We start from the raw sequence: 114144 nt of genomic DNA, 5'->3' as shown, positions 1-114144 counted from the left end.
CCAACCTGCAGCGCCAGATCATCCACGGGCAGTCCGACGTCGGCCGGTCCAAGGCGCAGAGCGCGCGGGACTCCATCAAGGAGATCAACCCGCTGATCGACGTCCGCCTGCACGAGACGCGGCTGGACAACGACAACGTGCTGGAGATCTTCAGCCAGTACGACCTGATCGTCGACGGCACCGACAACTTCGCGACGCGGTACCTGGTCAACGACGCGTGCGTGCTGCTCCGGCAAGCCCTACGTCTGGGGCTCGATCTACCGGTTCGACGGCCAGGTCTCGGTCTTCTGGAACGAGCACGGGCCGAACTACCGCGACCTCTACCCCGTCCCGCCGCCGCCCGGCATGGTGCCCAGCTGCGCCGAGGGCGGCGTGCTCGGCGTGCTGTGCGCCACGGTCGGCGCCATCCAGGCCACCGAGGCGGTCAAGCTGATCACCGGCATCGGCGACACGCTGCTGGGCCGGCTGATGGTCTACGACGCCCTGGAGATGACCTTCCGCACGATCAAGGTGCGCAAGGACCCCGAGGGCGAGCCGATCACCGAGCTCATCGACTACGACAACTTCTGCGGCGTCGTGTCGGTCGAGGCGCAGGAGGCGGCGGCCGGCTCGACGATCACCGTCGACGAGCTCAAGGACATGATGGACGCCGGCAAGGACTTCGACCTGATCGACGTCCGCGAGCCCAACGAGTACGAGATCGTCTCCATCCCGGGCGCGCGGCTGATCCCGAAGGACGAGATCCTCTCCGGCCGAGCGCTGGCCGAGCTGCCCAACGACAAGCCGATCGTGCTGCACTGCAAGACCGGTGTGCGCTCGGCGGAGGTGCTCGCCGCGGTCAAGGCGGCCGGCTTCAAGGACGCCGTGCACGTCCAGGGCGGCGTGACCTCCTGGGCCACGCGCATCGACAAGACGCTGCCCACGTACTGATCCCGCAGGGCGCTCCGGAGGCCCGGCACCGCACTCCCCCCGGGGAGGCGGGCCGGGCCGACGTCTTGTTGACTGGCGTCATGGCCGACTTCTCGCCCGTCGAGCTGCTCGAGCTGTTCCAGCGCGCGCAGGCGCAGTTCACCGACCGGGTGGACGCGGTCGAACCGGGGCAGTGGGAGGACGAGGCACTGCCCGGCTGGACGGTCGCCGACCTCGTCGCCCACCTGATCAGCGAGCAGCTGTGGGCCGTGCCGCTGCTGTCCGGGGAGCCGTTCGCGGAGGGCCGGTTCCCCGACGACACCGGCGACCTGCTGGGCGACGACCCGCTCACCGGCTGGGAGACCGCCGCCGACGGCGCGCTCACCGCCTTCGCCGCCGACGATGCGCTGCGGCGCACCGTGCACCTCCAGCGCGGGCCGACCCCCGCGGGCCAGTACATCCTCGAGATGACCGCCGACCTGACCGTGCACGCGTGGGACCTGGCGCGGGCCACCGGAGGCGACACCCGGCTCGACGCCGAGCTGGTCACCGCGGCGCTGCTGCTGGCCGAGCAGCTGCCGGCCGACGGCGTCCCCGGCTTCTTCGACCCCCCGCTCGACGTGCCGGCGTCGGCCGCCCCGCAGACCCGCCTGCTCGCCCGGTTCGGCCGCAAGGACCGCTAGGCCGCCCGACCGGGCACGATGCGTCCGTGGACGACGGCGTGCTCGACGTGGACGAGGCCGTGTTCGACGCCGTGGAGCGGATCCCGCCCGGGCGGGTGAGCACCTACGGCGCCATCGGCCGGCTCGTGGGCGTCGGCCCGCGCCGGGTGGCCCGGGCGCTCAGCTCGGGCGGGGGAGCGGTGCCCTGGTTCCGCGTGGTGCGGGCCGACGGCAGCGCCGCGGAACCGGTTCGCGCCCGGCAATTGGAACTGCTCGCGACCGAGGGCGTGCCGGTGCGCAACGGCCGGGTCGACCTCGCCGCCGTCGCCTGGCCCGACCGCGACACGGACGTCCTCCCCAGGGATGACGCCGCATCGACCACGATCATCGACCGGGACGACGCGGGAGGACGCGGTCGCACGATCGGATGAGGGGGTGGAGACGACGACCAGGCAGCGCAGCACCCCCGTTCCGCGGACCGCCCGGTGGGGACGGCGCGCCCGCCGGCTCGTCGTGGGCCTCGCCGTCCTCGCTGCCCTCCTGCTGGGCACCGCCTGGACCGCCACCCCCGGGGTCGGCGACGCGCGGTCGCGGGTGGACGCCCGCCTGGCCGCCCATGCCGGGACGCCGGTCGAGGCCGAGGTGCCCCCGCGGATCGCCGCAGCCCTGCTGGCCACCGAGGACAGCCACTTCGCCGACCACATCGGCATCGACTGGCGCGGCGCCCTGCGCGCGCCGCTCGGGCTGGTCAGCGGGCGGGACCACGGCGGCTCCACCCTGCACCAGCAGCTGGCCCGGCTGCTGTACGAGGACGGCGCCACCGATCCGATGGCCAAGGCGCGCGCCGTCGTCCTGGCGGTCAAGATCGACCGCGGGTGGAGCAACCTGGACATCCTGCGCATGTACCTCGACGCCGCGTACTTCGGGCACGGCTTCTACGGGGTCGGGGCCGCCGCGGAGGGATACTTCGGGCGCACCCCGGCGGAGCTGGACTGGGCGCAGGCGACGGTGCTGGTCGGCCTCGTGCAGGCGCCCAGCGCCTACGACCCGCTGCTGCACCCGGAGCTGGCGCGGTCGCGGCAGGGGCACGTGCTGAACCGGCTGGTGGCGGTCGGCACGCTCGACCGGGCCGATGCCGACGCGATCGGCCGGGAGCCCTGGCGGCTCGTCGAGGGCTGACGGCCCCGCCGTTCCGGGCCGGGTCGCGCCCGTCCCGGAACTGTCGGTCGGTCGTGCTTCCATCGAGAGGTGGCTCAGGGGGGAACGCCGGTCTACCGGCTCGTGCAGCGCGAGGCGCCCGCGTCCGCCCGGCCGCGGCTGGACCCGACGCAGCAGTCCGTCGTCGCCCACCCCGCCGGGCCGCTGCTGGTGCTGGCCGGACCGGGCACCGGCAAGACGACGACGATCGTGGAGGCGGTCGCCACCCGCATCGAGGCCGGGGTGGACCCCGAGCAGATCCTGGTCCTCACCTTCAGCCGCAAGGCCGCCGCCGAGCTGCGCACCCGCATCACCACCCGCGTCGGGCAGACGATCCGCGAACCGCTCGCCCGCACCTTCCACTCCTACGCCTACGGCGTGCTGCGCCGGGCGGCGCTGCTGCGCGGCGACGCCCCGCCCCGGCTGCTCACCTCCGCCGAGCAGGACGCGGTCATCGCCGAGCTGCTGCGCGGGGACGTCGACGAGGACGGCGCGGTCCGCTGGCCGCCGGACCTCGCGCCCGCGCTGGGCACCGAGGGCTTCCGCACCGAGCTGCGCGAGCTGCTGCTCCGTGCGGTCGAGCGCGGTGTCGTCCCCGAGCAGCTCGCGGCGTGGGGCCGGGAGACCGGCCGCGACCACTGGGTGCACGCCGCCGCCTTCCAGGAGCAGTACGAGGCGGTCACCGCCTTCTCCACCTTCGGTCGCGGGGACGCCTCCGGTTACGACCCGGCCGAGCTGGTCCGCCAGGCCATCGCCGAGCTGGACGGCGATCCCGAGCTGCTCCGCCAGGAGCGCGAGCGGGCCCGCTGGCTGTTCGTCGACGAGTACCAGGACACCGACCCGGCGCAGGTCGAGCTGCTGGCGCTGCTCGCCGGCCGCGGCGGCAACCTGGTCGCGGTGGGCGACGCCGACCAGTCGATCTACGCCTTCCGCGGCGCCGAGCCGCGCGGGATCACCGAGTTCCCCGACCGGTTCCGGCACACCGACGGGCGCCCGGCGGCCCGGCTGTCGCTCGGTGTCTCGCGGCGCTCGGGTGCCGAGCTGCTCCGGATCGGCCGGCAGGTCGCCGAGGGGCTGCCCGGGCCGTGGGAGCACCGGCGCCTGACGGCCGGGCAGACCGACGACCCCGGCGCCGCCGAGGTGCACGTGTTCGGGTCCGCGTCGATCGAGGCGGTGTACCTCGCCGACCGGCTGCGCCGCGCCCACCTGCTCGACGGCGTGCCCTGGTCGCAGATGGCGGTCGTCGTACGCACCGCCGCCGCGCTGGGCCCGCTGCGCCGGTCGCTGGCGTCGGCGGGCGTGCCCATCGGCGTCTCCTCCGACGACCTGCCGCTGGCCGGCCAGCCCGCGGTCGCGCCGTTCCTCGGGGCGCTGCGGGCCCTGCTGCCCCGGCCGGGCACCGACGCCGCAGACGGCGTCGTCACCGGGCTGGACGAGACCGCCGCCGAGTCGCTGCTCGCCTCGCCCCTGGGCGGGGCCACCGTCCTCGACCTGCGCCGGCTGCGCCGCGCGGTCCGGATCGAGCTGGCCCGCCGCGGGGTCGACGCCGCCGAGCGCGGCGCCCCGCTGGCCGCGGTCCTGGAGGACGACGGCCTGCTGGCGGCCCTGCCCGACCACGTCGCCCGGCCCGCGCGGCGGGTCGCGGGCGTGCTGGGCGCCGGCCGGTTCGCGCTGGCCCAGGACGGCACCGCCGAGGACGTGCTGTGGGCGATGTGGCAGGCCAGCGGGTTGGCCGGCGCGTGGGCCCGGGCCAGCGCCGCGGGCGGCCCGCCGGGTGCGGTCGCCGACCGCGACCTGGACGCCGTCGTCGCGCTGTTCGACGCCGCCGCCGGCTTCGTCGACCGGCTGCCGCGCGCCGACGTCCGCGCCTTCCTGGCGCACCTGTCGGCGCAGGAGCTGCCCAGCGACACCGGCGCCGCGCGGGCGGCCGCGGGGGAGACGGTCCGGCTGCTCACCGCGCACGCCGCCAAGGGCCTGGAGTGGGACCTCGTCTGCATCGCCGGGGTGCAGGAGGGGGTGTGGCCCAACCTGAGCGAGCGCTCCTCCCTGCTGGGCGCCGAGGTGCTCGTCGAGCGGGCCGCGGGGATCGACGGCGCGTCGGTCGACCGGCGAGCGCTGGCCCTGGCGGAGGAGCGGCGGCTGTTCTACGTCGCGGTCACCCGAGCCCGCCGCCGGCTGCTGGTCACGGCCGTGCAGGGCGCCCTCGACGGCGCGGACGCCGGGGCCACCGCCTCGCGCTTCCTCGACCTGGTCGAGCCGCCGCCGGAGGAGGGGCGCCCGCTGACCGAGCTGCCCCGCTCCCTGACGCTGCCGGCGCTGGTCGCCGAGCTGCGCCGCGCGGTCACCGATCCGGCCACCCCGGCCCCGCGCCGCTCGGCCGCGGCGTCGGTGCTGCGCCGGCTCGCCGACGAGGGCGTGCCGGGCGCCTCGCCGCGGCACTGGTGGGGCCTGGCCGCGCTGTCCGACGACGCCCCGCTGGTCGCCGAGGACGCCGACGTGCGCGTCCGCCCCTCGCACATCGAGACCTTCCAGCGCTGCCCCCTGCGCTGGGTGCTGGGCGCCGTGGGGGCCGAGGCCTCGCCGGACTCCACCCGCACGGTCGGCACCGCGGTGCACGCCGTCGCCCAGCAGGTGGCCGAGGGGTTGCCGCCCGCCGAGGCGCCGGCCGCGCTCGACGGCGAGCTGGACCAGCTCGACCTCGGCCCGGGCTGGGCCGACCAGCGGCAGCGCTCGGCGGCGCAGGACATGCTGGCCCGTTTCCTCCGCTGGCACGCCGCCAACGACCGGGAGCTGGTCGGCGTGGAGGAGAACTTCGACGTGGTGGTCGGCCGGGCCCGGCTGCGCGGTCAGGTCGACCGGCTCGAGCGCGACGGCGAGGGCCGGCTCGTGGTGGTCGACCTCAAGACCGGCAGGACGGCCGCGAAGAACACCGAGGAGCACGGCCAGCTGGCCGCCTACCAGGTGGCGGTCGCGGCCGGCGGCTTCGGCGAGCACGGTGCGGTGCCCGGCGGCGCGGCGCTGCTGCAGGTCGGCAGCGGGGCGAAGGCCAAGGAGCAGCACCAGCCGCCGCTGCCCGCCGACGTGCCGGTGGCGACGACGTGGGCCGGCGAGCTGATCGCCGAGGTGGGCGAGGGGATGGGCGCGGCGACCTTCGAGGTGCGCACCGGCAGCCACTGCGCCCGCTGCCCCGCGCGGCGCAGCTGCCCGATGCAGGAGCCCGGCCGGCAGGTGACGGGATGACCCAGCTCTCCTTCGACGACCTGGCCGGCGACGGGGCGCCCGAGCCGGCGGAGCCCCGGCGGCTGCTCACCCCGGCCGAGGTCGCGGCGCGCTGCGGGCTGTCGTACGCCCCGTCGGCGGAGCAGGCCCGCGTCGTCGAGGCGCCGGCCGACCGGCCGCTGGTCGTCGTGGCCGGCGCGGGCTCCGGCAAGACCGAGACCATGGCCGCGCGCGTCTCGTGGCTGGTGGCCAACCGGGTGGTGGAGCCGGAGGAGATCCTCGGTCTGACGTTCACCCGCAAGGCGGCCAGCGAGCTCAACGAGCGGGTGCACCTGCGGCTGGGCGCGCTGGCCCGCCACCCCGACACCGAGCCCGGGCTCCGCGACCGGCTGGCCGTCGCCCAGCCGACCGTAGCCACCTACCACGGCTACGCGGCCGCGCTCGTCGCGGAGCACGGCCTGCGCATCGGCGTGGAGCCCGGGGCGGGGGTGCTGGGCCCCGCCATGTGCTGGGGGCAGGCGGCGACCGTCGTCTCGTCGTGGACCGGCGACATGAGCGACGTCCCGCTCACCCCGCTCACCACCGTCGAGGACGTGCTCGCGCTGGCCGCCGAGATGGGCGAGCACGACGTCAGCCCGGAGGCGCTGCGCACCTGGACGGCGCGGCTCGAGGCGCGGATCGCCGGCTACGCGGACGCGCCCAAGAAGCGCGGGCCGTACGCGGCGGTGACCGAGATGCTGGCCCGGCAGAAGGCGCGGGTCGCGCTGCTGCCGCTGGTGGAGGCGTTCGAGGCGCGCAAGCGGGCCATGGGGTCGATCGACTACGCCGACCAGGTCGCCCACGCCGCGCGCATCGCGGTCGCCGCCCCCGAGGTCGGCCGCCGCGAGCGCGCCCGCTGGAAGGTCGTGCTGCTCGACGAGTACCAGGACACCAGCGTCGGGCAGCTGCGCATGCTCGAGGCGCTGTTCGGCGGGAGCACCGGGCACCCGGTGCTGGCCGTCGGCGACCCCCGGCAGTCGATCTACGGGTGGCGCGGGGCGTCGGCCGGCACCATCGAGCGCTTCGACCGCACGTTCCCGGGGCGCGGGCGGCTGCGCGCCCAGCGGCTGACCCTGGCGACCAGCTGGCGCAACGACGAGACGGTGCTCGCGGTGGCCAACGCGGTCTCCGCGATGCTGCCGCCGCCGGCGCACCCGCTGCCGGACCTTGCGCCGGCGCCCACCGCCGGCCGGGGCGCGGTCACCGTCGGGCTCTACGACACGATCGCCGACGAGACCGCCGCGCTCGCCGACCGGCTGGCGGCCATCTGGCACGCGAAGGACCTGACGGCCGGTCGGCCCGAGTGGGCCCCGGAGGGGTCCGCGCAGGGACGACGCAGCGGCTCCACGGCGGAGGGGGACGGCTCCTGGCCGCGGGGTCGTCCGGAGGACGACGAGGTGCGCCGCCGCCCCACCGTGGCGGTGCTGGCGCGCACGCGCAAGCAGCTGCCCGGCATCGCCGCCGCGCTGCGCGAGCGCGGCCTGCCCGTCGAGGTCGTGGGCCTGGGCGGGCTGCTCGAGGTGCCCGAGGTGTCCGACGTCGTCGCCACGCTGACCGTGCTGGTCGACCCGACCGCGGGCGACGCCCTCGGCCGGCTGCTCACCGGCGCCCGCTGGCGGATCGGGCCGCGCGACCTCGCCGCCCTGGAGGCGCGCGCCCGCGCGCTGGTGCACGCCCGCCGCCCGGCACCCCCGGCCGGGGAGGCGGGCGACGCGACGGGAGCGGTCGTGGAGGCGCCGGTCGAGCGCGGCTCGATCGTGGAGGCGCTGGACGACCTCGGCGACGCGGCGGACTACTCGCCCGACGGGCACCGGCGGCTGCGCCGGCTGGGCGCGGAGCTGGCGCACCAGCGCAACCGGCTCGGGGAGTCGCTGCCCGACCTCGTCGACGAGGTGGCCCGCACCCTCGGCCTCGAGACCGAGCTGGCCAGCGCGCCCGAGGCCAGCCCCGCCGGCGCGCGCGCCCACCTCGACGCGCTGCACGGCGTCGCGGCCGAGTTCACCGAGCTCGCCGACCTGCCCTCGCTGCCGGCGTTCCTGGGCTACCTGCGCGACGCCGAGGAACGCGAGCGCGGCCTGGAGCCCGGCGAGGTGGCGGTCAACCCCGAAGCAGTGCAGCTGCTGACCGGCCACTCCGCCAAGGGCCTGGAGTGGGACGTCGTCGCCGTGCCCGGGATGACCGTCGACCAGTTCCCCTCGAAGAGCAACGCCAGCGACTCCTGGATCAAGGACCCCGGCGCGGTGCCCGCGGAGCTGCGGCTCACCGACCGCGCCGAGCTGCCCGCGCTGACGCTGCCGGTGCCCGGCTCGGGTGACCAGGCCGCGGTCCGTGACGCGCTCGAGCAGTACGTCTCGGACTGGAAGGACTTCGGCCGTGACGAGGAGATCCGGCTGGGCTACGTCGCGGTCACCCGCGCCCGGCACCTGCTGCTGTGCTCGGGCAGCTGGTGGCGCGACGGGGTGAACCCGTGCGGCCCGTCGGTGCTGCTGCACACCGCCCGGGAGGTGTGCGAGGCCGGTGCCGGGGAGGTCGTGCACTGGGCGCCGGCACCCGAGGACGGCGTCACGAACCCGGCGCTCGAGGAGTGGCCGATCGGGAGCTGGCCGGCCGATCCGCTCTCGGCCCGGCGGCGCCGCGCGCTCAGCGCCGCCGCCGAGCTGGTGGAGGCCGCCGCGCCGCACCCGCTGGACGCCGCGCTGGCGCTCGGGGACGACGACCCGCTGGTGGCCTCCTGGGTGCGCGACGCCGACCTGCTGCTCCGCGAGCGGGCCCGCCACGCGGGCTCCACCGTCGAGGTGCCGCTGCCCTCCCACCTGTCGGTCTCCGCGCTGGTCACGCTGCGCCGCGACCCGGCCGAGCTGGCCCGCCGGTTGCGCCGGCCGATGCCCGCCGCGCCCGCGCCGCAGGCCCGGCGCGGCACCGCGTTCCACACCTGGCTGGAGGAGCGGTTCGGCGCCGCCCGGCTGGTCGACCTCGACGAGCTGCCCGGCTCCGGGGACGAGTTCGCGGCCCCCGACGCCGCGCTCGCCCAGCTCCAGGAGGCGTTCCTGGCCAGCGAGTGGGCCGACCGCCAGCCGCTCGAGGTCGAGGTGCCCTTCGAGACGCCGCTGGGCCCGCTGACGTTGCGCGGGCGGATCGACGCGGTGTTCCGGCGCGAGGACGGCGGCTACGAGGTGCTCGACTGGAAGACCGGCCCGCCGCCCACCGGCGCCGAGCTGGCCGCGGCCGGCGTCCAGCTCGCCGCCTACCGGCTGGGCTGGTCGCGGCTCACCGGCGTGCCGGTCGAGCAGGTGAGCGCCGGGTTCCACCACGTCGCCGCCGGGCTCACCGTCCGCCCCGTCGACCTGCTGGGGGAGCAGGCGCTGCTGGACCTCGTCACCGGCGCCGGCACCTGACGCCGCCGCAATCCGGTTGACCGGCTCGGGACAGTGGGCGCGTGACCCCGACGATCCGCCCGCTCGCCGGCTGCGACGTCGACGCCGTCGTGGACCTCTCGCTGCGCGCGTGGGCGCCGGTGTTCGAGTCCATGCGCGCCGTCATGGGCGAGGCCGTCTTCGCGCACCTCTACCCCGACTGGTCCGCGATGCAGGCCGCCGCCGTCGCAGGCGTCGTCCGGGACGCCGGCACGCGCAGCTGGGTCGCCGAGGAGGGGGACGCGGTGACCGGCTTCGTCGCCGTCGTCCACCACGACGAGACGCACGGGGAGCCGAACAGCAGCGAGGTCGAGATGATTGCCGTCGACCCCGCCGCCCAGCGCCGCGGCACGGCCGACGCCCTGCTCGCCCGGGCCGTCGAGGAGATGCGCGCGCACGGCTCGGTGCTCGCCGTCATCGCCACCGGCGGCGACCCGGGGCACGCCCCCGCCCGGGCGGCCTACGAGAAGGCCGGCTTCCGGCCGTTCCCGCAGCTCCGCTACTACCGGATGCTCTGAGTCTCAGCTCGAGGCGACGCGGTCCAGGATCGCGGCCGCCAGCTGCTCGGGCGCCTGCTCGGGGATCCAGTGCGTGATCCCCGGGAGCGTCACCATCCGGTAGTCGCCGCTGACGAAGCCGGCGCAGGCATCCGCGGCGGTCGAGCCGATGGCGACGTCGGCGTCGCTCCACACGTAGGTGGTCGGCACCTCGACCGGGTCCAGGCGGGTGCTCGAGCTCATCGCCCGGTACCAGTTCAGTGCCGCCGTCAGCGCGCCCGGCGCGGACAGCACGCTCACGTACTCGTCGACCGTCTCGGGCGGGATGCCGCTGTTCTCGACGTCGTACATGCCGCGCAACCGGCGCGCGCCGTCGGCCAGCAGCACCTCCTCGGCCTTGCCCTCCTGCCAGAACAGCCGGATGTAGGCCGAGCGCTCCTTCTGCTCGGGGTCGACGCGGAAGGCCGCGGTGTAGGCGGCCGGGTGGGGCACCGACACCGCGGTCAGCGACCGGACCCGGTCGGCGTGCCAGGCCGCCAGCGTCCAGGCCACGTTCGCGCCCCAGTCGTGCCCGACGACGTCGGCGACCGGGATGGCGAGCGCGGTCATCAGGTCTGCGGTGACCTGCGCCAGGTTCTGCATCGTGTAGGCGTCCACGTCGCCCGGGCGGGCGCCGGGGGAGTAGCCCAGCTGGTCGGGGGCGTAGGTGCGCAGCCCCGCCCGGGTCAGCAGCGGGGTCACCGCCGCCCAGCAGGCCGAGGTCTCCGGGAAGCCGTGCAGCAGCAGCACCGGCCGCCCGTCCTCGGGACCGTCGACGCGGACGTCGAAGGTCAGGTCGCCGACATCGGTGCGCAGCAGTTCTCCGGCCATGCCCCCGGACGCTAGCCGGGAGCCGGTGATGCCGCCCACGCCGCTACCGTCGCCCAGCGTGACCAGCAGCCCGGAACGCGCCTTCGTCTCCGCCCACCTCGACGACCTGCACGCCGACCTCGACGCCTGGCTGCGCATCCCGTCGATCTCGGCCGACCCGGCGCACGCCCCGGACGTCGCCGCCAGCGCGGAGTGGCTGGCCGAGGCGCTGCGCCGCACCGGGTTCCCGACGGTGGAGATCTGGCCGACCGCCGGCGCGCCCGCGGTCTTCGCCGAGTGGCCCAGCGCCGACGCCGGCGCCCCGGTCGCGCTGGTCTACGGGCACCACGACGTGCAGCCGGTCGACCCGCCGGAGCTGTGGGTGCACCCGCCGTTCGAGCCCACCGTGGTCGAGGGCGAGCACGGGCCCGAACTGCACGCCCGGGGCGCCATCGACGACAAGGGCAACGTCGCCTTCCACCTGCTCGGCATCCGGGCGCACCTGGCCGCGACCGGCCGGGACACCCCCGCGGTGACGGTGAAGCTGCTGATCGAGGGCGAGGAGGAGTCCGGCTCGCCGCACTTCGCCGCCCTCCTGCAGGAGCGCCGCGAGCGGCTGGCCTGCGACGTCGTCGTCGTCTCCGACACCGGGATGGCCGCCCCCGACGTCCCCAGCGCCGTCACCGCCATGCGCGGCCTGGCCGACGCCGAGATCACCCTGCGCGGTCCGGCGGTCGACCTGCACTCCGGCTCGTTCGGCGGCGCCGTGCCCAACCCGCTGCACGCGATGGCCGAGCTGCTGGCGGAGCTGCACGACGAGCACGGCCGGGTCACCCTCCCCGGGTTCTACGACAAGGTGCGCCCGCTGTCCGAGCGCGAGCGGGCGCTCATGGCCCGCGTCCCGTTCGACGAAGCCGCCTGGCTGGCCGGCCCGGCCGCCTCGCGGGCCACCTACGGCGAGGCCGGATACAGCACCCTGGAGCGGACCGGCGCCCGACCGACCGCCGAGGTCAACGGCATGTGGGGCGGCTACACCGGGCCCGGCCACAAGACGATCATCCCGGCCGAGGCGCACGCCAAGGTGACCTTCCGGCTGGTCTCCGACCAGCGCCCGGAGGACATCGGCCCGCTGCTGCGCGCGTGGCTCGAGCAGCACGTGCCCGACGGCATCGTCGCCGAGGTGCACACCCCGCCGGGCGGAGTCGCGCCCTGCGCAAGCGACCTCGACTCCCCGGCCATGGACGCGCTGCTGCGCGCCATCGGCCAGGCCTTCGACACCGACCCCGCCGACGTGCTCTTCACCCGCGAGGGCGGCAGCGGCCCGGAGGCCGACCTGGTCGAGGTGCTCGGCGCGCCGCTGCTGTTCCTCGGCGCCGGCCTGCCCACCGACCGGATCCACTCGCCCAACGAGCGGGTGCTGCTCTCGATGCTGCACCGCTGCGGCCGAGGCCACCGCACACCTGTGGCGGGAGCTGGCCGCCCAGGCGCGCTAGGCCAGCGGGTCCACCCGGCGCAGGAACGAGCGGCTGGCCAGGTGGTGCGACAGCGGCTCCCGGTGCTCGCCGCACGCCAGCCAGACCTTCTCCCGGTCCGGGGTGTGCAGCTTCGGGTTGTTCCAGACCAGGGCGAAGGCGGCCGGGGCCGAGCAGCCCTTCGCCGAGCAGATCGGCGCGTCGTCGCTCACCCGGCCAGTCTCGCCCCCGCGGCCCCGACGACGACGGTCGCCCCCCGCTGGTCGTCGGTGACCACCCGCGGGCGCAGCCCGGCGGCGGACAGCGCGGCGACCGCGGCCGGCACCTGCGCCTCCCCGGCCTCGAACAGCAGCGCGCCACCGGGCGCCAGCCACGCCCCGGCGCCGGCGACGACGCGGCGGGCCACGGCCAGCCCGTCGTCGCCGCCGTCGAGGGCGGTGCGCGGTTCGTGGTCGCGCGCCTCCGGCGGCATCAGCGCCAGCGCGGGGGTCGGCACGTAGGGCACGTTGGCCGCGAGCACGTCCACCCGGCCGCGCAGCTCCTCGGGCAGGGCGGAGAACAGGTCGCCCTCGTGCACCGGGACGCCCGGCAGGTTGACCCGGGCGCAGCGCACCGCCACCGGGTCGACGTCGGCGGCGTGCAGCACGGTGCCCGGGTGCCGGGCGAGCAGGGCGGCACCCACCGCGCCGGAGCCGCAGCACAGGTCGACGACGACGGCGCCCGGCCGCACCAGCGCCGCTGCCTCGCGGACCAGCAGCTCGGTGCGCCGCCGCGGCACGAACACCCCCGGCCCGACGGCGATCCGCAGGCCGTCGAAGGCGACCCAGCCGATCAGGTGCTCCAGCGGCTCGCCGGCCACCCGGCGGGTCACCAGCTCCTCGAGCCGCGCGGGGGAGCCGGCCTCCGCGACGAGCAGCGCCGCCTCGTCCTCGGCGAACACGCAGCCGGCCGCCCGGAGCCGGTCGACCACGGCGGACGGCGCCGGTGCGACGTCCACGGCGACCTCCTCGAGTTGCTGACGGCACGCTACGCGCGCGGCCTAGGGTTGCCCCGTGACCTCCGACGGCCCGCAGCTCCCGCCGCCGGGGTGGTACGCCGACCCCGACGGCTCGCCGGGGATGGTCCGCTGGTGGAGCGGGTCCGCGTGGTCCGACGTCGCGACCCCGGCCGGCCCGGGCGTCGCCGTCCAGAGCTCACCGGTCCTCACCCCGCAGCGCCCGGCCGCCCCCGAGCCGCCCGCGTGGACCCCGCAGCCCGCGACCGGCTCGGCCCGGCCGCGCCGGGCCGCGTGGGTGGTCGCCGGCGTCCTCGGCGTCGTGGTGGCGGTGATCCTCGCGCTCGTCGTCGGCACGGGGGGCGACGAGGACCCCGTCGCCGCCCGCGACCCGCAGCCCCCGACCGCCCAGCAGCCCCCGGGGCCGACCTTCGCGCCCGGGACGGTGCGGATCATCGACCAGGAGGCCGGCATCGCCTACCCGTACCTGGGTGACGGCTGGCTCGAGTACGGCATGGCCGACATGGCCGAGACCAGCAGTGTCGCCGGCCAGTACTTCACCACCCAGGAGGTCACGCCGGCCGGCACGTTCATCGCCCAGGTGACGTCCGGGCCCCTGGTCGAGGAGTTCGGCTACGCGGGCCCCGGCAGCCTGGCGCCGACGGTCGCCGCCGTGGCCGACAGCGTGCGCGTCAACTACTACCCGCAGCCCAACGAGCGCCGGATCCTGCGCGACGAGGCGCGCACCGTCGACGGGCGCGAGGCGCACCTCCTGGAGTTCCAGCTCGCCTGGGACGTCGAGGGCTACGACGCCTCGGGGGAGCGGGCGGCGCTGCTGCTGATCGACGTCGGACGCCCCGCACCGGCGCTGCTCTACATCTCCATCCCCAACACCCACGCCGAGCTCTACGGCGTCATCGACCGGCTGATCGACGCCGTCGACGTGCTGTGAGGCCCCTCGCGACGATCAGGTGACCTGATCGTCGAGCGTCCTCCCTCACCGTGCACCGGAAGGGTGGACGCCCTACCGCGAGGGAGGACGGCGGAGAGGCCCACCGCACGGCGGTCCACGGCTGCGCCGCATTACTGTCGGCGGCGTGACAGCAGCCGGAACCGAACTGACCCTCAGGCACCCGGTCGAACGGTTCACCCTGGACAACGGGCTGCGCGTCGTGCTGGCCCCGGACACCAGCGTGCCCGTGGTCGCGGTGAGCGTCTTCTACGACGTCGGCATGCGCAACGAGCCGGAGGGGCGCACCGGCTTCGCGCACCTCTTCGAGCACATGATGTTCCAGGGCTCGGCGCACGTCCCGAAGATGGAGCACGCCCGCCTCGTGCAGGCCGCCGGCGGCACGTTCAACGGCTCCACCCACCAGGACTACACGAACTACTTCGAGGCGCTCCCGGCCGAGGCGCTCGAGCGCGCGCTGTTCCTCGAGGCCGACCGCATGGCGGCGCCGGCCATCACCGAGGAGAACCTCCGCAACCAGATCGACGTGGTGAAGGAGGAGATCCGGGTCAACGTGCTGAACCGGCCCTACGGCGCCTTCCCCTGGCTGCAGCTGCCGCAGGTCGCGTTCGAGAGCTTCGCCAACACCCACGACGGCTACGGCTCGTTCGTCGACCTGGAGTCCTCCACCGTCGACGACGCCACCGACTTCTTCTCCACCTACTACGCCCCCGGCAACGCCGTGCTGTGCATCGGCGGCGACCTCGACGTGGCCGAGACCGAGCGGCTCGTGCAGCGCTGGTTCGGCCCCGTCGCCGCCCGCGAGGTGCCGCCGACGCCGCGCACCGGCGAGCCCGCGCCCACCGGGGTGCGCTCGGCCGTCGTCGAGGACCGGCTGGCGACGGCGCCGGCCGTGGCACTGGGCTGGCGGGTGCCCGACCCGGTCGCCCGCTTCGACGAGTACCTGGGCAGCGTGCTGCTGGCCGAGCTGCTCAGCGAGGGCGACGCCTCGCGGCTGGAGCGCCGGCTGGTGCACGACGACCGCACCGCCATCGCGCAGAGCAGCTACGTCGGCCTGTTCGGCGACCCCTTCGACGTCCGGGACGCCACCCTGCTCACCACCCAGGTGCACCACCCGGCCGCGGTGCCGGTCGAGCGGGTCACCGCCGCGGTGCACGAGGAGATCGCCCGGATCGCCTCCGACGGCGTCCCGGCCGACGAGCTGCGCCGGGTGCAGGCCCGCACCGAGGCGCAGCTGCTGCGCCAGGCCGACTCCGTGCTCGGTCGCACGCTGGCCTTCGCCGCCGCCGAACTGGTGCACGGCCGCGCGGAGCTCGCCGGCGAGCTCGCCGCCCGGCTCGCCGCGGTCACCCCCGACCAGGTGCAGGGCGCGGCCCGAGCGCTCGATCCCGGCACCGTCGCGGTGCTGGAGCTGCGCCCGGCAGGAGGACGGCAGTGACCGCCACGCTGGACCTCTCGCTGATCCCGCCGCTGGGCGCGCCCCGGCCGCAGCCGGTCCCGGCCGCGACCGAGACCACGCTGGCCAACGGCCTGCGCGTCGTCGTCGTCCCGCGCCCGGGCGTGCCGCTGATCGAGCTGCGCCTGCGGGTGCCGTTCGCCGCTCCGGACCTCGACACCGCCGAGCAGCACTCCGCCGAGGCCTCGGTCCTCTCCGGCGCGGTCCTGCTCGGGACGGCGTCGCACGACCAGACCGGCATCGCCCAGCTGCTGCAGGGGCACGGCGCGGAGATGTCGGTGTCGGCCGACAGCGACCGCCTGCTGTTCGGCACCACGCTCCTGCCCGACGGGCTGCGGCCCGTCCTCGGGGTGCTCGCCGAGCTGCTCACCGCCGCGACCTACCCCGCCGAGGGGGTGGAGGGCGAGCGCGACCGGCTGGTCGAGCGGATCACCATCGCCCGGTCCCAGCCCTCGGTCCTCGCCCGCGCCGCGCTCAGCGCGCGGCGCTACCCCGGGCACCCGTACGCCATCTCGCTGCCCGACCCGGCGGCGGTGGGGGCGGTCACCGGCACCGGCCTGCTCGAGCTGCACGCGGCCCGCGTGCTCCCGGCCGGCAGCACCCTCGTCCTCGTGGGCGACCTCGACCCCGCGGGCGCGGCCGACGCGGTCGCCGAGGCGCTGGCCGGGTGGACCGCCGGCGGGACCGCCCTCGAGTCGGCCCCGGCCGCGGCCCGGCACGACCCGGTGCTCGAGCTGGTCGACCGGCCGGGCGCGGTGCAGTCCAACATCCGGCTCGGCGGCCCCGCACCCGGCCGTACCGACCCCGACCTCGCCGCCGTCCGGCTGGCGGCCATGGTCTACGGCGGTTACTTCTCCTCCCGGCTGGTGGAGAACATCCGCGAGCGGCGCGGCTACAGCTACAGCCCGCGCAGCGCGGTGGAGCACCTGGCCGCCGCCTCCTCGGTGCTCGTCGAGGCCGACGTCGCCACCGAGGTGACCGGCCCGGCGCTCATGGAGACCGTCTACGAGCTCGGCCGCATGGCGCTGACCCCGGTCACCGAGGCCGAGCTGGACGCCGCCCGCCGGTACGTCCTGGGCAGCATGGCGCTGTCGACGGCGACGCACGCCGGCCTGGCCAGCACCCTCGCGGCACTGGTCGGGGCCGGGCTGCCGGTGGGCTGGCTCGCCGAGCACCAGCAGGCGCTCGAGGCGGTGACCGTCGACCAGGTGCAGGACGTCTCCCGCCGCTACCTCGCGCCGGGTGCGCTCACCGCCGTCGTCGTCGGCGACGCGGAGGTGGCCGAGGCCCAGCTGGCCGTGCTCGGCCCGCTCACCGTCCGACGGGAGGCGCAGGCGTGAGCGCCCCCGCCGGCGGCCTGCCCGCGAACGACCCCGACCGCATGCGCGGCGCCTCGGCGGCCTGGCCCGTCGGCGCACCGCCGTCGTCCGGCTCGGTGCCGGTGCTCTCCCGGGTCGCGCACGACCGGGCGCACCTCGCCCGCGCGCTGCCCGACCCGACCGGCGGCCGCCCCGTCCGGGTGCTCACCGTCGACCGGCACCGCGCCGTCCCGGTGCGCGAGACGCCCGGTGGCCCGGAGCTGCTGTGGGACGAGCGGCCGGAGCTGCCGACCGGTGCGATCTTCCTCGGCGAGGCCGACGGCGTCCCGTACGCCGCGGTCCGCGGCGAGCGGGCGCTGACCGTGAGCGGTCGGCCGGTCGACTCCTGGGCCGGGCTGCGCGACCTGGGCACGGTGCTCGGCGACCTCGACGCCGGGCTGCTGGTCCAGGCCATCGGCATGGTCGAGTGGCACGAGCGCAACCGGTTCAGCCCGCTGACCGGCGCGCCGACCACCGTCGAGCGGGCCGGGTGGGTGCAGCACGACCCCACCACCGGCACCGACATCTTCCCGCGCACCGACCCCGCCGTGATCATGCTCGTCCACGACGGCGCCGGGAACGTCGTCCTGGGCCGGCAGGCGATCTGGCCGCCGGGGCGCTACTCCGTGCTGGCCGGCTTCGTCGAGCCGGGGGAGTCGCTCGAGGCCGCGGTGGCCCGCGAGGTCGCCGAGGAGGTCGGCCTGCAGGTCACCGACGTCCGGTACGTGGGCAGCCAGCCGTGGCCGTTCCCGCAGTCGCTCATGCTGGGCTTCGTCGCCCGCGCCGAGTCCGCCGGGGAGCTCGTGCTGGACCCCACCGAGATCGAGGAGGCGCACTGGTTCTCCCGCGAGCAGCTGCTCGCCGGGGACGGGCTGTCCGCCCTGCCGCCCGCCGTGTCGATCGCGCGGAACATCATCGACCGCTGGCTGACCGGCGAGTTCGACGACTAGTCAGGCCCAGCGGCCGCCGAGCACCAGGGCCGGCCGGTCGGCGTGGTCGGCCAGCACCACGGCGTCGGCCAGGGCGACCGGGTCCACCTCGTCGTCGTAGCGGTCGAAGGCCGGCAGCACCCACGCCTGGTCGGCCGGGACCCGGCGCCGGCGGGCGGCCGGGGCGACCCGCAGGTGGACGACGACGTCGAAGGCCAGCCCCACGCCCTGCAGAAGGGTGCCGGGCACCAGCAGCACCCCGCCGGGAGGTGCCGGCGCGGGGCGGGCGCGGACGGCGCGGTCGCGCACCAGGTCCCACAGCTGCGGCAGGTAGCGGCCCGAGCCGCCGGGCCCCACCGGGGCGAGCACCTCGCGGGTCAGCGCGCCTGCGTCCAGCCAGTCGGTGTACCGGGCGTCGGGATCGGTGCGGCCGTGCTCCAGCCGCAGCGAGGCCGGGCGGTAGAACCCCTCCGCGGGGACGACGACGGCGGCCCGGCCCAGCGCCGGCAGCCGCTCGGCGACCGCCGCGGCCAGGTGCCCGGGGGAGGCGAGCTCGGGCCCGTCGACGGCCACGCGCAGCGCGGTGGCGCCCGGTTCCGGGAGCTCCGCGGCGAGCAGCTCGGCGAGCCGGTCGGCCAGCGCGGCGGGGGTGAGCGGTTCGGGGCGGCTCAGGACCGGCCGTCCGCCGCGGCCAGCGGCGCCGCGGCCGCCCGCGGGGGAGCGGCGACGTCGGGCGCCAGCGAGTCGAGCACCTCGCGCGCCAGCTCGGCGACGGGCCGGCCCTGCGAGCGGGCGTCGCGGCGCAGCCCCTCGAACGCCGCGCGGGCGCTGGCGCCCTGGCGCTCGGCGAGCACGCCGATGGCCCGCTCGGTGGCGACCCGCGCGGCGAGCGCGTGCTCCAGCTGGGCGACCGTGCGCTCGAGGGCGGCGATGCGCAGCGCGGCCTCGTCGACGACGGGCTCCACCGCGCCGATGGGGACCACGGCACCCCGGGCGGAGCGGCGGGCCGAGCGGTCCGGCTCGGGCACGGCGCCGAACTCCTCGGCGATCAGGTCGGCCAGCGACATGCCCTCGACGACGTCCCCCACCGGGTCGCTGCCCGCGGCCGAGCGCACCACCCAGCCGGTGGGCGTCCGGGTCAGCGCCACGGGCGCCGACGGGTCGGGGGAGCAGCCGGCCGGGTCACCCGGCCCTGCGATCGGGCGCGCGGGCCCGTCGGAGGGCCGGGGACCGGGGATCACGTCGTCGTCACGCCCCCGCGACCGCGGCCAGCTGCGCCTTGACCTGGTCGATGCTGGGGTTGGTGAGGGCGGTGCCGTCGGAGAAGAGCAGGGTGGGCACGGTGCGGTTGCCACCGTTGGCGTTCTCGACCAGGTCGGCCGCCTGGGCGTCCTGCTCGATGTCGACCTCGGCGAAGGAGATGCCCTCGAGCTGCATCAGCTTCTTCAGCCGGACGCAGTACCCGCACCACGTGGTGGTGTACATCGTCACGGCGGTGCTGTCGGTCGTGGTCATCGGGTCGAGTCTCCCTGCTAGGAACGGGCCGGTCCACCCCCGGGAAAGGTGCACCTCGTGTGCTGGTCAACGCGGCCTTCCTGGGGATGCTTCCCCATGAGGTCGGCGCGGGCTGGGAGGATCGCCCTGTGACACGAGCCCGGAGCACCCGATGAGCGCGGCGACCCGATCGGGCTCCCGCGCGGAGGACGTGCTCGCCGGGCTCGACGAGGAGCAGCGGACCGCCGCGCAGGCGGTGACCGGGCCCCGTGTGCATCCTCGCCGGCGCGGGCACGGGCAAGACCCGCACGATCACCCACCGCATCGCCTACGGCGTGCACACCGGCGTCTACGTCCCCGAGCAGGTGCTCGCGGTGACGTTCACCGCGCGCGCGGCCGGCGAGCTCCGCACCAGGCTGCAGGCGCTCGACGTCGGCGGGGTGCAGGCCCGCACGTTCCACGCCGCGGCCATGCGGCAGCTGCGCTACTTCGCCCCGCGCGTGCTCGGCGGCCCGATGCCGGCGCTGATCGAGAACAAGCTGCGGGTGGTCGCCTCCGCGGCGGCGCGCAACCGGCTCACCACCGACCGGACCAGCCTGCGCGACCTCGCCAGCGAGATCGAGTGGGCCAAGACGACCTTGGCGACGCCGGAGGACTACCCGGCCCGGGCCAAGGCCGCCGGCCGGGAGACGCCGTTCGAGCCGGCCGCGGTCGCCGCGGTCTACGCCAGCTACGAGTCGGCGAAGGAGCGCGACGGCGCGCTGGACTTCGAGGACCTGCTGCTGGTCACCGCGTACGCGCTCGAGGGCCACCCGGACGTCGCCCGCGCCGTGCGCGACCAGTACCGGCACTTCGTCGTCGACGAGTACCAGGACGTCAACCCGCTCCAGCAGCGGCTGCTCGACGCCTGGCTCGGCGGCCGGGCCGAGGTCTGCGTCGTGGGCGACCCCAACCAGACCATCTACTCCTTCACCGGTGCCGACCCCGACTACCTGCTGGGCTTCGCCGACCGCTATCCCGACGCGGAGGTGGTCAAGCTCGAGCGCGACTACCGGTCGACGCCGCAGGTCGTCGGGCTGGCCAACCGGCTCATCGGCATGGCGCCCCGGCGCAAGGGGCTGCCCGGCCTGCGGCTGCTCGGCCAGCGCGCCGACGCCGCCGAGCCGCGGTTCGAGGAGCACCCCGACGAGCCCGCCGAGGCCAAGGCGGTCGCCGAGCGCTGCCGGGCGCTGATCGACGAGGGCCTGCCGGCCAGCGAGATCGCGATCCTCTTCCGGATCAACGCGCAGTCGCAGGTGTACGAGTCGGCGCTGGCCGACGTCGGCGTTCCGTACGTGCTGCGCGGTGGCGAACGGTTCTTCGAGCGGCCTGAGGTGCGCGAGGCGGTGCTGCTGCTCCGCGGCGCCGCCGCCGGCGGCAACGAGCCCGGGATGCTCGTGCCCGCGGTGCGCGACGTCCTGGCGTCCACCGGCTGGGCCGAGCACCGCCCGCCCGCCGGGGGTGCGGCGCGCGACCGCTGGCAGTCCCTGTCGGCCCTGGTCGACCTCGCCGTCGACCTGGTCGAGGAGAACCCCTCGCTGGACCTCGCCGGCTTCGTGGGGCACCTGGCGCAGCGGGCCGACGCCCAGCACGCGCCCACGGTGCAGGGCGTGACGCTGGCGTCGATGCACGCCGCCAAGGGCCTGGAGTGGGACGCCGTCTTCGTCGTCGGGATCGTCGACGGCGTGCTGCCCATCGCGCAGTCGCTGTCCCGGCCCGACGCGGTGGAGGAGGAGCGCCGGCTGCTCTACGTCGCCATCACCCGGGCGCGCGAGCAGCTGACCCTCTCCTGGTCGCTGGCGCGCAACCCCGGCGCCAAGCGGGCCCGGCCGCGCAGCCGGTTCCTCACCGGGCTGGCACCGGACTCCGGTCCGACGGCGCCGCCGGCCCGCAGCCGGACCAAGCGGCCCAAGGTGGTGCTCGAGGGCGAGGCGGGGGAGCTGTTCGAGCGGCTCCGGGCGTGGCGCAGCTCGGCGGCGCAGGCGCAGTCGGTGCCGGCCTACGTCGTCTTCACCGACGCCACGCTGCAGGCGATCGCCGAGACGCGGCCGGCGAACCTGCGCGAGCTCTCCGCGCTGCCCGGCATCGGCTCGCGCAAGCTCGAGCTCTACGGCGAGGACGTGCTCGCCGCCGTCACCGGCTGACGCCCACGCCCTGCCGGCGCTCTGCACGGGGCGACCGGCCGGTCGCCCAGCGCGAGGGCGGGCCGCCGCCGCTGCACCGCGGGACCCCGTCGGGCGACGCGTCGGTTAATTCGATTGACCGCCCCCGCGGGCCCCTCCTAGTGTCCTGACCCACACGAGCTGCACCCAGCCCGAGCGCTGCCACCCGGCCCCGCTCGCGACCCGGAAGGAGGGGTGGACGTGATCAGCACGACGTGGACCGACGCCCCCGCCGGGTTCTCCGGCCGGGGCGCAACCGCCCTGCCCGCCCTCGCCCGTCCGGCCGTCGCCGGCGGCCCCGCGGTCCTGATGGCGCCCACCGCTGCCCCGATCCAGGGGTGCGGTCTGCCCGCCGTCCGGCTGCGCCGCAGCGATGAGCGCGACGTCGCCACCCGGTCCTACCTCGCACAGGCAGTGATCGGCGGCACCGCCCCGAACGGCACCACCACGCACGACTTCGGCATCACCCTCGGGATCCACTCCCCGGGGAGACCCCTGAGCTAGCCGCTCACGGTCCTCCTCGAGGCCGCGGAACCCGAACCCCGGGATCCGCGGCCTCTCTCGTTTGCAGCGCCGCGGCACCCGGCCCCGACTCCGGTCGGCGGGCCCCCGCCGGTCGACAGACGACGAACACGAGGAGGAGCGGCAGTGCTGCAGACGATCGACCGCCCGACGTCCCTGCACCGGACCCCGCCCGGATCCGGCGGAGCGACGCCGAGACGGCCGCAGCCGCCTCTGTCACCCGCCCCGGTGCGGCATCCCGTGCCGTGCCGCGACGAGGACCCGGAGCTCTGGTTCGCCGAGAGCCCGAGCGATCTGGAACTGGCCAAGACGCTCTGCGCCCCGTGCCCGGTCCGCGACGCCTGCCTGGCCGGCGCCCTGGACCGCGGCGAGCCGTGGGGTGTCTGGGGCGGCGAGATCTTCGACCGCGGTGTCGTCATCGCCCGCAAGCGGCCCCGCGGCCGCCCGCGGAAGGTGACCGCCGCGTGAGCACCCCAGAGCAGTCCGCCCCCGCCGCAGCGGTGGGGGTGCCATCAGCAACGACGACCACCGAGGAACCCGACATGCTCATGTACGACCACGCCCTGGCCCAGAGCCGGATGGCCGAGATGCGGGAGGAGGCGCTCACCGCCGCCCGCGCGCACCGGCTGTACGTCGCCCGCCGGGCCGCCCGCCGCGCCGAGCGGGCGGTGCGCCGCGCCGCCCGCCTCAGCGCGTCCGTCTATTGAGATGGGGCCGGGTCCGTGCAGGACCCGGCCCCGTCAGGCCCGGAAGCCGGGCAGCCACTCCTCCAGCACGCCGCGGAAGCCGCCCTCGGCGTCCAGCTGGCACAGCACACCGATGGAGCCGATCGTCACCCGGTGGATGAGCAGGTAGGCCGGCGGCAGGTTCAGCTGGCGGCCCAGCCGGCTGGCCTCCAGGCGCGGGTCGGCGATCCGGGCGGCCTGCTCCTGCATCCACGCCCGGGTGAAGTGGAACCGCGGCTCGGCGATCGGGTCGAGCATCGGCCGCAGGAAGTCGTGCACCCCCTGCGCGTCGATCTGGGCGTTGGGCAGCACGAAGCCCTCCGACCGCAGGTCGGCCAGCACCTCCTCGGCGCGCCCCTCCAGCGCCCAGCGCAGCAGCCGCCCGATCGGCTCGGGGTGGCCGTCGGGCAGCCGCGCCGTCGCCCCGAAGTCGATGACGCCGAGCCGGCCGTCGGGCAGCAACCGGAAGTTGCCCGGGTGCGGGTCGGCGTGCAGCAGCCCGGCCCGCTGGGGCGCGCTGAAGTGCAGCAGCGCCATGAGCACACCCGCGTGGTCCCGCTGCTCGCGCGTGCCGCCGGCGATGATCCGGGACAGCGGGGTGCCCTCGAGCCACTCCGAGACGATGACCTTCGGAGCGCTGGCGACCACCCGCGGCACCACGATCTGCGGGTCGTCGGCGAAGGCCGCCGCGAAGCCGCGCTGCGCGTCGGCCTCCAGGCTGTAGTCCAGCTCCTCGACCACCCGCGCCTTGAGCTCGGCGATGAGCGGCTTGACGTCCATGCCGGGGAAGAGCACCGCGAACATGCGGGCGAAGCGGCTGAGCTGGTTCAGGTCCGACATCAGCGCCGTCGCCGCACCCGGGTACTGGATCTTCACGGCGACGTCGCGGCCGTCCCGCCACGTCGCCCGGTGCACCTGCCCGATGCTCGCGGCGGCGGCCGGCTGGTCGTCGAACTCGCGGAACCGCGTCCGCCACGTGCCGCCGAGCTGCTGGGCGAGCACCGCGTGCACGGTGCGCACCGGCATCGGTGGCGCCTCCTCCTGCAGCTTGACCAGCGCGTCCCGGTAGGGGGCGGCCATCTCCTCGGGCACGGCGGCCTCGAAGACCGACAGCGTCTGCCCGAGCTTCATCGCCCCGCCCTTGAGCTGCCCGAGCACCGCGAACAGCTGCTCGGCGGTGCGCTGCTGCAGCTCGGCGGAGACCGCGTCGGCCGACTGGCCGGACAGCCGCTTGCCCAGTCCCAGGGTGGCCCGGCCGGCCGCGCCCAGGGGGAGCGACGCCAGGCGCGCGGTCCGGGAGACCGAGCCCCGCGGCATCACCGGTCGATCCTCGGCCACGCATCCTCCTCGTCGGCGCCGTGCCCGCCCCCGCGGCGGCACGGAGGCGTCACGGGCGAACCCGCGAGCGCGTTCACGGGCCATTGTCCCCTGCCGGTCGGTCCGTCCGCTGGGTGCAGCCGCACTCCGGGTGCGGAACCCAGCGCCGCACCCGTGGGACCAGCTCGGGCGGCACCAGCTCCAGCGTCGCATCCACGGCGGCCGGCGCCGCGCTGCCGTCCAGGTAGGCGAGCACCTGCGCGGCGGCGGTCGCGGCGGTGAGCAGGCAGGTCACGGTGGAGCCGCTGGGCGGCGGGTCGGCGGCGGTCAGCTGCGCGGCGAGCTGCGGCCAGCGCGGATCGGCGTCGCGGCGGTGCAGGTCCGCGCAGCGCAGGCAGCTGGTCACGCCGGGCACGACCAGGGGGCCGACGACGCCGGTCGCGCCGCGGACGGTGGCGACCAGGTGCGGCACCCCGGCCCGCGACCAGCGGGCGGTCGTGGGGTCGGAGGCGGCCCACGGCCGGGCGAGCACCACGAGGTCGGGGGAGGCGCCGGCACCCGGTGGGCGCAGGTCGGTGAGCGGGCTGGCCCGCCGGACGGCGTCCGCGGCGGCCAGCGACCGGGGGCGGCCCTCGTCGGCGGCGGTGGCCCCGCCGACGACGGCGTCCCCGGCTGCGGTGAGCCCGCCGTCGCGGACGCTGACCCGGCCGACACCGCTGGCGGCCAGCACCGCGGCCAGCGGGGTGCCGACCCGCGTGGCCCCCTCGACGACCACGACGGCGGCGCGCCGGTTCCGCCACCCGCCTCCGGGCGGCAGCTCGACGACGCGACGGGCGGCCGCGGCCGGCCCTGCGTCGCTGGCGAGGAGGTCGGCGGCGTCGACGTCGACCAGCAGGCCGGCGGCGCGCAGCTCGTCGAGGACGGCGCCCACCGCGCCGGCGTCCAGCCCCGCGCGTGCCGCGTCGGCCACGACCGCGCGCTGCACCCGGCGGCCGTCCAGGCCGCGCAGGAGGCCGGCCAGCCCCTCGGGTTGCGGGCTGACCAGCAGCCCCTCGGCGGTGTCGACGCCCCCGACCTGGAGGTCGGCGGCGTCGCTGCGCAGCAACGGGGTCGCGGCGGGGAGCAGGGGGTGGGCGTCGCTCACCGGGGGAGCGTGCCAGCGCGCGGCCGGGCCGCGCGGGCGTCGTCCACAGGTGCTGCGGAACGACGACGGCGACGCCCCCGAGGGGGACGCCGCCGTCGTCGACCGCTGGGGGCCGGTGCTCAGGCCTTGCCGAGGATCCGGTTCATCTTGGTGCCGCACACGGGGCAGGTGCCCTGGGCCATGCGACGGCCGGACTCGCTGACCTTGACCTCGCCGTCGAAGTCGCGCTTCTCCTTGCACTTCACGCAGTAGCCGTTGTAGCTCTCAGCCACGGGATCTCCTCGGTCTCGGGGGGCGACCCGGCGGGGACGCCGGGCGCCGTCGTGCCGGAACGCTACCCGTGTCGGCGTGTCCCGATACCGCGGGCGGGGAGCCAGTGGGGAGCGCTGCCCACAGCCTGTGGACAACCCTGTGGAGCACGTGGGGAACCGTCGGCGTGTCCCTGTGCGTGGACGGGGGGCGGAGCCGGGGACAACCCCGGCCGGTGACCACCCGCACCTCGTCCGACCTGCGCGGACGCCCCCGCGCGGGTTGTGGAACGCCCCGGTCGGAGGGCGCGCTCACCGATCCGTGACCCGCCGTGTCCACCGTCCGTGCGACGTGCACCCGAGAGGGTGGCCGCGGGCGGGCACGGGAGCGGTCCGGTGGCTTACGGTTCCCCCGTGCACGGACCGCTCCCCGACGCCTCCGCACGCTCCGCATCCGCCGGCACCCCGCCGGCCGCTGCCGCGCGAGCGGCCCGCGCCGTCCCCATGGCCCGGAGCAGGTCGGCCGACGACGCAGCACCCGTGCCCGGGGGCGACCCCGAGTCCGTCGTCGAGGTCCGGCGCAGCGCGCGCCGGCGGCGCACGGTGACCGCCTACCGGGAGAGCGGGCGCACCGTCGTCCTCATCCCCGCGGCCTTCAGCCCGGCGGAGGAGCGCCGCTGGGTGGCCCAGATGGTGGCCAAGCTCCAGACCCGCGAGGAGCGCCGTCGCCGCTCCCTCGGTGGCGACGACGAGCTCATGGCGCGGGCCCGCGCGCTCTCGGTCGCCCACCTCGACGGGCTGGCCGAGCCCGCGTCGGTGCGCTGGGTCGACAACCAGCAGCGCCGCTGGGGGTCGTGCACCCCGGCCGACCGCAGCATCCGGCTGTCCAGCCGGCTGCAGACGATGCCGGAGTACGTCGTCGACTACGTGCTGGTCCACGAGCTGGTGCACCTGCTCGAGCCCGGCCACGACGAGCGCTTCTGGGCGCTGGTCGCCCGCTACCCGCGCGCCGAGCGGGCGCGCGGGTTCCTCGAGGGCGTCGAGCTGGCGAACACCGCCGGCGCGGCCGGTGAGGACGCCGCGCCCGACCTCGTCGACTGAGCAGCCGCGTCAGTCCCGCTCGGGCGGCTGCTCGTCGGTGAGCGCCTGCAGCTCGTCGTCGAGGCCGTGGCCCTGGCGTGCGACGAAGTCCATCGGCTCGTCCAGGTCGTCCGACGTCGGCAGCAGGTCGGGGTGGTGCCACAGCCGGTCGCGGTCCTCGGCGCCGTGCTGCTGGGTCATCGCGCCCCAGACGGTGGCGGCGTCGCGCAGCCGGCGGGGGCGCAGCTGCAGCCCGACGAGGGTGGCGAAGGTCTGCTCGGCCGGCCCGCCGGTGGCGCGGCGGCGGCGCATCGTCTCGGCCAGCGCGGAGTGGCCCGGCAGCCGGTCCTTCGCGGCGGCCGCGACGACGGTGTCGATCCAGCCCTCCACCAGCGCGAGCAGGGTCTCCAGGCGGCGCAGCGCCATCGCCTGCTCGGGGGTCTCCTCGGGCTCGAGCACGCCGCTGCCCAGCAGCCGCTGGATGCTCTCCGGGTCGCTGGGGTCCAGGCCCTCGAGCCCGCCGCCGGACATGGCCTCGGTGAGGCCGCGCTCGATGGCCTCGCGATCGATGCTGATGCCGCGGGCGTAGGCGTGGACGGCGTCCTGCAGCTGCTGGCGCAGCCACGGCACGTGCGCGAACAGCCGCTGGGCGGCGGCCTCGCGCAGCGCGAGGAACAGCCGCACCTCGTCCGCGGGGCGGTCGAGCCCGGCGGCGAACGCGGCGACGTTCTGCGGCACCAGCACGCCGGTGCCGCCCGGGGCGAGCGGGAGCCCCACATCGGTGCTGGTCAGCACCTCGTCGGCGAGCTTGCCGAGCGCCGAGCCGACCTGGGCGCCGAACATCAGCCCGCCCATCCGGCCCATGATCCCGGCGATCGGCCCGAAGGACATCGCCGCCTCCTGCGGCAGCGCGCTGGTCATCGCGCCGACCACCCGCTCGGCGAGCGGGTCGATCAGCGCGCCCCACTCCGGCAGGGTCTTCTCCACCCACTCGACCCGCGACCACGCGGCGGTGCGCTCGATGCCCGAGGGCAGCTCGGTGACCTGGTCCAGCCACAGGTCGGCCAACCGCAGCGCCTCGGCGACCGCGGTGCGCTCGCCGTCGGAGGAGGGCTGGTGGCCGGCGGCCAGCTGGCTGATGGCGCTCTGCGTGGCGAGGTCCCAGTTGACCGGGCCGCCCGACCAGCTCATGAGCTTCTGCAGCTCCGCGAACAACGGCATCTTGCCCAGCACGTCCTCGGGGTTGCCGCCGCCGGCGATGCCCCCGAACAGCGCGCCCAGGCCGAACGGGTCACCGCCGGGGGTGCTCCCGCCGCCCTCGTCACGGCGCTCGGGATCGCGGTCGGGGGGACCGAAGCCGAAGGGGAGGTCGCTCATGCGTCCACGGTAGACGCGGGATCTTCGCGAAGGGGCCGGGTGCGTTCCGCCCACAGCGCACGGCGGGACCCCGCGCCACGGCGGGGCCCTAAGCTGGCCCGTCGTGACCCGTCGCATCGCCGTCCTGAGCGCCGGTGGCCTGCTGCTGGTGCTCTTCGGCGTCCTCGGCACGACGCTGCCGGTGCCCTACGTCGCCCAGGTGCCCGGCCCCACCTACGACACGCTCGGCGACATCGACGGCGAGCCGATCATCTCCGTCGAGGGCCGCGAGCGGAACGAGGTCGAGGGCAACCTCAACCTGACGACGGTCGGCGTGGGCCGCGGCGGGCTGAGCCTCGTGCAGGCGGTCCGCGGCTGGTTCGACGACGAGATCGCCGTCGTCCCGGAGGAGTCGGTCTACCCGCCCGACCGCACCGAGGAGGAGACGCGGCAGCTCAACCGCCGCGCGTTCCTCACCTCGGAGCAGGCCGCCGAGAGCGTGGCGCTGGGGCACCTGGGCTACCCGGTCAAGGTCGCCGTCCGGGCCGTCCCGGAGGGCTCGCCGTCGGAGGGCCTGCTCGAGGAGGGCGACGCGATCGAGTCGGTCGACGGCCGGCCGACCCCCGACTTCGCCGCGCTCGACGAGGTGCTCTCCTCGGTCCCGCCCCGGACCCCGGTGGCCGTCGGCTACACGCGGCTCGGCGAGCCCGGCACGACCACGGTCACCACCCGCGCGGCCGAGGAGGGCGACGGCTCCGCGCTGGGGGTCACCGTGCTCGAGCAGCCGGTCGCCCCGTTCGACGTCGACATCCAGGTCGAGGGCGTCGGCGGCCCGTCGGCCGGGCTCATGCTGACCCTCGGCATCCTCGACCTGGTCGGCGACGAGGACCTCACCGGGGGCGCGCTCGTGGCGGGCACCGGGACGATCGACGCCGAGGGCGCGGTCGGCCCGATCGGCGGCATCCCGCTGAAGATGGTCGCCGCCCGCGAGATCGGCGCGGACCTCTTCCTGGTCCCGGCCGGCAACTGCGACGAGGCGCTCGCCGCCGCCGACCCCGGCTTCCCCCTGGCGAAGGTCGCCAGCCTGGACGACGCCCTCGCCGCGCTGGCCGATCTCCGGGCCGGGCGCACGCCCGCCGGCTGCTGATCCGGGGCGCCCGGGAACCACGGCGCCCGTGGCGCGTTGTGCTGGGATGAGCGGGAGAGCGCGCCGAGGGTCGGGCGCGCGCCCCGCCGGCGACGGGCTCCTGCCGCGTCGCCGGAGCGCCCGCACCTGACGCTCTGCTACCGAAGAACGTGCAACTGAAGGAGACCGCTCGTGGCCATGCGGCCCCCCGTGCCGGTGCCGACGCTGTCGCGGCGCGCGAAGCTGGCCCTCGGCGCCATCGCCGTGCTGCTCGTGCTGTTCACGGCAGTCGGCACGCTGACCAACGTCTACGTCGACTACCTGTGGTTCGACGAGACCAAGTACACCGAGGTCTTCTGGACCGAGCTGCAGAGCCGGGCGCTGCTCTTCGCCGTGGCGGGGGTGGCGACCGGCGGGCTGACCGCGCTGTCGATCTACCTCGCCTACCGGTTCCGGCCCACGTTCCGGCCGATGTCGCTCGAGCAGCAGAACCTCGAGCGCTACCGGCAGTCGCTGGAGCCGCGCGCCGGGCTGGTGCTCGCCGGCGTCGACCGTCGTCCTCGGCCTGTTCGCGGGCTTCACCGCCCAGGGCAGCTGGGAGACCTGGCTGACCTTCCGCAACAGCACCGACTTCGGCCAGACCGACCCGCAGTTCGGGCTGGACCTGTCCTTCTTCGTCTTCGAGTACCCCTTCTACCGGCTGCTGCTGGGCTTCGGGTTCGCCATCGCGATCCTGGCGCTGATCGGCTCGCTGGTGACCAACTACGTCTTCGGCGGCCTGCGCCTGCAGACGCCGGGGCAGAAGCTCACCTCCGCGGCCCGCGTGCAGATCTCGGTGCTGCTCGGGGTCTTCGTGGCGCTCAAGGCGGTCGCGTACTGGCTGGACCGCTACGGCCTGGTCTACTCCAGCCGCGGCGACGTGTTCACCGGCGCCAGCTACACCGACGTCAACGCGCTGCTCGTGCCCAAGACGATCCTGGTGTTCGTCGCCGCGGTCTGCGCGGTCGCGTTCTTCGCCAACATCGTCGTCCGCAACTTCCTGCTGCCGGCCGCGGCGCTGGTGCTGCTGCTGGCCTCGAGCCTGGTCATCGGCGTGGCCTACCCGGCGATCGTGCAGCAGTTCGTGGTCAAGCCCAGCGCCAACGAGAAGGAGGCGCCCTACATCGAGCGCGCCATCGAGATGACGCGGCAGGCCTACGGCCTGGACGAGATCGAGTACGTGAACTACGCGCAGGAGACCACCGGCGACGAGGCCGACCCCGAGGTCGCCCTGGCCGAGCTGCGGGGGGACACCGAGACGATCCCGAACGCCCGCCTGCTGGACCCCAACGTGCTGGCCGACACCTTCACCGCCCGCCAGCAGATCCGCAACTGGTACGGCTTCCCGGAGAAGCTCGACGTCGACCGCTACACCGTCGACGGCGAGCTGCGCGACTACGTCGTGGCGGTCCGCGAGCTCGACAGCTCCGCGCTGTCGGAGAACCAGAGCACCTGGATCAACCGGCACACCGTCTACACCCACGGGCACGGCTTCGTGGCGGCGCCCGCGAACCAGGTGGTCGCCGGCTCCGACGGCGGTGAGCCGAACTTCACGACCCTCGACCTGCCCGTCCAGGGCGACATCGAGGTCGACCAGAGCCGGATCTACTACGGCGAGCTGATCGAGGACTACTCGGTCGTCGGCGCGCCCGACGGCACCGCGCCGCGCGAGTCCGACCTCCCCGAGGGCGGTTCGGACGACCGGCAGATCAACAACACCTACGACGGCGAGGGCGGGGTGTCGGTCGGCAGCTTCTTCCGGCAGCTGACGTTCGCCACCTACTTCCGGGAGCGCAACTTCCTGCTCTCCAGCGCGGTCAACGAGGAGTCCAAGGTCCTCTACGTCCGCGACCCCCGGGACCGGGTGGAGAAGGCCGCACCCTTCCTCGAGGTGGACGGCGACCCGTACCCGGCGGTCCTCGACGGCAAGGTCACCTGGATCCTCGACGGCTACACGACGTCGGACTCCTACCCCTACTCCGAGCAGATGGAGCTGGGCGAGGCCGCGGCCGACGCGCTCACCGGCACCGGCACGACCGCGCTGCCGAACGACACCTTCAACTACATCCGCAACTCGGTGAAGGCCACCGTCGACGCCTACGACGGCACTGTCACGCTCTACGAGTGGGACACCGAGGACCCGGTCCTCAAGACCTACATGAAGGCCTTCCCGGGTGTCGTGCAGCCCTACGAGGACATCCCCGACGAGCTGCGCGAGCACGTCCGGTACCCCGAGGACCTGTTCAAGGTGCAGCGGGACATCCTGACCCGCTACCACGTCGACGAGCCCATCTCGTTCTACGAGGGCAGTGACCGCTGGCAGGTCCCGGACGACCCGACGCAGAACGTCGAGGAGAACCAGCCGCCGTACTACATCCTGGCCCAGCGGCCCGGGGACGCGGAGGCCACGTTCCAGCTGACCAGCGCGCTCAACGCGTTCCAGCGGCCGAACCTGTCGGCCTTCGTCTCGGCGTCCAGCGATCCGGACCCGGAGCGCTACGGCAAGATCCAGGTGCTGCAGCTGCCGGGCAGCACCCCCTTCCGCGGCCCGCAGCAGGTGCAGCAGTCGTTCAACACCTTCGACCAGGTCGCCCGGGACCTCACCCTGTTCAACAGCCAGAACAGCCAGGCGGTCTTCGGCAACCTGCTCACCCTGCCCATCGGCGAGGACGGCTTGCTCTACGTCCAGCCGCTGTACGTGGAGGGCACGTCGAGCAACTCCTTCCCGCTGCTGCGGAAGGTGCTGGTCAACTTCGGCGGTCAGGTCGGGTACGCCGACACCCTCGCCGAGGCGCTGGACCAGGTGTTCGGCGCCGGGGCCGGCGAGGTGGCCACCGACAGCGGTGACGCACCGACGACACCGGACGACGGCGAGGAGACGCCACCCGCGTCGCCGTCCCCGTCGCCCACCCCGGCACCCACGCCGGACGACGGCGGGAACGGCGCACCCACGCCGGACCTCGACCGGGCGGTCAGCGACCTGGACGACGCGCTGAGCGCGCTGGCCGACGCCCAGCGAAGCGGCAGCTTCGCGCAGCAGGGTCAGGCGCTCGAGCAGCTGCAGGCCGCCGTCGAGGCCTACCGCGCCGCCCAGGAGGCCGCGGGCGGCTCGGCCACACCCGGCGGCTGACCGGGGGAGGGGCCGGCGCATCCCCGCGCCGGCCCCTCCGCCCCGCCTGGTACGGTGGTCGTACCGACGCGGGGTGGAGCAGCTCGGTAGCTCGCTGGGCTCATAACCCAGAGGTCGCAGGTTCGAATCCTGCCCCCGCTACAACGCCAGGAGGCCCGGTCACCACGGTGACCGGGTCTTCTGCTGTTCCCGGTGCCTGCCGGCCCCGGTGTCCGACGACCGGGGCTGGACCTCACCACCGGCCCGTGGTCTGCTGCCGCGCATGGTGCTGACACCGAACGCCACCGTCGCCGAGGCGACCGCCGCGATCGACCGCGACGGCTACGTCCTGATCGAGCGCCTTATGGACGCCGAGTGGGTGGCCGCGGCGAAGGCGGACCTTGCAGCGCGTGCTCGCGGAGACCGCGACCGGGCGCAACTCCTTCGAGGGCTTCTCCACGCAACGCGTCTACGCCCTGTTCGCCAAGACCCGGTACTTCGACGGGCCGGCCACCCACCCGCTGGTGCTCGGGGTGCTGGACCACGTGCTCGGCCACTACCAGTTCAGCGCGCCGGTGGGCATCCAGATCGGGCCGGGGGAGGTCGCGCAGGTGCTGCACCGCGACGACGACGTCTACCCGCTGCCGCGCACCGGCACGGACGTCGTCGTCAACACGATGTGGCCGCTCGACGACTTCACCGTGGAGAACGGCGCCACCCGGTTCGTGCCGGGCAGCCACCGCTGGGAGGCGGGGCGCACCGCCACCGAGGAGGAGACGACCGCCGCGGTCATGCCGGCGGGATCGGTGCTCATCTACGTCGGCAACCTGATCCACGGCGGGGGCGCGAACACCACCGACCGGCCGCGGCTCGGCGTCATCCTCGAGTACGCCGCCTCCTGGCCTGCGCCCGCAGGAGAACCACACCCTCGCCGTGCCGCGGGAGATCGCCCGCGAGCTGCCCGAGCGGCTCCAGGAGCTGCTGGGCTACAACGTCCACCCGCCGTTCCTCGGGTACGTCGACGGCCGGCACCCGCGGCGGGTGCTCTCCTCGTCCTGACCGCGGGGGGTCCCGTTGATCTAGGTTGGCGACGTGGCTCACACGACGGTCGAGAAGCAGATCGAGGCCGGCGGCCTCCCGTTCACCTATCTGACGGCGGGGCCGGAGGACGGGCCGCTGGCTCTGTGCCTGCACGGCTTCCCCGACACCGCGCACACCTACCGGCACCTGCTGCCGGAGCTGGCCGCCGCCGGGTTCCGGGCGGTGGCCCCGTTCTCGCGCGGCTACGCGCCGACCGCCGTCCCCGCCGACGGCCGGTACCAGACCGGCGCGCTCGCCCGGGACGCCGTCGCGCTGCACGACGCCCTCGGGGGCGACGACCGCGCGGTGCTCATCGGCCACGACTGGGGCGCGCAGGCCACCTACGGGGCCGCGGTCAGCGCGCCGGAGCGCTGGCGGAAGGTCGTCGCCATGGCCGTCCCGGTGGGCCCGGCGCTGGCCGGCTCGTTCTTCACCTACGACCAGATCAAGCGGTCGTTCTACATGTACTTCTTCCAGAACCCGCTGGCCGATGTGCTCGTGGCCGCCGACGACCAGGCGTTCATCGCCCGGCTCTGGGCGGACTGGTCGCCCGGCTACGACGCCACCGAGGACCTCGCCGCCGTGCGCCGCGCTCTCGGGACGCCGGAGAACCTGGCCGCCGCGCTGGGCTACTACCGCGCCCTGTTCGACCCGGCGGAGCAGTCGCCGGAGCTCGCGGCCGAGCAGCAGGCCGTGGGCGGGGTGCCGCCGCAGCCGACGCTGTACCTGCACGGCGCCCAGGACGGCTGCATGGGCGCCGACACCGTCGACGCCGTGCGTGCCGCGCTCTCGCCCGGGTCGGAGGCCGTCGTCGTCGAGGGCGCCGGGCACTTCCTGCACCTCGAGCGCCCGGACGAGGTGAACCGGCACATCCTGGGCTTCCTGGCGGACTGACCGGGCCGGACGGCGCGGGGGCCGGCGGGGCGGTCAGACGGGGCTGAGCCGGTCGCTGCGCCGCCGGTCGGGGTTCGTGCGCCACGCGGGCCGGGCGGGGGCCGCGGGGTGGGCCACCGCCGGGGAGCCGGCGTGCGCCCGTGCCGCGGGTGGGGTGCGCGCGTGGTCCGGCTTGGGGGCGCGCGACCCGGTGAGCAGCGCGTGCGGGCGGGTGGCGTCGGCGCCGTCGTCGGCTGCCGGTGGGTCGACCGGGGGAGCGGGGAAGGTCTCGCGCCGCGGCGGGCGCGCCGGATCGGGCAGCCGCAGCTCGGCCAGGTCCTTCCAGGTGGAGTGCCGCAGCCCGTCGACGACGCACCGGACCCGGCCCAGCACCCGCCCCTCGTCGGTGTGCACCCAGCCCAGCAGCTCCCCGGAGAACCAGAGGCCGCGGTGGTGGATCTCCACGGGCTGGGGGTCGCCCGCGAAGAGGCTCACCGCCGAGTACCCGCTCACGAGGCGGACTGTAGGTCGGCGGAACCGCCCGGCCCGGAAGGCGCGCGAACGCTCTGCCGCGCCGCGTGACGGGCCAGTCCCACCACTCACTCCGGTGCCTGCCGCCACCCCCGCGGCCGGAGGTCCGCGGTCGGTGTACAGTGGCATCTACCGACGCGGGGTGGAGCAGCTCGGTAGCTCGCTGGGCTCATAACCCAGAGGTCGCAGGTTCGAATCCTGTCCCCGCTACCACGATGGAACGGCCCTCACAGTCGCACTGTGAGGGCCGTTTCTCATCCGCCGATCTCGGCACCGCCCGGGGCAGGGGCCTCCTGCACCCGCCGGGCGAGCGTGCCCGGCCGTTCGAGGAGGAGCAGTTGGCTCGACGAGGGCAGCCCCAGACCGGGGCCCGCCGCGCCCCAGGGCGCGGTCAGCGCCGTGCCCGCGGGCCGGAGGACGTCATCGCGGTGCTGGCCCGGGCGGTGCGCGAGGTGGAGGCCGCCGTCCAGCGCGGCTCGGTGACCGCGAGCGTGCGCACGAAGTTCCAGGCCGTGGCCCTCGTGGCGCGCGACGAGCGCGCCCGGGTCAAGGCGGACGAGGCCAGCAGCCCGAGCCACCGCGCCGAGCAGCTGAAGCGGCTCGACGGCATCGCGACGATCCTGGCGCGCACCGCCGTCCGCGACTCCGCGCTCCTGGCCCTCCTCGGCGAGGACGCCGTCGTGTCGGAGTCGGCCCGGGCGCTGCGCACCGAGATGCTGCGCGCCGCCGGGATCGAGCCCGAGCCGGTCGAACCGCCGCCCGCCGAGCCGGTCGAGGCCCCCGCCGCGCTCGAGCGCCGCGTCGTCCCCCAGTCGGTGGTCTCGCGGCAGCTGGCCAACCCGTTCCTCGCACCGGACTTCGACGCCGCCCGCCCGCAGGCCGCACCCCGGCCGCACCGGCTGGCCGGCTGGGAGCTCATGGCCCCGCTGCTCAACTCCTTCGAGCGCGCCGGCGGGGGAGCCCCCGCGTGCATGGACCTGCCGTTCCCGACCGACCGGTTCACCCCGATGGGCTCGGAGCTGATGCCGCACCAGGGGCAGCTGGTCGCCGCCGCGGCCGGTGGGCACCGCACCTTCCTGCTGGCCGACGAGCCCGGCCTGGGCAAGACCGCGCAGGCGCTGCTCGCCGCCGAGGCCGCCGACGCCTACCCGCTGCTGGTCGTGGTGCCCAACGTGGTCAAGACCAACTGGGCGCGCGAGGCCGGGCGCTGGACGCCGCACCGCAAGGCGACCGTCGTGCAGGGCAACGGCGACACCGTCGACGGCTTCGCCGACGTCGTGGTGGTCAACTACGAGGTGCTCGACCGGCACGTCGGCTGGCTGGGCGACTTCGGCTTCCGCGGCATGGTCGTGGACGAGGCGCACTTCATCAAGAACAAGACCTCGCAGCGTTCCCAGCACGTCCTCGAGCTCTCCCAGCGGATCCGCTCCTGGACCGCGCGGCCGCTGCTGATGGCGCTCACCGGCACCCCGCTGATCAACGACATCGACGACTTCCGCGCCATCTGGCAGTTCCTCGGCTGGATCGACGACAGCAAGCCGCTGGGCGACCTGATGGACGCGCTGGAGGCCACCGGGCTCACCCCCGCCGACCCTGGCTTCTACCCGGCGGCGCGCCAGTGCGTCATCGACCTCGGCATCGTGCGCCGCCGCAAGGTCGACGTCGCCGCCGACATCCCGGCCCGCCGCATCGCCGACCTGCCCGTCGAGCTGGACGACAAGGCCGGCCGCTCCATCCGCGCGGCCGAGCGCGAGCTCGCCCGCCGGCTGGTGAAGCGCTACGAGAGCGCGCTGGCCGCCCGCGAGTCGGCCACCGTCGTCGAGGGCATCGACGCCGACCTGGTCCGCAAGGTGGCCGGGTGGGAGCTCAAGGACGCGAACTCGTCGGCGACCGGCGAGAACGTCTTCGGCATGATGCGGCGGATCGGCCAGGCCAAGGCCGGGCTCGCCGCCGACTACGCCGCCCAGCTGGCCCGCAGCGCCGGCAAGGTGGTCTTCTTCGCCAAGCACGTCGACGTCATGGACGTCGCGGAGGAGTCGTTCGCCGCCCAGGGCATCCGGTTCGCCTCGATCCGGGGTGACCAGACGCCGTCGGCCCGCCAGCGGAACATCGACGCGTTCGTCACCGACCCCGAGGTGGCCGTCGCGGTCTGCTCGCTGACCGCCGCGGGCGTGGGGCTCAACCTGCAGGTGGCCTCCAACATCGTGCTGGCCGAGCTCTCCTGGACCGACGCCGAGCAGACGCAGGCCATCGACCGCAGCCACCGCATCGGGCAGACCGAGCCGGTCACCGCCTGGCGGATCATCGCCGCGCAGACCATCGACGCCCGGATCGCCGAGCTCATCGACAGCAAGGCCGGGCTCGCCGCCCGGGCGCTCGACGGGTCCGACGAGGTCGCGTCCTCGACCGACGTGCAGCTCGAGGCGCTCGTCGCCCTGCTCACCACCGCGCTCTCGGAGTAGGCGACCCCTGCCGGGTGCTCGGGGAGCCCGGTGCTGGGCCAATCCCTACCAAGCTGATAGACATGCTGCATGACGCGCTCCGGCACCGCTCTGGTGACCCGTGTGCACGTGGACCTGCGGCGCTCGGCGAGCGCGCTGTGTCCGAGCCGTCGCTGAGCTGACGCTCGCGGCCGCTGCCCGGCCGCTCCCTTCCCCGTCCCGTGCCCGGACGGCCGCCGTGCGGCCGGTCCGGCCCGCGGGCTCCTCCCCACCTCACCCCGGAGTACTGGCATGTCCCTGCACCTGCACTGGTTCCTCCCCACCTCCGGCGACGGGCGCGAGGTCGTCGGCGCCGCCAAGGCCGCCGGCGCCGGCTCGGTCGACCGCCCGCCCACGCTGGACTACCTCGGCCAGGTCGCGCGCGCCGCCGAGTCGCTCGGCTTCGAGGCCGTGCTGACCCCGACCGGCACCTACTGCAGCGACGCCTGGATCACCACGGCGGCGCTGCTCGGCCAGACCAGCACGCTGAAGTTCCTCGTCGCCTTCCGGCCGGGCCTGATCACCCCGACGCTGGCCGCCCAGCAGGCCGCCGCCTACGCCGAGCTCTCCGGTGGGCGGCTGCTGCTCAACGTGGTGACCGGCGGTGACCTGCAGGAGCAGCGCCGCTTCGGCGACTGGCTGGACCACGACCAGCGCTACGCGCGCACCGACGAGTTCCTCCAGGTGCTGAAGGGCGCCTGGTCCGGCGTCCCGTTCGACTTCGAGGGCGAGCACTTCCGCGTCGCCGGCGCCACCGTGGCCCGGCCGCCCGCGGTCGCGCCGGAGATCTTCTTCGGTGGTGCCAGCCCGGCCGGGCGCGAGGTGGCCGCGGCGCAGGCCGACACCTACCTCACCTGGACCGAGCCGCCGGCCCAGGTCGGCGAGCTGGTGGAGGACGTGCGGCAGCGCGCCGCCCGGCACGGCCGCACGCTGCGCTTCGGCATCCGCGCGCACGTCATCGCCCGGGACACCTCCGAGGAGGCCTGGGCCGAGGCCGGGCGCATCCAGGCCCGCATGGACCCGAAGGTCATCGCCCGCGCCCAGGAGAAGTTCAGCGCTGCTGACAGCGAGGGCCAGCGCCGGCAGGCCGCGCTGCGCAACGGCGCCAACGAGCGGCTGGAGATCCACCCCGGCCTGTGGGCGGGACCGGGCCTCGTGCGGCAGGGGGCCGGGACGGCGCTGGTCGGCAGCCACGCCGAGGTCGCCTCGCTGATCGAGGAGTACGCCGCTGTCGGCGTCGAGCACGTCATCCTCTCCGGGCAGCCGCACCTGGAGGAGGCCTACTGGGTGGGCGAGGGCGTGCTGCCGGAGCTGCGCCGCCGCGGGCTGACCGGGGCCGCGGCGGGCGAGCTGCGGGTCCCCGCTCTGGTCTGAACCGGCCGCGCGGGGGAGGGGTGGCGCAATCGGGGGCACCCGAGTGTTGTGCGTCACCCCTCCGCTGATTAGCGTCAGCGCTGACCGTTTTCATCTGCCCGACAGTGAGGCGCCCCGTGTCCGTGAACACCCCTGCCGGCTCCGTCGACGTCGATGCGCTCGACATCGACGCGATCGACCTCTCCGACCGCGACTTCTGGGCGGAGCCGCCGGCGGTCCGGCACGCGGTCTTCGACAAGCTGCGCGCCGAGCGCCCCATCGCCCACTTCGAGGAGCCGGTGATGGAGGGCATGGAGCCCGGCCCCGGCTACTGGGCGGTCACCCGCCTCGCCGACCTCGACGCGATCAGCTCCGAGCCGGCCACCTTCTGCTCGGGCAAGGGCGCGGTGTCCATCCAGGACCTGCCGGCCGACCTCAGCGAGTTCTACGGCTCGATGATCAGCATGGACGACCCGCGGCACGCGCGGATCCGGCGGATCGTCGCCAAGACCTTCACGCCCCGGATGCTCGAGCAGGTCCTCGACTCCGTGATCGGCATCGTCGACCAGGTGCTGGTCGAGGCCCGCGCCAAGGCCGAGGCGGGCGACGGCTCGATCGACGTCGTCGCCGACATCGCCGCGCCGATCCCGCTGCGCATCATCTGCGACATGATGGGCGTCCCCGAGGAGGACCGCCTGCTGGTCCTCAACGCCTCGAACACCATCCTCTCCGGCGGCGACCCCGAGCTGACCGACGAGGAGGACCCGCTCACCGCGCTCCTCGAGGCCGGCATGAACATGGCCGCGCTCATGGAGCGGCTGGCCGCAGAGCGCGTCGCCAACCCCACCGACGACCTGACGACGGCGCTGGTCAACAGCGAGGTGGACGGCGAGAAGCTGACCCACCAGGAGATCGCCTCGTTCTTCATCCTGCTGCTGGTGGCCGGCAACGAGACCACCCGCACGGCGATCGCGCAGGGCCTGTTCGCCCTGTCGGAGAACCCGGACCAGCGCGCCGCCTGGATGGCCGACCCGTCGCTGGACAAGACCGCCGTCGAGGAGATCGTCCGCTGGGTCAGCCCGGTCACCTGGATGCGCCGCACCGCGACCCGGGACGGCGAGGTGAACGGCCACTCCTTCAAGGAGGGCGACAAGTTCCTGCTGTTCTACGCCGCGGCCAACCGCGACCCGGAGGCGTTCGAGAACCCGCACCGGTTCGACGTCAGCCGCAACCCGAACAACCACGTCGGCTTCGGCGGGCACGGACCGCACTTCTGCCTGGGCGCCCACCTGGCCCGCCGCGAGCTGGCGGTGACCTTTCGCCGGCTGTTCGAGATCTGCCCCGACCTGGAGATCACCGGCGAGCCCGACCGGCTGCGCTCCTCCTTCGTCAACGGCCTCAAGCGGCTGCCGGCGCGGTTCACGGGGCAGCGATGAGCCGGGTGCAGGTCGACCGCGAGCGCTGCGTCGGCTCGGGCGTGTGCGAGTCCCTGGCGCCCGACGTCTTCGAGCTCGACGACGACGGCGTCCTCCAGCTGCACCGGGAGGAACCCGAGGCCCGCGAGCTGGACGCGGTCCGCGACGCCGTCCAGTCCTGCCCCGCACGGGCACTCGCCCTGGCGGAGTGATCGAAGCGGCCGCTCGCGGGTAGGGGCTGGGCATGGAGCCCACAGTCACCAACGCCCCGGACGCCAACCGCTACGAGATCCGCGACGGCGACCGCCTGCTCGGTCACGCCGACTACCAGCGCGACGGGTCCACCTTCGTGTTCACGCACACGGAGGTGGACCCCGACGCCGGGCAGTCCGGGCTCGGCAGCACGCTGGTCCGCGGCGCCCTCGACGACGTGCGCGCCCAGGGCGGCTCCGTCGTCCCGCGGTGCTCGTTCGTGCGCGGGTGGATCGGCAAGCACGACGACTACGCCGACCTGGTCGCCGGCTCGGAGAGCTGACCTGCCCCGACCGGCCGGCCGCCCGCGGCGGCCGATAGCGTCGCGGGCGTGATCCTCGAGCACGCGCTGCTGACCGTCCGGGAGGGCGAGCAGGACCGTTTCGAAGCGGCCTTCGGCCGGGCGCGGCGGCTGATCGCCGCCTCGCCCGGCTTCCGCGGCCTCCGGCTGTCCCGGTGCCTGGAGCGGGGGACGGGCTACCTGCTGCTCGTGGAGTGGGACTCGCTGGAGGCCCACACCGAGGGGTTCCGCGGCTCCCCGGCCTACCAGGACTGGAAGGCCGAGCTGCACTCCTTCTACGAGCCGTTCCCGGTCGTCGAGCACTTCACGACCGTGCTGACCGCCGCGCCGGGGGAGTCCGCGTGATCGAGCTGCGCACACCCGGTGAGATCGACGCGATGCGGGCCGCGGGCGCTGTCGTCGCCGACATGCTGGCCGCCGTCCGCGCCGCTGCCGCACCCGGCGTGCGGCTGACCCAGCTCGACGCCGTGGCCCGCGAGGTGCTGGCCGACGCCGGTGCGACCTCGCCGTTCGAGGGGTACGCGCCGCTGTCGACGACCCCGCCGTTCCCCGGCGTGGTCTGCCTGTCGGTGAACGACGTCGCGCTGCACGGCATCCCGACCCCGGAGGAACTCCAGGACGGGGACCTGCTCAGCGTGGACGCCGGCGCGGTGCTCGACGGCTGGGTCGGCGACAGCGCGATCACCTTCGCCGTCGGCACGCCGCGGCCGGAGGACCTGGAGCTCGTGGCGACCACCGAGCGGGCCCTGGCGGCCGGCATCGCGGCGGCCGTCGTCGGCAACCGGATCGGCGACATCTCCGCCGCCATCGGTGCCGTCGGCCGGGCCGGTGGCGTCGGCATCAACACCGACCAGGGCGGGCACGGCGTCGGCCGCTCGATGCACGAGGCACCGTCGGTGCCCAACGAGGGGCGGGCCGGGCGCGGGGTGCCGCTGCGCGCCGGGCTGGTCATCGCCATCGAGCCGTGGTTCCTGGGCGGGGGGAGCGACGACTACCGGGTGGACGCCGACGGCTGGACGCTGCGCAGCGCCGACGGCAGCCGCGCCGCGCACGTCGAGCACACCGTCGCAGTCACCGACGACGGGCCGAGGATCCTCACCCTCCCGCGCTGAGCGCGCCGAGTCATGCGAACTCGTGGTCATCGCCGGCTGATCGGCCCGAGTTCGCATGACTCGTCGGGCCCGGACCAAGTTCGGGAGGGCGCTGAGCGCGCTCATGCGCACCAGCGTGCCCACATGCGCCGGGGAGACCACTCCCAGGCGCATGCGGGCGCGAACCGGATCAGCTCAGCGCGCGCTCGAGGTCGGCGAGCAGGTCGTCGACGTCCTCGATGCCGACCGACAGCCGCACGAGGTCCGACGGCACCTCCAGCGGGGAGCCCGCGGCGCTGGCGTGCGTCATCCGGCCGGGGTGCTCGATGAGCGACTCGACGCCGCCCAGCGACTCGGCCAGCGTGAACAGCTCGGCCCGCTCGCAGACCCGCAGCGCCGCCTCCTCGCCGGCGCGCAGCCGGAAGGAGACCATCCCGCCGAAGCCGGACATCTGCCGCGCGGCGACGTCGTGGCCGGGGTGCTCGGGCAGGCCGGGGTAGAGCACCGAGGCGACGGCGTCGTGCCCGGACAGGAACTCCGCGACCCGGGCGGCGTTGGCGCAGTGCCGGTCCATCCGCACGCCGAGCGTCTTCAGGCTGCGCAGCACCATCCACGCGTCGAAGGGGCCCGCGACCGCGCCCATCGCGTTGTGGTTGTAGGCCAGCTGCTCGCCGAGGGTGGCGTCCCGCGTGACCAGCGCGCCGCCGACGACGTCGGAGTGCCCGCCCAGGTACTTCGTCGTCGAGTGCACGACGACGTCGGCACCGAGGGTGAGCGGCCGCTGCAGGTAGGGCGAGGCGAAGGTGTTGTCGACGACGAGCAGCGCGCCGGCCTCGTGCGCGATCGCCGCCGTCGCCTCGATGTCGGTGATGTTCAGCAGCGGGTTGCTGGGCGTCTCGCACCAGACCACGCGGGTGGTCGGGCGGATGGCCGCCCGCAGCGCGTCGGGGTCGGCGAGGTCGACCGGCGTGTGCTCCAGGCCCCACTCGGAGAGCACCCGCGAGATCAGCCGGAAGGTGCCGCCGTAGGCGTCGCCGCCCAGGACGACGTGGTCGCCGGCCCGGCAGGTGGTGCGCAGCAGGGTGTCCTCGGCCGCGAGGCCCGACGCGAACGCCAGGGCCGTCGTGCCCTCCTCGAGGGCGGCCAGCGCCGCGTGCAGCGTGTCGCGGGTCGGGTTGCCGCTGCGGCTGTACTCGTACCCGCCGCGCAGCCCGCCGACGCCGTCCTGCTTGTAGGTCGTCGTCAGGTGCAGCGGCGGGATCACCGCGCCGGTCGCCGGGTCGGGGTCCTGGCCCGCGTGGATCGCGCGGGTGTTGAAGCCGGTCATGACGCGACCGTAGGCGTGAGCCCCGCAGACGTCAGACCGGCCAGGTGGCCCAGCACGTCCTGCCGGGTGACGACGCCGGCGGGCTTGCCGTCGACGTGCACGAGCAGCGCGTCGGCGCCGCCCAGCTGGGCGACCGCGGCGCTCACCGCCTCGCCGGAGCCGACGATCGGCAGCGGCGGCGACATGTGCTTCTCGACCCGGTCGGCCAGCGACGCCTTGCCCGCGAACAGCGCGTCCAGCAGCGTCTTCTCGTCGATCGAGCCGACGACCTCGCCGGCGGTGACCGGCGGCTCGGCGCGCACGACCGGCACCTGGCTGACGCCGTACTCGCGCAGGATGTCGATGGCGTCGCGGACGGTCTCGTTCGGGTGGGTGTGCACCAGCGTGGGGGTGCTGCCGCCCTTGGCCTCGAGCAGCTCGCCCACGGTCTCGCCGGCGCCGGCCTCGAGGAAGCCGTAGTCGGCCATCCAGTTGTCGTTGAAGATCTTGTTCAGGTAGCCACGCCCGCCGTCGGGCAGCAGCACGACCAGGACGTCGTCCTTGGTCAGCCGCTCGGCCACGCGCATCGCCGCCACCACGGCCATGCCGCAGGAGCCGCCGACGAGCAGCCCCTCCTCGCGGGCCAGGCGCCGCGTCATCGCGAACGAGTCGCCGTCGGAGACGGCGATGATCTCGTCGGCGACCTCCTGGTCGTAGGTGCTCGGCCAGAAGTCCTCGCCGACACCCTCGACCAGGTAGGGCCGGCCCGTGCCGCCGGAGTAGACCGAGCCCTCGGGGTCGGCGCCGATGACCTGGACCTTCCCGCCGGACTGCTCCTTGAGGTAGCGACCGACGCCGCTGATCGTGCCGCCGGTGCCCGCGCCGGTGACGAAGTGCGTGACCCGTCCCTCGGTCTGCGCCCAGATCTCCGGGCCCGTGGTCTCGTAGTGCGAGCGCGGGTTGTTCGGGTTGGAGTACTGGTCGGGCTTCCAGGCGCCGGGTGTCTCGCGGCTGAGCCGGTCGGACACCGAGTAGTAGGAGCGCGGGTCGGCGGGGTCGACGGCGGTGGGGCAGACGACGACCTCGGCGCCGTAGGCGCGCAGCACGTTGATCTTCTCCTGCCCGACCTTGTCGGGGCACACGAAGATGCACTTGTAGCCGCGCTGCTGGGCGACCAGGGCCAGCCCGATGCCGGTGTTGCCGCTGGTGGGCTCGACGATGGTGCCGCCGGGCTGCAGCTCGCCGCTGGCCTCGGCGGCGTCGACCATGCGGACGGCGATGCGGTCCTTCACCGACCCGCCGGGGTTGAGGTACTCGACCTTCGCGAGCACCAGCGGGGCGTCGGGCCCGAGGTGCCGGGTGATCGACGACAGCCGCACCAGCGGGGTGTTGCCGACCAGGTCGATGACGGACTCGGCGTACTGCACGGCGTGCCTCCTCGCGGGCCCTGACCACCAGGACCCGGGGTCCACGATCCCACCAGAGGTGCCCGCCCTGGTCACCGGGACGAAGATGCGCCCATGACCTCTCCCGCACCCGGCACCCGCACCCTCGGCGGCCTGACCGTCTCCTCCCTCGGCCTCGGCTGCATGGGCATGAGCCAGAGCTACGGCGCCGCCGACCGCACCGAGTCCGTGGCGACGATCCACCGCGCACTCGACCTCGGCATCACCTTCCTGGACACCTCCGACGTCTACGGCGACGGGCACAACGAGGAACTGGTCGGCGAGGCGATCGCCGCCCGCCGCGACGAGGTGCAGCTGGCCACCAAGTTCTCCATCTCCCGCGACGAGCGCGGCCGGATGCGGATCGACGGCCGGCCGGAGAACGTGCGGGCCCGCGCCGAGGCCAGCCTGCGGCGGCTCGGCGTCGACGTCATCGACCTCTACTACCAGCACCGGGTGGACGCCAAGGTCCCGATCGAGGACACCGTCGGCGCCATGGCCGAGCTCGTGCAGCAGGGCAAGGTGCGGTACCTCGGGCTGTCGGAGGCCAGCGCCGCCTCGATCCGGCGGGCGGTCTCGGTGCACCCGATCGCGGCGCTGCAGAGCGAGTGGTCGCTGTGGACCCGCGACCTGGAGTTGGCTGCGGGTGGTGGGGCGGGTGGCGACTCGGTGCTGGGCGTCGCGCGCGAGCACGGCATCGGCATCGTGCCGTTCAGCCCGCTGGGCCGCGGCTTCCTCACCGGCGCGATCACCAGCCCCGACGACTTCGACGACGACGACTTCCGCAAGAACCAGCCGCGCTTCCAGGGCGAGGCGTTCCGGGCCAACCTCCGGCTGGTCGACGCCGTCCGGGCGATGGCCGAGGAGAAGGGCGTCTCGGCCGGTCAGCTGGCGCTGGCGTGGGTGATGGCGCAGGGCGAGGACGTCGTCCCGATCCCCGGCACGAAGCGGCGCAGCTACCTGGAGGAGAACGCGGCCGCTGCGGCGGTGCAGCTGAGCGCCGAGGACCTCGCCCGGCTCGAGGCGATCGCGCCGCCCGGCGCCGCCGAGGGCACCCGGTACCCCGACAGCGGCTACGCCTACGGCGACAGCCCGGAGCGCTCCGCATGAGCGCTCCGGCGCCGGTGACGAGCCGGGTGCGCGGCCGGGACGGCGTCGAGGTCGCGGTGCACCGGTGGGGGGTGCCCGGCGACCGGCCGGCGGTGCTGCTGCAGCACGGCTTCGCCGCCGACAGCCTGCGCAACTGGGTGGACAGCGGCGTCGTGGCGGCGCTGCTGGCCGACGGCCGCGCGGTGGTCGCCGTCGACGCCCGCGGTCACGGCGCCTCCGACAAGCCGCACGACCCGGAGCGCTACGGGGAGGCCGCGATGGCCGGGGACCTGGCCGCGGTCGCCGACCAGCTGGGCCTGGAGACCTTCGACCTGGCCGGTTACTCGATGGGCGGGATGGTCTCGCTGGTGCTCGCCGGCAGCGACCCCCGGGTGCGCCGGCTGGTGGTCGGCGGTATCGGCGCCGCCGTGCTGGAGCGGGGCCGGGGGGACATGCGGGCGGTGCGCTCCACCGCTCTGGCGGACGCGCTCGAGACCGATGACCCCGCGTCGATCTCCGACCCGACCGCTGCGGCGTTCCGCACCTTCGCCGACAGCACCGGCGCCGACCGGCAGGCCCTCGCCGCGCACGTCCGGGCGGTGCGCACCGAGCCGTTCCCGGTGGGGGCGATCGCGGCGCCCACGCTCGTGCTGGCCGGCGACTCCGACCCACTGGCCGCTCACCCGCAGGTGCTGGCCGACGCGATCCCCGGCGCCCGCCTGGTGACCGTGCCCGGGGACCACCTCGGCGCGGTGCGCTCCCCGGTGTTCGCCGGCGCGCTGGTCGGCTTCCTGGCGGACGACGGCGGCTCGTGACGGCCCGGCCGTGACGGCCCACCCATGACCGAGCCCGTCTTCCTCGGCGCCGACGTCGGCACCAGCGGCCTGAAGCTCGTCGCGCTGGACGCCGGCGGCGTCGTCGTCGCCGAGGCCGAGCGCGACCACGCCGTCGACCGCCCGCGGCCGGGGTGGGCGGAGACCGACGTCCGGGTGTGGCGCGCGGCGCTCGAGGCGGCGCTCGGCGACGTCGTCCCCGCGCTCGGCGGGCGGCCGGTCGGGGCGCTCGGCCTGTCCGGGCAGATGCACGGCGCCGTGCTCGTCGACGCCGCGGGCCGGCCCGTGCGCCCCGCCGTGCTCTGGCCCGACGGGCGGGCGGCCGCCGAGCTGGCCCGCTGGCGGCGGCTCCCGGAGGCCGACCGGGCGGCGCTGGCCAATCCGCTCGTCCCCGGCATGACCGGGCCGGTCCTCGCCTGGCTGGCCGCCCACGAACCGGGGGTGCTCGAGCGCGCGGCCGCGGTGCTGCTGCCCAAGGACGCGCTGCGGGCGGCGCTGGTCCCCGGCGCCGACGTCGCGGTCACCGACCGCAGCGACGCCTCGGCCACGCTGCTGTGGGACGTCGTCGCCGACGGCTGGTCGGCGGCGGCCACGGCCGCGGCGGGGGTGGCGCCGGAGCTGCTGCCCGAGGTGCGGCCGGGCACGGCGGTGGTCGGGACGACGGCGCTCGGCGGCGCGGAGGTGCCGGTCGTGGTCGGCGGCGCGGACACCCCGCTCGCGCTGCTGGCGGCCGGCACGACCGGCGGGCTGCAGATCAACCTCGGCACCGGGATCCAGGTGCTGCGTCCCGCGTCCGCGCCCCACCCCGCCGCCGACCCCTCGACGCACACCTACGCCGACGTCGAGGGCGGCTGGTACGCCATGGCGGCCCTGCAGAACGGCGGCTCGGCCTGGGCGTGGGTGCGGGAGGTGCTGGGCCTGGGCTGGGACGGGTTCTTCGACGCCGCCGCGGCCGGCCCGCCCGGCGCCGGGGGAGCGCTGTTCCGGCCCTTCCTCACCGGCGAGCGCGGCGGGATCGCCGGGCCGGACGACCGCGGCGGCTGGACCGGGCTCTCTGCGACCACCACCCGCGTGGACCTGGCCCGGGCGGCGGTCGAGGGCGTGGCGTTCGCGGTGGCGGCGGCGGTGCGCTCGCTCGACCTCCGGGACGACGGAACGCCCGTGGTCGTCACCGGCGGCGGCGCCCGCCCGGCGGTGGTGCGGCAGGTGCTGGCCGACGTCCTGGGCCGGCCGGTGGGCCACCTGCCGCTGCGCAGCGCCTCGGCGATCGGTGCGGCGGTGCTCGCCGCCCGCGGGGTCGGCGTCGACGTGGTGCCCCGGCGCCGTCCGGAGCCCCCGGTGCGGCCGCGGTCCGACGCGCGGCTCGCCGACGCCGCCCGGCGCTGGTCGGGCTCCGCCGGCTGACCCGGCGGAACGCCCGTCGCCCTGCGACCGTTGGACCACCACACGGGCCGGTCCACGGACCCGCGGTCACCGATGAGGAGGGCGGGCCGCATGGCATCGCTGTTCAACAAGGTCGTCCAGCTGGCGAACAGCCCGAAGGGCAAGCAGGCGATCAAGCAGGCCACCGAGAAGGCGCAGCAACTGGCCAACGACCCGAGGACCAAGGCCAAGATCGACGAGGCGCGCCGGAAGTTCCAGGGCGGCGGCAAGGGCGGTACGGGCACCGGCCCCGCGCACTGAACCGGGCGGCCCCGCGGCCTAGGGGGTCGCGGGGCGCAGGTGCCGCAGGGCGGCGTCGTGCAGCGCGCCGTTCGTGGCCAGGGCGCTGCCGCCCGCAGGGCCGGGGGTGCCGCCGAGGTCGGTGAACCGGCCGCCGGCCTCGCGCACGATCACGTCGAGGGCGGCGAGGTCCCACAGCGAGACCTCGGGCTCGCAGGCGATGTCCACCGCGCCCTCGGCCAGCAGCATGTAGCTCCAGAAGTCGCCGTAGGCGCGGGTGCGCCACACCGACCGGGTCAGGTCGAGGAAGCCGTCGAGGACGCCGCGCTCCTCCCAGCCGGACAGGCTGGAGTAGGACAGGCTCGCGTCGTCCAGCGAGCGCACCCCGGACACGGTGCAGCGGACGGCGTTCTCGAGGCGGCGGCCGGTCCACGCGCCGACGCCCTTGGCCGCCCACCAGCGCCGGTTCAGCGCCGGGGCCGACACCAGGCCGACGACGGGCTCGTCGCCGTCCATCAGCGCGACCAGCGTCGCCCACACCGGCACGCCGCGGACGAAGTTCTTCGTCCCGTCGATCGGGTCCAGCACCCACTTGCGGGAGCCGTGGCCGGTGGTGCCGAACTCCTCGCCCTGCACCGCGTCGCGGGTGCGCGCCCGGCTCAGCGTGATGCGCAGCTGCTCCTCGACCGCCCGGTCGGCGTCGGTCACCGGGGTCAGGTCGGGCTTGGTCTCGACCTGCAGGTCCTGCGCCTTGAAGCGCTCCATGCTGATCGAGTCGGCCTGGTCGGCCAGCACGTGTGCCAGCCGCATGTCCTCCGAGAAACCCCGCCCCGACGTCATGGGCACCGAACCTACTGGTGGTGCGGCCGGTTCCGCTGGACCGCGTGCCGCCCGAGGCGCCGGGCGCTGCGGTCTGGTTACCGTCGGGGCGTGGACGCAGCGACCATCGCCGGGCTGCTGGCCGACCCCGTGCGGCTCCGGGTCGTCGCCGCGCTGGCGCTGGGCGCGGGCACGATCGAGGAGGTCGCGGCGGCCGCCGGGCTGCCCCTGAAGGACGTCGCGCTCGCGGCCCGCCGGCTCGCCCGTGCCGGGCTGGTGGTGCGCGACCGGCACGATCTCGAGCTGCGCGCCGAGCTGTTCGGCGCCGCCGCACGGGCCGCCGCCGAGGCCGCCCCGCCACCCGAGCCGCTGTCCGACGACCCTGCCGAGGACGCCGTGCTCTCGGCGTTCGTGCGCGACGGCCGGCTGACGTCGATCCCTGCGCAGCGCAGCAAGCGGCTGGTGGTGCTCGACCACCTGGTGCGGGTCTTCGAGCCCGGCGTCCGCTACCCCGAGCGCGAGGTCAACGTGCTCCTGGCGGTCTGGCACCCCGACGTCGCAGCGCTGCGCCGCTACCTGGTGGACGAGGGCTTCCTGTCCCGGGAGGCCGGCGTCTACTGGCGCAGCGGCGGCACCGTCGAGGTCTGAGCCCGGAGGGCCCGCCAGGGGCGGGCGACGGCCACGAAGACCAGCACGCCGACCGCGAGCGGCAGCCAGCCCACGCCCGTGGACACCGAGAACCCGTCGCCCAGCGGCTCGTACTCCATCGACGATCCCGGGAGCAGCGCCACCGAACCGCGGGCCGGGGAGTTCGCGTCGGCGCTCATGGCGCCGTCGGCCCACGCCAGGCCGGCGAGCAGGGCCACCAGGACGGCGATCGCCAGGGCGGCGCCCCCCGCCTGCAGCCCGGCGGTCCACCGGGGCCGGGTCGGGTCCTCGGGGACGACCTCGGCGGCCATCTGCCGGGTGCTGCCCAGCCCGGACACCGCGGCCCGGGAGCCGACGTGCGCGGTGGCGTCCCGCAGGTTCGACCGCAGCTCCGTGCGCAGCTCGCGCCGCCGTCGCCGCGGCGCGCCCCGCAGGTCCAGCCACCAGTCGTAGGACTGCACGGCCCGCTCGATCCGGACCCGGTCGCGGACGGTCATCGGTCGCTCCTCGCTGCGGTGCGGGACAGGGCGGCGTGCACGGTGGCGGCCAGGGACTCCCAGGCGGCCGCCCCGCGGGCGAGCTCCTCGCTGCCCGCGGGGGTGATCGCGTAGTACTTGCGGGCCGGGCCCGACGACGACGGGACCAGCCGGGAGCTCATCAGCCCCCGCGCCTCCAGCCGGGTCAGCGCCGGGTAGACCGTGCCCTCGGTGAGCTCGGCCAGGCCGAGCTCGTGCAGCCGGAGCACGACGGCGTACCCGTAGTCCTCGGCGTCGGCGACCAGGCGCAGCAGCACGAGGGGGAGCACCCCCTTGAGCATCTGCGGGTCGTGACCGGTCACCTGTGCACTGTCTCGCCAGGTACCCGGCCATGTCAAGTAGCAGTGCTGTCAGGTCGCCGAGGGATCGCTGAGGTCAGTACCCGGGGCCGACCTGGCCGACGGCGCCCAGCAGGACCCGCAGGGCGGCGAGCTGTTCCTGCCGTTCCGGAGGGCCGGCCGCGGCCCAGGCGTCCAGCGCGCAGTCGGGGTCCTCCGCGGTGTGGCCGCAGCCGGGCGGGCAGTCCGCGGCGACGTCGGCCATCTCGTCGAACGAGGAGAGGACGTCCCCGGACGTGACGTGCGCGAGGCCGAACGACCGGATGCCCGGGGTGTCGATGACGGTCCCGCCGCCGGGGAGGTCGAAGAGCACGGCCGACGACGACGTGTGCCGCCCCTTGCCGATCTTTGCTGACGTCACCGGTGGCCCGCAGGGCGTCCGGGACCAGCCGGTTGACCAGCGTGGACTTGCCCACGCCGGACTGGCCGACGAAGACGCTCATCCGGTCGCGGAGCCGGTCGAGGAGGTCGTCCAGCGGCATCTCGCGCGACATCGGGACCGCGTCCAGCCGCAGGCCGGCGTACCGGTCGAGCAGCGGCTGGGCCGAGGCGAGGTCGTTCTTGGTCAGGCAGAGCAGCGGCTCCAGGCCGCCGGCGTAGGCGGCGACCAGGCACCGGTCGAGGAAGCCCAGGGCGGGCTCCGGGTCGGTGATCGAGGTGACGATGACCAGCAGGTCGGCGTTGGCGACCACCACCCGCTCGGTGGGGTCGGTGTCGTCGGCGGTCCGGCGCAGCGACGTCGTCCGCTCCTGGATGGTGACGATCCGGGCCAGGCTGTCCGTGCGGCCGCTCGTGTCGCCCACCAGCCGCACCCGGTCGCCCACGACGACACCGTGCTTGCCGAGCTCGCGGGCGCGCATCGCGGTGACGTCGACGGCGCCGTCGGGGCCGTCGACCCGGACGGTCATCCGGCCGCGGTCCACGGCCACGACCAGGCCGGGGACGGCGTCTTCGTGTGCGGGCCGGATGCGGGTGCGCGGGCGGGACCCCCGGCGGCCGGGGCGGATCCGGACGTCGTCCTCGTCCATCCGCCGGGCGTCGCGGCGGTGCCCGCTCAGCGGGGCGCTCCGGCCGTCTCGCCCAGCAGCCGGGCCCACCTGTCGGTGAAGTCCGGCAGCGTCTTGGTGACAGCGCCGGGGTCGGCGATCTCGACGCCCTCGACGGCCAGACCGAGCACGGCGCCGGCCATGACCATGCGGTGGTCGGCGTAGGAGTCCAGGCGGGCCGGGCGGAGCGGCCCGGGCTCGATCTCCAGGCCGTCGGGCAGCTGCCGCACGGTGGCGCCGACGGCGGTCAGCACCTCGTCGAGGGCCTGCAGCCGGTCGGTCTCGTGCCCGCGCAGGTGCGCGACGCCGGTGAGCCGGGAGGGGCCGTCGGCCAGCGCGCACAGCGCCGCGAGCACCGGGGTCAGCTCACCGACCTCGTGCAGGTCGGCGACGAGCGGGCGCACCTGGCCGGTGCCGGTCAACCGCATCCCCTCGGGGGTCCGCTCGGCGGTGCCGCCCATCAGGGAGAGCAGCCGGTCCAGCTGCGCGCCGGGCTGGGTGGTGACCTCGGGCCAGTCGGGCACGGTCACCCGCCCCCCGCACACCAGGGCCGCGGCCAGGAACGGCGCGGCGTTGGAGAGGTCGGGCTCGAGCACGCGGTCGAGCGCGGCGATCGGACCGGGTGCCACCCGCCAGCCGCGGTCGGTCGCGACGACGTCCACGCCGTGCTCGCGCAGGGTCACGACCGTCATGTCGACGTGCGGCAGCGACGGCAGCCCACCGGCCAGCGTCAGCTCGATGCCCTCGTCGAACCGGGCGGCGGCCAGCAGCAGGCCGGACACCACCTGGGAGGACTCGCTGGCGTCGACCTCGACGGCACCGCCGCGCACCCGGCCGGTGCCGTGCACGGTGAACGGGGCCCTGCCCCGCCCCCCGTCGTCGATCCGGACGCCGACCCCGCGCAGCCCGTCGAGCAGGCCGGCGTTGGGGCGGTCGTGCAGGCGGGGGTCGCCGTCGACGGTGACCGCGCCCTCGGCGAGGGCGGCCACCGGGGGGAAGAACCGCAGGACGGTGCCGGCCAGCCCGGCGTCGACCGTCGCCGGACCCCGCATCGGGGCCGGCGTGACCAGCCAGTCGTCGCCGTCGTCCTCGATGCCCACCCCGAGGGCACGCAGGGCACCGACCATGAGGTCGGTGTCGCGCGCCCTCAGGGGGTGCACCAGACGGCTGGGCCCGTCGGCGAGCGCCGCGAGCACCAGGGCCCGGGCGGTCAGCGACTTGGACCCGGGCAGGGGCACGACGGCGTCGACGGGGGACTGGTGGTGCGGCGCGGGCCAGACGTCACTCACGTGATCAGTCTGCGCCGCCTGCGCCGCACCTCCGCGCACGTGCTCAGCCGGCCTGCGGCTTCTCGGCCTTCTTGACCGGGACCGTGCGCAGCAGCCGCCGGTTGGCGAACTCGAACATGGCCAGCTCCGAGAGCTCGCGGCCGTAGCCGGAGCGCTTGACGCCACCGAAGGGCAGCTCGGGGGAGGAGCCGGTGGGCTGGTTGATCCAGACCATGCCGGCCTCGAGCCGCTCGGCCACGGCCCGCGCGGCCTCGACGTCGCTGCCCATGACCGTGGCACCGAGGCCGAAGTCGCTGTCGTTGGCCAGCGCGACGGCCTCGTCGGCGTCCTTCACCTTGTAGACGACGGCCGCGGGCCCGAAGAGCTCCTCGCGGTAGGCCCGCATGTCCGGGGTCACGTCGGTGAGGATCGTGGCCGACACGAACGCGCCCGCGTGGTCGGGGCGCTGGCCGCCGGCGACGACCGTGGCGCCCTTGTCGATGGCGTCCTGGATCTGCGCCTGCAGGTCCTGGGCCGCCTTCTCGCTCGACAGCGGCGCGAGCGACGTCGTCGGGTCGGCCGGGTCGCCGGGGGTGAAGATGCCGAACGCCTGCTTGAGGCCCTCGACGAAGGGCTCGTAGGCGTCCTCGGTGACGATCAGCCGCTTGGACGCCGTGCACGCCTGGCCGGTGTTCCCCATGCGGCCCGCGGTGGCCGCCTTGACGCTGGCCTCGATGTCCTCGCCGTCGAGCACGATGAACGGGTCGCTGCCGCCGAGCTCCAGCACCGACTTCTTGAGGTGCTTGCCGGCCAGCGCGGCGACCGAGGAGCCGGCCCGCTCGCTGCCGGTCAGCGTCACGCCCTGGATGCGGGGGTCGGCGATGACCTGCTCGACGTCCTCGATCTTGAGGAAGGTGTTGATCAGCGCGCCCTCGGGAGCGCCGGCGTCACGGAACAGCTGCTCGATCGCCACGGCGCACTGCGGAGTGATCTCGGAGTGCTTGAGGATGACCGTGTTGCCCAGCACCAGGTTCGGGCCGGCGACGCGGACGACCTGGTAGAAGGGGAAGTTCCAGGGCTCGATCGCCAGGAGCACGCCGACCGGCTTGGTCTCGATGACCGCCTCGCCGCCGCCCATCATCGGCTCGATCGAGGTCGGCTCGAGGAACTTCGGGCCGTTGCCGGCGTAGTACTTCAGGATCATCGAGCAGAGGAAGAGCTCGCCGACGGCCTCGTCGCGGCGCTTGCCCATCTCCTTGGTGATGAGGGCGGCGTAGTCCATGATCCGCTCGTCCAGCAGCTCGGCGGCCTTCTGGACGACGGCGGCGCGCTCCTCGACGGAGCGGTCGCGCCACGCCAGGTAGGCGCTGTGCGCCGTACCGATGATGCCGTCGATCTCCGACGTCTCGGTGAACGGGAACTCCTTCTCCGTCTCGCCGGTGAAGGGGTTGACGGTCGCGTAGCGCCGGGAGGCGCTGTCGCTGGCGGTTGTGGGGGCGTTCTGCGTCACGGTCACGCGGTGATCCTCGTCTCTCGTCGGCTGTTCCGACAGAGGGGTACCCCAAACGCCTCCCGCTGTCACGGGCGGGGCGCGCTGTCGGTGGGGGCACCTAGAGTGCGAACGGTCAGCAGATCCGGTGCGAGGAGACGCCCGTGTGCGGTCGCTACGCCGCCAGTCGCAAGCCCGAGGACCTGGCGCTGGAGTTCGAGGCGGTGCCCGCCGGCGGGCAGCACGCGGTGCCGGCCGACTACAACGTCGCGCCCACCAAGGACGTGCACGTCGTCCGCTGGAAGAAGGAGCGGGACGCCGAGGGCGCGCTGACCGGCGGCGGCCACCGCGAGCTGCGCGCCGTGCGCTGGGGCCTGGTCCCGTCCTGGGCCAAGGACGTGTCGATCGGCAACCGCATGATCAACGCCCGGGTGGAGTCGCTGACCGACAAGCCGGCCTTCCGGACGGCGGCCCGCACGCGCCGCTGCATCGTCCCGGCCGACGGCTGGTACGAGTGGGCCAAGCGGCTGGACAGCCCGGGCAAGCAGCCGTACTTCATCACCCCGCAGGACGGCTCGGTGCTCGCGCTGGCCGGGTTGTGGGAGGTGTGGGGCCGCGGGGAGGACCGCCTCTACACCTGCACCGTCGTCACCTCGCCGGCCGTGGGGGCGCTGTCCGAGATCCACGACCGGATGCCGCTGGTCCTCCCGCGCGACCGGTGGGCGGACTGGCTGGACCCCGCCCGCGAGGACGTCGAGCAGCTCAGCGGCCCGACCCCGCCCGAGGTCGTCGAGGCCCTGGAGCTGCGCCCCGTGAGCACCGCGGTGAACAACGTCGCGAACAACGGCCGGCAGCTGACCTATCGCGCGGAGACCGTCGCGGAGCCGGCCGACCAGCCGGCGCTGTTCTGACGTGGCCGCACGCGCCGAGGAGTCCGTGCCCGCCGAGGAGTCCGTGCCCGCCGGGACCTCCCCGCCCACCGCGGCACCCCCCGCCCCGCTGGCCGGATGGGTCGCCGCCACCGTCACCTTCCTCAGCTCCGCCGCCGTGCTGGTCATGGAGATCGTCGGCCTGAGGCTCATCGCCCCCTACGTCGGCGTCACGCTGCAGACCAGCACCGCCGTCATCGGGTTCGCCCTCGCCGCGATCGCCCTCGGCGCGTGGACCGGCGGGGCCGCGGCCGACCGCATCGATCCCCGCCGGCTGATCGCACCGCTCATGGTCGCGGGCGGCGCCCTGGTCATCGCGGTGCTCCCGCTGGTGCGCTTCACCGGGTCCCTGGTCGGCGGCGCGGACGCCGGGGCGGTGCTGCTGCTGGCCGCGGTCGCCGTGGTGGTGCCGGCGGCGCTGCTGTCGGCGGTGCCGCCGATGGTGGTGAAGCTCCAGCTGTCCGACCTGGAGGAGACCGGCGCCGTGGTGGGCCGGCTCTCGGGCATCGGCACGCTCGGGGCGATCGCGGCCACGTTCGTCACCGGCTTCCTGCTGATCGCGATCCTCCCGAGCAGCGTGGTCCTGGTCGGCACCGGCGTGGTCACCGTCGCGGTCGGCGTGGCGCTCGGGATCCTGCTGCAGCGGGGCAGCGGGTACGGGCGGGCGCCGGTCGCGCTCGTCGTCCTGGCGGTGGTCGGGGCCGGGCTGGCCGCCGTCGCGCCCACGCCGTGCGAGGAGGAGACGGCCTACCACTGCGCCCGCGTGGTGGCCGATCCCGAGCGGGACTCCGGCCGGGTGCTGCTCCTGGACACCCTCCGGCACTCCTACGTCGACCTCGCCGACCCGACGCACCTGGAGTTCGAGTACGTGCGGGCGATCGCGTCGGTGACCGACGCCGCGTTCCCGGCCGGCGCGGCCATCTCGGCCCTGCACGTCGGCGGCGGCGGGCTGACCCTGCCCCGCTACCTGGCCGAGGTGCGCCCGGGCACGCGCAGCCTGGTCGTCGAGGTGGACCCGGGTGTCGTCGCGATCGACCGCGAGCAGCTGGCCCTGGAGACCTCCGACGAGCTGCAGGTCCGGGTGGCCGACGGCCGGGTCGGGCTGGCCGACGAGCCGGGCGGGGGAGCGCGACCTCGTCATCGGGGACGCCTTCGGCGGGCTGTCCGTGCCGTGGCAGCTCACCACCCGGGAGGCGCTGCGGCTGGTCGACCGGGCGCTGGCCGACGACGGCGTCTACGCGGTCAACCTGATCGACAACCCGCCGCTGGGGTTCGTGCGCGCGGAGCTCGCGACGCTGCGCGAGGTGTTCGCGCACGTGGTGGTGCTGGCCCGGGTGCCGATCCTCACCGGTGAGGACGGCGGCAACGTCATCGCCGTGGCCTCGCAGCGGCCGCTGGACACCGAGGCCATCGCCGCCGCGATGATCGACAACGACCTGGCCTGGCGGCTCTCCTCCGGTGCCGATCTCGACGCCTTCGTCGGCGACGCCGAGGTGCTCACCGACGACCACGCCCCGGTCGACCAGTTGCTCACGCCCTACGGGCGGCCCTGACCGCGGCGGTCAGCGAGCGATGGGTGCGGTGCGCCCGCGGGTCAGCCGGACCAGGTCGCCGGGCGCCAGCTCGACCTGCAGGCCGCGCCGGCCCGCGCTGACCAGCACGGTGTCGAAATCCAGCGCGGACTCGTCGACCACCGTCGGCAGCGCCTTCCGCTGGCCCAGCGGGCTGATCCCGCCGCGCACGTAGCCGGTCGCGCGCTCGGCGTCGGCCGGGTCGGCCATGGCCGCCTTCCGCCCGCGCACGGCGGCGGCGAGCGCCTTGAGGTCCAGCGTCGTCGCCACCGGGACGACGGCCACCGTCAGGGCGCCGTCCACCGCGGTGACCAGCGTCTTGAACATCCGCCGGGGGTCCGCGCCGAGCGCGGCCGCGGCAGCCTCGCCGTAGCCGGCGTCGCCGACCTGACCGACGTCGTAGGTGTGCAGGGTGTGCGGCACCGAGTGCTTCTCGAGGACCCGCACGGCGGGGGTGGACGCCACGCCGGGAGCCTAGGACGCGGCCGCCTTTCCGGAGCCGACCGGGAATCGGCGCGCGACCGGCCCGGTTGCACCGGCCGTGAGCAGCACCCTCTCGAACGCCCGTCCGCGGGTCGCGCCCCGGCGGCCACCAGGCCGCCCGGATGCCGCGCGGCTAGGATCGATCGACGTGGTCCCCCGCACCCGGGGAGCCCAGAGAGGACGGTCGGTGCCCGAGGAGCCCGTGGTCGACGAGCCCGGTCAGACCCCCGCGCAGGTGGAGGTCCCCGAGGCGCGCGAGGGCGGAAGCCGCACGGAGGTCGCCGAGACCCGTGCCGAGCGGGACGCCCGCTTCGAGCGGGACGCCCTGCCCTACCTCGACCAGCTGTACCCGGCGGCGCTGCGGATGACCCGCAACCCCGCCGACGCCGAGGACCTGGTCCAGGAGACGTTCGTGAAGGCCTACTCGGCCTTCCACCAGTTCGCCGAGGGCACCAACCTCAAGGCCTGGCTGTACCGGATCCTGACCAACACCTACATCAACAGCTACCGCAAGAAGCAGCGCCAGCCACAGCAGTACCCCACCGACCAGGTGCAGGACTGGCAGCTGTACGCCGCCGAGGAGCACAGCTCCAGCGGGTTGCGCTCCGCCGAGATCGAGGCGCTGGACCACCTGCCGGACTCCGACATCAAGGAGGCCCTGCAGCAGCTGCCCGAGGACTTCCGGCTGGCGGTGTACCTCGCGGACGTCGAGGGGTTCGCCTACAAGGAGATCGCCGAGATCATGGGCACGCCCATCGGCACGGTGATGTCCCGGCTGCACCGCGGCCGCCGCGGGCTGCAGAAGTTGCTGGCGGACTACGCCCGCGAGCGCGGTTTCGTCCGCGCCGGAGCCGGTGAGGAGGCGAGCTCCTGATGTCCGACGACGCACCTCAGGCCGGCGAGCCGATCGAGATCAACTCCTGCGACGACGTGCTCACCCACGTCTTCGAGTTCCTGGACCACGAGACCAGCGATGCCCGCCGCGGGATCATCGCCGAGCACCTCGAGGACTGCTCCTCCTGCCTGCGCGAGTTCGGCATCGAGCAGGAGTTCAAGGCCCTGGTCCGGCGCCGCTGCGGTGGCGACGTGCCGCCGCCCTCGCTCCGCGAGCGGATCAAGATGCAGCTGACCAGCGTCTCCTTCGAGGAAGACGGCACCCAGGTCACCGTCGAGCGGCTCACGGTGGAGCGTTCCGGCGAGTAGCCCCGGGGCAGAAATGGCCATTTCTGCTCTGACCCCAGGACGGCGAAGGCCCCGTCCCGCAGCTGCGGGACGGGGCCTTCGAGCATCCGCGGCCCTCGACGAGGGCAGGAGCTCAAGCTCTCCACATTGCTCGATTCCGCGGCCCGGTCCGCTCCTCGCTCGTTCCTCGCTGCGATGCTCCCGGGCCTGTCATCAAGCGTTGGGGCGCTTGCCGTGGTTGGCGCCGCTCTTCTTGCGAGCGCGACGCTTGCGTCCACGCTTGGACATCGCTGCCCTCCTCTCTCTGCCGGTGGGCCCGCCCGGGCCCGGGGTATGCGGTCGACGTGAGACGGCGCACGTGGCGTGCGCGTCGGAGCCGGAACCGCCAAGCTGACAACTCCAGCCTCTCACGAGGCGAGGGCGCGCATGCGCGGGGCGGGGACGCAGGAGGAGCAGTGGCACAGCTGGGGATCGAGAGCGTGCTCGTCGCGGGACGCGGTCCGGCCGCGTGCGGCGTCATCACCTCGCTCACCCGCCTGGGCGTGAAGGCCGTGGCGGTGCACTCCGAGGCCGAGCGCTCGGCGCGGCACGTGCGGCTGGCCGACGAGGCGGTGCTGCTCGGCCCCGCGCCGGCCACCGAGTCCTACCTCGCCGTCGACCGCATCGTGGAGGCCGCGCGCCGCAGCGGGGTCTCCGCCGTCCTCCCCGTGCCGCCGGCGCTGGCGGGCAACGCCCGGCTGGCCGCCGCGGTGCGCGAGGCGGGCCTGGTCTGGGTCGGCCCCGACCCCGACGTCCTCGAGCGGCTCGGCGGCGACGGCGTCGAGCCGGCCAGCGAGCGGGGGCTGCTCGCCTGGGTCACCGACGAGGGGCTCCGCTTCCCGACGCCGGTCTCCCGCGACCGCGCCGCCGGCATCGCCCGCGTTTCGTGGACCCCGGACGGGCGGACCGCGGTGCCGGCCGCCGCCGGCCGGCTGGCCGAGGTGGGCTGGCGCGGGCTGGTCACCGTCGGGATCTCGCCGGACGGAGAGCTGGCCGAGGTGGCCGCCGGCTTCTCCCTGGACATCGCCGTCCTCGAGCGGGCCCACGGCGTCGACGCGGTCGAGCTGGCGCTGCGCAGCGCCGCCCCCCACCGCCCCGACACGCAGGGACCGACGTCGTCGGACTGGCGGTCCGCCGTCGCCGTGCAGCTGCGCGCGACGCTGCCGCCGGGGCAGGCGGGCCGGGTGGCCGGCCGGCTGCCCGGGACCGGCCGGCCGCAGCCGCAGCCGGAGGCGGGCGTGGACGTCGTCGCCGTCGGCGGCTACGAGCCCGGTGACCGGCTGGACGGCTGGTACGACGCGCTGCTGGCCACGGTCAGCGCGGCGGCCACCGACACGGCGACCGCCGCCCGCTCCGCGAGCCAGGCGCTGGCCGGCCTGCCGGAGCTCGGGGTGCCGCACGACGGGCCGGAGGTGTGCGCCGTGCTGCGACGGCTCGCCGCCGGTGAGGCCGCACCCGGCGTCTGACCCGGTCGTCGTGCCAGGATGAGCCGAGGCCGCGCGGCACCCCGGCGCGGCCCGGCGACGAGGGAGGTCCGGTGGCGGTCGAGGAGATCCACGCCGAGATGGTCTCCAGCGTCTGGAAGGTGCTGGTCGCGCCCGGCGCGCAGGTCGCTGCGGGCGACACGCTGGTCATCCTCGAGTCGATGAAGATGGAGATCCCGGTGCTCACCGAGCTCTCCGGCACCGTCGAGGCGCTGCACGTCGTCGAGGGCGAGGTCCTCCAGGAGGGCGACCTCATCGCGACCGTCGCGAGCTGAACCGCCTCCTCCGGGGGCGTGACCGGGCATGATGCGGCGGTGCGCCGCCTCGCCGTCCTCGCCGGAACCCTCGCCTGCCTGGCGACCTCGGCCTGCACGGCCGCGGACGGCGCGCCCCCGGAGGCGGCTCCGGATGCGGGCCCGGCCGCGTGCCTCGATCCCGCCGAGGCGACGCGGGGGAGCGTCGAGGGCACGCCGGTCTGGGCGCGCTTCTGCCCCGGACCGGAGCGGCACCTGCTGCCCGCCGAGGTGCCGTCGGACGCGCTGACCTCGCACCTGGAGCTGCTCGCCGGCCTCGCGGAGCGCGACGCGGAGGACGTGCCCGCGGGGTGGCCCTGCCACCTCTCCTCCTACGACGAGGGCGCGGCACCCCTGCTGGCCGACGGACGCACCTACGAGGTCCAGATCGGCTATGCGGACGGCGGCGTGACGACGATCGTCGGTGCGACCGATCCCGACTGCGTGGGACGGTTCCCCGGGACCGGCGCGGGGGTCGGCGGGCCCGACGGGCTGGGGGTGTACGGGCTGCTGATGACGGCGTTCGGGCGCCAGTACGCCGACCGGTTCGAGGACGCCCCGGCCGGGGACGCCGCTCGTGTGCCCGGAGGACCCGGAAGACCCCTCGGCCGTGGACCGGGACGGCGCGTCGGCGTCCCTCGACACCGGCTACGCCGCGGGGATGCGGGCCCCGATGGTCCTGCCGCTGACGGCGGTGCGCGGAATCGTCTGCACGTGGTCGCCCGGCAGCAGCGAGCCCGTGCTGCGGGAGCTGACCGAGGGCGAGGCCGAGCGCGTCCGCATCGGGATGCACGGCATCCTCGGGGCCATCGCGGACTGCGGGGCCAGCGAGGAGCCGGTGCACACCGCCGTCGTCGAGGACCGGACCGGCACCCGCCGCGCGGTGACCGTCGACGACGGGAACTGCTCGTCGGTCGTCCGCGGTGGGCCCGGGCAGAGGTTCGGCCTCGGCTTCCCGTGGCTGGACCGCTGAGCCGCCCTCAGAGGTCGAGGGCGTAGACCAGCAGGTCGATGCCGGGGACCGGCGTCCAGTCCCGCTCCGGCAGCCGGGTGAAGCCCATCCGCTCGTAGAGGCGGTGCGCCGCGAGCATCTTCGGTCCGGTGGAGAGCACCATCCGGCGCTTGCCCGCCGCCCGTGCCCGGCGCAGGCAGTCGGTCATCAGCAGCTCGCCGATGCCGCGGCCCTGCGCGGCCGGGTCGACCACGAGCATCCGCACGGCGGCCTCGTCGTCGGACTCGGTGACCTCGCCGAAGTCGCCGGACAGCACGAGCGCGACGCTGCCGACCACCCGGCCGTCGTCGTCGCGCACGACCAGCAGCTCGGCGCGGTCGGCCCGGCCGGCGACGTCGGCCAGCTCGGGGGTGTAGCTCGGGCCGGCCAGCTCCCCGTCGATGTACACCGACACGGTGAGCTCCGCGATGGCGGCGTGGTCCGCCGGGGTGGCGGGCTCGATCCGGACGGCGGGGGGTGCGGGGGAGTCGGCCACACCGAGCAGCGTAGGAGGCGGTGCGCCGTCCCCGCGGTGCGCCTTCTCTACGCTCGGTCGCACCATGAACAGCCTCTCCGAGCGCCTGACCCGTGGCACGGCCTCCGACCCGGCCCAGGTCGACCACTGCCGCCGGCTGGTCGCCGACTGGCAGCTGCTGGCCGACCTCTCCTTCGCCGACCTGACGCTCTGGGTACCCCTGCCGCAGCCGGGCTCGTGGTGGTGCGTGGCGCAGGTGCGGCCGCTCACGGCGCCGACCTGCCGCCCGGAGGACCTCGTCGGCACCGAGGTCGCGGGGGAGGAGGCAGGGCCGTTCCGGTCGGCCTACGGCAGGGGACGGCCGGTGACCGAGGGGGCGCCCGACTGGTCGGGGCCCGCTCCCCGCCGGCGCGAGGTGGTCCCGGTCCGCCACGACGGCGTCGTGGTCGCCGTGCTGGCCCGGGACACCAACCTGGCGGTGACCCGCGCGCCCTCCACCCTCGAGCACACCTACCTCGACATCGCCGGCGACCTCTGCCTGATGATCTCCGCGGGCACGTTCCCACCGGAGAAGCTCCAGGACGCCGAGATGAGCCCTCGCGTGGGCGACGGACTGCTGCGGCTCGACGCCCGGGGCCGCGTCGTCTACGCCAGCCCCAACGCGCTGTCGGCCTACCGGCGGATCGGCGTGGCGGGGGACGTGGTCGGCCGCGACCTGGCCGAGGTCACCCGGTCGGCGGCGCGCGAGCGGGTCGTGGGCGAGGAGGTGGCGGCGGGCATCGCGGCGGCGGTCGCCGGGGGGTTCCCCGACCCGATGGACGTCGAGGCCGCCGGCGCGACGGTGCTCGTGCGCGCGCTGCCCCTGCAGGCGCCGGGCGCGGAGGAGGGTGCGCTGGTGCTGGTGCGCGACGTCACCGACGTCCGCCGCCGGGACCGCGCGCTGCTCAGCAAGGACGCGACGATCCGCGAGATCCACCACCGCGTGAAGAACAACCTGCAGACCGTCGCCGCGCTGCTGCGCCTGCAGGCCCGCCGGATGACCGTGCCGGCCGCGCGGGAGGCGCTGGAGGAGTCGGTGCGCCGGGTGGCCTCCATCGCCCCTGGTGCACGAGACGCTGGCCGGAAGCCGGGAGGACGTCGTCGACGTCGACCAGGTGCTGGACCAGGTGCTGCCCATGCTCGGCGACCTCACCTCGGTGGGGCCGGCGGCGCGCACCCGCCGGACCGGCTCGTTCGGCGAGCTCCCGGCGGCGACGGCGACGCCGCTGGTCCTCGCGGTGACCGAGCTGCTGCACAACGCCGCCGAGCACGCCTTCCCGGAGGGGGAGCCCGGCTCGATCGAGCTGCTCGCCGAGCGGACCGGGGACGACCTCGTGGTGCGGGTGCGCGACGACGGCCGCGGCCTGCCGGCGGGGTTCGACCCGTCGGTCAGCGAGGGGCTGGGCCTGCAGATCGTGCGCACGCTCGTGGAGAGCGAGCTGGGGGGCGGCCTGCGCACGACCGTCCCCCCGGCGGGGCGGGGGACCGAGGTCGTGCTGACGCTGCCCGGCGCGGGCCTGCCGCGCCGCTGACCCGCCCGGGACGGCGCTGAGGCCGGCCCCGGGGGATCCCGGACCGGCCTCGAGGCGATCGGTGTGGCCGCGGCGCGGCCGGTGCTGCTGGCGGTCAGGCGGTGCGGACCCGGGTGCGAGCCTGGCGGCGCTTGAGCGCCCGCCGCTCGTCCTCGGACAGGCCGCCCCAGACGCCGGAGTCCTGGCCCGAGCTGAGCGCCCAGTCCAGGCACGACGTCACGACGGGGCAACGCTGGCACACGGCCTTGGCCTGCTCGATCTGGACGACGGCCGGGCCGGCCGTCCCGATCGGGAAGAACAGCTCCGGATCCTCGTCCCGGCAGAGCGCGCGGTGGCGCCAGTCCATGGCGGTGTTCTCCTCGGTGTCGTCTACGGTTTCTAGGTCAGTCGCTGGCCCGGCCTGCGGCCGGGCCGACGCCACCGGGCCGACACCGGGGTCTCCAGCGCCTTGCGGCAGTGACTGCCTGCTGTGTTACCGGCAGGTTGCGTTCCTGCAGCGATGCTTTCACGCGGGCGGCGACTGTCAAGCAGAAACGAGGCCAGTGCCGACCCCCGCGTGAGCAACCTCACCACGCTCGTGATAGGCCCGCCACTCGGCAGGGCGAGGCACCATGCGCTCGGCGACGTTTACTGCCAGGGAGCCGTCAGGAGACGACGCGCAGGGCGTGCGGGACCGACCGCAGCCGCAGCCCCGTCGCGGTGCCCAGGTGCTCGCCGTCGACCTGCCAGCCCTGCGGCCGGACGGCGGTCAGCGTGAGCTCCGCCAGGTCGTGCCGGCGGTGCAGGCCGCGGCCGCGGTGCTGCGGCCGCTCGGCGAGCGCCCGGCGCAGGGTGCGCAGCATGCCGACCGGGTTGGTCCGCCCCAGCGCGAAGACGTCCAGCCCGGTGTCGAACGACGCCTCGGGGGAGGGCTGCACCGGCCGCGCACCGAGATAGGTCCAGGGGCTCACGTTGGAGACCAGGCAGAGGAAGAGCCCCTCGACGTCGTCCTCGCCGGGGATCTGCAGGGTCATCGCCGGACGGCGGCGCTCGCGGCCGCGGAGGAATGCGCTGGTCCCCTCGCGCACGTACAGCGCCCCCGTGGAGCGCCGGCCGCGGGCCCGCTGCGCGTCGACCCGGGCGATGACCTCGGCGTCGAAGCCGAGCCCCGCGGCGAAGACGAACCAGCGGGGGTCGGTCCACCCCGCCTCGTGCGCGGTGCCGGTGGCGCTGGCGGTGCCCAGGGAGACCAGCCGGGTCCGGCCGGCCCGCACCGAGGCGAGGATCTCCGCGGTCGCCTCGACCGGGTCGCGGGAGCGGCCCAGCGCCCGGGAGAACACGTTGGTGGAGCCGCCCGGCACGACCGCCAGGGTCGGCAGGTGCGCGCCGGGGCCGTGCGCCAGCAACCCGTTGACGACCTCGTTGACCGTGCCGTCGCCGCCGAGGGTGACGACGAGGTCCAGGCCGTCGGAGGCCGCCCGCTCGCCGAGCTCCCGGCCGTGGCCGCGGTGCTCGGTCTCGGCGACGTCGACCTTGAGCTCGCTGGCCAGCGCGCCGACGAGGACGTCGCGCATCTTGGACGTGGTGCTGGTCGCCGCGGGGTTGACCACCACGAGCGCGCGCATGACCACCAGGCTAGCTCCGGGCACCCGGCCCGCGTGGGAGGTGTGCGCAACCGGCGGACCGGCCCGCGGGGCCCGCGTAACCTCGCCGTCGTGACCGAGCAGACGCCGCAGCCGCGCCGGCTGGCCGACCGGCTCTTCGGTGCGGTGACCCCCGCGCCCGAGGTGCGGCCCGCGCCGCCGCGCGAGGAGGCACCCCGCTCGGTGCGGCAGGCGGCCGCGCTGGTCGCCGTGGAGGCCGCCGGCTTCGTCGTCCTCGCGCTGGTGCTGCTCTGGCTGACCCTCACCGGCGACCCCGAGAGCGTGCCCCGCGCGCTGGCCGAGGTCGTGCTCGCGGGGCTCGCCGCGGGCGTCCTGGGCGCCGCCGCGGTCGGCCTGCGCCGGCTCGCGGGGTGGGCGCGGGGGCCGGTCATCGCCCTGCAGGTGTTCTTCGGGGCCGCGGGCTTCGTCGCGACGTTCCAGGCCGCGCGGCCGGAGATCGGCATCCCGGTGCTGGTGCTCGTGGCCGGCGTCGTCTACCTGCTCATGACCCCCGAGGCGCGGCTGGCCTACCTCGACCGCTGAGGTTCAGACCAGGTCGATGACGTCGGCGATCGAGTCCAGGACCCGGCCCGGGCGGAACGGGAAGCGGGCCACGTCGGCCGCCGCGGTGGAGCCGGACAGCACCAGGATCGTGTCCAGGCCCGCCTCGATGCCGGCGACGACGTCGGTGTCCATGCGGTCGCCGATCATCACCGTGGACTCCGAGTGCGCCTCGATCCGGTTCATCGCGCTGCGGAACATCATCGGGTTGGGCTTGCCCACGAAGTAGGGCTCGGCGCCGGTCGCGCGGGTGATCATCGCCGCGACCGAGCCGGTCGCGGGCAGCGGCCCCTCCGGCGAGGGGCCGGTGACGTCGGGGTTGGTGGCGATGAAGCGGGCGCCGCGGCCGATCAGGCGGATGGCGCGGGTGATCGCCTCGAACGAGTAGGTGCGGGTCTCGCCCAGCACCACGTAGTCGGGGTCGGTGTCGGTCATGACGTAGCCGACCTCGTGCAGCGCGGTGGTCAGCCCGGCCTCGCCGATGACGTAGGCCGACCCGCCCGGCAGCTGGGTGCGCAGGAAGTCCGCGGTGGCCAGCGCGGAGGTCCACAGCGACTCCTCGGGCACGTGCAGCCCGGTGCGGGCCAGCCGGGCGGCGAGGTCGCGCGGGGTGAAGATCGAGTTGTTGGTGAGCACGAGGAAGCGGCGGCCGCGGTCGACGAGCCGCTCGAGGAACTCGGCCGCGCCCGGCAGCGCCTGCTCCTCGTGGACCAGCACGCCGTCCATGTCGGTCAGCCAGCACTCGGCGGGGACGCGCTCGGTGGTCACGGCGGTCACGCTAGGCCCTGCGGGGTGGCCGGGCCTCCCGTGACCGGTCTACCGCGGGGCGGCGAAGGCGGTCAGGGCGCGTCGTCGGTCAGCCGGAAGACCGTCCAGTCGTCCATCGGGACGGCACCGGCCGCGCGGTAGAACTCGATCGACGGGGTGTTCCAGTCCAGCACCGACCACTCCAGCCGCGAGTAGCCGCGCTCCACGCAGACCGCGGCCAGCGTGCTCAGCAGCGCGCGGCCCAGCCCGCGGCCGCGCTGGGCGGGCTGCACGTAGAGGTCCTCGAGGTAGATGCCGTGCGTGCCGCGCCACGTGGAGAAGTTGAGGAACCACAGCGCGAGGCCGACGACGCGGCCCTCGTCGTCCTCGGCGACGTGGCCGAACAGCGCGGGGGCCTCGCCGAAGAGGCACGCGGTGAGCTGCTCCTCGGTGAGGCGCACCTCGTGCAGGGCCCGCTCGTAGTCCGCCAGCTCGCGCACCAGCCCCACGGCCGCGGGGACGTCGCCGGGCCGGATGGGTCGCACCGTCACGACAGCGCCTCCTTGATCGAGGCCGGCACCAGACGGGCCAGCGGGGAGAGCACCGGCACGAGCACCGGCGCGAACAGGTAGCCGTAGGCCAGGACGATCCCGGTGTGGACCGGGGCGAGCGCGAAGGCGACGACGAGCAGCAGCGCCACCGCCATCGGGCCGTACGGCCGGCCGCTGCGCGGGCTCACCAGCGAGCGGAACGACCGGTAGCGCACGTTGCTGACCATCAGCAGCGCCGGCACGGCCATGACCAGCAGCACCCAGAGCCGGTCCCGGCCCTGCATCTGGTCGCCGAACGCGAACACAGAGGCCAGCACGACGCCGGCGGCGCCGGGGCTGGGCATGCCGGTGAAGTACCGCTTGTCGGCGGTGGGGTCGATGGTCACGTTGAACCGGGCCAGCCGGATCGCCGCGCACGCGACCCACAGGAAGCAGGCCACCCAGCCGAGCACGTCCCACTCGTCGCGGCCCTCGGAGAAGAGCGTGAAGGCCACCAGCGCCGGGGCCAGGCCGAAGGAGACGAGGTCGGCCAGCGAGTCGAACTGCAGGCCGAACGGGGTGACGGCGCCGACCTTGCGCGCCACCGCGCCGTCGAGGATGTCGAACAGCACCGACAGCCCGATGAGGACGGCGGCCACCCCGTGCTCGCCGCGGATGGACACGAGGATCGCCCCGAAGCCGCAGCCCATGTTGGCGAGGGTGAACAGGCTGGGCAGGGTGGCCAGGGCCCGTCGCCGGGAACCCGTGACCGAGCCGCGCACGAACTCGGCCGTGGCGGTGCGCCGCGTCGGCACCGGGGGCCTCAGCGGGCGGCGGGCCAGCGGGCGATGACGGTATCGCCGCCGCGCACGCGCTGCCCCGTCGTCACGGTCAGCTCGCAGTCGAGCGGCACGAAGACGTCCATCCGGGAGCCGAACTTCATCAGGCCCATCCGCTCACCGGTGGCCAGCCGCTGACCGACGCCGGTGCGGGTGACGATCCGCCGCGCCAGGACGCCGACGATCTGCCGGAAGACCACGGTGCGCTCGCCGTCGCGGAGCCAGAGCTCGCTTAGCGCTCGTTGCGGTGCGCGGAGTCCCGCCGGTAGGCCGCGAGGAAGCTGCCCGGCCGGTAGGAGCTCTCGACGACCTCGCCGCGGTAGGGCGACCGGTTCACGTGCACGTCGACGACGGAGAGGAAGACGCTGACCTGCTGCCACTCGCCGGGGGGCGCGACACCCTCCTGCGGCTCGCCGGCGACCATGACCACGCCGTCGGCCGGGGAGAGCACCTCGTCCGGGTCCGCCGGCTCGACGTCGCAACGCCGGTCGGGGTCGCGGAAGAACAGCGCCATGTACGCGGACAGGCCCAGCAGCGGCCAGGCGGCCGCCCGGGCTCCGCGGCGGCCGGTGACGCGGCTCAGCGCCAGCAGGCCGGCAGCGGGGACCAGGGGTCCGGTGAGGAAAGGCCACCCGGCCCGGTCGATGCGCATCGTGGTTGAACCGTACCGGCCGGGCACCGGCTCACTCCGGGCGCGCGACGGTCGACGCCCGGGAGGGGTCGGCGCCGAGCTCAGGTGCTGCGGTCGCGCTGCGGGCCGCCGTACCAGTCGAGGCAGACCATCGTCGCGTCGTCCTTGAGGTCGTGACCAGTGGCTCGCAGCACGGCGCCCCCGAGCTCGTGCACGACCTCGCGAGGGTGCAGGTCGGCGCTGTCGGCCAGGGCAGCGGCGACGTCGAGGGTGGCGGCGTTGCGCTCGAGCATGCCGTCGGTGAGGAAGACGATCCGGTCGCCGGGCTCCAGCGGGAACGGCTGCACCTGGAAGGACTTGCCGGGCAGGACGCCGAACGGCGGCTCGACGCGGAGGTCGATCTCCTCGACGTGGCCGTCGCGCAGCCGCAGGGGCAGGGTGTGCCCGGCGTTCACGACGCGCGCGGCGCCGGTGCGCAGGTCGAGGTCGAGCAGCTGCCCGGTGACGAACTGACCGGGCAGGCAGTTGTCGGCCAGGCTGTCGTTGGCGTAGGCGGCCTGCGCGGCGAGGTCCAGGCCGCGCCGCCGGCCGTTGCGCAGGCTGCCGACCAGCAGGGTGGCCAGCAGCGCCGCCTCCACCTGGTGGCCGACGGCGTCGGTGATGGAGAGGTGCAGCGCGTTGCGCTCGAGGGTGTAGTCGAAGGTGTCGCCCCCGACGGAACCGGCCGGCTCCAGCCAGCCGGCCAGCGTGAACTGCCCGGCCTCGCAGGTGTAGGAGGCCGGCAGGAGCCGGCGCTGGATCTCGGCGGCCAGCGCGAACGGGGTGGAGCGCTGGCCCCACTCGAACACGTCGGTGTGCCGGCGCGCGGCGATCACCACGTAGGCGAGGGCGTGCGCCGCGCTGCCGATGTCGGCGACGTCGTCCGCCGACGGGTAGCCGGGGAGGACCAGCTCCAGGACACCGATGGCGTCGCCGCGGTCGGTGACCGGGGCCAGCACGCGCGCGCCGTCGCCGAGCTCCTCGACGTGGACGCGCTGGGTGCGGATCACGCGGTCGTACGGGGTGCCCTCCAGCGGGAGGGTCTCGGCCTGCTCGCCGTCGTGGGTGCGGGCCCCGGAGACGGGCCCTGCCGAGGTCAGCCGGACGACGGAGTGGCCGCTGAAGTCGGCGATGAGCAGCGCGGCCGATCGGGCGGCGACCATCTCGCGGAGCGCTCCGGCGACGGCTTCGACCGCGGCGATCGGTGCCGCGTTCTCCACCTTCTCCAGCAGAGCGCCGACGTCGATCACGAGGTCCTCCGGTCCGCGCACGGGCGAACCCCAGGCGCACGCGCGGTAGTGCGCCGGGCGGACAGACGACTGCCGGGTCACCCCGTGGGGTGGCCCGGCAGCTGAGCTTCGTCGACCAGCGTATCGCCGGATCGGCGAGGACGCAGGGGGAGTGCGGACCGTCAGGCGGCCTTGGTCTCCCAGAAGATCTTGTCGATCTCGGCGATGTAGTCGAGCAGCTTCTGGCCCTCGGCGGGGTCCATGCTGCCCTTGCCGCCGGCGGCGCCGGCCTGCTTGGTGGCCTTGTTGAACAGCTCGTGCAGCTGCGGGTACTTCTCGAAGTGCGGGGCCTTGAAGTAGTCGGTCCAGAGCACCCACAGGTGGTGCTTGACCAGGTCGGCGCGCTGCTCCTTGATGAGCACGCAGCGCATCTTGAAGACCTCGTCGTCGCTGCCCTGGTACTTCTCCTGGATCGCCTTGACGGATTCCGCCTCGATGCGGGCCTGGGCGGGGTCGTAGACGCCGCAGGGGAGGTCGCAGTGCGCGGTGGCCTCCACGGCGGAGAACATGCGGAACAGGCGCATGGGGATAGCCTCCGGTCTCATGGGTGGGTTCGTCTGCGACCCTACTCCCGGTGAGGACGGACGACAGCGGGGACGACCTGGGCGTTCGGGCGCTCGACGCGGTCTGGACGCGGGTACGGGTGAGCGGACCCTCGATGTCCCCGACGCTGCGCGACGGCGACCAGGTCCTCGCCCGGTCGGTGCGCGACCCCTCGCGGGTGCGCCCGGGGGACGTCGTCGTCGCCCGGTTCCCCGCCCGCCCGGAGCTGCTGGTCGTCAAGCGGGTGCGCCGGGCCGTCGAGGGCGGGCACTGGGTGGAGGGCGACAACGCCGTCCGGAGCGACGACAGCCGCGCGTTCGGGCCGGCCGTCGTCGTGGGGCGGGTCGTGGCCCGGCTGTGGCCGCGCCCGGGCCGGGTCGCCCCGGCGCCGGAGGTCTGAGCGCTCAGGCCCCGCGCAGCTGCGCGTAGCGGGCGGTGCTCTCCGCCCAGGTGGGCAGCAGGCCCTTCTCCCGGGCCTCGGCCAGCGTCGGGGCGACCTGGTCCCGGGCGGAGAGCTCGAACTCCACGTCGGCCGGCCACGGCAGGTCCAGCTCGGTGTCCAGGGGGTGGATGCCGAACTCGCGGGTGGGGTCGTAGCCGGTGGAGACCAGGTAGGTCAGGGAGCTGCCGTCGGCGAGGGAGACGAAGGCGTGCCCGAGCCCCTCGGCCAGGTAGACCGCGCGCGGCGCATCGCTGTCGAGCACCACGCTGTCGTGCACGCCGAACGTCGGCGAGCCCACCCGGATGTCGACGACGACGTCCAGGACGCGGCCGGCCGGGCAGTAGACGTACTTCGCCTGCCCGGGCGGGACGAGCGCGAAGTGGATGCCGCGCAGTGCACCCCGGGCCGAGACGCTGTGGTTGGCCTGCGCGAGGCCCAGCGGGTGGCCCACGGCCTCGGACAGGACGTCCGCGCGGTACCACTCGGTGAAGCTCCCCCGGGAGTCGCCGTGCGGGACGAGATCGATGACGTAGCTGTCGGGCACGGCCAGTTCTCGGATCTCCACGGTGGCACCGTAGCGGCACGGCTGCTCCGGGCCCGGATTACGCTCCTGGCACCATGAGCGGCAACCCGGGTGCGGACGACGCCCAGCCCGACCGTTTCGCCGACGACCCGGCCTTCGCCGTGCACGAGGGCGGCAAGCTCTCCGTCGTCCCGACCCGGCGGATCGAGTCGATCGGCGACCTCGCGCTGACCTACACGCCGGGCGTCGCCCGCGTGTCCAGCGCGATCCCACGCGGAGCCGGCGCTGGCCCGCCGGTTCACCTGGGCCTCCCGGGTGGTCGCGGTGGTCTCCGACGGGACCGCGGTGCTCGGGCTGGGGGACATCGGCCCGGCGGCCGCGCTGCCGGTCATGGAGGGCAAGGCCTGCCTGTTCTCCGAGTTCGCCGGCCTGGACGCGGTGCCGATCGTGCTGTCGACCACCGACGTCGACGAGATCGTGGACACCGTCGTGGCGATCGCCCCCTCGTTCGGCGGCATCAACCTCGAGGACATCAGCGCGCCGCGCTGCTTCGAGATCGAGGAGCGGCTGCGCGAGCGGCTGCCCATCCCGGTCATGCACGACGACCAGCACGGGACGGCGATCGTCGTGCTCGCCGCCCTGCGCAACGCGGCCCGGGTGACCGGGCGGGCGATGGCGGACCTGCGGGTCGTCGTCTCCGGCGCGGGCGCGGCGGGCGTGGCCTGCACCAAGATCCTGCTGGAGGCGGGCGTCGGGGAGCTCGTGGTGGCCGACTCCCGGGGCCTGCTGCACGCCGGCCGGGGCGACCTGACCGCCAGCAAGCAGTGGCTGGTGGAGAACACCAACCCGTCCGGCCACGCCGGGACGATGGCCGACGCGCTCGTGGGCGCCGACGTCTACCTGGGGCTCTCGGGCGGCTCGGTGCCGGAGTCGTCGATCGCCGCGATGGCCGAGGACGCGATCGTCTTCTCGCTGGCCAACCCGATCCCCGAGGTCGACCCGGCGATGGCCGCCCGGCACGCCGCCGTCGTCGCCACCGGGCGCAGCGACCTGCCGAACCAGATCAACAACGTGCTCGCCTTCCCCGGCGTCTTCCGCGGCGCGATCGACGCCGGTGCCACGAGCATCACCGAGGAGATGAAGCTGGCCGCCGCCGTCGCGCTGGCCGACGTGGTGGGGGAGGACCTGCGGCCCGAGTACATCGTGCCCAGCCCCCTGGACCGCCGCGTCGCGACCGCCGTCGCCGAGGCCGTCGCGGCGTGCGCCCGGGAGCAGCACGTCACCGTCTGACGCCCGGGGCGTGGATCAACCGGCGCTGCTGAACCGGTCGACGATCGGGTCGAACGTGCGGCTGATGTCGGTGTTCACCCAGATGAGAACGACGGTGGCGAGGAGGAACGCCGGCACCAGCACGGCCTTCTCGAACACCGTCCCGGTGCGCATCGGCGAGAACGCGATGCGCGTCCGGCGGACCAGCCAGAGCACCGGCAGCGGGACCCCGGCCTTGGTGAGCGCGTCCCCGGCGATGTGGGTGAGCACGCCGAGGGCCACCGCCCACGGCAGCCAGGTCGGCTGCGGGCTGTGCTCCAGCAGCCACCAGGCTCCGGCCCACGACAGCGCCATGTTGCCGACGATCGTCGTCTCGGTGGTGCCGGGGATGACGAAGTGGAGTGCGTGCAGCGCCAGACCGATGGCCAGCGCCATGAGCAGCAGGCTGGACCAGTAGACGTCCGCCGCGAGGATCGCCAGCCCTCCCAGCGCCAGTGGCGCCAGCACCGCGTCGTGCGTGCCCCAGCGGTGCCCGCCGGTGACCTTGCCGACCAGCCCCGAGGGGACGTCGGTCACCGGCCCCCACATGTCCGAGACCGTCGACCCGCGGTGGTCGAGGTCGGGCAGCATGGCGAACCCACCGGCCGCCGCGATCCAGGACATCTGCGCGACGGTCCCCGAGACCGGGGCCCAGGGGAGGGTCGCCGCCCCGGCGGCGAGGCCGGAGAGGGCATGGGAGTGACCGAGCACCTACCCAGCGTGCGCCCGAGGGCCGGGCATGCGGGGGAGGCGCGCAGAGGGGCCCCTCCCGGTGGGAGGGGCCCCTCTGTCAGTCGTCGTCGTCCGCGTCCGCGCCGCCGCGGGCCAGCCAGGTGGCCAGCCGCTCGACCGGTACCTCGAAGTCGGGGTGCAGGTCGACGAACACCTGGAGCTGGTCGGCCAGCCAGGCGAGGCTGACCTCCTCCTGGCCGCGCCGCTGCGCGAGCTCCTCCAGGCCCCGGTCGGTGAAGTACATCGCGGGCTACTTCGCGAGCGCCTCGGCGACCAGCTGGCGCTGCTCGACGTCGTGCACCTTGGCCGAGCCGACCGCCGGGCTGGCCGACGCGCGCCGGCTGACCCGCCGGAACGTGCGGCCCGAGGGCAGGTGCTCGGGGAGGTTGACGGCCATGAACTGCCAGGCGCCCATGTTCGCCGGCTCCTCCTGCACCCACACCACGTCGGTGGCGTTCGGGTACTGCTCCAGCGCCTCGGCGATCTGCTGGGCGGGCAGCGGGTAGAGCTGCTCGACCCGGACGACGGCGACGTCGGTGGAGCCCTCGGACTCGCGCTGGGCCATCAGGTCGTAGGCGACCTTGCCGCTGCACAGCAGCACCCGGCGCACCGCCGCACCGTCCAGCGGCCGGCCGGCCACGCCCGGGTCGGGCAGGACGTGCCGGAAGCCCTCGTCGGTGAAGTCGCTGACCGGGCTGACCGCCACCTTGGCCCGCAGCAGCGACTTCAGGGGTGAACACGACCAGCGGCCGGTGCACGTCCGAGAGCGCCTGGCGGCGCAGCAGGTGGAAGTAGTTGCCCGGCGTCGTGCAGTTGGCGACGGTCATGTTGTTCTCCGCCGACAGCTGCAGGAAGCGCTCGATGCGACCGCTGGAGTGATCCGGGCCCTGGCCCTCGAGGCCGTGCGGCAGCAGCATGACCACGCCGGAGCGCTGGCCCCACTTGGCCTCGCCGGAGCTGATGAACTCGTCGATGACCATCTGGGCGCCGTCGACGAAGTCGCCGAACTGCGCCTCCCAGAGGACCAGCGCCTTGGGGTTGGCCACCGAGTAGCCGTACTCGAAGCCGAGGGCGGCGTACTCGCTGAGCAGCGAGTCGTAGACGAAGAACTTGGCCTGCTCGTCGGAGAGGTTGGCCAGCGGCGTGTACTCCGCGGCGGTCTCCCGGTCGATGAGCACCGAGTGCCGCTGCACGAAGGTGCCGCGGCGGGAGTCCTGGCCGGCCAGCCGGACCGGGACGCCCTGCATGAGCAGCGACCCGAAGGCGAGCAGCTCGCCCATGGCCCAGTCGACGCCGCCCTCGGTCACCATGGCCGCGCGCCGCTCGAGCATCTTCTTGAGCTTCGGGTGCGGGGTGAACTCCGGCGGGAACGAGACGTGCGCGTCGCCGATCGCCTTGAGCACCTCGGGGGTGATGGCGGTCTGCAGCTGCGACTCGTTGGCCGTGCGCGGGTCCATGACCGGCTCGGGGCCCGAGGAGTCCTTGGAGTCGTGGGTCTCGGCGAAAGCCCGCTCGAGCTGCCCGCGGTAGTCCTTGAGGGCCTCCTCGGCCTCCTCGAGCGTGATGTCGCCGCGGCCGACCAGCGCCTCGGTGTACAGCTTCCGGACCGAGCGCTTGCGGTCGATGATGTCGTACATCAGCGGCTGGGTCATCGACGGGTCGTCGCCCTCGTTGTGCCCGCGGCGGCGGTAGCAGACGAGGTCGATGACGACGTCCTTCTTGAACGCCTGGCGGTAGTCCACGGCCAGCCGGGCGACCCGCACGCACGCCTCGGGGTCGTCGCCGTTCACGTGGAAGACCGGGGCGCCGATCATCCGCGCGACGTCGGTCGAGTACAGGCTCGATCGGGCCGCGGCAGGGCTGGTGGTGAACCCGACCTGGTTGTTGACGACGACGTGCACGGTGCCGCCGGTGCGGTAGCCGCGCAGCTGGGAGAGGTTCAGGGTCTCCTGCACCACGCCCTGGCCGGCGAACGCGGAGTCGCCGTGCAGCAGGACGGGCAGCACGGTGAAGCCCTGCTCGCCCTTGTCGATCATGTCCTGCTTGGCCCGCACGATGCCCTCGAGCACCGGGTTGACCGTCTCCAGGTGGCTGGGATTGCTGGCCAGGGAGACGGCGATCTCGGCGTCGGAGCGGAACGGGTTGCGGAAGGTGCCGGTGGCGCCGAGGTGGTACTTCACGTCGCCCGAGCCCTGGACGGTGCCGGGGTCGATGTTGCCCTCGAACTCGCCGAAGATCTTCGCGTAGCTCTTGCCGAGCACGTTGGCGAGCACGTTGAGCCGGCCGCGGTGCGGCATGCCGATCGCGACCTCGTCCAGGCCGTGGTCGGTGCCGGCGAGCAGCACCTCGTCGAGGACGGGGATCAGCGACTCACCGCCCTCGAGGCTGAACCGCTTCTGCCCGACGTACTTGGTCTGCAGGAAGGTCTCGAACGCCTCGGCGGCGTTGAGCCGGCCGAGCACGTGCTTCTGCTTCTCGCGGTCGGGCTGCTCGTGCGCGACCTCGACCCGCTTCTGGAGCCACTCGCGCTCCTCGGGGTCGGTGATGTGCATGTACTCCACGCCGACCGTGCGGCAGTAGGAGTTGCGCAGCACGCCGAGGATGTCGCGCAGCGCCATCATCCGCTCGCCGGCGAACCCGCCGACCGGGAACTTGCGGTCGAGGTCCCACAGCGTCAGGCCGTGCTCGCGGATGTCCAGGTCGGGGTGCTTGCGGACCCGGTACTCGAGCGGGTCGGTGTCGGCCATGAGGTGGCCGTTGCGCCGGTAGGCCTCGATGACCTCGATGACGCGGGCTTCCTTGTCGATCTGCCCCTCGGTGCTCACCCGCACGTCCGGCATCCAGCGCACCGGCTCGTAGGGGATCCGCAGCGAGCGGAAGACCTCGTCGTAGAAGCCGTCCTCGCCCAGCAGCAGCGCGTGCAGGCGGCGGAGGAAGTCGCCGGACTCCGCGCCCTGGATGACCCGGTGGTCGTAGGTCGAGGTGAGCGTGATGATCTTGGAGATGCCCATCTCGGTGAGCGCCTCGGGGCTCATCCCCTGGAACTCGGCGGGGTACTCCATCGCGCCGACGCCGACGATCGCGCCCTGGCCGGCGGTCAGCCGCGGCACCGAGTGCACCGTGCCGATCGTGCCGGGGTTGGTCAGGCTGATCGTGGTGCCGGAGAAGTCCTCCATCGTCAGCTTGCCGCCGCGCGCCCGGCGGATGATGTCCTCGTAGGCGGCCCAGAACTGGGCGAAGTCCATCTCCTCGGCGGCCTTGATCGAGGCGACCACCAGGGACCGCGAGCCGTCGGGCTTGGGCAGGTCGATGGCCAGGCCGAAGTTCACGTGCTCGGGCTGGACGTGCACCGGCTTGCCGTCGACCTCGGCGAACGCGCTGTTCATGTTCGGGAAGTCGTCCAGCGCGCGGACCAGCGCGTAGCCGATGAGGTGGGTGAAGGAGATCTTCCCGCCGCGGGCCCGCTTGAGGTGGTTGTTGATGACGATGCGGTTGTCGGCCAGCAGCTTGGCCGGCACCGCGCGCACGCTCGTGGCCGTCGGCACGGTGAGCGAGGCGTTCATGTTCTTGACCACCGCCGCGGCGGCGCCGCGCAGCGGCGACTGCGTCGCGCCCGTGGCCGGCGCGGGGGTGGCGGGCTTGGCGGCCTTCGGCGCCGGGGCGGCCGGCTGCTGCTGGTCGGCGCGGTCCGCGGCGCGGGCGACGACGGTGCCCTCGGACTGCGGCTCGGGGCGCGAGGGCACGGGGGCCGGCTTCGCGGCGGGCGCGGGCGTCGGGGTCGCGGCCTTCGCGGGTGCCGGGCTCGCGGCCTTGGCCGGTGCCGGGGCGTTCTCGCGCACCCCGCCGTCGACCGGGCTGCCCGGGCGGTAGTCGGCGAAGAACTCGTGCCAGGCCTGGTCCACGCTGGACGGGTCGGACTGGTACTGCTGGTACATCTCCTCGACCAGCCACTCGTTGGTGCCGAAGCCGGTCACCGGGGACTGGGCGGAGGGCCGGGATGAGTTCTCGCTTGACACGGGGTCGAGTGCCTTCTTCGTCTCTGGGCTGCGTCTTCGGGGCAAGGATGGCTGAGCGGGCAGTCTACGCCCGTCGGCCGCGGCCGACCGGGCGTGACGGCGGCCGCGCCGGTCGCCCGGGCGCGGCCGCCGGAGGTGTCAGACGACGTCCCGCCGGACGGACAGGAACGTGCCGAGCAGCGCCGCCAGGAGGCCGTAGCCGAGCAGCAGGAAGCCGCCCTGCCAGGCGCCCAGCAGCTCGGGGCCGTCGACCGTCGCCGTCATGGCCTCCAGGCCCCCGCCGGGCAGCCACTTGTAGGCACCGGAGGTGGCGGGGATGGAGCGGATGACCCCCTCCACCACGAACAGGTAGACCAGCGCGGCCACGATGGCGCCCACCTGGTTGCGCAGGAGCGCGCCCAGGCCCACGCCGATGACGGCGTAGATGACCAGCGCCAGGCCCGAGGTCAGCATGACCTCGAGGTTGTCGGCGGTCAGGGACGGCGCGGCGCCGCGGGCACCGGCGTAGATCACGACGGTCACGTACCCGACGAGCACCGCCACGACGGCGAAGGGCACCGCGGCCAGCGCGTAGGCGATCAGCTTGGCGACGACGACGCGCCCGCGGCGAGGCGTGGTGAGGAACGTCGGCGTCGCCGTCCGGTGCCGGTACTCCTGGGTCGCCCCGATGATCCCCAGGATGATCGTGAGGATCGTGGCGCCCGAGGCCTGGGCGAGGGCGGTCTGCTCGAACTCCGCGGTGCCGACGGGCGGCAGCCCGCTGTCGGGGTTCCCGGCGAAGGCGGTCATCAGCGCGGCGAACCCGGCGGTGAGCACGGCCGCGGCGATCAGCATGGCGAGCCAGACGCGGGTGGTGAACAGCTTGGTCCACTCGGCGCGGACGAGCCGGGTCATCGGGCTGCTCCCTCGGGGACGGCGGTACCGGCGGTCGGGGCGGCGAACTGGCCCTGCCCGGCGGTGAGCTGGAAGTAGATCTCCTCCAGGCCGCTGGTGCGCGAGCGCAGCTCGTGCAGCTCCACCCCCGCGGCGAAGGCGCGGGCGCCGATCTCGTCGGTGGTCCGCCCGGTGACCGTGAGGGCCGTGCCGTCGAGGGCCAGCTGCACGCCGTCGGCCCGCAGGGCCTCGGCCAGCCGGCCCGCCTCCGGGCTGCGCACGAGCACCGTGCCGGCTCCGTCGGCACCGGCCCGCAGGTCGCTCATCGAGCCCTCGCGCACCAGCCGGCCCGCGCCCACGATGACCACGCGGTCGACGGTCTGCTCGACCTCCGACAGCAGGTGGCTGGACACCAGCACGGTCCGCCCCTGCTCGTGCGCCAGGTGCCGGAGGAAGCCGCGCAGCCACTGGATGCCCTCGGGGTCCAGGCCGTTGGCCGGCTCGTCGAGCACCAGGACGGCGGGGTCGCCCAGCAGCGCGGTGGCCAGCGCCAGCCGCTGCCGCATGCCGAGGGAGTAGCTGCCGGCGCGGCGGTTGCCGGCGTCGGCCAGGCCCACCTGGACCAGCACCTCGTCGGCGCGCTCGATCGGCAGGCCGGCGGCGCGGCAGTACACCCGCAGGTGGTTGCGCCCGGAGCGTCCCGGGTGGAACGCCGTCTCGAGCACCGCGCCGACGGTGCGCACCGGATCGGGCAGGTCCGCGTAGGGGACGCCGTCGAAGGTCGCCGTCCCGGTGTCGGGGCGGATGAGCCCGAGGACCATGCGCAGCGTCGTGGTCTTGCCCGCGCCGTTGGGCCCCAGGAAGCCGGTGACCTGGCCGGGCTCCACGGTGAACCCCAGGTCGGTCACCGCCCGGACGGCCCCGAAGGACTTGGTCAGTCCGCGGACCTCGACCCGCACGGGGCCGGTCGCCGCGGTCGTTGCGGTGGGGATGTCGCACTCCTCGTCGTCGTCGATGGGCCCCCCCATCCAAGCGCAGCGGGCGCCCGGGGCAGCGGGTCCGCCGATCCTCGGCGTGCCCCGCTCAGCCCCGCGGGACCGACCGGGCGAGCAGCGCGGTGCCCACCCCGGCCACCACGACGGCGAGCAGCGCCACCCGCAGGCTGCTGGCGTCGGCGATCACCCCGACCAGCGGCGGGACGACGAGGAAGCCGGTGCGCAGCAGCACGTTGACCACCGCCAGGCCGAGCCCCGGCCGCAGCCCGGGCAGCTCGTCGGCGGCGGTATAGGCCGCCGGCACGAGGGTCGCGACCCCCAGCCCGGCCAGCGCGAACCCGGCCAGCGTGCTGGGCACCGACGGCATCGCGAGCGCCGCGCCGAACCCGACGGCGGAGAGCAGCCCGCCGGCCTGCACCACCCGGCGCCGGCCGAACCGGTCGACGGCGCGATCACCGGTGAACCGGCCCACCGTCATCGCCAGCGAGAGCGCGACGAAGCCCAGCCCGGCGACGGCGGGCCCGGCGTCCAGCTCGACCCGCAGGTACAGCGCGCTCCACGAGCTCCCGGCGTCCTCGACGACGACGGCGCACGCGGCCAGGGCACCCAGCGCGGCGATGCCCACGACGGCGCGCGACCGCGCGCGGGCCCGCGGGCGGGGAGCGGAGGCGTCCGGCGGCGGGTCGTCGGAGCCGGGCAGCAGCAGGCGCACGCCGGCCAGGGCGGGGACGGCGACCAGCACGGCGACCACGCCGAGGTGCCAGGACAGCGGCACGCCGAGGCCCGCGGCGGCCGCACCGAGCAGCCCGCCGGCCAGCGACCCCACGCTCCAGGTGCCGTGGAAGGCGTTGATGATCGAGCGGCCGTACCGCCGCTGCACCCGCAGCCCCTGGGCGTTCTGGGCGACGTCGACCGCGGCGTCCACCGCGCCGGCGACCAGCAGCGCGCCGGCCAGCACACCCCACTGCGGAGCGGCCGCGGCCGCCCAGACCGCCGCGGCCAGCAGCACCAGGCCGCCGCCGGCGATCCGGGCCGAGCCGAGGCGGGTCATCAGCGGGGCCACGGCCACCCCGGCGACCAGCGCGCCCAGCGGCTGGGCGGCGAGCGCGGTGCCCAGGGCGGTGTTGCTCAGCCCGAGCTCGGCCTTGAGCTCCGGCAGCCGGGGGACCAGGTTGGCGTAGAGGACGGCGTTGGCGAAGAAGCAGGCGCCGACCGCCGTGCGGGCGTGCCGCAGCCGTGCGTCGGGTCCGCCGGTGCTGATCGCGGCCACGCGCCGTCGTCCTCCCTCGCCCGGGGCGCGGCCCGGCCGCTCCTCGGCTCCGGGTGACCCCCAGCACACGGTCACATAGAGTGCCCGCCGTGAGCGACAGCGCCAGCGCGTACCGGACCGTCGTCGTCGGCACGGACGGGTCGGAGTCCTCCCTGCGCGCCGTCGCGCGGGCCGGGGCCATCGCCGGGGCGACCGGGGCCACCCTGGTCATCGCCTGCGCCTACCTGCCGACCGAGGCCGACGAGCGCGAGCTCTCCCGCGCCCAGGACGTGCTCGGCGACGAGGCCTACCAGGTGGTGGGCTCGCACCCGGCCGAGGACACCGTGCGCACCGCCGCCGAGCGGGCCGGCGCCGCCGGTGCCGGCGAGGTGCGCACCGTCGCCGTCCAGGGCTCCCCCGTGGAGACGCTGCTCGAGATCGTCCGCCGCGAGGACGCCGATCTGCTCGTCGTCGGCAACCGCGGGCTCAACGGGATCAAGGGCCGGCTGCTCGGGTCGGTGCCGGCCGACGCCACCCGTCGCTCGACGTGCGACGTGCTCGTCGTCCACACCACCGGCTGAGGCCGGGGCCGGCATGGACGACCCCGCCCCGCCGCCGGGCGACGATCCCCGGGACGCGCTGGAGCGGCTGCTGCTCGACGGCCCGCGCCGGTACACCCGGCTGCAGGTCGCCGAGATGTCCGGGCTGGCACCGGAGCGCACGCAGCGGCTGTGGCGGGCGCTGGGCTTCCCCGACGCCGCCGACGACGACCCGGTCTTCACCGACGCCGACGTCGAGGCGCTGGCGGTGCTCACCAGGCTGATCGACTCCGGCTTCGTCGACCCCTCCACCGAGGCCTCCATCGCCCGCGCGATGGGGCAGTCGCTGTCCCGGCTGGCGGACTGGCAGACCGACATGCTGGCCGACTCGCTGGCCCGCACCGTGGGGCCGGGGGAGCGGACGGTGTCCCCGGAGGTCGCCGTCGAGGCGGCCCGCGAGCTGCTGCCCAAGCTGCGGCAGGTCCTGGACTACGTGTGGCGCCGGCACCTGGCGGCCAACGCCGGCCGGCTGGTGACGCCCGGGGGCCAGGGCGACCGCCGGGAGCTCACGGTCGGCTTCGCCGACCTCGTCGGCTACACCTCGCGCAGCCGCGGCATGGGCGGCCGCGAGCTGGGCGCGATGGTGGAGGACTTCGAGAGCATCGCCGCCTCGGTCATCGCCCGGCACCACGGCCGGGTGGTCAAGACCGTCGGCGACGGGGTGCTGTTCACCGCCGCCCCGGTGGACGCCGCCGAGATCGGCCTGGCGCTGCCGGACGCCTGGTCGGCCCCCGAGCGGCCGCTGCTGCGGGTCGGCGCCGGCTTCGGCGCGGTGCTCACCCGGCTCGGCGACATCTACTCGCCGGTGGTGAACCTGGCCAGCCGGCTCACGTCGATCGCCCGGCCGGGCACCTTCCTCGTCGACCGCGAGCTGGCGCACCGGATCCGCGACCTCCCCGAGTACCGGGTGCGCCCGCTGCGCCGGGTCTCGGTGCGGGGCTACGACCACCTGCAGCCGTGGCTGGTGCGCCGGCGCCGTGCCGACGACGCCCCCGACCCGGACGGCGGCTACGACGAGGACGCCTTCGACCTGGAGTGAGCGCCCCCGGGCCGGATGGGACGCTGGTGCGGTGAGTGCCACCCTCGTCGCGCGCGGCCTGGCCGCCGGTCACGGCGCCCGCGTCCTGTTCGCCGACCTCGATCTCGTCGTCGCCCCCGGGGACGTCGTCGGGCTGGTCGGTGTCAACGGCGCCGGCAAGTCGACGCTGCTGCGCACGCTGGCCCGCGAGCTGGCGCCCGAGGCCGGCAGCATCGCGGTCAGCCCGCCGTCGGCGACGCTGGGCTACCTGCCGCAGGAGCACGAGCGGCACCCGGGGGAGACGGTGCTGGCCGCGCTCGCCCGGCGCACCGGCGTGGGGGCGGCGCAGGCGGCCCTCGACGACGCGACCGAGCGGCTGACCGCGGGCGAGGACGGCGCCGACGACGCCTACGGCGAGGCGCTGGAGCGCTGGCTCGCCCTGGGCGGGGCCGACCTCGAGGAGCGCGCCGAGGAGGTCGCGTGGCCGAGGTCGCCCCGGGCGTGGCCCTGGACGCGGAGATGACCGGGCTCTCCGGTGGGCAGGCCGCCCGCGTGGGCCTGGCCTCGCTGCTGCTCTCGCGCTACGACCTGCTGCTGCTCGACGAGCCCACCAACGACCTCGACCTCGCCGGCCTCGACCAGCTGGAGCGGTTCGTCGCCGGCTCCCGCGCGGGCATCGTCGTGGTCAGCCACGACCGCGAGTTCCTGGCCCGCACGGTCACCCGGGTCGTGGAGCTCGACCTGGCCCAGCAGCTCGTGCGCGTCGTGGACGGCGGGTACGAGGCGTACCTGACCGAGCGGGAGGTCGCCCGGCGGCACGCGCGCGAGGAGTACGAGGAGTTCGCCGACACGAAGGCATCGCTCGAGGCGCGCGCCCGGATGCAGCGCAACTGGATGGCCAAGGGCGTCCGCGACTCGATCAAGAAGTCCAAGGACGGCGACAAGCACATCAAGGCGGCCAACCGGGCGTCGTCGGAGAAGCAGGCCGCCAAGGCCAAGCAGACCCAGCGGATGATCGAGCGGCTCGACGTCGTGGAGGAGCCCCGCAAGGAGTGGGAGCTCCGCATGGAGATCGCCGCCGCGCCCCGCGCCGGTGCGGTGGTGGCGAGCCTGCGCGGGGCCGTGGTCCGCCGCGGCGGTTTCACCCTGGGGCCGCTGGACCTCCAGGTCGACTGGGGCGACCGGGTGGCGATCACCGGCGCGAACGGCTCGGGCAAGTCCACCCTGCTCGCCGCGCTGCTCGGCCGGGTGCCGCTGGACGAGGGGACCGCGTCGCTCGGCGCGGCGGTGCAGATCGGCGAGATCGACCAGGCCCGGGGCCTGTTCCTCGGCGAGCAGCAGCTGCTGGACGCCTTCGGCGCCGAGGTGCCGGACTGGCCCACGTCGGAGGTGCGCACGCTGCTGGCCAAGTTCGGGCTCACCGCCGAGCACGTGCTGCGCCCGGCCGCGACGCTCTCGCCCGGGGAGCGGACGCGGGCCGCGCTGGCCCTGCTGCAGGCCCGCGGCGTGAACGTGCTGGTCCTCGACGAGCCGACCAACCACCTCGACCTGCCGGCCATCGAGCAGCTCGAGACCGCGCTCGCCGGCTACACCGGCACCCTGCTGCTGGTCACCCACGACCGGCGGATGCTCGACGCGGTGCACACGACCCGGCGCCTCGAGGTGACCCGCGGGCAGGTCGCGGAGGCCTGAGCTGGGCTAGGTTCGGGCGGTGACCGACCGGACGATCCTGGACATGTTCCGCCTCGACGGCCGCGTCGCCGTCGTCACGGGGGCCTCCTCCGGCCTGGGGGCGGTGTTCGCGCGGGCGCTGGCCGAGGCCGGCGCCGACGTCGTCCTCGGGGCGCGGCGGGTCGACCGGCTGGCCGACACGCAGCGCGCGGTCGAGGCGACCGGGCGGCGGGCGCTCGCCGTCCGCACCGACGTCGCCGTGCCCGAGGACTGCACCGCGCTGGTCGAGGCCGCCATGGCCGAGTTCGGCCGGGTCGACATCCTGGTCAACAACGCCGGCGTGGGCACCGCCTTCCCGGCGACCCGCGAGACCCCCGAGCAGTTCCGCTCGGTCATCGACGTGAACCTCAACGGCTGCTACTGGATGGCGCAGGCCTGCGGGCGGGTCATGCAGCCGGGCAGCTCGATCGTCAACATCTCCAGCATGCTCGGCCTGACCACGGCCGGGCTGCCGCAGGCGGCCTACGCGGCGAGCAAGGCCGGCCTGATCGGGCTGACCCGCGACCTCGCCCAGCAGTGGACCGGGCGCAAGGGCATCCGGGTCAACGCGCTGGCCCCGGGCTTCTTCGTCTCGGAGATGACCGACCAGTACCCGCCGGAGTACATCGACTCGCAGATGCACCGCATCCTGGTCGGCCGCAAGGGCCATCCCGAGGAGCTCGCCGCCGCGCTGATCTTCCTGGTCAGCGACGCCGGCGGCTACGTCACCGGGACGACCATCCCCGTCGAGGGCGGGATGCTCACCAGCTGAGCGACGGGCACCCGGGCCGGCAGCCGGTCGGCCGGCGACCCGGGTGCCGCTCGTCAGGCGAGGCCCTCGACGGAGGCGACCAGCTTCGCGATGCGCTCGATGATCTCCGGCCAGAGCGGGCGCGGCAGGTCGTGGCCCATGCCCTCCAGCACGACCAGCTCGGCGCCCGGGACGGCGGCCGCGGTGGCCCGGCCGCCCGAGACGTTCACCAGGGCGTCGTCCGAGCCGTGGATGACCAGGGTCGGCACGGCCACCCGGGCCAGGTCCGGGGTGCGGTCGGGGCTGGAGAAGATCGCGGCCATCTGGCGGGCCACCCCGGCCGGGTCGTGCGCCCGGTCGAAGGCGAGCGCGGCCCGCGCGCTGACCGCCTCCTCGTCCAGCGGGAAGCCGGGGGAGCCGATCACCCGTGAGGTCTCCAGCTGGCGGGCGATCGCGGTCTCGCGGTCCGTCGCCGGCGGTGCGTAGAGGACGGCGGTGGCGGCCTCCGAGGCGCCACCCACCGACCGGTCGCCGGTCGTGGACATGATCGAGGTCAGGCTGCGCACCCGCTCCGGGTAGGTGAACGCCACCCGCTGGGCGATCATCCCGCCCATCGAGACCCCGACCACGTGCACCGACTCCAGGCCCAGGGCGGTGATCAGCCCCGCGGCGTCGGCCGCCATGTCGGCCAGGTCGTAGGCGACGCCGGACCGGTCGCCGCGGCGGATCGCGCCGAGGTCCGGCGGGCCGGCCTCGTGCAGGTGGGTGGACAGGCCGACGTCGCGGTTGTCGAAGCGCACGACGAACGTGCCGCGTGCCGCGAGGTCGGCGCAGAACTCGTCCGCGTAGCTGATCATCTGCGAGCCCAGGCCGCTGATCAGCAGCACGGGGGTGGCCGACCGGTCGCCGAAGGTCTCGTAGGCCAGCTCGACGTCGCCGACGGTGACCTTCTCGATGCCGCTGGTGGTGCCGCTGCTCTCCATGGGAGCGGAACCTAGTGCAGCCGGCTGAGACGCCGGTCACTGCCTTCCGCGCGGGAGGCGGCGGGTGGAACGAGAGAGTGCCCCCGGCAGGATTCGAACCTGCGCCCCTGCCTCCGGAGGGCAGTGCTCTATCCCCTGAGCTACGGGGGCTCGTCTCGTTCGGGGATGAACCTATCAGCCCCGGAGGGCCGGGCGGGCGGAGGGCCTCAGGGCGCGGGGAGGGGCGTGCCGCCACGCGCGGTGAGCATCGCCGCCATCGTCCGGGTCTCCGCCGTCTGCGCCCCGGAGATCGCCTGTGCCAGGCTGCGCACCGCGGGCAGCTCGGCGTGGTCGACGGCGTACTCGGCCATCTCGAAGCCGCCCTGGTGGTGCCGGATCATCAGCCGCAGGAACTCGACGTCGAACGGCGTGCCGGTGAGGCCGCGCAGGGTGGCCAGCTCCTCCGAGGTGGCCATCCCCGGCATCAGCCCGCCGTCGTCCGGCATCGCGTGGTCGTGCCCGCCGTCCCCGCCGGACATCCAGGCCATCGTGTCGCCGCCGCTCTGCGGGATGCCCCAGAGCGCCAGCCAGCCCTGCATGCGGCCGGCCTGGTTGGTCTGCGTGGCCGAGATGTCGAACGCCAGCTGGCGCACCTCGGGGTCCTCGCTGCGCTCGGCGACCAGGTTGGCCATGAGCACCCCTTGGAGGTGGTGGGTGCTCATGTCGCGGGCGAACCCGGCGTCCACCGACGTGGCCGAGGGCGTGTCGGTGCGGCCGATGCCCAGCGCGACGGCCAGCCCGCCGCCGAGCAGCAGCAGCCCCACGCCGATGACGGCGAGGAGCACGATCCGCAGCCCGCGACCGCCGGAGGTACCCGTCACGACTCAGCCCTGGTCCTCGTCGCTGGGCATGTCGCTGGGGCCGACCGGGGCGCTGCCCTCGCCCTCGACGAGCGGGTCCGCGGCGAAGGCCGGGTTCTCGCACGAGGCGCCGGGCTCGGGGAAGGCGAGCGCGTTGCGCTCGTCGCCGTCGCCGTAGGGGGAGCGCTGGTAGGTCATGAAGTCGGCGAACTTCTCGACCCGCTCGTCGGACGCGCTGTCGACCTTCAGCGAGTGGTTCCAGGCCTGCAGGCTGATCGGCGAGCCGAGCCCCGCGTACGGGGACAGCATCCGGCCCGACGTGCCGTCGACGAGGTCGCTGAGGGTGTCGATGTCGGCGTCGGACACCAGCTCGGGGTCGTAGGTGATCCAGACCGCGCCGTGCTCCAGGCTGTGCACCGCGTTCTCGTGCCGGATGTCGACGTCGTAGACCGTGCCCGTGCAGTCGGCCCAGGTGCCGTCGTGCGGGCCGCCCACCGGAGGGGCCTCGGTGTAGTCGACCTCGGTGGTGACGTGGTCCTGGCCGGGGGAGTACTCGGCCGATTCCACGCCGGAGATCTCGGTGATCGAGGCCAGCTTGTCCGCGTTCGCCTCGTTCACCTGCACCACCGCGTAGGTGATGACGGCGGTGGCGAAGACGACGACGGCCAGGGCGCCGGCGATCAGGCCCCACGGGCGCTTGTGCGCGTCGGCCACCACCTGCGTCGGAGGGCGCGTGCGGCCGCTGCGGCCGCCGGCTCGGGCGCGGTTGGGGTTGCCGCCTCCCGACCGGGGAGCGCCGCCGCGGGGGCGGGCGTCGTCGGGCTTGCGGTCCTTGGCCAAGGCCACTCCTCGGATGCGGGGGGTGCACGGTGCGCGGGGGAGTCTAGGTCGCGAACCTGGGCGTTCCCTGCATGCTCCGGGCGGGGGCGCAGGTGCGGCGGGGGCCGGTCAGTACGCTCGTGCGGTGACACCGGAGCAGTTGCAGGACGTCGTCCGTACCGCCGTGAGCGCGGTCGTCGACCGCGGCGCGCTGCCCGTCGAGGTGCCCGCCGAGGTCGTCATCGAGCGACCGAAGAACCCCGAGCACGGCGACTACGCCACCAACGTCGCCCTCCGGCTGGCCAAGCCCGCCGGCCGGCCGCCCCGCGAGGTCGCCGAGGTGCTCGCCGGGGAGCTGCGGGCGCACGAGGGCATCGCGCGCGGGTCGACGTCGCCGGTCCCGGCTTCCTGAACATCACGCTGGCCAAGGGCGTGCTCGGCACGATCGCGGTGCAGGCGGTGACCGCCGGCGCCGCCTACGGCCGCACCGACGCCCTCGCCGGCCAGAAGCTGAACCTGGAGTTCGTCTCGGCCAACCCCACCGGCCCGGTGCACATCGGCGGCACCCGCTGGGCCGCCGTCGGCGACGCGCTGGGGCGGCTGCTGGAGGCCAGCGGGGCCTCGGTCACGCGGGAGTACTACTTCAACGACGCCGGTGCGCAGATCGACAGGTTCGCGCTCAGCCTCATGGCCGCCGCCCACGGCCGGCCGGTGCCCGAGGACGGGTACGCCGGCGACTACATCGTCGACATCGCCGAGCAGGTGGTCGCGGCCGAGCCCGGCCTGCTGGAGCGGGACGAGGCCGAGCAGCAGGAGCGGTTCCGCGTCCGCGGCGTCGACCTGATGTTCGCCGAGATCAAGCGCACCCTGGCCGACTTCGGCGTCGTCTTCGACGTCTACTTCAGCGAGCGGACCCTGCACGAGACCGGCGCCCTGGACAAGGCGATCGCCCGGCTGCGCGCGAACGGGCACGTGTACGAGGCCGACGGCGCCGTCTGGCTGCGGACGACGGACTTCGGCGACGACAAGGACCGCCCGCTGATCAAGAGCGACGGCGCGCCGACCTACTTCGCCGCCGACTGCGCCTACTACCTGGACAAGCGCGACCGCGGCTTCGACAAGGTCGTGATCATGCTCGGCGCCGACCACGCCGGCTACGTCGGCCGCTACAAGGCGCTCGCCGCCGCGGTGGGCGACGACCCGGAGGCCACCCTCGAGATCCTGCTCGGCCAGCTGGTCAACCTGGTCCGCGACGGCGAGCCGGTGCGGATGAGCAAGCGGGCCGGCACCGTCGTCCTGCTGGAGGACCTCGTCGAGGCCGTCGGTGCCGACGCCGCTCGCTACGCCCTCGCCCGCGCCTCGGTGGACCAGCAGATCGACCTGGACCTCGACCTGTGGAGCCGGCAGACCAACGACAACCCGGTCTTCTACGTCCAGTACGCGCACGCCCGCATCTCCTCGCTGCTGCGCAACGCCGCCGACCTGGGGCTGGTCCTCGGCGAGGCCGCCGACGTCGACGTCGCGGCGCTCGAGCACCAGCGCGAGAGCGACCTGCTGCGCGCGCTGGGCGAGTTCCCGCGCGTGCTCACCGCCGCCGCCGAGCTGCGCGCCCCGCACCGGGTGGCCCGGTACCTGGAGGAGTTGGCCGGCACCTACCACCGGTTCTACGACTCGTGCCGCGTGCTGCCGCGCGGCGACGAGGAGGTCACCCCGCTGACCACCGCCCGCCTGTGGCTGTGCGCGGCCACCGCGACGGTGCTGCGCAACGGCCTGGACGTCCTCGGCGTGACCGCTCCGGAGCGGATGTGAGGGCGCACCCGGCCGGGCCGCTGCACGGGAGCATCCAGCAGCCGACCGGCGCCGGCGCGCCTCCCGCGGAGGCTCGGGGCGCTGGACCCGCAGGTGTGGCCGCGCTCGGCCACCCGCGTCGACGGCGAGCTGCACCTCGCCGGGCGAGCTGTCACCGACCTCGCCCGCGAGCACGGCACCCCGCTGTTCGTGCTGGACGAGGAGGACTTCCGCGGCCGCGCCGCGGACTTCGCGACCGCCTTCGACGGCGCCGACGTGCACTACGCGTCCAAGGCGTTCCTGTGCGGGCAGGTGGCCCGCTGGATCGCCGACGACGGCCTGCACCTGGACGCCTGCAGCGGCAACGAGCTGGCGCTGGCGCTGGCGGCCGGCTTCCCCGCCGAGCGGATCGCGCTGCACGGCAACAACAAGTCGCTGGTCGAGCTGCAGCTGGCCGTCGACTCCGGGATCGGGCACGTGGTGCTCGACTCGTTCGACGAGATCGAGCGGCTCGCGCCCCTCGCCGCGGCCCGCGTCGCCGCCGGGGGAGCGCCCGTGCCGGTGCTCATCCGGTCGACGGTCGGCATCGAGGCCCACACCCACGAGTTCATCGCCACCGCGCACGAGGACCAGAAGTTCGGCTTCTCCCTGGCCACCGGCGACGCGCTGACCGCCGCGGTGCGGGTCATCCGCGAGCCGGCGCTGCGGCTGGCCGGGCTGCACAGCCACATCGGCTCGCAGATCTTCGACACCGCCGGCTTCGAGGCCGCCGCGCACCGCGTCGTCGGCCTGCTCGGCCAGATCCACCAGGCCACCGGCGAGCTGCTCGGCGAGCTGAACCTCGGCGGCGGCTTCGGCATCGCCTACCTCGCCGACGACGACCCGGTCGCCCCGGGCGACGTCGCGGCCAGGCTGCGCTCGGTCGTCGCCGCGGAGTGCGCCGCCCTCGGGCTGCCGGTGCCGCGGCTCGCGGTCGAGCCCGGCCGCGCCATCGCGGGCCCCGGCACCGTCACGCTCTACGAGATCGGCACCATCAAGCCGGTGCGACTCGGGTCCGGGGGAGGCCCCGGGGTGCCGGCCGTGCGCAACTACGTCTCCGTCGACGGCGGGATGAGCGACAACATCCGCACCGCCCTCTACGACGCCGACTACACGTGCGTGCTGGCCAACCGGACGTCCGACGCGCCGCCGGCGCTGTGCCGCGTCGTCGGCAAGCACTGCGAGAGCGGGGACATCCTGGTCCGGGACCTGTGGCTGCCCTCCGACGTCGCCCCCGGCGACCTGCTCGCGGTGGCCGCCACCGGCGCCTACTGCTGGTCGATGGCGAGCAACTACAACTACCTGCTCAAGCCGCCGGTGGTCGCCGTCCGGGACGGCGTCGCGACCGAGATCGTGCGGCGTCAGACACTGTCCGACGTGTTCGCCCTCGACGCCGTCCTCGCAGACGTGCCCGCCCCCTCGCCCGCTCCCGACCAGCCGGCCCCCGAGCACGCCGCCGGAGCCCGCTCGTGAGCGCGCCGCTGCGCGTCGCGTTGCTGGGCTGCGGCACGGTCGGCAGCGCCGTCCTGCGCCTGGTCGAGGAGCAGGCCGACGACCTCACCGCCCGCGTCGGCCGCCCAATCGAGGTCGTGGGCATCGCCGTCCGCCGGCCCGCGCACCACCCCGACGTGCCGCAGCACCTGCTGACCACGGACTCCGCGGCCCTCGTGCGCCGGGACGACGTCGACCTGGTCGTCGAGGTCATCGGGGGCATCGAGCCGGCCCGCAGCCTGATGCTCGCGGCGTTCGAGGCGGGCAAGTCGGTGGTGAGCGCGAACAAGGCGCTGCTGGCCGAGGACGGCCCTGCCCTGCACGCGGCCGCCGCGGCGGCCGGCGTGGACCTCTACTACGAGGCCGCCGTCGCCGGCGCGATCCCGCTGCTGCGGCCGCTGCGCGAGTCGCTGGCCGGTGACCAGCTCCGCCGGGTCGTCGGCATCGTCAACGGGACGACGAACTACATCCTGTCGCGCATGGCCGAGACCGGTGCCGGCTTCGCCGAGGCGCTGGCCGAGGCCACCGAGCTCGGGTACGCCGAGGCCGACCCGACCGCCGACGTCGACGGCTTCGACGCGGCGGCCAAGGCGGCCATCCTGGCGTCGCTGGCGTTCCACACGCCGGTCTCCTCGGCCGACGTGCACCGCGAGGGCATCTCCGCGGTCTCCGCGACCGACGTCGCGCGCGCCGCCGAGATCGGCTGCACCGTCAAGCTGCTCGCCATCTGCGAGCGGGTGCCCAACGGTGACGGGGACTCCGTCGCCGTCCGCGTGCACCCCGCGATGATCCCGACGACCCACCCGCTGGCCTCGGTCGGCGGCGCGTTCAACGCCGTCTTCGTCGAGGCCGAGGCCGCCGGGCAGCTGATGTTCTACGGCCAGGGCGCGGGGGGAGAGCCCACCGCCAGCGCCGTGCTCGGCGACCTCGTGGCCGTCGCGCGCAACCGGGTCGCCGGCGCCTCGGGCCAGGGCCCGACCGGCTACGCCGACCTGCCGGTCCGGCCGATGGCCGAGACGCCGACGCGCTACCACGTCAGCCTCGACGTGGCCGACAAGCCGGGGTGTCCTGGCCTCGGTCGCGCAGGAGTTCGCCCGCCACGAGGTGAGCATCTCCACCGTCCGCCAGACCGGCCGCGGCGACGCCGCCACGCTGGTCATCGTCACCCACAGCGCCCCCGATGCGGCGCTCTCGGCCACCATCGCCGCTCTGCGGGACATGCCCGCGGTCCGTGGCGTCACCAGCGTCCTGCGCGTGGAAGGTCTGCAATGAGCTCACCGACGACGGTCTCCCCGGGCTGGCCCGGCCTGATCGAGGCCTACCGGTCGCGGCTGCCGGTCAGCGACTCGACCCCGGTCATCACCCTGCACGAGGGCGCGACCCCGCTGGTGCACGCCCGCGAGCTCAGCAGCCGCACCGGCTGCGAGGTGTACCTCAAGGTCGAGGGCGCCAACCCGACGGGATCGTTCAAGGACCGCGGGATGACGATGGCGATCACCAAGGCCGTCGAGGAGGGCGCCAAGGCGGTCATCTGCGCCTCCACCGGCAACACCAGCGCCAGCGCCGCCGCCTACGCCGCGCGCGCCGGCATCACCTGCGCCGTCCTCGTGCCGCAGGGCAAGATCGCGATGGGCAAGCTGGCCCAGGCGCTCGTGCACGGCGCCAAGCTGCTGCAGGTCGACGGCAACTTCGACGACTGCCTCGCCCTGGCCAGCAAGCTCGCCATCGACTACCCGGTGAGCCTGGTCAACAGCGTCAACCAGTTCCGCATCGAGGGCCAGAAGACGGCGTCGTTCGAGATCGTCGACGTCCTCGGCGACGCCCCCGACATCCACTGCCTGCCGGTCGGCAACGCCGGCAACATCACCGCCTACTGGCAGGGCTACCGGGAGTACGCGGCCGACGGGCCGGCGACGCGCACCCCGCGCATGTGGGGCTTCCAGGCCGCCGGCGCCGCGCCGATCGTCAACGGCGCCGTCGTCGAGAACCCGAGCACGATCGCCACCGCCATCCGCATCGGCAACCCGGCGTCCTGGACCAAGGCGCTGGCCGCCCGCGACGACTCCGGTGGCCGCATCGACGCCGTCACCGACCGCGCGATCCTCTCGGCCTACCGGCTGCTGGCCCGCAGCGAGGCGGTGTTCGTCGAGCCTGCGTCCGCGGCCTCGGTCGCCGGCCTGCTGCAGGTGCACGCCGCCGGGGAGCTCGAGCCCGGCCAGCGGATCGTCTGCACGGTCACCGGCAACGGGCTCAAGGACCCGGAGTGGGCGATCTCCGGCGCCCCGGCGCCGGTGACGATCCCGGTCGACGCCGCCGCCGCGGCCGCCCAGCTCGGGCTGTGACCGCGCCCGGCGCGCTGCGGGCGCGCGTCCGGGTGCCCGCCACCAGCGCCAACCTCGGACCCGCCTTCGACTGCGCCGGCCTCGCGCTCACCGTGCACGACGAGCTGGAGTTCGCCGTGACCGACGGCGGGCTCGTCGTCGAGATGACCGGTGAGGGCGCGGACACCCTCCCCGCCGACGAGTCGCACCTCGTCGTCCGCTCCTTCCGCGCGGCCTGCGCGGAGCTCGGCTGGTCGCCGGCCGGGCTCCGGATCACCACGCGCAACGGCATCCCGCAGGGGCGGGGGATGGGCTCCTCGGCCGCGGCCGTCGTCGCCGGCGTCGTCGGTGCGTGGGCGCTGTGCCCGTCGGTCGACGCGGTCCACCGCGAGGCGGTGCTGCGGCTGGTCACCGAGATCGAGGGCCACCCGGACAACGTGGCGGCCTGCCTGCTCGGCGGGGCGACGCTGTCCTGGATGGGTGACGGCGGTGCCCGCGCCGAACGGCTCGCGGTGTCCGACGACGTCCTGCCGGTGGTGCTGGTCCCGACGACGACGCTGTCCACCCACGTCGCGCGCGGGCTCCTGCCCGAGCTCGTCCCGCACGCCGACGCGGCGTTCAACGCCGGGCGCTCCGGCCTGCTGGTGCACGCGCTCACCGCGGCACCGGCCCTGTTGCTCGAGGCGACCGAGGACCGGCTGCACCAGGCGCAGCGCGGCGCGGCCATGCCGGCCTCGCACGACCTGGTGGCGGCGCTGCGCGCGGCCGGGCACGCCGCCGTCGTCTCCGGGGCCGGGCCGAGCGTGCTCGTGCTCGCCCGCCGGCAGCCCGGCGACGCGAACGTCGAGGACGCGGCCGAGGTGCGGGCGATCCGCGCGCTCGCGCCGGCCGGCTGGCGGGTGCTCCCGCTCGCCGTCGACCGGGCCGGCGCGACGGTGCTGGAGGGCCCCCGGGTATCGTCTCGGTAACGAGGAACACGCTGGGAACCACCGGTGTTGTCCAGTCCGTGAGCGTGCGTCTAGGCTCACGGCGTAGCCGCCCACTCGGGCGAGCCTCGCGTGGGACCGAAGCCGGCGATCAAGCCGATGATCCGCCCCACATCTTCACCCCGCTCCTCCCTGCGCCCCCGCCTCATGCCCGGGCCCACGGGGAGCGGTGCACCCCCTGCGCTGGAACGCGCAGGTCACCGCAGGGAAGGACCTGTACGTGAGCGAAAGCACCGACCTCGCCATGACCGGCGCGCGCAGGACGCGGCCGGCACGAGCGAGGCCCCCCGCCGCTCCCGAGGCTGCGGGCCGCGCCCGCCGCCGCGGCACCGGACTGGCCGGCATGCTGCTGCCCGAGCTGCAGCGCCTGGCCGCCGAGCTGGGCATCCCCGGCACCGGGCGCATGCGCAAGGGCGACCTCGTGGCCGCCATCTCCGCCCGCCAGGTCGGCGGCGACTCGGGCACCCCGGCGCCCCGCGCCGAGGCCCCGGACACCGGCGCCGACCGCGCCCGCGGCGTGGCCGCGACGGCCGCGACCCTCGAGGCACCGATCAGCGGTGGCGCCAACGGCGGCCCCCTGACGACGAACGACGCCGACGCGCGGCCGACCCGGTCGCGCCGCGGGGCCAGCCGCCCCGCGGGCTCCCCGGCCGCCGAGCCGGCCCCCGCCGCCGACGCCCCGGCCGCCGACGCCCGTCCGGCGGAGGCCACTGCCCCCGCCGAGGCGCCCCAGCGCGACGGCGGTCAGCGGGACGGCGACCAGCGCGATGCCGGTCAGCGGGACGCCGAGCAGTCCGACGGCGAGCAGCGCGACGGCGACCGCCCGCAGCGCAACCGCGACCGGAACCGCAACCGCGCGGACCGGGACGGCGGCAACCGCGACAACGCCCGTGACGGCGGCAACCGCGACAACGCCCGTGACGGCGGCAACCGTGACAACGGCAACGACCGCGGCGACCGGCCCGAGCGCGGCAACCGCGACGGGAACCGCGACACCGCCCGCGAGGGCAACCGCGGCCCGGACCGCGGCGAGCGGACCGACCGGGACGGCCGTCCGGGCAACCGGAACGACAACCGCACCGAGGGCAACCGCGGTCCGAACGCCGACGAGGACGACGACTTCGAGGGCGGCCGCGGCCGCCGCGGGCGTCGCTACCGCGACCGGAACAAGCGCGGCAACGCCGTCGGCGGGCGGGACCGGTTCGACCAGGGCGAGCCGACCATCAGCGAGGACGACGTCCTGCTGCCGGTCGCCGGCATCCTCGACGTGCTCGACAACTACGCCTTCGTGCGCACGTCGGGCTACCTCACCGGGCCGAACGACGTCTACGTCTCGCTGTCGCAGGTGCGCCGCTACGGCCTGCGCCGCGGTGACGCCATCACCGGCGCCGTCCGGCAGCCCCGCGAGGGCGAGCGCAAGGACAAGTACAACGCGCTGGTCCGCCTCGACACGGTCAACGGCCTGGACCCGGAGCAGGCGAAGAACCGCCCCGAGTTCACCAAGCTGACCCCGCTCTACCCGCAGGAGCGCCTGCGGCTGGAGACCGAGCCGCACCTGCTCACCACCCGGGTCATCGACCTCGTCATGCCGATCGGCAAGGGGCAGCGCGCGCTGATCGTCTCGCCGCCGAAGGCCGGCAAGACCATGGTGCTGCAGTCGCTGGCCAACGCGATCACCACGAACAACCCCGAGTGCCACCTCATGGTGGTGCTGGTCGACGAGCGGCCCGAAGAGGTCACCGACATGCAGCGCTCGGTGAAGGGCGAGGTCATCGCCTCGACCTTCGACCGGCCGCCGTCGGACCACACCACGGTCGCCGAGCTCTCCATCGAGCGGGCCAAGCGCCTGGTCGAGATGGGCCACGACGTGGTCGTGCTGCTGGACTCGATCACCCGGCTGGGCCGCGCCTACAACCTGGCGGCCCCCGCCAGCGGGCGCATCCTGTCCGGTGGTGTCGACTCCACGGCGCTGTACCCGCCCAAGCGCTTCCTGGGTGCGGCCCGCAACATCGAGAACGGCGGCTCGCTCACGATCATCGCCTCGGCGCTGGTCGAGACCGGCTCCACGATGGACACGGTCATCTTCGAGGAGTTCAAGGGCACTGGTAACGCGGAGATCAAGCTCGACCGCCGGCTGGCGGACAAGCGGGTCTTCCCGGCGGTCGACGTCAACGCGTCGGGCACGCGCAAGGAGGAGATCCTCATGTCGCCCGACGAGCTGGCCATCGTCATCAAGCTGCGCCGGGTCCTCGCCGCGCTGGAGCCCCAGCAGGCGCTCGAGCTGCTGCTGGACAAGCTGAAGAAGACGCGCAACAACGTCGAGTTCCTCATGCAGATCCAGAAGACGACGCTGGGTCCGGACAAGGACTGACCAGGGTGGCCGGTCGCCCGGTCTCCCCATCTGGGAGACTGGTCGACCGAGCCCCGCTGCGGCGCCGGAATACCAGGCGCCCGCAGGCGTTCCACCACACGCACACCAGAGACTTCTCGGAAGAGGCGCCAGCCATGAAGCCCGACATCCACCCGGCCTACAACGTCACCACCGTGACCTGTGGCTGCGGCAACACCTTCACCACCCGCAGCACCTCGCCGAGCGGCACGCTGACCGTCGAGACCTGCTCCGCCTGCCACCCCTTCTACACCGGCAAGCAGCGCATCCTCGACACCGGTGGCCGCGTCGCCCGCTTCGAGAAGCGGTTCGGCAAGCGCGGCGCTGCCTCCGCCGAGGCGCCCGCAGACGCCAAGTAGCACCCCCGACGGCGCCCGTCCCACCTCGCGGTGGGGCGGGCGCCGTCGTCGTGTCCGGACCCGACCGCACGCAGGAGTTCCCCGATGAGCAGCCTCGCCCCCGACCGGCTGGCCGTGCTGCTGGCCGAGCACGCGTCGCTGGAGCAGGAGCTCGCCGACCCCGCGGTGCACGCCGACCAGGGCCGGGCCCGCCGGCTGGGCCGCCGGTACGCGCAGCTCGCGCCGCTGGTGGAGACCGCCCGGGCCCTCGACGAGGCGCGCGGTGACCTGGCCACGGCCCGCGAGCTCGCCGCGGAGGATGCGTCGTTCCGCGAGGAGGCGGCCTCCCTCGAGCAGCGCATCCCGCAGCTGGAGGACCGGCTGCGCGAGCAGTTGCTGCCCAAGGACCCCGACGACGACAAGGACGTCATCCTCGAGATCAAGGCGGGGGAGGGCGGCGCGGAGTCCGCGCTGTTCGCCGGCGACCTGCTGCGCATGTACCTGCGCTACGCCGAGCGCCGCGGGTGGTCCACCGAGGTGCTCGACGCCCAGGACGCCGAGCTGGGCGGCTACAAGGACGTGGCGGTCGCGATCAAGAGCCGCACCGACGAGGGCATCTGGGCGCGGCTGAAGTTCGAGGGCGGGGTGCACCGCGTGCAACGGGTGCCCGCCACGGAGAGCCAGGGCCGCATCCACACCTCGGCGGCCGGTGTCCTGGTGCTGCCCGAGGCCGAGGAGGTCGACGTCACCGTCGACCCGAACGACCTGCGGATCGACGTGTTCCGCTCCTCGGGCCCCGGCGGGCAGAGCGTGAACACCACCGACTCCGCCGTCCGCATCACGCACGTGCCCTCCGGCATCGTGGTCAGCTCGCAGAACGAGAAGAGCCAGCTGCAGAACAAGGAGTCGGCGCTGCGGGTGCTGCGCTCCCGCCTGCTGGCCGCCGCCCGCGAGGAGGCGGCCGCCACCGCGAGCGACCAGCGGCGCAGCCAGGTGCGCACCGTCGACCGCAGCGAGCGGGTGCGCACCTACAACTTCCCGGAGAACCGGATCTCCGACCACCGGGTCGGCTACAAGTCGCACAACCTGGATGCCGTGCTCGACGGCGACCTGGACGCGGTGATCGACGCGCTGAGCAGCGCGCACACCGCCGAGCTGCTGGCGGCCGGCTCCTGAGGGGCGGGTCCGGGGCGAGGGTCCGCACGCTGCTCGCCGACGCCGCGCGCCGGCTGGCCGACGCCGGCGTCGAGTCCCCGCGGGTCGACGCCGAGCTGCTGCTCGCGCACGTCGTGGGCCGGACCCGCGCCGGGCTGCTCACCCTCGACGAGGTCGACGACGACGCCGCGGCGCGGTTCGCCGGCCTGGTGGAGCAGCGCGCCGACCGCGTGCCGCTGCAGCACCTCACCGGCCGGGCCCCGTTCCGGCGGCTCGAGCTCGCCGTCGGCCCGGGGGTGTTCGTCCCGCGGCCGGAGACCGAACTGCTCGTCGAGTGGGCGCTGGAGCAGCTGGCCGGCGTCGACGGGCCGGTCGTGGTCGACCTCGGCAGCGGCTCGGGCGCCATCGCGCTGTCGATCGCGCACGAGCACCCCGGCGCGCGGGTCACCGCCGTGGAGCGCGATCCCGGCGCCATCGCCTGGACCCGCCACAACGCCCTCGACCGCGTCGGCGCCGGGGACACCCCGGTGGGCGTCGTCGCCGGCGACATGACCGACCCCGCGCTGCTCTCCGAGCTCGACGGGCGGGTCGATCTCGTGGTCTCCAACCCGCCGTACGTGCCCGACGGCGCCCGCGTGCCGCGCGAGGTGGCCGACCACGACCCGCCGCTGGCGCTGTGGGGCGGCCCCGACGGCCTCGACGTCGTGCGCGGCATGCTCGGCGTCGCGGCGCGGCTGCTCCGCCCCGGCGGCCGGCTCGGCATCGAGCACGCCGACCAGCAGGGGACGGCGCTGCCCGCGGTGGTGCGCGCGCACGGCGGGTTCACCGACGTCGAGGACCACCCCGATCTCTCCGGCCGCCCGCGCTTCACGACCGCCCGCAGGGGGCCGGGGGAGGACCGGTGAGCGGGCCCGGGCCGCAGCCCGGCCTGCTGGCCGACCGCTACCGGCTGGGTTCGCTCATCGCCGGCGGCGGCATGGGCCAGGTGTGGCGCGGCCGCGACACGCTGCTCGACCGCCCGGTGGCGGTCAAGGTGCTGCGCGAGCAGTTCGCCGCCGAACCGGCCTTCCGCACCCGGTTCCGGGCGGAGGCGCAGCACGCCGCAACGCTGGTCCACCCGCACATCGCCGCCGTCTTCGACTACGGCGAGCTGCCCGGCACGGCCGGTTCCGCGCCGGTGGCCTACCTGGTGATGGAGCTCGTCGAGGGCGAGTCGCTGGCCGACGTGCTGCGCCGGGAGGGGCGGCTGGACGTGCCGCGCACGCTCGACGTGCTCCGCCAGGCTGCCGACGGGCTCGGGGCCGCCCACGCCGCCGGGGTCGTGCACCGCGACATCAAGCCGGCCAACCTGCTGGTCGGCTCCGACGGCGTGGTGAAGCTGACCGACTTCGGCATCGCGCGCTCGGCCGCGAGCGCCGCCGTCACCACCACCGGCCAGGTCATCGGCACCGCGCACTACCTCTCCCCGGAGCAGGCCTCCGGGCAGCGGGCGAGCCCGGCCAGCGACGTCTACGCGCTCGGGACCGTCGGCTACGAGTGCCTGGCCGGGCGGCGGGCGTTCGAGGGCGAGAGCGCCGTGCAGATCGCGGTCATGCAGATCCGCGAGCACCCCGACCCGCTGCCGGCCTCGGTCCCGCCGGAGGTCCGCGCGCTCATCGACCGCGCGATGGTGAAGAACCCCGCCGCCCGGTTCCCGGACGGCGCGGCGCTCCGCGACGCCGTCGACGAGGTGCGCGCCGGTGCGCCGGCCCGGTCCCCGGCGCCGACGGCGGTGCTCCCGGCCGTGCCGGTCCCCACTCCCGCGGACGGGCCGCCCGGCGAGCGGTCGCGCCGGCGCCGGTGGCCGGTGGTGCTGGTGCTCGCCGCGCTGCTCGTGGTCCCGGGCGTGGCCGCCCTCGTCGCGAGCTCAGGCGACGGCGGGCAGCCCGGGACCACGGCCGGGCCGACGACCGCGTCGACCACCCCCACCACGCCGCGCACGCCGGACCCGGTCGACGTCCTCGCCGAGGCGCTGGTGGGCCGCCCGGTCCGCGAAGTGCAGGCCGAGCTCATCGGGCGCGGCCTCCGGGTCGAGCTCGCCGCGGTCGAGACCGCCGACGTCGCCGCCGGGCTGGTCACCGCCGTCGAGCCCGCCGGCGCCCTGCCGCCCGACGCGCTGGTCCGGCTCGGCTACGCCGTGCCGCCGGTCCCGGAGCCCACGCAGGCGCCCGCGCCCGCGCCGGCACCGGTGGACGACGGCGGTGACGAGGAGGCGGACGAGCCGGAGGGCGGCGGCCGGGGCGAGCCCGGTGGCGGCCCGCGCGACCGGGACGACGAGAAGGGCCCCGGCCAGGGGGGCGGCCGGGGGAACCGGGGCGAGGGCGGCCGCTGAACCCGCCCGGCGCGGGGCGCGGGGAGCGGTGGGAGACTCCCTCCCCGTGGCCGAGATCTACGACTGCACCGACCCCGAGGCGCGCACCGCCGGCCTGGAGGCCGCGACCGCGGCCATCGGCAGCGGGGAGCTGGTGCTGCTGCCGACCGACACCGTCTACGGGGTGGCCGCGAACGCGTTCGACCCGGACGCCGTGACCGCCCTCCTGGCCGCGAAGAACCGCGGCCGCGGGATGCCGGTGCCGGTGCTCATCGGCGAGGCCTCGACGCTGGCCGGGCTGGTTCTGCACACGCCGCCCGCGGCCACCGCCCTGGCGCAGGCGTTCTGGCCCGGCGGGCTGACCCTCGTCGTCGAGCACGCGCCGTCGCTGGCCTGGGACCTCGGTGACGCCGAGGGGACGGTCGCCGTCCGGCTCCCCGACGACGAGCTGACCCGCGACCTGCTGCGGCGGACCGGCCCGCTGGCGGTCTCCAGCGCCAACCGCTCCGGCCGGCCGGCCGCCACCACCGCGCAGGAGGCCGCCGACCAGCTCGGCGCGCACGCCGCCGTCGTCCTGGACGGGGGGCCCCGCGCGGACTCCGCGGCCAGCACCATCGTCGACTGCACCGGCGCCACTCCGAGGGTCCTCCGCGTGGGCGCGATCCCGGTCGAGCGGCTGCGCGACGCCGTCCCGGACGTCCAGGACTGAGCCGGATCACGACCGCGGGGCCGCGGTGCGGTCCGGGGGACCCCGGGGTCCGGGCGCTACCGTGGGGAGACCGCCGCGCCACCTCGAGGTGTCGCGGCACGACGACGTGCGGGAGGGCGGCTGGATGAGCGCGCCCGCCCGCGGACCCCGTCCCGAGCCGGTCCGGGCGGGCTGAGCCGATGCGCGAGTACGCCGTCGTCCTGCTCACCGCAGCGCTGGTCACCTTCCTGACCACCCCGGTGGTGCGGATGCTGGCCATCCGTTTCGGCATGATGGCCGCCCCCCGGGACCGCGACGTGCACTCGATCCCGACGCCGCGCGGCGGCGGGGTGGCGATGTACCTGGGCGTGGCCACCGCGGTTCTGGTCGCCACGCGCCTGCCGGCCCTGCAGCGCACGTTCGACGACTCGCAGACCTACGCCGTCCTCGTCGCCGGTGGGCTGATCTGCGCCCTGGGTGTGCTGGACGACAAGTGGGGCCTGGACGCCCTGACGAAACTCACCGGGCAGATCGCCGCCGCCGGCGTGATGGTGCTGCTCGGCGTGCAGTTGTCGTTCCTGTTCCTGCCGGTGGCCGACATCGGGACCATCTCGCTGGGCCCGGACGTCGGCGTTCCGCTGACCATCCTGCTGACCGTCCTGGTGGTCAACGCGCTGAACTTCATCGACGGCCTGGACGGGCTGGCGGCCGGCGTCTCGGCGATCGCGGCGATCGCCTTCTTCGCCTACAGCTACCACCTGGGCCTGGTCGGCTACGACGACGTAGCCAGCGCCCCGGCGCTGATCACCGCCGTGCTGGCCGGCGCCTGCCTGGGCTTCCTCCCGCACAACTTCAGCCCGGCGCGGATCTTCATGGGCGACTCCGGCTCGATGCTGGTCGGGCTGATGCTGTCGGCGGCAGCGGTCACCGCGACCGGGGGAGTGGACCCGCAGTCCTTCGACTCCGCGGCCACCCTGCTGCCCCTGACGCTGCCCCTGCTGGTGCCGGTGGCGGTGCTCTTCATCCCCTTCATCGACCTCGTCATGGCGGTCGTCCGGCGCACCCGGCAGGGGCGCTCGCCGTTCGCGCCGGACAAGATGCACCTGCACCACCGGCTGCTCTCCATCGGCCACTCGCACCGCCGCGCGGTGCTCGTCATGTACTTCTGGGCGGCGCTGCTGTCCTTCGGTGCGGTCGCGCTCTCCATCACCGGCGGCACGGCGGAGCTGCTGGTCGCGATCGCCGTCCTGCTGGTCGTCGGCCTGGTCGTGGTGCTGAGCCCGCGGGCCCGCCGGGCGGCGCGCGAGGCGCGCGCCGCGGAGCTCGCGGCGCAGCGGCAGCGCAGCCGCGCCGACCACCCCACCGCCCGGGCCGTGCGGGGCCGGGGCGCCGAGGCGCGCGCCGGCCGGGCCGCCGCCCGCGCCGCCGAGAGCCGGAAGGTCCTGAGATGACCGCAGCACCGCAGCCCGCCGCCCCCGCGACCCCGGAGGCCCGGGCGCCGTGGGACCTGGCGTTCCTCCGGGTGGGGGCGATCGCCTCGGCGGTCGCGACCGCCGTCGCCGCACCCGTGGCCGGTGTGATCGGCGGCTGGGGGAGCGCCGTCGCCGTCCTGGTGGGCGCGGCCACCGTGGTCGCCTTCTTCGCCGTCTCCGGCGTCGTCATCGCCTGGGCCGGCGGCATCCAGGACGCCCTGGCGCTGCCGGCGGCGCTCGGGACCTTCCTGGTCAAGCTGCTGGTGCTGTTCGCCCTGCTCGGCGCGCTCCCGGAGGACGGCTGGCTCGACCGGCCCGTCCTCGCCTGGACGGTCATCGCCGGCGCGCTGCTGTGGAGCGGCGTGCAGATGCGCTGGGTGTGGACCCGCCAGGTGTTCTACGTGGCGCCGCCGGCCGCGCCCGCCGCCACCCGGGCGGGTGGTCCCGACGGTGCCGCCCCGGACCCGGCCCGTCCGGCGTCCGACGGCTGAGATAGTGTCCCGAGTGATGGCCGAGAACACCCCTGCACGCAGGGACGCTCGACCGCGCTCCGCAGACGCCGAGCGTCCTCCCTCCGGGGCGGACGTGGGGTGGGGGATCACCGGGACGATGCTCTCGGGGATGCTCGTGTGGGGCGGGGTCGGCTGGCTGCTCGACCGCTGGTGGGAGACGCGAGTCTTCACCCTCGTCGGCGTCATCCTCGGTCTGGGTGTGGCCATCTACCTGGTGGTCGTCAAGTACGGTGCCGTCGACCCGCCCCCCGGGGCCCGATCGCACACACGCACGACCCCGGGCGGGCAGCGGAGCTCGCCTCGGACGCAGGGCCCGACGCAGAAGGGACAACGGTGACCTCCAGCGCCTCAGCGCTCGGCAGCGTGCTCGCATCCGGCGGAGAAGGCTTCCACGCTCCGACGATCGCGGAGTTCTACCCGGAGCCCATCGCGGAGTTCTCGCTCCTGGGCGTCGACTTCGCGATCACCCGCATCACGATCATCTCCTGGGTCGCGACCGCCGCGATCCTGGTCTTCCTGGTCCTCGCCTCGCGCAAGGCCTCGATCGTGCCGAGCAGGCTGCAGTTCCTGGGCGAGAGCGGTTACTCCCTCGTCCGCGACGGGATGGCCCGCGACGTCATCGGCCCCAAGGGCCTGCCGTTCGCGCCGTTCCTCGCCTCCCTCTTCTTCTTCATCCTGGCGAACAACGCGATGAGCATCATCCCGTTCGCGCAGATCTCGCCGATGTCGAAGTTCGCCCTGCCGCTGGTGCTCGCGGTGCTCGTGTGGATCCTCTACAACTGGGTCGGCATCCGGGAGCAGGGCGCCGGCAAGTACTTCAAGGACGCCGCCATCCCGCCGGGCGTGCCCGTCGGCGCGCTGATCCTGGTGACCCCGATCGAGCTGCTGCAGGTGTTCATCATCCGGCCGTTCACCCTCGCGGTCCGGCTCTTCGCGAACATGTTCGCGGGGCACATGCTGCTCGTCGTGTTCTCGCTGGGCACCGTCTACCTGCTCCAGGTGGGCAACTTCTCGATCATCTTCAGCCCGTTCGCGTTCCTCATGGCCCTGGCCATGACGTTCTTCGAGGTGCTGGTGATCGTGCTCCAGGCGTACGTCTTCACCGTTCTGACGGCCACCTACCTCAACGGTGCCGTCGAACCCGCCCACTGACCGCTCCACCCCGCCAGCCACCCGGGACGCACCCGGGTGACCGACACAGGAGGAAGACCCCCCAATGATCGAGGTTCTCGCAGAGCTCGAGGGCAATGTCGGCGCGATCGGCTACGGCCTCGCCGCCATCGGCCCCGGTATCGGTGTCGGTGTCGTGTGGGCCGCCTACATCCAGGCGACCGCCCGCCAGCCCGAGTCGGCCGGCCTGACCCGGACCTACGCCTTCCTCGGTGCCGCCCTCTCCGAGGCGCTGGCGCTCATCGGTCTGGTCGCGCCCTTCATCTACGGCTGAGCCAGCCGGTCCTGTCCAGCTGACGTAGGGACGTGCAGAGCATGAACATCCTGGCTGCGGAGAGCGCCAACCCGCTCCTCCCCCCGGTGGGCGAGATCATCGTCGGCCTGATCACCTTCGCGATCCTCGCCTTCGTGGTGATCAAGTTCGTGGTGCCGAGCTTCGAGAAGGCGTTCGTCGCTCGTCGTGAGGCGATCGAGGGCGGCCTCGAGCGTGCCGAGGCCATGCAGGCCGAGGCGAAGGCGGCGCTCGAGCAGTACCGGGCGCAGCTGGCCGAGGCCCGTGGCGAGGCCGCGCAGATCCGCGACGCCGCCCGCGCCGAGGGGCAGCAGATCCTCGAGGAGCTGCGCACCCAGGCCCAGGAGGAGTCGGCTCGCATCGTCGCCCGCGGCGAAGAGCAGCTGGCGGCCCAGCGGCAGCAGATCGTCCACGAGCTCCGTGGGCAGATCGGCACGCTGGCCGTGGACCTCGCCGGTCGCGTGGTGGGCGAGTCGCTGGCCGACGACGCCCGTCGCAGCGGCACCGTCGACCGCTTCCTCGCGGAGCTGGACGGCATGGCCGCCTCCGGCGACGGCCGCGGGGCCGTGGCGGAGAGCAACCGCTGATGGAGGCCTCCACCCGCGCGGCCATCGTCGAGGTGCGCGAGCGCCTCGAGCAGCTGACGCGTCGGTCCGCGCACCCCGCCACCGGGCCGGAGCTGCTCTCCATCGCGGACGAGCTCTTCGCGGTGTCCCGGGTGCTGGACGGCCAGCTCACCCTGCGACGGGCGATGGCCGACCCGGCCGGGAAGCCGGAGGAGCGCGCCGGACTGGTGCGCCGCCTCTTCGCCTCCCAGCTGTCGCCGACCGCGCTCGACCTGGTCGAGACGATCGCCCGGCAGCGCTGGTCGCGGCCGATCGACCTGGTCGAGGCGACCGTCACCGTCGCCACCGAGGCGGCACTGGACGCCGCCGACGTGAACGGCGAGCTGGACGGCGTCGAGGACGAGCTCTTCCGCTTCGGGCGCATCGTCGCCGGGGACCGCGAGCTCAACCGGATCCTCAGCGACCGCAAGGCACCGGTGGAGGGCCGCGCGGCGCTCCTGGACCGGCTGCTGTCCGGTCGGGTGAACGCCGTGACCGAGCAGCTGCTGCGCAACGTGCTCACCGGCTCGCACGCCGGTACCGCCGAGATCGCCATCGAGCGGCTGTCCGAGGTGGCCAGCCGCCGCCGGGGCCAGTCGGTCGCCCGCGTGACCACCGCGGTGGCCCTCACGCCGGCCCAGGAGCAGCAGCTGGGCGACGTGCTCGGCCGCCTCTACGGCCGGCCGGTCGGGCTCCAGGTCACGGTCGACCCCGACGTGCTGGGCGGCCTGGTCGTCCAGGTGGGCGACGAGGTCATCGACGGCAGCATCGCCCACCGGCTGGAAGCCGCCCGCCGGCGGCTGGCCGGCTGACCGCCCCTCCGCAGACCACAACGACCCCCGCAGGGAAGAGGACCAGAGCCATGGCCGAGCTGACGATCTCCGCAGACGAGATCCGCAGTGCCATCCAGAACTACGTCACCGAGTACCGGCCCGACGTCTCCCGCGAGGAGGTCGGGACGGTCACCGAGGCCGGCGACGGCATCGCCCGCGTCGAGGGCCTGCCCTCGGTCATGACCAACGAGCTGCTCGAGTTCGAGAGCGGCGTCCGCGGCCTGGCCCTGAACCTCGACGTGCGCGAGGTCGGCGTCGTCGTCCTGGGTGACTTCTCCGGCATCGAGGAGGGCCAGCAGGTCCGCCGCACCGGCGAGGTGCTCTCCGTGCCCGTCGGCGACGGCTACCTCGGCCGCGTCGTGGACCCGCTGGGCAACCCGATCGACGGTGGCGGCCCGATCGCCACCACCGGCCGCCGCGCCCTCGAGCTGCAGGCGCCCACCGTGGTGCAGCGCCAGTCGGTGCACGAGCCCATGCAGACCGGGATCAAGGCCATCGACGCCATGACCCCCGTCGGCCGCGGCCAGCGCCAGCTGATCATCGGTGACCGCCAGACCGGCAAGACCGCGGTCGCGACGGACACGATCATCAACCAGAAGGAAGCCTGGGCCACCGGCGACCCGTCGCAGCAGGTCCGCTGCATCTACGTGGCCGTGGGCCAGAAGGGCTCGACGATCGCGGCCCTGAAGACCGCCCTCGAAGAGGCCGGCGCGATGGAGTACACGACCATCGTCGCGGCCCCCGCCTCCGAGGCCGCCGGCTTCAAGTACATCGCCCCCTACACCGGCTCGGCCATCGGCCAGCAGTGGATGTACGAGGGCAAGCACGTCCTCATCGTGTTCGACGACCTGTCGAAGCAGGCCGAGGCCTACCGCGCGGTCTCGCTGCTGCTGCGCCGCCCGCCGGGCCGCGAGGCCTACCCCGGCGACGTCTTCTACTTGCACTCCCGCCTGCTGGAGCGCTGCGCGAAGCTCTCCGACGAGCTGGGTGCCGGGTCGATGACCGGTCTGCCGCTGGTCGAGACCAAGGGCAACGACGTGTCGGCCTACATCCCGACCAACGTCATCTCGATCACCGACGGCCAGATCTTCCTCGAGACGGGTCTGTTCAACTCCGGTGTCCGCCCCGCCATCAACGTCGGCATCTCGGTGTCCCGAGTCGGTGGTTCGGCGCAGGTCAAGGCGATGAAGTCCGTCGCCGGCCGGCTCCGCCTGGACCTCGCGCAGTTCCGCGAGCTGGAGGCCTTCGCCTCCTTCTCGTCCGACCTCGACGCCTCCAGCCGCGCGACCCTGGACCGCGGCATGCGCCTGGTCGAGCTGCTCAAGCAGGGCCAGTACTCGCCCTACCCGGTCGAGAAGCAGGTCGTCTCGCTGTGGCTGGGCACCACCGGCAAGCTCGACGTCGTCCCGGTGTCCGACGTGCGCCGCTTCGAGTCGGAGTTCCTCGACTTCATCGGCCGCGGCGACAACGGCATCTTCGACGCCATCCGCAGCACCAAGAAGCTCGAGGACGACACCGTCGCGAGCCTCGAGCGCGCCGTGGAGTCCTTCTACGGGCAGTTCACCACCGGGGAGGGCGAGTCGCTCCGGGTGAACGAGCCCGAGGCCGAGGCCATGGACGCCTCGGAGCGGGGCCAGGAGCGCGTCCAGGTCAAGAAGAAGGCCTGACCCGTGGCCGCCTCTCTGCGCGCCCTGCGGCGCCGCATCCGCTCCACCCAGTCGACGAAGAAGATCTTCTCGGCTCAGGAGCTGATCGCCGGTGCCCGCATCGTGCGCGCCCAGGCCCGGGTCGAGGCGTCCAAGCCCTACGCCCGGGAGATCACGCGGGTCCTCTCCGCGCTGGCGTCGTCGGCGTCGTTGGACCACCCGCTGCTCACAGAGCGGGAGAACCCCCAGCGCGCCGCCGTCCTGGTCATCACCTCCGACCGCGGGTTCGCCGGCTCGTACAACGTGGAACGTCCTCCGCCGGACGGAGGAGCTGCTCGCGCTCCTCCGTCAGGAGGGCAAGCAGCCGGTGCTGTACGTCGTCGGCCGCAAGGGGGAGACCTACTACTCCTTCCGCGACCGCGAGATGGCGGCCACGTTCACCGGCTTCTCCGAGCAGCCCGGCTACGAGGACGCGCAGGAGGTCGGCTCCGCGCTGATCGACGTCTTCACCGCCGGTGCCGATGACGAGGACGGCGGTGCGGGTGCCGACGGCATCCTCGGCGTGGACGAGCTGCACATCGTCTACACCGAGTTCCGCTCGCTGCTCGCCCAGGTGCCGGTCGCCAAGCGCATGGCTCCGCTGGAGGTGGAGGAGGTCGAGGAGTTCGACTACGAGCGGGAGGACCGCGAGCGCGGTGCGGCCGCCGACTCGGGCGTCCCGACCTCCTACGAGTTCGAGCCGTCGGCCGAGGGTCTGCTGGACGCCCTGCTGCCGAAGTACATCACCACCCGGATCTACGCGGCGATGCTCGAGGCGGCAGCCTCCGAGTCGGCGTCGCGCCGCCGGGCGATGAAGTCGGCCTCCGACAACGCGGAGGAGCTGGCGAAGAACCTGTCCCGGCAGGCGAACCAGGCCCGCCAGGCGGAGATCACCCAGGAGATCAGCGAGATCGTCGGCGGCGCCGACGCGCTGGTCTCGGCCAACGCGGGCGACTGACCCGCTCACCACCGTTCCCCCACGCAGCACGAGCCCGAGGGCAGGAGAGCAGTACAGATGACCGTCACCGAGGACCGTCCGACCAGCTCGCAGACGCAGGCCAGCACCGGCCGCGTCGTGCGGGTCACCGGGCCGGTCGTCGACGTCGAGTTCCCGCGCGACGCGATGCCCGACCTGTTCAACGCCCTGAAGGTCGACGTCACGCTCGCCGACCTCAGCAAGACCCTGACCCTCGAGGTCGCCCAGCACCTGGGCGAGAACGTGGTCCGGACCATCTCGATGGCCCCGACCGACGGTCTCGTGCGCGGGTCCGAGGTCACCGACACCGGCAGCGCGATCAGCGTCCCCGTCGGCGACGTGACCACCGGCCACGTGTGGAACGCCTTGGGCGAGTGCCTCGACGAGCCCGGCTACGGCCTGGACGCGCCCCGGTGGACCATCCACCGCCACGCGCCCCGGTTCGACCAGCTCGAGGGCCGCACCGAGATGCTGGAGACCGGCATCAAGGTCATCGACCTGCTCACGCCCTACGTGGCCGGTGGGAAGATCGGTCTGTTCGGTGGTGCCGGCGTCGGCAAGACCGTGCTCATCCAGGAGATGATCCGCCGCGTCGCCCAGGAGTTCGGTGGCGTGTCGGTGTTCGCCGGTGTCGGCGAGCGCACCCGTGAGGGCAACGACCTCATCACCGAGATGACCGAGTCCGGCGTCATCAACTCGACCGCCCTGGTCTTCGGCCAGATGGACGAGCCGCCGGGCACCCGTCTGCGGGTCGCGCTCTCCGCGCTGACGATGGCGGAGTACTTCCGCGACGAGCAGAACCAGGACGTGCTGCTCTTCATCGACAACATCTTCCGGTTCACCCAGGCCGGCTCCGAGGTCTCCACGCTGCTGGGCCGCATGCCCTCCGCCGTGGGCTACCAGCCGACCCTGGCCGACGAGATGGGTGAGCTGCAGGAGCGGATCACCTCGACGCGGGGTCGCTCGATCACCTCGCTCCAGGCGATCTACGTGCCCGCCGACGACATCACCGACCCGGCGCCGCACACCACCTTCGCCCACCTCGACGCGACGACCGTGCTCTCGCGGCCGATCTCGGAGAAGGGCATCTACCCGGCCGTGGACCCGCTGGACTCCACCAGCCGGATCCTCGACCCGCAGTACGTGGGCCAGGAGCACTACGACACGGCGCAGCGGGTGAAGCAGGTGCTGCAGCGCTACCAGGAGCTGCAGGACATCATCGCGATCCTCGGCATCGACGAGCTCGGTGAAGAGGACAAGGTCACCGTCAACCGGGCCCGTCGCGTCGAGCGCTTCCTGTCGCAGAACATGTTCGTGGCCGAGGCCTTCACCGGTCAGCCCGGCTCGTTCGTGCCGCTGTCGGAGACGCTGCAGGCGTTCAAGGCGATCACCGAGGGCGAGTACGACAACGTCCCGGAGCAGGCCTTCTTCATGTGCGGTGGGCTCGAGGACCTCGAGCGCAACGCGGACAAGCTCAAGAAGGCCTGAGCACCCGCTCGGTCCTGATCGACGGCCGGGTCCTCCTCGCGGAGGGCCCGGCCGTCGGCGTCTCCGGGTCACCCGACCGGGTGTTTTTCGCGGCCGGGGCTCAGGTCCGGTCCCCGGCGTGCCGACCATCGACAGGGAACGCCCGACCGGCGGGCGCGCGCACAGGGATCCGACGTGGACGCCACCAGCACGACGACCGACCGCCCGGCCACCGGCAGCGACGCCGGCTGGACGTGGGCGCCGTTCGCCCCCGAGGAGCCGGTCGAGCGCGCCCGGTTCCGGGTGGAGGAGTGGGCGCCGGCCTCGACGGTCCGGCACCCGTGGGTGCGCGTCGGCCGCTTCACGCTGCTCTACCGCCGCGCCGCCTGACCCTCGTGCGAGCAGGCGTCCCGGCCGCCGTTCCAGGGGGCAGGGGGAGCCGCCGCGCCGGCCGGCGCTAGGGTGGGAGCCCCGTCCGGAGAACCCGAGGAGTGTCGTGGCGACCCTGCAGGTCGAGTTGGTGGCCGTCGAGCGCAAGATCTGGTCCGGCGAGGCCACGATGGTCATCGCCCGCACGACCGAGGGTGAGCTGGGCGTCCTGCCCGGGCACGCGCCCCTGCTGGGGCAGCTGGCGCCCGGTGGCGTGGTCACCATCCGCACCGAGAGCGGTGAGGACCTCACCGTCGCCGCGCACGGTGGCTTCCTCTCGGTGAGCGAGGCCGGCGTGTCCATCCTCGCGGAGACCGCCGAGATCTCCACCGAGATCGACGTCGAGCGCGCCCGCGAGGCGCTGCGCCGCGCCGAGTCCGCCGGGGACGACGACGGCGAGGCGCTGGACGCCGCCCGTCGCGCGCAGTCGCGCCTGCGGGCCGCGGGCGAGACCGTCTGAGGCCGACCGCACCTCCCGCGCAGCGCCCGGCCTCCCCGTGACCACGGTCCTGCTGGTCCTCCTCGGACTGCTGGCCGTCGTGGTCACGGTGGTGTTCCTGCTGCGCCGCCGCTTCCTGCTCTCCGGGCTGGGGGCGGTCACCATGTGGCTGCGCGCCCCCGGCTCGACGCGCTGGTCGGTGGGCGTCGCCTGGTACGGCGGCGACGCCCTGCTCTGGTACCGGGCGCTGTCGCTCTCGGTCCGGCCGCAGCACCGGCTGTCCCGGTCCGGCTTCGCCGTGGGCGCGCAGCGCCCGGCCGGCCGGGACGACGTCGGCCTGCCCGAGGACGTCGTCGTCCTCGCCTGCGCGACGGCCCAGGGTGAGCGCGAGCTGGCGATGGACCGCTCGACGGTCACCGGCTTCCTGTCCTGGGTGGAGTCCGCCCCACCCGGGCACTGAGCCGGCGCCGGCCGGGGGAGGGGCGGGCTCAGCCCTCGGCGGGCTCCTGCGCGTCCGCGGAGCGGCCGCCGGGGACCCAGAGGATGTCCCCGCCGGGGTTGGCCACCCGCGACAGGATGAACAGCAGGTCCGAGAGCCGGTTGAGGTAGCGCGCGGGCTCGACGTTGGTGACCCCGGTGCGGCCGGCGGCCTCGTCGGCCTCGAGCAGCGCCCAGACGCTGCGCTCGGCCCTCCGGGCGACGACGCGGGCCTGGTGCAGCAGGGCGGCCAGCGGCGTGCCGCCGGGCAGGATGAAGCTGTTCAGCTTCGGCAGCGTCTCGTTGTACTCGTCGCAGGCCGCCTCCAGCCGCTCGGTGTAGGCGGCGGTGATCCGCAGCGGCGGGTACTCCGGGTCCGGCGTGATCGGCGTGCACAGGTCTGCGCCGACGTCGAACAGGTCGTTCTGGATGCTGCGGATCAGCTCGGCCAGGGCCGGCTCGGGCGCGCCCAGCGCCACCGCCGTCCCGAGCACGCTGTTGGTCTCGTCGACGTCGGCGTAGGCGACCAGCCGCGGATCGGTCTTGGCCACCCGGCTCATGTCGCCCAGGTGGGTCTGACCGGCGTCGCCGGTCTTCGTGTAGATGCGGGTCAGCCGGACGGTCATGGCCAGCAGCGTAGAGCGGGCGCACGGAGCCTCCCCGGGCGCGGCCGTAGGGTGTTCCGGTGGAGTGCTTCGAGGTGTCCGGTGGAGCGGCCCTGTCCGGCCGGGTGCGGGTCACCGGGGCGAAGAACAGCGCGCTGAAGCTCATGGCCGCGGCCCTGCTGGCCCCCGGCCGCACCGCGATCGACGAGGTGCCCGACATCCTCGACGTCTCGATCATGAGCGAGGTGCTGCGCCGGCTCGGCTGCGGCGTCACGTACACGCCGACGCCAGGGAGCGGGGGCGGCGGCCGGGTCGTCGTCGACGTGCCCGAGCAGCCCTCGACCGAGACCGACTACGACCTCGTGCGCCGCATGCGCGCCTCGATCAGCGTGCTCGGCCCGCTGGTCGCCCGCTGCGGCAGCGCCCGGGTCGCGCTGCCCGGCGGCGACGCCATCGGCTCCCGCGGGCTGGACATGCACATCGCCGGCCTCGAGCGGCTCGGCGCCACCATCGTCAGCGAGCACGGCTTCCTCGTCGCCACCGCGCCGCGGCTGACCGGCACCTCGATCTGGCTGGACTTCCCGTCGGTCGGGGCGACGGAGAACCTCGTCATGGCCGCGGTCCTGGCCGAGGGGACGACGGTCATCGACAACGCCGCCCGCGAGCCGGAGATCGTCGACCTGTGCGCGATGCTCACCGCGATGGGCGCGCAGATCGACGGCGCCGGCACCTCCACCCTCACCGTCGAGGGCGTCGAGAGCCTCGCGCCGGTCACGTACACGACCGTCCCCGACCGGATCGTGGCCGGCACCTGGGCGATCGGCGCGGTCATGACCCGGGGCGACGTCGTCATCGAGCGGGCGGTCGCCGGGCACCTGCGGGTGGCGCTGGACAAGCTCGTCGACGCCGGCGCGACCGTCGAGGAGCTGCCCGACGGGCTGCGCGTCGCGATGGCCGACCGGCCGCGGGCCGTCGACGTCGTCACGCTGCCCTTCCCAGGCTTCCCGACCGACCTCCAGCCGATGGCCGTGGCCCTCGCCGCGGTCTCCACCGGCACGGCGCTGATCACCGAGAACGTGTTCGAGGGCCGGTTCATGTTCGTCAACGAGCTGGTCCGGCTGGGCGCCGACGTGCGCATCGACGGCCACCACGCCGTCGTCCGCGGTCGCGAGCGGCTCTCCAGCGCCCCGGTGCTGGCCACCGACATCCGGGCCGGTGCGGGCCTGGTCCTGGCCGGCCTGGTCTCCGACGGCGTGACCGAGGTGCAGGACGTGCACCACGTCGACCGCGGCTACCCGCACTTCGTCGAGCAGCTGCGCGGCCTGGGCGCGCAGGTGGAGCGGACCCAGCGGCCGGACTGACCCCCCGGGTCAGCCGGTGAAGGACGCCGCCAGCGCGCGGGCGCGGGCCGCGTCGTCGGGGAAGACCAGGACGTCGGTGCGGTGCGGCGCCCGGGTGCGCTGCGTGGAGCGGATGCCCGCGTCGGAGAGCAGCGCCCGCAGCGCGCGGGCGGTCTGGGGTGAGGAGACGGTGGCGACGAGCACGAGCAGCCCGTCGTCCGGGGGCGCGGCGGGACGGGCCGACCGGCCGTAGCCGGGGCCGAACGCCCACCGCGTGACCAGCGCCAGCAGCCCCACGACGAGCAGGATCAGGACCAGCGGTCCGAGCCCCTGCGACACCCGATCGAGTGTGCCACCGTGCGCCTCCCCGCGGGCGGCGCTGCTCCCGTCCCGGGACCGCCCTAGACTCCGCCGGTATGCCGTTCCCGTCATCGCCGGAGGAGCGTGACCGTCCCTGGGTCATGCGCACCTACGCCGGCCACTCCTCGCCGGCCGAGTCCAACGCGCTGTACCGGCGCAACCTGGCCAAGGGCCAGACCGGCCTCTCGGTGGCCTTCGACCTGCCGACGCAGACCGGGTACGACCCCGACGACGAGCTCGCCGTCGGCGAGGTCGGCAAGGTCGGCGTCCCGGTCACCCACATCGGCGACATGCGCGCCCTCTTCGACGGCATCCCGCTCGACGAGATGAACACGTCGATGACGATCAACGCCACCGCCATGTGGCTGCTCGCGCTCTACCAGGCGGTCGCCGAGGAGCACGGGCACGACGTCAGCAAGCTGGCCGGGACGACGCAGAACGACATCATCAAGGAGTACCTGTCGCGCGGGACCTACGTCTTCCCGCCGGCTCCCTCGATGCGGCTGATCACCGACATGGTCGCCTACACGGTGACGACCATGCCGAAGTGGAACCCGATCAACATCTGCAGCTACCACCTGCAGGAGGCCGGGGCGACGCCGGAGCAGGAGATCGCCTACGCGATCAGCACCGCCATCGCCGTCCTGGACTCGGTGCGCGACTCGGGTCAGGTGCCGCAGGAGAAGTTCGGCGAGGTCGTCGCCCGCATCTCCTTCTTCGTGAACGCGGGTGTCCGCTTCGTGGAGGAGATGTGCAAGATGCGCGCCTTCACCCAGCTCTGGGACGAGCTGACCCAGGAGCGCTACGGCGTCCAGGACCCCAAGCACCGCCGCTTCCGCTACGGCGTCCAGGTCAACTCCCTGGGCCTGACCGAGGCGCAGCCGGAGAACAACGTCCAGCGCATCGTGCTGGAGATGCTGGCCGTCACGCTGTCCAAGGACGCCCGCGCCCGCGCCGTGCAGCTGCCCGCGTGGAACGAGGCGCTGGGCCTGCCCCGGCCGTGGGACCAGCAGTGGTCGCTGCGTCTGCAGCAGGTGCTCGCCTACGAGACCGACCTGCTCGAGTACGACGACCTGTTCAC

At 74.7% G+C, this 114144-nt stretch carries 115 protein-coding genes, 3 tRNA genes and 10 pseudogenes (2 of these 128 cut by a window edge); 84 read left to right on the top strand and 44 right to left on the bottom strand.

Going from position 1 to position 114144, the window contains the following annotated elements:
- The 7 genes and pseudogenes from moeZ to JKP75_RS15055 form a co-directional block, all read left to right on the top strand.
- Positions 1-930: pseudogene (gene moeZ, locus JKP75_RS24085) on the top strand (adenylyltransferase/sulfurtransferase MoeZ) (it extends 217 nt beyond the left edge of the window).
- Positions 931-1010: 80 nt separating this feature from the next.
- A complete protein-coding gene (locus JKP75_RS15080; protein ID WP_200490519.1) occupies positions 1011-1592 on the top strand; it encodes a TIGR03086 family metal-binding protein in 582 nt (193 codons plus the stop codon).
- A 26-nt stretch (positions 1593-1618) separates the two neighbouring features.
- Positions 1619-2002, top strand: a complete 384-nt coding sequence (locus JKP75_RS15075; RefSeq protein ID WP_309229888.1) for an MGMT family protein — start codon at positions 1619-1621, stop codon at positions 2000-2002.
- 4 nt (positions 2003-2006) lie between these two features.
- On the top strand, positions 2007-2750 hold the full coding sequence (locus JKP75_RS15070) for a biosynthetic peptidoglycan transglycosylase (protein WP_200490520.1): 744 nt from the start codon (positions 2007-2009) through the stop codon (positions 2748-2750).
- A 69-nt stretch (positions 2751-2819) separates the two neighbouring features.
- Complete coding sequence (locus JKP75_RS15065; protein WP_200493200.1) at positions 2820-6008, top strand: ATP-dependent DNA helicase; 3189 nt, start codon at positions 2820-2822, stop codon at positions 6006-6008.
- The gene (locus JKP75_RS15060) at positions 6005-9421 is read left to right on the top strand and encodes an ATP-dependent DNA helicase (protein ID WP_200490521.1); all 3417 of its coding nucleotides are present in this window, start codon (positions 6005-6007) and stop codon (positions 9419-9421) included. Before JKP75_RS15065 ends, JKP75_RS15060 begins: the two co-directional genes overlap by 4 nt.
- A 41-nt stretch (positions 9422-9462) precedes the next feature.
- Positions 9463-9957 carry a GNAT family N-acetyltransferase gene (locus JKP75_RS15055; RefSeq protein WP_200490522.1) on the top strand — a complete coding sequence of 165 codons (495 nt, stop codon included), beginning with the start codon at positions 9463-9465 and terminating at the stop codon, positions 9955-9957.
- Positions 9958-9960: 3 nt separating this feature from the next.
- On the opposite strand, the gene JKP75_RS15050 is transcribed toward JKP75_RS15055, so the two are convergent.
- Positions 9961-10806: an alpha/beta fold hydrolase gene (locus JKP75_RS15050; RefSeq protein ID WP_200490523.1), complete on the bottom strand. Its 846-nt coding sequence runs from the start codon at positions 10804-10806 to the stop codon at positions 9961-9963.
- Between JKP75_RS15050 and JKP75_RS15045 the strand changes: the two are divergent.
- Positions 10805-12172 (top strand): annotated as a pseudogene (locus JKP75_RS15045) (M20/M25/M40 family metallo-hydrolase); the annotation flags it as partial. The gene JKP75_RS15050 and the pseudogene JKP75_RS15045 overlap by 2 nt on opposite strands.
- Positions 12173-12465: 293 nt before the next feature.
- Here the strand turns inward: JKP75_RS15045 and JKP75_RS15035 are convergent.
- A complete protein-coding gene (locus JKP75_RS15035; RefSeq protein WP_200490526.1) occupies positions 12466-13254 on the bottom strand; it encodes a putative protein N(5)-glutamine methyltransferase in 789 nt (262 codons plus the stop codon).
- A gap of 55 nt (positions 13255-13309) precedes the next feature.
- Here JKP75_RS15035 and JKP75_RS15030 point away from each other — a divergent pair, with 55 nt between their 5' ends.
- The 4 genes from JKP75_RS15030 (at position 13310) to nudC (ending at position 17985) form a co-directional block, all read left to right on the top strand.
- Complete coding sequence (locus tag JKP75_RS15030; protein WP_309229887.1) at positions 13310-14203, top strand: DUF2510 domain-containing protein; 894 nt, start codon at positions 13310-13312, stop codon at positions 14201-14203.
- A 145-nt stretch (positions 14204-14348) separates the two neighbouring features.
- Positions 14349-15659, top strand: a complete 1311-nt coding sequence (locus JKP75_RS15025) for a pitrilysin family protein (RefSeq protein ID WP_200490527.1) — start codon at positions 14349-14351, stop codon at positions 15657-15659.
- Entirely contained in the window at positions 15656-17017 is a 1362-nt protein-coding gene (locus tag JKP75_RS15020; protein WP_200490528.1) for a pitrilysin family protein, read from the top strand. Before JKP75_RS15025 ends, JKP75_RS15020 begins: the two co-directional genes overlap by 4 nt.
- Positions 17014-17985, top strand: coding sequence for an NAD(+) diphosphatase (nudC, locus tag JKP75_RS15015; protein WP_309229886.1), 972 nt, complete (start codon positions 17014-17016; stop codon positions 17983-17985). The genes JKP75_RS15020 and nudC overlap by 4 nt, the downstream gene beginning before the upstream one ends.
- On the opposite strand, the gene JKP75_RS15010 is transcribed toward nudC, so the two are convergent.
- The 3 genes from JKP75_RS15010 to JKP75_RS15000 form a co-directional block, all read right to left on the bottom strand.
- A complete protein-coding gene (locus JKP75_RS15010) occupies positions 17986-18537 on the bottom strand; it encodes a uridine kinase (RefSeq protein WP_309229885.1) in 552 nt (183 codons plus the stop codon). It lies immediately after the preceding gene.
- A gap of 95 nt (positions 18538-18632) precedes the next feature.
- Entirely contained in the window at positions 18633-19112 is a 480-nt protein-coding gene (locus JKP75_RS15005; RefSeq protein ID WP_309229884.1) for an ANTAR domain-containing protein, read from the bottom strand.
- 100 nt (positions 19113-19212) lie between these two features.
- Complete coding sequence (locus tag JKP75_RS15000) at positions 19213-19479, bottom strand: mycoredoxin (RefSeq protein WP_200490529.1); 267 nt, start codon at positions 19477-19479, stop codon at positions 19213-19215.
- A 248-nt stretch (positions 19480-19727) separates the two neighbouring features.
- On the opposite strand from JKP75_RS15000, the gene JKP75_RS24080 reads away from it, so the two are divergent.
- From JKP75_RS24080 to JKP75_RS14980, 4 genes are all read left to right on the top strand, one after another.
- Positions 19728-21641: an ATP-dependent DNA helicase UvrD2 gene (locus JKP75_RS24080; protein ID WP_309229883.1), complete on the top strand. Its 1914-nt coding sequence runs from the start codon at positions 19728-19730 to the stop codon at positions 21639-21641.
- Between the two features lie 219 nt (positions 21642-21860).
- Positions 21861-22163, top strand: a complete 303-nt coding sequence (locus JKP75_RS14990) for a hypothetical protein (RefSeq protein WP_200490530.1) — start codon at positions 21861-21863, stop codon at positions 22161-22163.
- A gap of 231 nt (positions 22164-22394) precedes the next feature.
- The gene (locus tag JKP75_RS14985; RefSeq protein WP_200491352.1) at positions 22395-22649 is read left to right on the top strand and encodes a WhiB family transcriptional regulator; all 255 of its coding nucleotides are present in this window, start codon (positions 22395-22397) and stop codon (positions 22647-22649) included.
- Positions 22646-22888 carry a hypothetical protein gene (locus tag JKP75_RS14980; RefSeq protein WP_200491440.1) on the top strand — a complete coding sequence of 81 codons (243 nt, stop codon included), beginning with the start codon at positions 22646-22648 and terminating at the stop codon, positions 22886-22888. The genes JKP75_RS14985 and JKP75_RS14980 overlap by 4 nt, the downstream gene beginning before the upstream one ends.
- Before the next feature lie 33 nt (positions 22889-22921).
- On the opposite strand, the gene JKP75_RS14975 is transcribed toward JKP75_RS14980, so the two are convergent.
- The 3 genes from JKP75_RS14975 to JKP75_RS24075 all read right to left on the bottom strand — a co-directional run bounded on the left by JKP75_RS14975 (position 22922) and on the right by JKP75_RS24075 (position 25639).
- Positions 22922-24244, bottom strand: a complete 1323-nt coding sequence (locus JKP75_RS14975) for an AarF/ABC1/UbiB kinase family protein (RefSeq protein ID WP_309229882.1) — start codon at positions 24242-24244, stop codon at positions 22922-22924.
- 73 nt (positions 24245-24317) lie between these two features.
- The gene (locus JKP75_RS14970; RefSeq protein WP_200490531.1) at positions 24318-25367 is read right to left on the bottom strand and encodes a ThiF family adenylyltransferase; all 1050 of its coding nucleotides are present in this window, start codon (positions 25365-25367) and stop codon (positions 24318-24320) included.
- A gap of 119 nt (positions 25368-25486) precedes the next feature.
- Positions 25487-25639, bottom strand: coding sequence for a DUF5679 domain-containing protein (locus JKP75_RS24075; protein ID WP_012950213.1), 153 nt, complete (start codon positions 25637-25639; stop codon positions 25487-25489).
- Between the two features lie 390 nt (positions 25640-26029).
- Between JKP75_RS24075 and JKP75_RS14960 the strand changes: the two genes are divergently transcribed.
- Complete coding sequence (locus JKP75_RS14960) at positions 26030-26716, top strand: M48 family metallopeptidase (RefSeq protein ID WP_309229880.1); 687 nt, start codon at positions 26030-26032, stop codon at positions 26714-26716.
- Between the two features lie 9 nt (positions 26717-26725).
- On the opposite strand, the gene JKP75_RS14955 is transcribed toward JKP75_RS14960, so the two are convergent.
- Positions 26726-28072 (bottom strand): zinc-dependent metalloprotease, encoded by a 1347-nt coding sequence (locus JKP75_RS14955; RefSeq protein WP_200493199.1) that lies wholly within the window; start codon positions 28070-28072, stop codon positions 26726-26728.
- A 103-nt stretch (positions 28073-28175) separates the two neighbouring features.
- On the opposite strand from JKP75_RS14955, the gene JKP75_RS14950 reads away from it, so the two are divergent.
- From JKP75_RS14950 to JKP75_RS14930, 7 genes and pseudogenes are all read left to right on the top strand, one after another.
- Positions 28176-29198 carry a S16 family serine protease gene (locus JKP75_RS14950; RefSeq protein ID WP_200490533.1) on the top strand — a complete coding sequence of 341 codons (1023 nt, stop codon included), beginning with the start codon at positions 28176-28178 and terminating at the stop codon, positions 29196-29198.
- A gap of 177 nt (positions 29199-29375) precedes the next feature.
- A pseudogene (locus JKP75_RS21620) lies at positions 29376-29666 on the top strand (UPF0182 family protein); the annotation flags it as partial.
- A 76-nt stretch (positions 29667-29742) separates the two neighbouring features.
- Positions 29743-32346 (top strand): UPF0182 family protein, encoded by a 2604-nt coding sequence (locus tag JKP75_RS14945; RefSeq protein WP_242473550.1) that lies wholly within the window; start codon positions 29743-29745, stop codon positions 32344-32346.
- A gap of 67 nt (positions 32347-32413) precedes the next feature.
- A tRNA-Met gene (locus JKP75_RS14940) sits at positions 32414-32487 on the top strand.
- A gap of 248 nt (positions 32488-32735) precedes the next feature.
- Positions 32736-33134: pseudogene (locus tag JKP75_RS24710) on the top strand (phytanoyl-CoA dioxygenase family protein); the annotation flags it as partial.
- Positions 33135-33258: 124 nt separating this feature from the next.
- Positions 33259-33384 (top strand): hypothetical protein, encoded by a 126-nt coding sequence (locus JKP75_RS23000; RefSeq protein ID WP_255523321.1) that lies wholly within the window; start codon positions 33259-33261, stop codon positions 33382-33384.
- A 33-nt stretch (positions 33385-33417) separates the two neighbouring features.
- Positions 33418-34299 (top strand): alpha/beta fold hydrolase, encoded by an 882-nt coding sequence (locus JKP75_RS14930; RefSeq protein ID WP_200490536.1) that lies wholly within the window; start codon positions 33418-33420, stop codon positions 34297-34299.
- Positions 34300-34332: 33 nt separating this feature from the next.
- On the opposite strand, the gene JKP75_RS14925 is transcribed toward JKP75_RS14930, so the two are convergent.
- Positions 34333-34791: a hypothetical protein gene (locus JKP75_RS14925; RefSeq protein ID WP_200490537.1), complete on the bottom strand. Its 459-nt coding sequence runs from the start codon at positions 34789-34791 to the stop codon at positions 34333-34335.
- A 154-nt stretch (positions 34792-34945) separates the two neighbouring features.
- Between JKP75_RS14925 and JKP75_RS14920 the strand changes: the two genes are divergently transcribed.
- The 9 genes from JKP75_RS14920 (at position 34946) to map (ending at position 41722) form a co-directional block, all read left to right on the top strand.
- A tRNA-Met gene (locus JKP75_RS14920) sits at positions 34946-35022 on the top strand.
- Positions 35023-35147: 125 nt separating this feature from the next.
- Positions 35148-37271, top strand: coding sequence for a DEAD/DEAH box helicase (locus JKP75_RS14915; RefSeq protein ID WP_200493198.1), 2124 nt, complete (start codon positions 35148-35150; stop codon positions 37269-37271).
- 69 nt (positions 37272-37340) lie between these two features.
- Entirely contained in the window at positions 37341-37427 is an 87-nt protein-coding gene (locus JKP75_RS24705) for a putative leader peptide (protein ID WP_375335649.1), read from the top strand.
- A 114-nt stretch (positions 37428-37541) separates the two neighbouring features.
- Positions 37542-38663, top strand: a complete 1122-nt coding sequence (locus JKP75_RS14910) for an LLM class flavin-dependent oxidoreductase (protein WP_200490538.1) — start codon at positions 37542-37544, stop codon at positions 38661-38663.
- 122 nt (positions 38664-38785) lie between these two features.
- On the top strand, positions 38786-40078 hold the full coding sequence (locus tag JKP75_RS14905; protein WP_309229879.1) for a cytochrome P450: 1293 nt from the start codon (positions 38786-38788) through the stop codon (positions 40076-40078).
- Positions 40075-40269, top strand: a complete 195-nt coding sequence (locus JKP75_RS14900; RefSeq protein WP_200490539.1) for a ferredoxin — start codon at positions 40075-40077, stop codon at positions 40267-40269. Before JKP75_RS14905 ends, JKP75_RS14900 begins: the two co-directional genes overlap by 4 nt.
- Positions 40270-40301: 32 nt before the next feature.
- Positions 40302-40592: a GNAT family N-acetyltransferase gene (locus JKP75_RS14895; RefSeq protein WP_200490540.1), complete on the top strand. Its 291-nt coding sequence runs from the start codon at positions 40302-40304 to the stop codon at positions 40590-40592.
- Between the two features lie 48 nt (positions 40593-40640).
- On the top strand, positions 40641-40955 hold the full coding sequence (locus tag JKP75_RS14890; RefSeq protein WP_200490541.1) for an antibiotic biosynthesis monooxygenase: 315 nt from the start codon (positions 40641-40643) through the stop codon (positions 40953-40955).
- Positions 40952-41722: a type I methionyl aminopeptidase gene (gene map / locus JKP75_RS14885; protein ID WP_200490542.1), complete on the top strand. Its 771-nt coding sequence runs from the start codon at positions 40952-40954 to the stop codon at positions 41720-41722. Before JKP75_RS14890 ends, map begins: the two co-directional genes overlap by 4 nt.
- 169 nt (positions 41723-41891) lie before the next feature.
- On the opposite strand, the gene JKP75_RS14880 is transcribed toward map, so the two are convergent.
- Together JKP75_RS14880 and JKP75_RS14875 are read right to left on the bottom strand one after the other, a co-directional pair.
- A complete protein-coding gene (locus JKP75_RS14880; RefSeq protein ID WP_200490543.1) occupies positions 41892-43028 on the bottom strand; it encodes a cystathionine gamma-synthase in 1137 nt (378 codons plus the stop codon).
- Entirely contained in the window at positions 43025-44434 is a 1410-nt protein-coding gene (locus JKP75_RS14875; protein WP_200490544.1) for a cystathionine beta-synthase, read from the bottom strand. Before JKP75_RS14875 ends, JKP75_RS14880 begins: the two co-directional genes overlap by 4 nt.
- Before the next feature lie 93 nt (positions 44435-44527).
- On the opposite strand from JKP75_RS14875, the gene JKP75_RS14870 reads away from it, so the two are divergent.
- The 4 genes from JKP75_RS14870 to JKP75_RS14855 all read left to right on the top strand — a co-directional run bounded on the left by JKP75_RS14870 (position 44528) and on the right by JKP75_RS14855 (position 48057).
- Positions 44528-45562 carry an aldo/keto reductase gene (locus JKP75_RS14870; protein ID WP_200490545.1) on the top strand — a complete coding sequence of 345 codons (1035 nt, stop codon included), beginning with the start codon at positions 44528-44530 and terminating at the stop codon, positions 45560-45562.
- Entirely contained in the window at positions 45559-46356 is a 798-nt protein-coding gene (locus tag JKP75_RS14865; protein WP_200490546.1) for an alpha/beta fold hydrolase, read from the top strand. Before JKP75_RS14870 ends, JKP75_RS14865 begins: the two co-directional genes overlap by 4 nt.
- Before the next feature lie 24 nt (positions 46357-46380).
- On the top strand, positions 46381-47778 hold the full coding sequence (locus JKP75_RS14860) for an FGGY family carbohydrate kinase (RefSeq protein WP_200490547.1): 1398 nt from the start codon (positions 46381-46383) through the stop codon (positions 47776-47778).
- A 90-nt stretch (positions 47779-47868) separates the two neighbouring features.
- Positions 47869-48057, top strand: coding sequence for a hypothetical protein (locus tag JKP75_RS14855; protein ID WP_200490548.1), 189 nt, complete (start codon positions 47869-47871; stop codon positions 48055-48057).
- Positions 48058-48075: 18 nt separating this feature from the next.
- Here the strand turns inward: JKP75_RS14855 and hisN are convergent, their stop codons facing one another.
- Positions 48076-48876: a histidinol-phosphatase gene (gene hisN, locus JKP75_RS14850; protein ID WP_200490549.1), complete on the bottom strand. Its 801-nt coding sequence runs from the start codon at positions 48874-48876 to the stop codon at positions 48076-48078.
- A 90-nt stretch (positions 48877-48966) separates the two neighbouring features.
- Here hisN and JKP75_RS14845 point away from each other — a divergent pair, with 90 nt between their 5' ends.
- Positions 48967-49503: a DUF2087 domain-containing protein gene (locus tag JKP75_RS14845; protein WP_200490550.1), complete on the top strand. Its 537-nt coding sequence runs from the start codon at positions 48967-48969 to the stop codon at positions 49501-49503.
- Here JKP75_RS14845 and JKP75_RS14840 read toward each other — a convergent pair.
- The 5 genes and pseudogenes from JKP75_RS14840 to JKP75_RS14820 all read right to left on the bottom strand — a co-directional run bounded on the left by JKP75_RS14840 (position 49470) and on the right by JKP75_RS14820 (position 54207).
- Positions 49470-50000 carry a hypothetical protein gene (locus JKP75_RS14840; RefSeq protein ID WP_200490551.1) on the bottom strand — a complete coding sequence of 177 codons (531 nt, stop codon included), beginning with the start codon at positions 49998-50000 and terminating at the stop codon, positions 49470-49472. The genes JKP75_RS14845 and JKP75_RS14840 overlap by 34 nt on opposite strands.
- Complete coding sequence (locus JKP75_RS14835; RefSeq protein WP_200490552.1) at positions 49997-50341, bottom strand: PadR family transcriptional regulator; 345 nt, start codon at positions 50339-50341, stop codon at positions 49997-49999. Before JKP75_RS14835 ends, JKP75_RS14840 begins: the two co-directional genes overlap by 4 nt.
- Positions 50342-50414: 73 nt before the next feature.
- Positions 50415-51237 (bottom strand): annotated as a pseudogene (gene rsgA, locus JKP75_RS14830) (ribosome small subunit-dependent GTPase A).
- Positions 51238-51431: 194 nt separating this feature from the next.
- A complete protein-coding gene (aroA, locus tag JKP75_RS14825; RefSeq protein ID WP_200490554.1) occupies positions 51432-52712 on the bottom strand; it encodes a 3-phosphoshikimate 1-carboxyvinyltransferase in 1281 nt (426 codons plus the stop codon).
- Positions 52713-52755: 43 nt separating this feature from the next.
- Positions 52756-54207 (bottom strand): NAD-dependent succinate-semialdehyde dehydrogenase, encoded by a 1452-nt coding sequence (locus JKP75_RS14820; protein WP_200490555.1) that lies wholly within the window; start codon positions 54205-54207, stop codon positions 52756-52758.
- 137 nt (positions 54208-54344) lie between these two features.
- On the opposite strand from JKP75_RS14820, the gene JKP75_RS14815 reads away from it, so the two are divergent.
- From JKP75_RS14815 to JKP75_RS22995, 3 genes and pseudogenes are all read left to right on the top strand, one after another.
- Entirely contained in the window at positions 54345-55091 is a 747-nt protein-coding gene (locus JKP75_RS14815; protein WP_200490556.1) for an SOS response-associated peptidase, read from the top strand.
- 145 nt (positions 55092-55236) lie between these two features.
- Positions 55237-56166: pseudogene (locus JKP75_RS14810) on the top strand (fused MFS/spermidine synthase); the annotation flags it as partial.
- Complete coding sequence (locus JKP75_RS22995) at positions 56129-56662, top strand: fused MFS/spermidine synthase (protein WP_309229878.1); 534 nt, start codon at positions 56129-56131, stop codon at positions 56660-56662. The pseudogene JKP75_RS14810 and the gene JKP75_RS22995, both read left to right, overlap by 38 nt.
- A gap of 9 nt (positions 56663-56671) precedes the next feature.
- Here the strand turns inward: JKP75_RS22995 and ybaK are convergent, their stop codons facing one another.
- Positions 56672-57145, bottom strand: coding sequence for a Cys-tRNA(Pro) deacylase (gene ybaK, locus JKP75_RS14805; protein ID WP_200490557.1), 474 nt, complete (start codon positions 57143-57145; stop codon positions 56672-56674).
- 205 nt (positions 57146-57350) lie between these two features.
- On the opposite strand from ybaK, the gene JKP75_RS14800 reads away from it, so the two are divergent.
- Both JKP75_RS14800 and rsrA read left to right on the top strand, forming a co-directional pair.
- Positions 57351-58037, top strand: coding sequence for a sigma-70 family RNA polymerase sigma factor (locus tag JKP75_RS14800; protein WP_309229877.1), 687 nt, complete (start codon positions 57351-57353; stop codon positions 58035-58037).
- Positions 58037-58366, top strand: coding sequence for a mycothiol system anti-sigma-R factor (gene rsrA / locus JKP75_RS14795; protein ID WP_200490558.1), 330 nt, complete (start codon positions 58037-58039; stop codon positions 58364-58366). The genes JKP75_RS14800 and rsrA overlap by 1 nt, the downstream gene beginning before the upstream one ends.
- 192 nt (positions 58367-58558) lie before the next feature.
- Here rsrA and JKP75_RS24700 read toward each other — a convergent pair whose 3' ends face one another.
- Positions 58559-58633: a 50S ribosomal protein bL37 gene (locus tag JKP75_RS24700; protein WP_014742531.1), complete on the bottom strand. Its 75-nt coding sequence runs from the start codon at positions 58631-58633 to the stop codon at positions 58559-58561.
- Between the two features lie 167 nt (positions 58634-58800).
- On the opposite strand from JKP75_RS24700, the gene JKP75_RS14790 reads away from it, so the two are divergent.
- The 3 genes from JKP75_RS14790 (at position 58801) to JKP75_RS14780 (ending at position 61134) form a co-directional block, all read left to right on the top strand.
- Positions 58801-59850, top strand: a complete 1050-nt coding sequence (locus tag JKP75_RS14790) for a biotin carboxylase N-terminal domain-containing protein (RefSeq protein WP_200490559.1) — start codon at positions 58801-58803, stop codon at positions 59848-59850.
- A gap of 71 nt (positions 59851-59921) precedes the next feature.
- Positions 59922-60143 carry a biotin/lipoyl-binding carrier protein gene (locus JKP75_RS14785; RefSeq protein WP_200490560.1) on the top strand — a complete coding sequence of 74 codons (222 nt, stop codon included), beginning with the start codon at positions 59922-59924 and terminating at the stop codon, positions 60141-60143.
- Between the two features lie 628 nt (positions 60144-60771).
- A complete protein-coding gene (locus JKP75_RS14780; RefSeq protein WP_200493196.1) occupies positions 60772-61134 on the top strand; it encodes a hypothetical protein in 363 nt (120 codons plus the stop codon).
- Positions 61135-61141: 7 nt separating this feature from the next.
- Here JKP75_RS14780 and JKP75_RS14775 read toward each other — a convergent pair whose 3' ends face one another.
- Entirely contained in the window at positions 61142-61648 is a 507-nt protein-coding gene (locus tag JKP75_RS14775) for a GNAT family N-acetyltransferase (protein WP_309229876.1), read from the bottom strand.
- On the opposite strand from JKP75_RS14775, the pseudogene JKP75_RS21605 reads away from it, so the two are divergent.
- Together JKP75_RS21605 and JKP75_RS21600 are read left to right on the top strand one after the other, a co-directional pair.
- A pseudogene (locus JKP75_RS21605) lies at positions 61554-62666 on the top strand (histidine kinase N-terminal domain-containing protein); the annotation flags it as partial. The gene JKP75_RS14775 and the pseudogene JKP75_RS21605 overlap by 95 nt on opposite strands.
- 136 nt (positions 62667-62802) lie before the next feature.
- A complete protein-coding gene (locus JKP75_RS21600) occupies positions 62803-63198 on the top strand; it encodes an ATP-binding protein (RefSeq protein ID WP_242471726.1) in 396 nt (131 codons plus the stop codon).
- Between the two features lie 94 nt (positions 63199-63292).
- Here JKP75_RS21600 and JKP75_RS14765 read toward each other — a convergent pair whose 3' ends face one another.
- Together JKP75_RS14765 and JKP75_RS14760 are read right to left on the bottom strand one after the other, a co-directional pair.
- A complete protein-coding gene (locus JKP75_RS14765; RefSeq protein ID WP_200490563.1) occupies positions 63293-63544 on the bottom strand; it encodes a WhiB family transcriptional regulator in 252 nt (83 codons plus the stop codon).
- Between the two features lie 298 nt (positions 63545-63842).
- Complete coding sequence (locus JKP75_RS14760; RefSeq protein ID WP_200490564.1) at positions 63843-64802, bottom strand: diacylglycerol kinase family protein; 960 nt, start codon at positions 64800-64802, stop codon at positions 63843-63845.
- A gap of 90 nt (positions 64803-64892) precedes the next feature.
- Between JKP75_RS14760 and JKP75_RS14755 the strand changes: the two genes are divergently transcribed.
- The gene (locus JKP75_RS14755; protein WP_200490565.1) at positions 64893-65363 is read left to right on the top strand and encodes a hypothetical protein; all 471 of its coding nucleotides are present in this window, start codon (positions 64893-64895) and stop codon (positions 65361-65363) included.
- A 3-nt stretch (positions 65364-65366) separates the two neighbouring features.
- On the opposite strand, the gene JKP75_RS14750 is transcribed toward JKP75_RS14755, so the two are convergent.
- The 7 genes from JKP75_RS14750 to sodN all read right to left on the bottom strand — a co-directional run bounded on the left by JKP75_RS14750 (position 65367) and on the right by sodN (position 69980).
- Positions 65367-66107, bottom strand: coding sequence for an HAD-IIA family hydrolase (locus tag JKP75_RS14750; RefSeq protein ID WP_200491356.1), 741 nt, complete (start codon positions 66105-66107; stop codon positions 65367-65369).
- A gap of 113 nt (positions 66108-66220) precedes the next feature.
- Entirely contained in the window at positions 66221-66679 is a 459-nt protein-coding gene (locus JKP75_RS14745) for a GNAT family N-acetyltransferase (protein WP_200493195.1), read from the bottom strand.
- Positions 66676-67473, bottom strand: coding sequence for a CDP-diacylglycerol--serine O-phosphatidyltransferase (pssA, locus tag JKP75_RS14740; protein WP_200490567.1), 798 nt, complete (start codon positions 67471-67473; stop codon positions 66676-66678). Before pssA ends, JKP75_RS14745 begins: the two co-directional genes overlap by 4 nt.
- A gap of 8 nt (positions 67474-67481) precedes the next feature.
- Positions 67482-67697 carry a phosphatidylserine decarboxylase gene (locus tag JKP75_RS22990; RefSeq protein WP_309229874.1) on the bottom strand — a complete coding sequence of 72 codons (216 nt, stop codon included), beginning with the start codon at positions 67695-67697 and terminating at the stop codon, positions 67482-67484.
- Between the two features lie 32 nt (positions 67698-67729).
- Positions 67730-68149, bottom strand: a complete 420-nt coding sequence (locus JKP75_RS22985; RefSeq protein ID WP_255523320.1) for a phosphatidylserine decarboxylase — start codon at positions 68147-68149, stop codon at positions 67730-67732.
- A gap of 80 nt (positions 68150-68229) precedes the next feature.
- The gene (locus JKP75_RS14730) at positions 68230-69438 is read right to left on the bottom strand and encodes a PP2C family protein-serine/threonine phosphatase (RefSeq protein ID WP_309229873.1); all 1209 of its coding nucleotides are present in this window, start codon (positions 69436-69438) and stop codon (positions 68230-68232) included.
- A 140-nt stretch (positions 69439-69578) separates the two neighbouring features.
- On the bottom strand, positions 69579-69980 hold the full coding sequence (gene sodN, locus JKP75_RS14725; RefSeq protein ID WP_200490570.1) for a superoxide dismutase, Ni: 402 nt from the start codon (positions 69978-69980) through the stop codon (positions 69579-69581).
- Between the two features lie 50 nt (positions 69981-70030).
- Between sodN and sodX the strand changes: the two genes are divergently transcribed.
- A complete protein-coding gene (gene sodX, locus JKP75_RS14720) occupies positions 70031-70399 on the top strand; it encodes a nickel-type superoxide dismutase maturation protease (protein ID WP_309229872.1) in 369 nt (122 codons plus the stop codon).
- 4 nt (positions 70400-70403) lie between these two features.
- Here sodX and JKP75_RS14715 read toward each other — a convergent pair whose 3' ends face one another.
- Positions 70404-71006: a dTDP-4-dehydrorhamnose 3,5-epimerase family protein gene (locus JKP75_RS14715; protein WP_200490572.1), complete on the bottom strand. Its 603-nt coding sequence runs from the start codon at positions 71004-71006 to the stop codon at positions 70404-70406.
- Positions 71007-71288: 282 nt separating this feature from the next.
- Here JKP75_RS14715 and JKP75_RS14710 point away from each other — a divergent pair, with 282 nt between their 5' ends.
- Entirely contained in the window at positions 71289-72254 is a 966-nt protein-coding gene (locus JKP75_RS14710; protein WP_309229871.1) for a malic enzyme-like NAD(P)-binding protein, read from the top strand.
- A gap of 15 nt (positions 72255-72269) precedes the next feature.
- Here JKP75_RS14710 and JKP75_RS14705 read toward each other — a convergent pair whose 3' ends face one another.
- The 7 genes and pseudogenes from JKP75_RS14705 to JKP75_RS14680 form a co-directional block, all read right to left on the bottom strand.
- On the bottom strand, positions 72270-72983 hold the full coding sequence (locus JKP75_RS14705) for a metal-dependent hydrolase (RefSeq protein WP_200490573.1): 714 nt from the start codon (positions 72981-72983) through the stop codon (positions 72270-72272).
- Positions 72984-73062: 79 nt separating this feature from the next.
- A complete protein-coding gene (locus JKP75_RS14700; protein ID WP_200490574.1) occupies positions 73063-73248 on the bottom strand; it encodes a DUF6104 family protein in 186 nt (61 codons plus the stop codon).
- 6 nt (positions 73249-73254) lie between these two features.
- Positions 73255-73644, bottom strand: coding sequence for a hypothetical protein (locus JKP75_RS21595; RefSeq protein WP_309230007.1), 390 nt, complete (start codon positions 73642-73644; stop codon positions 73255-73257).
- A gap of 145 nt (positions 73645-73789) precedes the next feature.
- Positions 73790-76939 (bottom strand): annotated as a pseudogene (locus tag JKP75_RS14695) (multifunctional oxoglutarate decarboxylase/oxoglutarate dehydrogenase thiamine pyrophosphate-binding subunit/dihydrolipoyllysine-residue succinyltransferase subunit); the annotation flags it as partial.
- A 219-nt stretch (positions 76940-77158) separates the two neighbouring features.
- Positions 77159-77914 carry an ABC transporter permease gene (locus JKP75_RS14690; RefSeq protein ID WP_200493194.1) on the bottom strand — a complete coding sequence of 252 codons (756 nt, stop codon included), beginning with the start codon at positions 77912-77914 and terminating at the stop codon, positions 77159-77161.
- Complete coding sequence (locus JKP75_RS14685; protein WP_200490575.1) at positions 77911-78921, bottom strand: ABC transporter ATP-binding protein; 1011 nt, start codon at positions 78919-78921, stop codon at positions 77911-77913. Before JKP75_RS14685 ends, JKP75_RS14690 begins: the two co-directional genes overlap by 4 nt.
- A gap of 55 nt (positions 78922-78976) precedes the next feature.
- Positions 78977-80158, bottom strand: coding sequence for an MFS transporter (locus JKP75_RS14680; RefSeq protein ID WP_200490576.1), 1182 nt, complete (start codon positions 80156-80158; stop codon positions 78977-78979).
- 89 nt (positions 80159-80247) lie between these two features.
- Between JKP75_RS14680 and JKP75_RS14675 the strand changes: the two genes are divergently transcribed.
- Genes JKP75_RS14675 through JKP75_RS14660 form a run of 5 tightly spaced genes read left to right on the top strand, consistent with a single transcriptional unit; the run spans position 80248 to position 84236 of the window.
- A complete protein-coding gene (locus JKP75_RS14675) occupies positions 80248-80718 on the top strand; it encodes a universal stress protein (protein ID WP_200490577.1) in 471 nt (156 codons plus the stop codon).
- Between the two features lie 13 nt (positions 80719-80731).
- Positions 80732-81775 carry an adenylate/guanylate cyclase domain-containing protein gene (locus JKP75_RS14670; protein WP_200490578.1) on the top strand — a complete coding sequence of 348 codons (1044 nt, stop codon included), beginning with the start codon at positions 80732-80734 and terminating at the stop codon, positions 81773-81775.
- 31 nt (positions 81776-81806) lie between these two features.
- Complete coding sequence (locus tag JKP75_RS21590; RefSeq protein ID WP_309229869.1) at positions 81807-82277, top strand: ATP-binding cassette domain-containing protein; 471 nt, start codon at positions 81807-81809, stop codon at positions 82275-82277.
- Positions 82235-83446, top strand: a complete 1212-nt coding sequence (locus JKP75_RS22980) for an ATP-binding cassette domain-containing protein (RefSeq protein WP_309229868.1) — start codon at positions 82235-82237, stop codon at positions 83444-83446. The genes JKP75_RS21590 and JKP75_RS22980 overlap by 43 nt, the downstream gene beginning before the upstream one ends.
- 19 nt (positions 83447-83465) lie before the next feature.
- Positions 83466-84236, top strand: a complete 771-nt coding sequence (locus JKP75_RS14660; RefSeq protein ID WP_200490580.1) for an SDR family oxidoreductase — start codon at positions 83466-83468, stop codon at positions 84234-84236.
- Between the two features lie 53 nt (positions 84237-84289).
- Here JKP75_RS14660 and JKP75_RS14655 read toward each other — a convergent pair whose 3' ends face one another.
- The 4 genes from JKP75_RS14655 to JKP75_RS14640 form a co-directional block, all read right to left on the bottom strand.
- Complete coding sequence (locus JKP75_RS14655) at positions 84290-85198, bottom strand: alpha/beta fold hydrolase (RefSeq protein WP_200490581.1); 909 nt, start codon at positions 85196-85198, stop codon at positions 84290-84292.
- A 78-nt stretch (positions 85199-85276) separates the two neighbouring features.
- Positions 85277-85348: transfer RNA gene (locus JKP75_RS14650), tRNA-Arg, on the bottom strand.
- 56 nt (positions 85349-85404) lie between these two features.
- The gene (locus JKP75_RS14645) at positions 85405-86058 is read right to left on the bottom strand and encodes a DUF305 domain-containing protein (protein WP_200490582.1); all 654 of its coding nucleotides are present in this window, start codon (positions 86056-86058) and stop codon (positions 85405-85407) included.
- Between the two features lie 3 nt (positions 86059-86061).
- A complete protein-coding gene (locus tag JKP75_RS14640; protein ID WP_200490583.1) occupies positions 86062-86877 on the bottom strand; it encodes a DUF3105 domain-containing protein in 816 nt (271 codons plus the stop codon).
- Positions 86878-87001: 124 nt separating this feature from the next.
- Here JKP75_RS14640 and JKP75_RS21580 point away from each other — a divergent pair, with 124 nt between their 5' ends.
- The 26 genes and pseudogenes from JKP75_RS21580 (at position 87002) to JKP75_RS14520 (ending at position 110741) form a co-directional block, all read left to right on the top strand.
- Entirely contained in the window at positions 87002-87268 is a 267-nt protein-coding gene (locus JKP75_RS21580; RefSeq protein WP_309229867.1) for a hypothetical protein, read from the top strand.
- 20 nt (positions 87269-87288) lie between these two features.
- The gene (gene argS, locus JKP75_RS14635) at positions 87289-88665 is read left to right on the top strand and encodes an arginine--tRNA ligase (protein WP_309229866.1); all 1377 of its coding nucleotides are present in this window, start codon (positions 87289-87291) and stop codon (positions 88663-88665) included.
- A 93-nt stretch (positions 88666-88758) separates the two neighbouring features.
- Positions 88759-90156 (top strand): diaminopimelate decarboxylase, encoded by a 1398-nt coding sequence (gene lysA, locus JKP75_RS14630; protein ID WP_309229864.1) that lies wholly within the window; start codon positions 88759-88761, stop codon positions 90154-90156.
- Positions 90153-92516, top strand: coding sequence for a threonine synthase (gene thrC / locus JKP75_RS24695; protein ID WP_375539245.1), 2364 nt, complete (start codon positions 90153-90155; stop codon positions 92514-92516). Before lysA ends, thrC begins: the two co-directional genes overlap by 4 nt.
- Positions 92513-93463, top strand: a complete 951-nt coding sequence (gene thrB, locus JKP75_RS14615; protein ID WP_200490588.1) for a homoserine kinase — start codon at positions 92513-92515, stop codon at positions 93461-93463. Before thrC ends, thrB begins: the two co-directional genes overlap by 4 nt.
- 262 nt (positions 93464-93725) lie before the next feature.
- Positions 93726-93875: pseudogene (locus JKP75_RS24690) on the top strand (hypothetical protein); the annotation flags it as partial.
- Positions 93849-95852: a transcription termination factor Rho gene (gene rho, locus JKP75_RS14610; protein WP_375539255.1), complete on the top strand. Its 2004-nt coding sequence runs from the start codon at positions 93849-93851 to the stop codon at positions 95850-95852. The pseudogene JKP75_RS24690 and the gene rho, both read left to right, overlap by 27 nt.
- Before the next feature lie 134 nt (positions 95853-95986).
- Complete coding sequence (gene rpmE, locus JKP75_RS14605) at positions 95987-96229, top strand: 50S ribosomal protein L31 (protein WP_200490589.1); 243 nt, start codon at positions 95987-95989, stop codon at positions 96227-96229.
- A gap of 84 nt (positions 96230-96313) precedes the next feature.
- Complete coding sequence (gene prfA, locus JKP75_RS14600) at positions 96314-97384, top strand: peptide chain release factor 1 (protein ID WP_200493193.1); 1071 nt, start codon at positions 96314-96316, stop codon at positions 97382-97384.
- Positions 97381-98268 (top strand): peptide chain release factor N(5)-glutamine methyltransferase, encoded by an 888-nt coding sequence (gene prmC / locus JKP75_RS14595; RefSeq protein ID WP_200493367.1) that lies wholly within the window; start codon positions 97381-97383, stop codon positions 98266-98268. Before prfA ends, prmC begins: the two co-directional genes overlap by 4 nt.
- Positions 98265-99734 carry a protein kinase gene (locus tag JKP75_RS14590; RefSeq protein WP_309229862.1) on the top strand — a complete coding sequence of 490 codons (1470 nt, stop codon included), beginning with the start codon at positions 98265-98267 and terminating at the stop codon, positions 99732-99734. The genes prmC and JKP75_RS14590 overlap by 4 nt, the downstream gene beginning before the upstream one ends.
- Positions 99735-99762: 28 nt before the next feature.
- Positions 99763-100422, top strand: a complete 660-nt coding sequence (locus JKP75_RS14585) for an L-threonylcarbamoyladenylate synthase (RefSeq protein WP_309229861.1) — start codon at positions 99763-99765, stop codon at positions 100420-100422.
- A 179-nt stretch (positions 100423-100601) separates the two neighbouring features.
- Positions 100602-101852: a glycosyltransferase family 4 protein gene (locus JKP75_RS14580; protein WP_200490590.1), complete on the top strand. Its 1251-nt coding sequence runs from the start codon at positions 100602-100604 to the stop codon at positions 101850-101852.
- On the top strand, positions 101849-102364 hold the full coding sequence (locus JKP75_RS14575; protein ID WP_200490591.1) for a hypothetical protein: 516 nt from the start codon (positions 101849-101851) through the stop codon (positions 102362-102364). The genes JKP75_RS14580 and JKP75_RS14575 overlap by 4 nt, the downstream gene beginning before the upstream one ends.
- Positions 102365-102458: 94 nt before the next feature.
- Positions 102459-102722: an AtpZ/AtpI family protein gene (locus JKP75_RS14570; RefSeq protein ID WP_242471241.1), complete on the top strand. Its 264-nt coding sequence runs from the start codon at positions 102459-102461 to the stop codon at positions 102720-102722.
- Positions 102723-102748: 26 nt separating this feature from the next.
- Complete coding sequence (gene atpB, locus JKP75_RS14565) at positions 102749-103537, top strand: F0F1 ATP synthase subunit A (protein WP_309229860.1); 789 nt, start codon at positions 102749-102751, stop codon at positions 103535-103537.
- A 64-nt stretch (positions 103538-103601) separates the two neighbouring features.
- Positions 103602-103829: an ATP synthase F0 subunit C gene (gene atpE / locus JKP75_RS14560; RefSeq protein ID WP_200493192.1), complete on the top strand. Its 228-nt coding sequence runs from the start codon at positions 103602-103604 to the stop codon at positions 103827-103829.
- A 41-nt stretch (positions 103830-103870) separates the two neighbouring features.
- Positions 103871-104434 carry a F0F1 ATP synthase subunit B gene (locus JKP75_RS14555; protein ID WP_200490594.1) on the top strand — a complete coding sequence of 188 codons (564 nt, stop codon included), beginning with the start codon at positions 103871-103873 and terminating at the stop codon, positions 104432-104434.
- On the top strand, positions 104434-105264 hold the full coding sequence (locus JKP75_RS14550) for a F0F1 ATP synthase subunit delta (RefSeq protein WP_200490595.1): 831 nt from the start codon (positions 104434-104436) through the stop codon (positions 105262-105264). The genes JKP75_RS14555 and JKP75_RS14550 overlap by 1 nt, the downstream gene beginning before the upstream one ends.
- A gap of 50 nt (positions 105265-105314) precedes the next feature.
- Positions 105315-106952, top strand: a complete 1638-nt coding sequence (gene atpA / locus JKP75_RS14545; protein ID WP_200490596.1) for a F0F1 ATP synthase subunit alpha — start codon at positions 105315-105317, stop codon at positions 106950-106952.
- A 3-nt stretch (positions 106953-106955) separates the two neighbouring features.
- Positions 106956-107177: pseudogene (locus JKP75_RS22975) on the top strand (F0F1 ATP synthase subunit gamma); the annotation flags it as partial.
- 121 nt (positions 107178-107298) lie between these two features.
- Complete coding sequence (locus JKP75_RS14540) at positions 107299-107928, top strand: F0F1 ATP synthase subunit gamma (RefSeq protein ID WP_309229858.1); 630 nt, start codon at positions 107299-107301, stop codon at positions 107926-107928.
- 57 nt (positions 107929-107985) lie between these two features.
- Positions 107986-109434 carry a F0F1 ATP synthase subunit beta gene (atpD, locus tag JKP75_RS14535; protein WP_091765384.1) on the top strand — a complete coding sequence of 483 codons (1449 nt, stop codon included), beginning with the start codon at positions 107986-107988 and terminating at the stop codon, positions 109432-109434.
- A gap of 174 nt (positions 109435-109608) precedes the next feature.
- Entirely contained in the window at positions 109609-109803 is a 195-nt protein-coding gene (locus JKP75_RS14530; RefSeq protein WP_200493191.1) for a hypothetical protein, read from the top strand.
- Positions 109804-109909: 106 nt separating this feature from the next.
- On the top strand, positions 109910-110302 hold the full coding sequence (locus JKP75_RS14525; protein ID WP_200490599.1) for a F0F1 ATP synthase subunit epsilon: 393 nt from the start codon (positions 109910-109912) through the stop codon (positions 110300-110302).
- A gap of 37 nt (positions 110303-110339) precedes the next feature.
- Positions 110340-110741: a DUF2550 domain-containing protein gene (locus tag JKP75_RS14520; RefSeq protein ID WP_200490600.1), complete on the top strand. Its 402-nt coding sequence runs from the start codon at positions 110340-110342 to the stop codon at positions 110739-110741.
- A 28-nt stretch (positions 110742-110769) separates the two neighbouring features.
- Here JKP75_RS14520 and JKP75_RS14515 read toward each other — a convergent pair whose 3' ends face one another.
- Entirely contained in the window at positions 110770-111384 is a 615-nt protein-coding gene (locus JKP75_RS14515; RefSeq protein ID WP_200490601.1) for a cob(I)yrinic acid a,c-diamide adenosyltransferase, read from the bottom strand.
- Positions 111385-111443: 59 nt separating this feature from the next.
- Here JKP75_RS14515 and murA point away from each other — a divergent pair, with 59 nt between their 5' ends.
- Positions 111444-112724 (top strand): UDP-N-acetylglucosamine 1-carboxyvinyltransferase, encoded by a 1281-nt coding sequence (gene murA / locus JKP75_RS14510; RefSeq protein WP_200490602.1) that lies wholly within the window; start codon positions 111444-111446, stop codon positions 112722-112724.
- A 9-nt stretch (positions 112725-112733) separates the two neighbouring features.
- Here murA and JKP75_RS14505 read toward each other — a convergent pair whose 3' ends face one another.
- Positions 112734-113042 (bottom strand): hypothetical protein, encoded by a 309-nt coding sequence (locus JKP75_RS14505; RefSeq protein ID WP_200490603.1) that lies wholly within the window; start codon positions 113040-113042, stop codon positions 112734-112736.
- Positions 113043-113119: 77 nt separating this feature from the next.
- On the opposite strand from JKP75_RS14505, the gene JKP75_RS14500 reads away from it, so the two are divergent.
- Positions 113120-114144, top strand: the 5' portion of a protein-coding gene (locus JKP75_RS14500) for a protein meaA (RefSeq protein ID WP_200490604.1). The gene runs 994 nt beyond the window's last position; 1025 of the gene's 2019 nt are visible here — the first part of the coding sequence; the start codon lies at positions 113120-113122; its stop codon lies off the right edge, out of view.

Source organism: Blastococcus sp. TML/M2B, from assembly GCF_016612865.1.
In the GTDB taxonomy this organism is placed as follows: Bacteria; Actinomycetota; Actinomycetes; order Mycobacteriales; family Geodermatophilaceae; genus Blastococcus.
The sequence above is the reverse complement of the archived record's forward strand: the minus strand, read 5'-3'. Positions and strand labels throughout refer to the sequence as shown.

Excerpts from the sequence above, each read along its gene's own strand:
- JKP75_RS14865 (WP_200490546.1), top strand. The coding sequence starts at position 45,559 with ATGAGCGCTCCGGCGCCGGTGACGAGCCGGGTGCGCGGCCGGGACGGC.
- JKP75_RS15050 (WP_200490523.1), bottom strand. The coding sequence starts at position 10,806 with ATGGCCGGAGAACTGCTGCGCACCGATGTCGGCGACCTGACCTTCGAC.
- hisN (WP_200490549.1), bottom strand. The coding sequence starts at position 48,876 with ATGACGTCGGGGCGGGGTTTCTCGGAGGACATGCGGCTGGCACACGTG.
- JKP75_RS14700 (WP_200490574.1), bottom strand. The coding sequence starts at position 73,248 with ATGTACTTCACCGACCGGGGCCTGGAGGAGCTCGCGCAGCGGCGCGGC.
- rsrA (WP_200490558.1), top strand. The coding sequence starts at position 58,037 with ATGTCCGACGACGCACCTCAGGCCGGCGAGCCGATCGAGATCAACTCC.
- JKP75_RS14685 (WP_200490575.1), bottom strand. The coding sequence starts at position 78,921 with ATGGGGGGGCCCATCGACGACGACGAGGAGTGCGACATCCCCACCGCA.
- JKP75_RS14575 (WP_200490591.1), top strand. The coding sequence starts at position 101,849 with ATGACCGCAGCACCGCAGCCCGCCGCCCCCGCGACCCCGGAGGCCCGG.
- prfA (WP_200493193.1), top strand. The coding sequence starts at position 96,314 with ATGAGCAGCCTCGCCCCCGACCGGCTGGCCGTGCTGCTGGCCGAGCAC.
- JKP75_RS14860 (WP_200490547.1), top strand. The coding sequence starts at position 46,381 with ATGACCGAGCCCGTCTTCCTCGGCGCCGACGTCGGCACCAGCGGCCTG.
- JKP75_RS14550 (WP_200490595.1), top strand. The coding sequence starts at position 104,434 with ATGGAGGCCTCCACCCGCGCGGCCATCGTCGAGGTGCGCGAGCGCCTC.
- JKP75_RS24705 (WP_375335649.1), top strand. The coding sequence starts at position 37,341 with ATGACGCGCTCCGGCACCGCTCTGGTGACCCGTGTGCACGTGGACCTG.
- JKP75_RS14765 (WP_200490563.1), bottom strand. The coding sequence starts at position 63,544 with ATGGACTGGCGCCACCGCGCGCTCTGCCGGGACGAGGATCCGGAGCTG.
- sodN (WP_200490570.1), bottom strand. The coding sequence starts at position 69,980 with ATGCGCCTGTTCCGCATGTTCTCCGCCGTGGAGGCCACCGCGCACTGC.
- JKP75_RS14580 (WP_200490590.1), top strand. The coding sequence starts at position 100,602 with ATGCGCGAGTACGCCGTCGTCCTGCTCACCGCAGCGCTGGTCACCTTC.
- JKP75_RS14655 (WP_200490581.1), bottom strand. The coding sequence starts at position 85,198 with ATGGAGAGCAGCGGCACCACCAGCGGCATCGAGAAGGTCACCGTCGGC.
- JKP75_RS14900 (WP_200490539.1), top strand. The coding sequence starts at position 40,075 with ATGAGCCGGGTGCAGGTCGACCGCGAGCGCTGCGTCGGCTCGGGCGTG.
- rpmE (WP_200490589.1), top strand. The coding sequence starts at position 95,987 with ATGAAGCCCGACATCCACCCGGCCTACAACGTCACCACCGTGACCTGT.
- atpA (WP_200490596.1), top strand. The coding sequence starts at position 105,315 with ATGGCCGAGCTGACGATCTCCGCAGACGAGATCCGCAGTGCCATCCAG.
- JKP75_RS14910 (WP_200490538.1), top strand. The coding sequence starts at position 37,542 with ATGTCCCTGCACCTGCACTGGTTCCTCCCCACCTCCGGCGACGGGCGC.
- JKP75_RS15060 (WP_200490521.1), top strand. The coding sequence starts at position 6,005 with ATGACCCAGCTCTCCTTCGACGACCTGGCCGGCGACGGGGCGCCCGAG.
- JKP75_RS14690 (WP_200493194.1), bottom strand. The coding sequence starts at position 77,914 with ATGACCCGGCTCGTCCGCGCCGAGTGGACCAAGCTGTTCACCACCCGC.
- JKP75_RS14895 (WP_200490540.1), top strand. The coding sequence starts at position 40,302 with ATGGAGCCCACAGTCACCAACGCCCCGGACGCCAACCGCTACGAGATC.
- atpD (WP_091765384.1), top strand. The coding sequence starts at position 107,986 with ATGACCGTCACCGAGGACCGTCCGACCAGCTCGCAGACGCAGGCCAGC.
- JKP75_RS21600 (WP_242471726.1), top strand. The coding sequence starts at position 62,803 with ATGCTCGGCGACCTCACCTCGGTGGGGCCGGCGGCGCGCACCCGCCGG.
- JKP75_RS14555 (WP_200490594.1), top strand. The coding sequence starts at position 103,871 with ATGAACATCCTGGCTGCGGAGAGCGCCAACCCGCTCCTCCCCCCGGTG.
- JKP75_RS14855 (WP_200490548.1), top strand. The coding sequence starts at position 47,869 with ATGGCATCGCTGTTCAACAAGGTCGTCCAGCTGGCGAACAGCCCGAAG.
- JKP75_RS14870 (WP_200490545.1), top strand. The coding sequence starts at position 44,528 with ATGACCTCTCCCGCACCCGGCACCCGCACCCTCGGCGGCCTGACCGTC.
- JKP75_RS14670 (WP_200490578.1), top strand. The coding sequence starts at position 80,732 with ATGGACGACCCCGCCCCGCCGCCGGGCGACGATCCCCGGGACGCGCTG.
- JKP75_RS14955 (WP_200493199.1), bottom strand. The coding sequence starts at position 28,072 with ATGAGCGACCTCCCCTTCGGCTTCGGTCCCCCCGACCGCGATCCCGAG.
- atpE (WP_200493192.1), top strand. The coding sequence starts at position 103,602 with ATGATCGAGGTTCTCGCAGAGCTCGAGGGCAATGTCGGCGCGATCGGC.
- JKP75_RS14760 (WP_200490564.1), bottom strand. The coding sequence starts at position 64,802 with ATGCGCGCGCTCGTGGTGGTCAACCCCGCGGCGACCAGCACCACGTCC.
- JKP75_RS22985 (WP_255523320.1), bottom strand. The coding sequence starts at position 68,149 with ATGCGCATCGACCGGGCCGGGTGGCCTTTCCTCACCGGACCCCTGGTC.
- JKP75_RS15080 (WP_200490519.1), top strand. The coding sequence starts at position 1,011 with ATGGCCGACTTCTCGCCCGTCGAGCTGCTCGAGCTGTTCCAGCGCGCG.
- JKP75_RS14750 (WP_200491356.1), bottom strand. The coding sequence starts at position 66,107 with ATGGACGGCGTGCTGGTCCACGAGGAGCAGGCGCTGCCGGGCGCGGCC.
- JKP75_RS14515 (WP_200490601.1), bottom strand. The coding sequence starts at position 111,384 with ATGACCGTCCGGCTGACCCGCATCTACACGAAGACCGGCGACGCCGGT.
- JKP75_RS15000 (WP_200490529.1), bottom strand. The coding sequence starts at position 19,479 with ATGACCACGACCGACAGCACCGCCGTGACGATGTACACCACCACGTGG.
- JKP75_RS14840 (WP_200490551.1), bottom strand. The coding sequence starts at position 50,000 with ATGACCGTCCGCGACCGGGTCCGGATCGAGCGGGCCGTGCAGTCCTAC.
- JKP75_RS14880 (WP_200490543.1), bottom strand. The coding sequence starts at position 43,028 with ATGACCGGCTTCAACACCCGCGCGATCCACGCGGGCCAGGACCCCGAC.